General features: G+C 72.0%; 95 protein-coding genes and 3 tRNA genes (2 of these 98 cut by a window edge). 49 read left to right on the top strand and 49 right to left on the bottom strand.

The genetic code is table 11. From position 1 onward, the window contains the following. From ACIBN2_RS30860 to ACIBN2_RS30840, 5 genes are all read left to right on the top strand, one after another. Positions 1–568, top strand: the 3' portion of a protein-coding gene (locus ACIBN2_RS30860; protein ID WP_399139235.1) for a hypothetical protein. The gene continues 92 nt to the left of window position 1, outside the view; the window shows 568 of its 660 coding nt (coding positions 93–660); its start codon lies beyond the left edge, outside the window; the stop codon is at positions 566–568. Between the two features lie 255 nt (positions 569–823). Then, positions 824–1,327 (top strand): DUF5949 family protein, encoded by a 504-nt coding sequence (locus tag ACIBN2_RS30855; RefSeq protein ID WP_399139233.1) that lies wholly within the window; start codon positions 824–826, stop codon positions 1,325–1,327. Beyond that, the gene (locus ACIBN2_RS30850) at positions 1,327–1,908 is read left to right on the top strand and encodes a vitamin K epoxide reductase family protein (protein ID WP_399139231.1); all 582 of its coding nucleotides are present in this window, start codon (positions 1,327–1,329) and stop codon (positions 1,906–1,908) included. The genes ACIBN2_RS30855 and ACIBN2_RS30850 overlap by 1 nt, the downstream gene beginning before the upstream one ends. Before the next feature lie 109 nt (positions 1,909–2,017). After that, the gene (locus ACIBN2_RS30845) at positions 2,018–2,533 is read left to right on the top strand and encodes a tyrosinase family oxidase copper chaperone (RefSeq protein WP_399139229.1); all 516 of its coding nucleotides are present in this window, start codon (positions 2,018–2,020) and stop codon (positions 2,531–2,533) included. Next, entirely contained in the window at positions 2,517–3,386 is an 870-nt protein-coding gene (locus ACIBN2_RS30840) for a tyrosinase family protein (RefSeq protein ID WP_399139228.1), read from the top strand. The genes ACIBN2_RS30845 and ACIBN2_RS30840 overlap by 17 nt, the downstream gene beginning before the upstream one ends. 40 nt (positions 3,387–3,426) lie before the next feature. Here the strand turns inward: ACIBN2_RS30840 and ACIBN2_RS30835 are convergent, their stop codons facing one another. Continuing rightward, positions 3,427–4,386: a D-2-hydroxyacid dehydrogenase family protein gene (locus ACIBN2_RS30835; RefSeq protein WP_399139226.1), complete on the bottom strand. Its 960-nt coding sequence runs from the start codon at positions 4,384–4,386 to the stop codon at positions 3,427–3,429. Between the two features lie 161 nt (positions 4,387–4,547). Between ACIBN2_RS30835 and ACIBN2_RS30830 the strand changes: the two genes are divergently transcribed. From ACIBN2_RS30830 to ACIBN2_RS30815, 4 genes are all read left to right on the top strand, one after another. Next, positions 4,548–4,910, top strand: a complete 363-nt coding sequence (locus ACIBN2_RS30830; protein WP_384249513.1) for an ArsR/SmtB family transcription factor — start codon at positions 4,548–4,550, stop codon at positions 4,908–4,910. Then, the gene (gene mgtA, locus ACIBN2_RS30825) at positions 4,903–7,581 is read left to right on the top strand and encodes a magnesium-translocating P-type ATPase (RefSeq protein ID WP_399139224.1); all 2,679 of its coding nucleotides are present in this window, start codon (positions 4,903–4,905) and stop codon (positions 7,579–7,581) included. Before ACIBN2_RS30830 ends, mgtA begins: the two co-directional genes overlap by 8 nt. 79 nt (positions 7,582–7,660) lie before the next feature. Next, positions 7,661–7,858, top strand: coding sequence for a Sec-independent protein translocase subunit TatA (gene tatA, locus ACIBN2_RS30820; RefSeq protein ID WP_399139223.1), 198 nt, complete (start codon positions 7,661–7,663; stop codon positions 7,856–7,858). Positions 7,859–8,057: 199 nt separating this feature from the next. Next, the gene (locus tag ACIBN2_RS30815; protein ID WP_399139221.1) at positions 8,058–9,809 is read left to right on the top strand and encodes an LCP family protein; all 1,752 of its coding nucleotides are present in this window, start codon (positions 8,058–8,060) and stop codon (positions 9,807–9,809) included. A 65-nt stretch (positions 9,810–9,874) separates the two neighbouring features. Here the strand turns inward: ACIBN2_RS30815 and ACIBN2_RS30810 are convergent. Beyond that, a tRNA-Arg gene (locus tag ACIBN2_RS30810) sits at positions 9,875–9,950 on the bottom strand. A gap of 320 nt (positions 9,951–10,270) precedes the next feature. Between ACIBN2_RS30810 and ACIBN2_RS30805 the strand changes: the two genes are divergently transcribed. The 8 genes from ACIBN2_RS30805 to ACIBN2_RS30770 all read left to right on the top strand — a co-directional run bounded on the left by ACIBN2_RS30805 (position 10,271) and on the right by ACIBN2_RS30770 (position 19,810). Beyond that, positions 10,271–11,878, top strand: a complete 1,608-nt coding sequence (locus tag ACIBN2_RS30805; protein ID WP_399139219.1) for a dynamin family protein — start codon at positions 10,271–10,273, stop codon at positions 11,876–11,878. A gap of 3 nt (positions 11,879–11,881) precedes the next feature. After that, positions 11,882–14,086: a GTPase gene (locus tag ACIBN2_RS30800; protein WP_399139218.1), complete on the top strand. Its 2,205-nt coding sequence runs from the start codon at positions 11,882–11,884 to the stop codon at positions 14,084–14,086. Between the two features lie 215 nt (positions 14,087–14,301). Beyond that, on the top strand, positions 14,302–14,778 hold the full coding sequence (locus tag ACIBN2_RS30795) for a single-stranded DNA-binding protein (protein ID WP_399139217.1): 477 nt from the start codon (positions 14,302–14,304) through the stop codon (positions 14,776–14,778). Positions 14,779–15,037: 259 nt separating this feature from the next. Further along, complete coding sequence (locus ACIBN2_RS30790; RefSeq protein ID WP_399139215.1) at positions 15,038–16,453, top strand: Cys-Gln thioester bond-forming surface protein; 1,416 nt, start codon at positions 15,038–15,040, stop codon at positions 16,451–16,453. A gap of 93 nt (positions 16,454–16,546) precedes the next feature. Next, a complete protein-coding gene (locus ACIBN2_RS30785; protein ID WP_399139213.1) occupies positions 16,547–16,915 on the top strand; it encodes a hypothetical protein in 369 nt (122 codons plus the stop codon). A gap of 145 nt (positions 16,916–17,060) precedes the next feature. Then, the gene (gene ettA / locus ACIBN2_RS30780; protein WP_399139211.1) at positions 17,061–18,725 is read left to right on the top strand and encodes an energy-dependent translational throttle protein EttA; all 1,665 of its coding nucleotides are present in this window, start codon (positions 17,061–17,063) and stop codon (positions 18,723–18,725) included. A gap of 6 nt (positions 18,726–18,731) precedes the next feature. Then, complete coding sequence (locus tag ACIBN2_RS30775) at positions 18,732–19,145, top strand: acyl-CoA thioesterase (RefSeq protein WP_393864552.1); 414 nt, start codon at positions 18,732–18,734, stop codon at positions 19,143–19,145. Beyond that, the gene (locus ACIBN2_RS30770; RefSeq protein ID WP_399139209.1) at positions 19,142–19,810 is read left to right on the top strand and encodes a hypothetical protein; all 669 of its coding nucleotides are present in this window, start codon (positions 19,142–19,144) and stop codon (positions 19,808–19,810) included. The genes ACIBN2_RS30775 and ACIBN2_RS30770 overlap by 4 nt, the downstream gene beginning before the upstream one ends. 21 nt (positions 19,811–19,831) lie before the next feature. On the opposite strand, the gene ACIBN2_RS30765 is transcribed toward ACIBN2_RS30770, so the two are convergent. From ACIBN2_RS30765 to ACIBN2_RS30750, 4 genes are all read right to left on the bottom strand, one after another. After that, entirely contained in the window at positions 19,832–20,809 is a 978-nt protein-coding gene (locus tag ACIBN2_RS30765) for an ABC transporter ATP-binding protein (RefSeq protein WP_399139208.1), read from the bottom strand. 82 nt (positions 20,810–20,891) lie between these two features. Beyond that, positions 20,892–23,600 carry an FtsX-like permease family protein gene (locus tag ACIBN2_RS30760; protein ID WP_399139588.1) on the bottom strand — a complete coding sequence of 903 codons (2,709 nt, stop codon included), beginning with the start codon at positions 23,598–23,600 and terminating at the stop codon, positions 20,892–20,894. Positions 23,601–23,632: 32 nt separating this feature from the next. Continuing rightward, positions 23,633–26,875, bottom strand: coding sequence for an FtsX-like permease family protein (locus tag ACIBN2_RS30755; RefSeq protein ID WP_399139206.1), 3,243 nt, complete (start codon positions 26,873–26,875; stop codon positions 23,633–23,635). Between the two features lie 146 nt (positions 26,876–27,021). Next, a complete protein-coding gene (locus ACIBN2_RS30750; protein ID WP_399139204.1) occupies positions 27,022–27,426 on the bottom strand; it encodes a globin in 405 nt (134 codons plus the stop codon). Between the two features lie 124 nt (positions 27,427–27,550). Here ACIBN2_RS30750 and ACIBN2_RS30745 point away from each other — a divergent pair, with 124 nt between their 5' ends. Continuing rightward, positions 27,551–28,546, top strand: a complete 996-nt coding sequence (locus tag ACIBN2_RS30745) for a methyltransferase domain-containing protein (protein ID WP_399139203.1) — start codon at positions 27,551–27,553, stop codon at positions 28,544–28,546. Positions 28,547–28,556: 10 nt separating this feature from the next. Here ACIBN2_RS30745 and ACIBN2_RS30740 read toward each other — a convergent pair whose 3' ends face one another. The 14 genes from ACIBN2_RS30740 to ACIBN2_RS30675 form a co-directional block, all read right to left on the bottom strand. Next, complete coding sequence (locus tag ACIBN2_RS30740) at positions 28,557–30,014, bottom strand: FHA domain-containing protein (RefSeq protein WP_399139202.1); 1,458 nt, start codon at positions 30,012–30,014, stop codon at positions 28,557–28,559. A gap of 81 nt (positions 30,015–30,095) precedes the next feature. Further along, positions 30,096–31,442, bottom strand: a complete 1,347-nt coding sequence (locus ACIBN2_RS30735) for a VWA domain-containing protein (protein WP_399139200.1) — start codon at positions 31,440–31,442, stop codon at positions 30,096–30,098. 99 nt (positions 31,443–31,541) lie between these two features. After that, a complete protein-coding gene (locus ACIBN2_RS30730) occupies positions 31,542–32,879 on the bottom strand; it encodes a protein phosphatase 2C domain-containing protein (RefSeq protein ID WP_399139199.1) in 1,338 nt (445 codons plus the stop codon). Positions 32,880–32,882: 3 nt separating this feature from the next. Next, a complete protein-coding gene (locus tag ACIBN2_RS30725) occupies positions 32,883–35,375 on the bottom strand; it encodes a tetratricopeptide repeat protein (RefSeq protein ID WP_399139197.1) in 2,493 nt (830 codons plus the stop codon). Positions 35,376–35,400: 25 nt separating this feature from the next. Continuing rightward, the gene (locus ACIBN2_RS30720; RefSeq protein WP_399139196.1) at positions 35,401–36,732 is read right to left on the bottom strand and encodes a hypothetical protein; all 1,332 of its coding nucleotides are present in this window, start codon (positions 36,730–36,732) and stop codon (positions 35,401–35,403) included. A 76-nt stretch (positions 36,733–36,808) separates the two neighbouring features. Next, a complete protein-coding gene (locus tag ACIBN2_RS30715; RefSeq protein ID WP_399139194.1) occupies positions 36,809–37,852 on the bottom strand; it encodes a glutamate ABC transporter substrate-binding protein in 1,044 nt (347 codons plus the stop codon). 14 nt (positions 37,853–37,866) lie between these two features. Next, entirely contained in the window at positions 37,867–39,327 is a 1,461-nt protein-coding gene (locus ACIBN2_RS30710; protein ID WP_399139192.1) for a hypothetical protein, read from the bottom strand. 178 nt (positions 39,328–39,505) lie between these two features. Then, the gene (locus ACIBN2_RS30705) at positions 39,506–40,477 is read right to left on the bottom strand and encodes an N-acetylglucosamine kinase (RefSeq protein WP_399139191.1); all 972 of its coding nucleotides are present in this window, start codon (positions 40,475–40,477) and stop codon (positions 39,506–39,508) included. Further along, positions 40,468–41,733: a 6-phospho-beta-glucosidase gene (locus ACIBN2_RS30700; RefSeq protein WP_399139189.1), complete on the bottom strand. Its 1,266-nt coding sequence runs from the start codon at positions 41,731–41,733 to the stop codon at positions 40,468–40,470. The genes ACIBN2_RS30705 and ACIBN2_RS30700 overlap by 10 nt, the downstream gene beginning before the upstream one ends. Positions 41,734–41,739: 6 nt before the next feature. Next, positions 41,740–42,633, bottom strand: a complete 894-nt coding sequence (locus tag ACIBN2_RS30695) for a carbohydrate ABC transporter permease (protein ID WP_399139188.1) — start codon at positions 42,631–42,633, stop codon at positions 41,740–41,742. Positions 42,634–42,635: 2 nt separating this feature from the next. Continuing rightward, complete coding sequence (locus tag ACIBN2_RS30690) at positions 42,636–43,577, bottom strand: carbohydrate ABC transporter permease (protein WP_399139186.1); 942 nt, start codon at positions 43,575–43,577, stop codon at positions 42,636–42,638. After that, positions 43,577–44,938 carry an ABC transporter substrate-binding protein gene (locus ACIBN2_RS30685; protein WP_399139184.1) on the bottom strand — a complete coding sequence of 454 codons (1,362 nt, stop codon included), beginning with the start codon at positions 44,936–44,938 and terminating at the stop codon, positions 43,577–43,579. The genes ACIBN2_RS30690 and ACIBN2_RS30685 overlap by 1 nt, the downstream gene beginning before the upstream one ends. A 68-nt stretch (positions 44,939–45,006) precedes the next feature. Then, positions 45,007–46,218 carry an ROK family protein gene (locus ACIBN2_RS30680; RefSeq protein ID WP_399139182.1) on the bottom strand — a complete coding sequence of 404 codons (1,212 nt, stop codon included), beginning with the start codon at positions 46,216–46,218 and terminating at the stop codon, positions 45,007–45,009. 178 nt (positions 46,219–46,396) lie between these two features. Further along, positions 46,397–47,491 carry a mechanosensitive ion channel family protein gene (locus tag ACIBN2_RS30675; RefSeq protein WP_399139586.1) on the bottom strand — a complete coding sequence of 365 codons (1,095 nt, stop codon included), beginning with the start codon at positions 47,489–47,491 and terminating at the stop codon, positions 46,397–46,399. Positions 47,492–47,810: 319 nt separating this feature from the next. On the opposite strand from ACIBN2_RS30675, the gene ACIBN2_RS30670 reads away from it, so the two are divergent. The 4 genes from ACIBN2_RS30670 (at position 47,811) to ACIBN2_RS30655 (ending at position 51,330) form a co-directional block, all read left to right on the top strand. After that, positions 47,811–48,347, top strand: a complete 537-nt coding sequence (locus ACIBN2_RS30670; RefSeq protein ID WP_399139181.1) for an HNH endonuclease — start codon at positions 47,811–47,813, stop codon at positions 48,345–48,347. Positions 48,348–48,659: 312 nt separating this feature from the next. Continuing rightward, entirely contained in the window at positions 48,660–48,893 is a 234-nt protein-coding gene (locus ACIBN2_RS30665) for a hypothetical protein (protein WP_399139180.1), read from the top strand. Beyond that, positions 48,894–50,981, top strand: coding sequence for a 4-alpha-glucanotransferase (malQ, locus tag ACIBN2_RS30660; protein WP_399139178.1), 2,088 nt, complete (start codon positions 48,894–48,896; stop codon positions 50,979–50,981). It begins immediately after the preceding gene. A gap of 85 nt (positions 50,982–51,066) precedes the next feature. Continuing rightward, positions 51,067–51,330: a hypothetical protein gene (locus ACIBN2_RS30655; RefSeq protein ID WP_399139176.1), complete on the top strand. Its 264-nt coding sequence runs from the start codon at positions 51,067–51,069 to the stop codon at positions 51,328–51,330. A gap of 85 nt (positions 51,331–51,415) precedes the next feature. Here ACIBN2_RS30655 and ACIBN2_RS30650 read toward each other — a convergent pair whose 3' ends face one another. Then, positions 51,416–52,024 (bottom strand): TetR family transcriptional regulator, encoded by a 609-nt coding sequence (locus ACIBN2_RS30650; protein WP_399139174.1) that lies wholly within the window; start codon positions 52,022–52,024, stop codon positions 51,416–51,418. 116 nt (positions 52,025–52,140) lie between these two features. On the opposite strand from ACIBN2_RS30650, the gene ACIBN2_RS30645 reads away from it, so the two are divergent. The 5 genes from ACIBN2_RS30645 (at position 52,141) to ACIBN2_RS30625 (ending at position 57,796) form a co-directional block, all read left to right on the top strand. Beyond that, positions 52,141–53,577 (top strand): FAD-dependent monooxygenase, encoded by a 1,437-nt coding sequence (locus ACIBN2_RS30645; RefSeq protein WP_399139172.1) that lies wholly within the window; start codon positions 52,141–52,143, stop codon positions 53,575–53,577. A gap of 132 nt (positions 53,578–53,709) precedes the next feature. Beyond that, entirely contained in the window at positions 53,710–54,609 is a 900-nt protein-coding gene (locus ACIBN2_RS30640) for a DMT family transporter (protein ID WP_399139170.1), read from the top strand. Positions 54,610–54,638: 29 nt separating this feature from the next. Continuing rightward, a complete protein-coding gene (locus ACIBN2_RS30635; protein WP_399139169.1) occupies positions 54,639–55,565 on the top strand; it encodes a LysR family transcriptional regulator in 927 nt (308 codons plus the stop codon). Positions 55,566–55,616: 51 nt separating this feature from the next. After that, positions 55,617–56,954, top strand: coding sequence for a sigma-70 family RNA polymerase sigma factor (locus ACIBN2_RS30630; RefSeq protein WP_399139167.1), 1,338 nt, complete (start codon positions 55,617–55,619; stop codon positions 56,952–56,954). Between the two features lie 83 nt (positions 56,955–57,037). Beyond that, on the top strand, positions 57,038–57,796 hold the full coding sequence (locus ACIBN2_RS30625) for an SDR family NAD(P)-dependent oxidoreductase (protein ID WP_399139585.1): 759 nt from the start codon (positions 57,038–57,040) through the stop codon (positions 57,794–57,796). A gap of 104 nt (positions 57,797–57,900) precedes the next feature. Here ACIBN2_RS30625 and pepN (ACIBN2_RS30620) read toward each other — a convergent pair whose 3' ends face one another. Further along, positions 57,901–60,471 (bottom strand): aminopeptidase N, encoded by a 2,571-nt coding sequence (gene pepN, locus ACIBN2_RS30620; RefSeq protein ID WP_399139165.1) that lies wholly within the window; start codon positions 60,469–60,471, stop codon positions 57,901–57,903. Positions 60,472–60,618: 147 nt separating this feature from the next. On the opposite strand from pepN (ACIBN2_RS30620), the gene ACIBN2_RS30615 reads away from it, so the two are divergent. Continuing rightward, a complete protein-coding gene (locus ACIBN2_RS30615) occupies positions 60,619–61,092 on the top strand; it encodes a DUF1203 domain-containing protein (protein ID WP_399139164.1) in 474 nt (157 codons plus the stop codon). A 10-nt stretch (positions 61,093–61,102) separates the two neighbouring features. On the opposite strand, the gene ACIBN2_RS30610 is transcribed toward ACIBN2_RS30615, so the two are convergent. After that, positions 61,103–62,119: an aspartate-semialdehyde dehydrogenase gene (locus ACIBN2_RS30610; protein WP_399139162.1), complete on the bottom strand. Its 1,017-nt coding sequence runs from the start codon at positions 62,117–62,119 to the stop codon at positions 61,103–61,105. A 231-nt stretch (positions 62,120–62,350) separates the two neighbouring features. Between ACIBN2_RS30610 and ACIBN2_RS30605 the strand changes: the two genes are divergently transcribed. Further along, positions 62,351–62,872: a sigma-70 family RNA polymerase sigma factor gene (locus ACIBN2_RS30605; protein WP_399139159.1), complete on the top strand. Its 522-nt coding sequence runs from the start codon at positions 62,351–62,353 to the stop codon at positions 62,870–62,872. A 1-nt stretch (position 62,873) separates the two neighbouring features. Next, positions 62,874–63,596 carry a hypothetical protein gene (locus tag ACIBN2_RS30600; protein ID WP_399139157.1) on the top strand — a complete coding sequence of 241 codons (723 nt, stop codon included), beginning with the start codon at positions 62,874–62,876 and terminating at the stop codon, positions 63,594–63,596. 50 nt (positions 63,597–63,646) lie between these two features. On the opposite strand, the gene ACIBN2_RS30595 is transcribed toward ACIBN2_RS30600, so the two are convergent. Next, complete coding sequence (locus ACIBN2_RS30595) at positions 63,647–66,946, bottom strand: S8 family serine peptidase (protein WP_399139156.1); 3,300 nt, start codon at positions 66,944–66,946, stop codon at positions 63,647–63,649. Between the two features lie 163 nt (positions 66,947–67,109). After that, complete coding sequence (locus ACIBN2_RS30590; protein WP_399139154.1) at positions 67,110–67,652, bottom strand: CGNR zinc finger domain-containing protein; 543 nt, start codon at positions 67,650–67,652, stop codon at positions 67,110–67,112. A gap of 123 nt (positions 67,653–67,775) precedes the next feature. Here ACIBN2_RS30590 and ACIBN2_RS30585 point away from each other — a divergent pair, with 123 nt between their 5' ends. The 5 genes from ACIBN2_RS30585 (at position 67,776) to ACIBN2_RS30565 (ending at position 72,883) form a co-directional block, all read left to right on the top strand. Continuing rightward, positions 67,776–68,219, top strand: a complete 444-nt coding sequence (locus tag ACIBN2_RS30585; protein WP_399139152.1) for a VOC family protein — start codon at positions 67,776–67,778, stop codon at positions 68,217–68,219. Further along, positions 68,219–69,109 carry a pyridoxamine 5'-phosphate oxidase family protein gene (locus tag ACIBN2_RS30580; protein WP_399139151.1) on the top strand — a complete coding sequence of 297 codons (891 nt, stop codon included), beginning with the start codon at positions 68,219–68,221 and terminating at the stop codon, positions 69,107–69,109. The genes ACIBN2_RS30585 and ACIBN2_RS30580 overlap by 1 nt, the downstream gene beginning before the upstream one ends. Before the next feature lie 9 nt (positions 69,110–69,118). Beyond that, on the top strand, positions 69,119–69,580 hold the full coding sequence (locus ACIBN2_RS30575; RefSeq protein ID WP_399139149.1) for an NUDIX hydrolase: 462 nt from the start codon (positions 69,119–69,121) through the stop codon (positions 69,578–69,580). Between the two features lie 263 nt (positions 69,581–69,843). Next, a complete protein-coding gene (locus tag ACIBN2_RS30570; protein WP_399139148.1) occupies positions 69,844–71,610 on the top strand; it encodes a TIGR03767 family metallophosphoesterase in 1,767 nt (588 codons plus the stop codon). A 112-nt stretch (positions 71,611–71,722) separates the two neighbouring features. After that, positions 71,723–72,883, top strand: a complete 1,161-nt coding sequence (locus tag ACIBN2_RS30565) for a serine hydrolase domain-containing protein (RefSeq protein WP_399139146.1) — start codon at positions 71,723–71,725, stop codon at positions 72,881–72,883. A 71-nt stretch (positions 72,884–72,954) separates the two neighbouring features. Here ACIBN2_RS30565 and ACIBN2_RS30560 read toward each other — a convergent pair whose 3' ends face one another. Next, on the bottom strand, positions 72,955–74,013 hold the full coding sequence (locus ACIBN2_RS30560; RefSeq protein WP_399139144.1) for a hypothetical protein: 1,059 nt from the start codon (positions 74,011–74,013) through the stop codon (positions 72,955–72,957). A 188-nt stretch (positions 74,014–74,201) separates the two neighbouring features. Then, positions 74,202–76,769 carry an aminopeptidase N gene (gene pepN / locus ACIBN2_RS30555; RefSeq protein WP_399139142.1) on the bottom strand — a complete coding sequence of 856 codons (2,568 nt, stop codon included), beginning with the start codon at positions 76,767–76,769 and terminating at the stop codon, positions 74,202–74,204. A 157-nt stretch (positions 76,770–76,926) separates the two neighbouring features. On the opposite strand from pepN (ACIBN2_RS30555), the gene ACIBN2_RS30550 reads away from it, so the two are divergent. Then, on the top strand, positions 76,927–77,589 hold the full coding sequence (locus ACIBN2_RS30550) for a DsbA family protein (RefSeq protein WP_399139140.1): 663 nt from the start codon (positions 76,927–76,929) through the stop codon (positions 77,587–77,589). Between the two features lie 3 nt (positions 77,590–77,592). On the opposite strand, the gene ACIBN2_RS30545 is transcribed toward ACIBN2_RS30550, so the two are convergent. From ACIBN2_RS30545 to ACIBN2_RS30505, 9 genes are read right to left on the bottom strand one after another with little or no spacing between them, the layout of a single operon-like run. Continuing rightward, positions 77,593–77,820: a hypothetical protein gene (locus tag ACIBN2_RS30545; protein WP_399139139.1), complete on the bottom strand. Its 228-nt coding sequence runs from the start codon at positions 77,818–77,820 to the stop codon at positions 77,593–77,595. 10 nt (positions 77,821–77,830) lie between these two features. After that, entirely contained in the window at positions 77,831–79,252 is a 1,422-nt protein-coding gene (locus ACIBN2_RS30540; protein WP_399139137.1) for an FGGY family carbohydrate kinase, read from the bottom strand. Positions 79,253–79,268: 16 nt separating this feature from the next. After that, positions 79,269–80,291, bottom strand: a complete 1,023-nt coding sequence (locus tag ACIBN2_RS30535) for a 2-hydroxyacid dehydrogenase (protein ID WP_399139135.1) — start codon at positions 80,289–80,291, stop codon at positions 79,269–79,271. Continuing rightward, positions 80,288–81,367 carry an ABC transporter ATP-binding protein gene (locus ACIBN2_RS30530; RefSeq protein ID WP_399139133.1) on the bottom strand — a complete coding sequence of 360 codons (1,080 nt, stop codon included), beginning with the start codon at positions 81,365–81,367 and terminating at the stop codon, positions 80,288–80,290. Before ACIBN2_RS30530 ends, ACIBN2_RS30535 begins: the two co-directional genes overlap by 4 nt. Then, on the bottom strand, positions 81,345–82,184 hold the full coding sequence (locus ACIBN2_RS30525) for a DeoR/GlpR family DNA-binding transcription regulator (protein ID WP_399139131.1): 840 nt from the start codon (positions 82,182–82,184) through the stop codon (positions 81,345–81,347). Before ACIBN2_RS30525 ends, ACIBN2_RS30530 begins: the two co-directional genes overlap by 23 nt. Next, positions 82,181–83,269: an ABC transporter ATP-binding protein gene (locus ACIBN2_RS30520; protein WP_399139129.1), complete on the bottom strand. Its 1,089-nt coding sequence runs from the start codon at positions 83,267–83,269 to the stop codon at positions 82,181–82,183. Before ACIBN2_RS30520 ends, ACIBN2_RS30525 begins: the two co-directional genes overlap by 4 nt. After that, the gene (locus tag ACIBN2_RS30515) at positions 83,266–84,096 is read right to left on the bottom strand and encodes a carbohydrate ABC transporter permease (RefSeq protein ID WP_399139127.1); all 831 of its coding nucleotides are present in this window, start codon (positions 84,094–84,096) and stop codon (positions 83,266–83,268) included. The genes ACIBN2_RS30520 and ACIBN2_RS30515 overlap by 4 nt, the downstream gene beginning before the upstream one ends. Then, positions 84,093–84,974 carry a carbohydrate ABC transporter permease gene (locus tag ACIBN2_RS30510; protein WP_399139125.1) on the bottom strand — a complete coding sequence of 294 codons (882 nt, stop codon included), beginning with the start codon at positions 84,972–84,974 and terminating at the stop codon, positions 84,093–84,095. Before ACIBN2_RS30510 ends, ACIBN2_RS30515 begins: the two co-directional genes overlap by 4 nt. 5 nt (positions 84,975–84,979) lie before the next feature. Further along, on the bottom strand, positions 84,980–86,404 hold the full coding sequence (locus tag ACIBN2_RS30505; RefSeq protein WP_399139123.1) for an ABC transporter substrate-binding protein: 1,425 nt from the start codon (positions 86,402–86,404) through the stop codon (positions 84,980–84,982). A gap of 190 nt (positions 86,405–86,594) precedes the next feature. On the opposite strand from ACIBN2_RS30505, the gene ACIBN2_RS30500 reads away from it, so the two are divergent. Together ACIBN2_RS30500 and ACIBN2_RS30495 are read left to right on the top strand one after the other, a co-directional pair. After that, positions 86,595–88,067 (top strand): FGGY-family carbohydrate kinase, encoded by a 1,473-nt coding sequence (locus ACIBN2_RS30500; protein WP_399139121.1) that lies wholly within the window; start codon positions 86,595–86,597, stop codon positions 88,065–88,067. Continuing rightward, on the top strand, positions 88,064–88,693 hold the full coding sequence (locus ACIBN2_RS30495) for a histidine phosphatase family protein (protein WP_399139119.1): 630 nt from the start codon (positions 88,064–88,066) through the stop codon (positions 88,691–88,693). Before ACIBN2_RS30500 ends, ACIBN2_RS30495 begins: the two co-directional genes overlap by 4 nt. Before the next feature lie 52 nt (positions 88,694–88,745). Here ACIBN2_RS30495 and ACIBN2_RS30490 read toward each other — a convergent pair whose 3' ends face one another. From ACIBN2_RS30490 to ACIBN2_RS30460, 7 genes are all read right to left on the bottom strand, one after another. Further along, positions 88,746–90,140 (bottom strand): amino acid permease, encoded by a 1,395-nt coding sequence (locus ACIBN2_RS30490; protein ID WP_399139117.1) that lies wholly within the window; start codon positions 90,138–90,140, stop codon positions 88,746–88,748. Between the two features lie 121 nt (positions 90,141–90,261). Next, a complete protein-coding gene (locus tag ACIBN2_RS30485; RefSeq protein WP_399139115.1) occupies positions 90,262–91,158 on the bottom strand; it encodes a TauD/TfdA dioxygenase family protein in 897 nt (298 codons plus the stop codon). A 12-nt stretch (positions 91,159–91,170) separates the two neighbouring features. Beyond that, complete coding sequence (locus ACIBN2_RS30480) at positions 91,171–92,514, bottom strand: LLM class flavin-dependent oxidoreductase (RefSeq protein ID WP_399139113.1); 1,344 nt, start codon at positions 92,512–92,514, stop codon at positions 91,171–91,173. A 67-nt stretch (positions 92,515–92,581) separates the two neighbouring features. Continuing rightward, the gene (locus ACIBN2_RS30475) at positions 92,582–93,295 is read right to left on the bottom strand and encodes an ABC transporter ATP-binding protein (protein ID WP_399139111.1); all 714 of its coding nucleotides are present in this window, start codon (positions 93,293–93,295) and stop codon (positions 92,582–92,584) included. After that, a complete protein-coding gene (locus tag ACIBN2_RS30470) occupies positions 93,271–94,146 on the bottom strand; it encodes an ABC transporter permease (protein ID WP_399139110.1) in 876 nt (291 codons plus the stop codon). The genes ACIBN2_RS30475 and ACIBN2_RS30470 overlap by 25 nt, the downstream gene beginning before the upstream one ends. 5 nt (positions 94,147–94,151) lie before the next feature. Continuing rightward, the gene (locus ACIBN2_RS30465; protein WP_399139108.1) at positions 94,152–95,216 is read right to left on the bottom strand and encodes an ABC transporter substrate-binding protein; all 1,065 of its coding nucleotides are present in this window, start codon (positions 95,214–95,216) and stop codon (positions 94,152–94,154) included. Positions 95,217–95,486: 270 nt separating this feature from the next. Continuing rightward, a complete protein-coding gene (locus tag ACIBN2_RS30460; protein ID WP_399139107.1) occupies positions 95,487–96,686 on the bottom strand; it encodes an ROK family protein in 1,200 nt (399 codons plus the stop codon). 456 nt (positions 96,687–97,142) lie between these two features. On the opposite strand from ACIBN2_RS30460, the gene ACIBN2_RS30455 reads away from it, so the two are divergent. Then, positions 97,143–97,721, top strand: a complete 579-nt coding sequence (locus tag ACIBN2_RS30455) for a biotin transporter BioY (protein ID WP_399139106.1) — start codon at positions 97,143–97,145, stop codon at positions 97,719–97,721. Here the strand turns inward: ACIBN2_RS30455 and ACIBN2_RS30450 are convergent. Together ACIBN2_RS30450 and ACIBN2_RS30445 are read right to left on the bottom strand one after the other, a co-directional pair. Then, positions 97,705–99,048: an FAD-binding oxidoreductase gene (locus tag ACIBN2_RS30450; protein WP_399139104.1), complete on the bottom strand. Its 1,344-nt coding sequence runs from the start codon at positions 99,046–99,048 to the stop codon at positions 97,705–97,707. The genes ACIBN2_RS30455 and ACIBN2_RS30450 overlap by 17 nt on opposite strands. A 116-nt stretch (positions 99,049–99,164) precedes the next feature. Next, entirely contained in the window at positions 99,165–99,881 is a 717-nt protein-coding gene (locus ACIBN2_RS30445) for an LPXTG cell wall anchor domain-containing protein (protein ID WP_399139102.1), read from the bottom strand. 247 nt (positions 99,882–100,128) lie between these two features. Here ACIBN2_RS30445 and ACIBN2_RS30440 point away from each other — a divergent pair, with 247 nt between their 5' ends. Beyond that, positions 100,129–102,096: a protein kinase gene (locus ACIBN2_RS30440; protein WP_399139100.1), complete on the top strand. Its 1,968-nt coding sequence runs from the start codon at positions 100,129–100,131 to the stop codon at positions 102,094–102,096. A gap of 101 nt (positions 102,097–102,197) precedes the next feature. Here the strand turns inward: ACIBN2_RS30440 and ACIBN2_RS30435 are convergent, their stop codons facing one another. Next, positions 102,198–103,610, bottom strand: a complete 1,413-nt coding sequence (locus tag ACIBN2_RS30435; RefSeq protein WP_399139099.1) for an amino acid permease — start codon at positions 103,608–103,610, stop codon at positions 102,198–102,200. 205 nt (positions 103,611–103,815) lie between these two features. Here ACIBN2_RS30435 and ACIBN2_RS30430 point away from each other — a divergent pair, with 205 nt between their 5' ends. After that, positions 103,816–104,304 (top strand): ribose-5-phosphate isomerase, encoded by a 489-nt coding sequence (locus ACIBN2_RS30430; protein ID WP_399139097.1) that lies wholly within the window; start codon positions 103,816–103,818, stop codon positions 104,302–104,304. A 33-nt stretch (positions 104,305–104,337) separates the two neighbouring features. Further along, complete coding sequence (locus ACIBN2_RS30425) at positions 104,338–105,147, top strand: Fpg/Nei family DNA glycosylase (protein ID WP_399139095.1); 810 nt, start codon at positions 104,338–104,340, stop codon at positions 105,145–105,147. A gap of 15 nt (positions 105,148–105,162) precedes the next feature. Here the strand turns inward: ACIBN2_RS30425 and ACIBN2_RS30420 are convergent, their stop codons facing one another. Beyond that, complete coding sequence (locus ACIBN2_RS30420) at positions 105,163–106,392, bottom strand: GNAT family N-acetyltransferase (protein ID WP_399139093.1); 1,230 nt, start codon at positions 106,390–106,392, stop codon at positions 105,163–105,165. 162 nt (positions 106,393–106,554) lie between these two features. Here ACIBN2_RS30420 and ACIBN2_RS30415 point away from each other — a divergent pair, with 162 nt between their 5' ends. The 4 genes from ACIBN2_RS30415 (at position 106,555) to ACIBN2_RS30400 (ending at position 111,526) form a co-directional block, all read left to right on the top strand. Next, positions 106,555–107,745, top strand: a complete 1,191-nt coding sequence (locus ACIBN2_RS30415; protein ID WP_399139091.1) for a PP2C family protein-serine/threonine phosphatase — start codon at positions 106,555–106,557, stop codon at positions 107,743–107,745. Positions 107,746–107,865: 120 nt separating this feature from the next. Then, complete coding sequence (locus tag ACIBN2_RS30410; RefSeq protein ID WP_399139089.1) at positions 107,866–108,624, top strand: ABC transporter ATP-binding protein; 759 nt, start codon at positions 107,866–107,868, stop codon at positions 108,622–108,624. Next, positions 108,624–111,056, top strand: coding sequence for an FtsX-like permease family protein (locus ACIBN2_RS30405; protein ID WP_399139088.1), 2,433 nt, complete (start codon positions 108,624–108,626; stop codon positions 111,054–111,056). Before ACIBN2_RS30410 ends, ACIBN2_RS30405 begins: the two co-directional genes overlap by 1 nt. Before the next feature lie 20 nt (positions 111,057–111,076). Further along, positions 111,077–111,526, top strand: a complete 450-nt coding sequence (locus ACIBN2_RS30400) for an HD domain-containing protein (protein ID WP_399139583.1) — start codon at positions 111,077–111,079, stop codon at positions 111,524–111,526. Here ACIBN2_RS30400 and ACIBN2_RS30395 read toward each other — a convergent pair. After that, a complete protein-coding gene (locus tag ACIBN2_RS30395; protein WP_399139086.1) occupies positions 111,523–112,707 on the bottom strand; it encodes an acyltransferase family protein in 1,185 nt (394 codons plus the stop codon). The two genes, ACIBN2_RS30400 and ACIBN2_RS30395, sit on opposite strands and share 4 nt — an antisense overlap. Positions 112,708–113,320: 613 nt before the next feature. On the opposite strand from ACIBN2_RS30395, the gene ACIBN2_RS30390 reads away from it, so the two are divergent. Next, the gene (locus tag ACIBN2_RS30390) at positions 113,321–113,515 is read left to right on the top strand and encodes a hypothetical protein (protein WP_026178055.1); all 195 of its coding nucleotides are present in this window, start codon (positions 113,321–113,323) and stop codon (positions 113,513–113,515) included. Positions 113,516–113,661: 146 nt separating this feature from the next. Here the strand turns inward: ACIBN2_RS30390 and ACIBN2_RS30385 are convergent. Beyond that, positions 113,662–113,735, bottom strand: a tRNA-Gly gene (locus tag ACIBN2_RS30385). A gap of 163 nt (positions 113,736–113,898) precedes the next feature. On the opposite strand from ACIBN2_RS30385, the gene ACIBN2_RS30380 reads away from it, so the two are divergent. Together ACIBN2_RS30380 and tig are read left to right on the top strand one after the other, a co-directional pair. Beyond that, positions 113,899–113,975 (top strand) — tRNA-Pro (locus tag ACIBN2_RS30380). 203 nt (positions 113,976–114,178) lie between these two features. Further along, positions 114,179–114,309 carry the 5' end (the start) of a trigger factor gene (tig, locus tag ACIBN2_RS30375; RefSeq protein WP_399139085.1) on the top strand. The gene runs 1,264 nt beyond the window's last position, so only the first 131 of its 1,395 coding nucleotides appear in the window; it begins with the start codon at positions 114,179–114,181; its stop codon lies beyond the right edge, outside the window.

Here is a 114,309-nt window from a genome sequence, read left to right as displayed (position 1 = left end):
CACGGTCCGGGAAAGCACCCATGCCGCGTCCCGAGGGGCCCCCGTCCCGGGCGCGGACGCGCTGCTCGCCCAGGTCAAGAGCCTCGGCGATCTGGGCAGTGTGCTCACCCCGGTCTCCGCTCTGCTCAACGCGGTACTGAAGGCCGACAACGGCCAGCTCTCCGCCGACGAGGCGCAGAAGCTCATCGCGGCCGTGAAGGACGCCATCACCAAGATCACCACGCCGGCCTCGACCCTGCCCGGTGCCGCGACCGCGCCGGTCGCGCCCCCGAACTCCACGGTGGCTTCGCCGGTGAAGCTGCCGTCCCTGTCGCAGCAGGGTGCTCACGGGAGGACGCCTGCGCCCAAGGACCTCAAGGCCGATGCGCTCGCCGGTCTGCAGAAGGCGCTCGACACCCTGCTCGCGGCCGTGACCTCCGGCGATGTGAGCAAGGTCGTCCCGGCGGTGACCGGCGTGCTGACCTCGGTGGTCAACTTCCTGGCCGCGACGCTGCTCAACAGCGGGCTGCCCGCCCCGAACCTGCCGGGCCTGCCCGCCCTGCCCTCGCTGCCGTTGCCGGTGGGGTGATGCTCCGGATGCGCCTTCGGTGATCCGGTGATCAAATGAAGTGAAGTGAGTTCGTGCACTCCGCCGCCGGGCCGTCTCCCAAGACGGTCCGGCGGCGGCGTTTTCACGGTCGTCGCCCTGCGGGGATCTCATATGTCTTCCGGGCGCGGGGTTTCCGGCCCGGACGGAAGTCGTTGAGCGTGGCACCAGCTTTTCCCGGGGCGGCGTCAGGCGCCGCGAAAGGAACATGATGACGCTTCTGAAGGAAGTGACGCGGTGACCTCCACCCCGAGCGAGACGCGTCCCTTCGACCTCGCGCACCTCGGCACGCTCGTCCTGCTGCCCTGGAGCAGCGGGGCCGCCGACGGTGCCGACATGCCGTATCTGCTGGCCTACTCCCTCGGGGACGCCGAGGGCGGTCCTGAGACGACGGCCGCCGCGGTCGAAGGGCTGCTGGCGAGCAACGGGCTGACGGCCGGCGGAGTACTCGTCGACGGCACCGCCGCCGGGACCGGTCTCTCCGTCACGCTGCGCGTCGAGGGCGGGGAGGCCGTCGTCGACATGCCGCAGCTGGGCGCCCGGTGCGCCGCCCCGCCCGCCTGGCTGACGGCCATCGCCGAACGCGGTTACGCCTATCTCGTGTTCACCACCCGCCCGTGGCCCGAGGGCAGACCCGGTCTGCCGATCGAGACGGAGGCGCTGACCACCTTCGTCGGCGCCGAGCAGACCCTGCGGGCCGCCGCACACGTCGTCCTTCCGGCGCAGGGCCCGCGCGCCTGATGCGGCGGGCCGGGAACGGCCCCGCGTTCGCCGTGCTGCTGGTGCTCACGGGCGCGGCGGGGCTGCTGGCCTCCTGGGTCATCACCATCGACGAGTTCAAGCTGCTGAAGAACCCCGCCTTCGTCCCGGGGTGCAGCCTGAACCCGGTGGTGTCCTGCGGCAGCGTCATGAAGAGCGCCCAGGCCTCGGTCTTCGGGTTCCCCAACCCGATGCTGGGCCTGGTGGCCTACGCCGCCGTGATCTGCGTGGGCATGAGTCTGCTGGCCGGCGCGGAGTTCCCCGGCTGGTACTGGCTCACCTTCGAAGCGGGCTGTCTGTTCGGGATCGGGTTCGTGTCCTGGCTCCAGTTCGAGTCGCTGTACCGGATCAACGCACTGTGCCTGTGGTGCTGTCTGGCCTGGGCCGCGACGATCCTGGTGTTCTGGTACGTGACGTCCTTCGTCGTGCGGGCCGGCTTCCTGCCCGCGCCGGGTCCGGTGAAGAGCTTCCTGGCGGAGTTCACCTGGGTACTGCCCGTGCTGCACATCGGCGTCGTCGGCATGCTGATCCTGACGCGCTGGTGGGACTTCTGGACGAGCTGACTCCTCCAGGGTGCCAGGACAGGGCCGTTTGGCCGTATCGGTGGTGACGGTGCGGCCCGACCTGTGGTTAACCGCTGCGGACATCAAGATCTGTCCGAAGGAGTGAGCCATGACGGTCAGTGCTGACGACGGGGTGCCGAAGGGCGCGGAGCCGGAGACCGGTGTCCGGGCGGACCACGGGCCGCAGCGGCGGCCACGGCGGGTGATAAGGCGCGGGCTGCTCGCCTCCGCCGTGGCCCTCGCACTCGCCCCGCTCGTCGCCGCCTCGCGCGCCCCGCGGCCGGGGGCCGGTCACGAAGGTCCTGGGGACGTGAAGGAGGAGGCCTTCGACGAGGTGTACCGCGGCCGTCGTATCAAGGGCACGCCGCTGCCCGGCCAGGCGTGCGGGTCCGAGGGCTGTGGGTGGCAGGTCACCGTGGACGGGCATCCGTTGCATCTGATGCGCCGTGCCGACGGCACCTGGCTGACCATGGTCGACCACTACAGCTCGTACCGGACCTCGCTGGAGGCGACCCGGGCGGCCGTCGACGAACTCGGGCCCGGGCGGCGGCTGCGCGATCTGGCGCCGGGCCCGTTCGGCGAGCGGGACGCGCACATGGGGGGACATCATGGCGTACGTGCGTAAGAACGTCGGCAAGCTGACGCCCGACGAGCGGCGGCGGTTCGTCAACGCGCTGCACGAGATCAAATGGCGGGGCGTGTACGACGAGTTCGTACGGCTGCACATCGAGTACTACACCGCCGACGGCGACAAGGGCCTGCGCGCGGCGCACATGGGACCCTCCTTCCTGCCCTGGCACCGGCGCTTCCTGCTCGATCTGGAGAGGGCGCTGCAGCGGGTCGACCCGTCGGTGACGGTGCCGTACTGGGACTGGACGCGGGACCGTTCGACGACGGCCACGCCCTGGACCGACGACCTCCTCGGCGGGAACGGGCGCAGCCCCGACCGCCAGGTCGTCAGCGGGCCGTTCGCCTATGCGCAGGGGTACTGGCCGATCAAGGAGGGCGTCACCGACGGCGCGTTCCTCACCCGGGACCTCGGACGCCCCCGGTACCCCATCGACCTGCCGACGAAGAGCGACCTGGACGCGGCGCTCGCCGACAAGGTCTACGACACCTCGCCCTGGGACTCCACCTGCACCAAAGGGTTCCGCAACAAGCTGGAGGGGTGGGGGACCGGCCAGGACCACGTCACCTGGCGCAACCACAACCGCGTCCACCGCTGGGTCGGCGGCCTCATGCTCGGCGGGGCCTCCGTCAACGACCCCGTGTTCTGGCTGCACCACGCCTTCGTCGACATGCAGTGGACCCGGTGGCAGCAGCGGCACCGGAAGAGCGCGCGCTATCTGCCGGCCGCTCCGCCCGGGCCCGGCGACGACCAGCGCGGGCGGATCGTCGCCCGGGACGAGCGCATGCCGCCGTGGGACGTGACACCGCGCGAGATGGAGGACGTGAGCCGGATCTACCGGTACGCCTGACCGGGCCGGGTCCGTGGTCGGGCCTGACCCGGCCGGGGGTTCAGCCCAGGCGCCGTACCGGTGTTCCGTCCAGGAACGCGCGGATGTCGTCCACCGCCTCGCGGTAGTACGTCTCGTAGTTCGACCGCGACACGTAGCCGAGGTGCGGGGTGGCGAGCAGGCGGGGGGCCGTGCGCATCGGGTGGCCGGCGGGGAGCGGCTCGGTGTCGAAGACGTCGACGCCCGCGCCGGCGATACGGCCCTCGTGCAGGGCGGCGAGCAGGGCGTCCTGGTCGACGATCGCGGCGCGGGAGGTGTTGACCAGGTAGGCCGTGGGCTTGAGGAGGGCGAGTTCGGCGGGGCCGAGCAGGCCGCGGGTGCGGTCGCTCAGGGCGAGGTGGACGGAGACGTAGTCGCTGCCGGACAGCAGCTCCTCCTTGGAGGCGGCGAGGTGGACGCCCACCTCGCCGGCGTACTCCTTGGTGAGGTTCCGGCTCCAGGCGCTGACGTGCATGCCGAAGGCGAGGCCCACGTGGGCGACCCGGCTGCCGATCTTGCCGAGGCCGAGCAGGCCGAGCCGGCGGCCGTGCAGGTCGGCACCGACCGTCTGCTGCCAAGGCCCGCCGGAGCGCAGGGAGTTGGTCTCCTCGACGATCCCGCGGGCCAGCCCCAGCAACAGGGCCCAGGTCAGTTCGACGGGCGGGGTCGAGGTGCTCGCCGTGCCGCACACGGTGACGCCGTGGGCGTCGGCGGCGGCGTAGTCGATGACGCTGTTGCGCATCCCGGAGGCGACGAGGAGCTTCAGCCGGGGGAGGCGGGCGAACAGGGAGGCCGGGAAGGGGACCCGTTCGCGCAGGGTGACGGCGATGTCGAAGTCGGCGAGGGCGGCGGCCAGTTCGTCCTCGCCGGCGAAGTGCTCGGGGAAGCTGACGGTCTCCACCCGGTCCGCCACGGGCGACCAGTCGGCGACCTCGGTCGCGACCTGCTGGTAGTCGTCGAGCACAGCGCAGCGCAGCCGCACGGCGGGTCCCTTCGTCGGTGTCTCGGTGCAGGCCAGTAATGGTCCCGCAAGAAGAGATCACGTGCGCCTCTGTCCACAGGGGCCCGGACGTGCTCGTACGGACACCTAGACTGAAGCGGCGCGGTGCGGCGCGCGGAACAGGGCGGGACGGGAGTAGGACTGTGGCGGCAGACACCGGTGGCTTCGAGGATCCCTCCGCCGAGGTGCTCACGGAGGCGGCCGCCGCCTTCGGGCTGCTGGCGTCCTCGGCCCGGCTGCACATCGTGTGGGCGCTGGCGCAGGGCGAGAGCGACGTCACGCATCTCGCGGACCGAGTCGGCGGCGCGCTGCCCGCGGTCAGCCAGCATCTGGCGAAGCTGAAGCTCGCCGGACTGGTGCGCTCCCGCCGCGAGGGCCGGCGCCAGATCTACTTCGTGGACGACCCTGACGTCGTGACCGTGGTCCGGGTGATGGTGGGCCAGCTGTCGGCGCGGGCCGAGGGGGCGTCCGCGTCCGTGCACAGGCTGCGCGGCACCGGTGGCTGACAGCGCCGCGGCCCCGGAACCCGCCGACGGCGCATCCGTCGGGCGGGTCCCCGGCGCGGTGGGGGAGCCCGGTGCGGCGACCCTGCTCCAGACGCTGCGGCACCTGGACAGCGGCCCGCGCGGCCTGACCGAGGCACAGGCGGCGGAGCGGCAGGCCCGCGTCGGCCCCAACACGCTGCCGGGGCGCCGGGAGTCCTCCTGGCCGACGGCGCTGCTGCGGAGTCTGCGCGATCCCTTCACCGCCGTACTGCTCTGCCTCGGCCTGGTCTCGGCGGCCGTCGCCTCCTGGGGCACCGCGTGCGTGATCCTCCTGCTGGTCGCGGTCAGCTGCGCGCTGCGGGCGTCCGGAGAGCACCGGGCCGACCGGTCCATGGCCGGGCTGCGCGGCCTGGTCGCCACCACGGCCACGGTCCTGCGCCGGGACGGGGAGGACCTCCCGCCGAACGTGCGGGAGCTCCCCGTGGACGAGCTGGTGCCCGGGGACGTGATCCGGCTCGGCCCGGGCGACCTGGTCCCGGCCGACGTACGGCTGCTGCGCGCGCGGGGGCTGACCGTGCATCAGGCGCCGCTCACCGGCGAGTCGGCGCCCGTGGCCAAGGACGCAGGGGACGCGGCGGTCACCGCGGGCGGCGGTGGATTCGACCGGCCGCAGCTCTGCTTCCAGGGCAGCAGCGTGGCCTCCGGGAGCGCCACCGCGGTGGTCGTGGCGACCGGCGCGCGCACCCGGTTCGCCGCCGCGCACAGCGGTGATGAGGACCGGCGGGAGGCCAGCGCCTTCGACCGGTCCGTGCACGGGATCTCCTGGATCCTCATCCGGTTCATGCTGCTGACCCCGCCGCTGGTCCTCATGGCGGGCGCCGCCCTGCGCGACCGCGGCCCGGAGACGCTGCCGTTCGCCGTCGCGGTGGCCGTCGGACTGACGCCGGAGATGCTGCCCGTCATCGTCACCCTGTGCCTGGCGCGCGGGGCCTCGCTGCTCGCCCGGCAGCACGGGGTGATCGTCAAGCGGCTGCCCGCGCTGCACGACCTGGGCGCCGTCGACGTGCTGTGCCTCGACAAGACCGGCACGCTCACCCAGGACCGGCCGGTCCTCCACCGAGCCCTCGGCCCCGACGGACGGGACGACCCCGAGGTGCTGCGCTGGGCCGCGGTGAACGCCTGGTGGACCCTCCAGCTCGCCGACCTGCCCGCACCGGACGCCCTCGACGACGCGGTGCTCGACGCCGCCGGCGAGGACGACGTCATGCCCTTCGACGGCGTGGCGGCCCTGCCCTTCGATCCGCTACGGCGCCTCGCCACGGCCGTCGTCCGTACGCCGGGCCGGCCGGCCGTGCACACCCTGGTCGTCAAGGGAGCCGCCGAGGCCGTACTGGAGCGCTGCGTCCTGGCGGACGAGGAGCGCGCGGAACTGCTCACGCTCGCCGCACGGCACGCGGACGAGGGGCTGCGGGTGCTGGCGGTCGCCGCCGCCGGGCGCACGGCACGCACGCGTGACTACACGCCGGTCGACGAACGGGGCCTGGAATTCCGGGGGTTCGTCACCTTCAAGGACGCGCTCGCGCCGAGCGCCGCCGCGGCGCTGCGGGTCCTCGCGGGGCGGGGCGTCTCCGTCCGGGTCCTCACCGGCGACCATCCGGGCACCGCGGTGCGCGCCTGCCGGGACCTGGGCGTGGACGTGCCACAGGGCGGCGTCCTGACCGGTGAGCGCGTCGACGGACTCACCGATGCCGAACTGGCCGAGGTTGCCGCCCGTACCGTCGTCTTCGCCCGCTGCGCCCCCGAGCACAAGGCCCGTGTCGTCACCGCGCTGCGCGCGAGCGGGCACACCGTCGGCCACCTCGGCGACGGGGTCAACGACCTGCCCGCCCTGCGCGCCGCGGACGTGGGCATCGCACCGCGTGACGCCGTGGACGTCGCCCGGGAGAGCGCGGACCTGGTCCTCGCCGAGAAGGACCTCACGGCGATCGACCACGCCATCGCAGCCGGCCGGTACGCGGGCGGCAACATCGCCACGTATCTGCGCATCACCCTGTCCTCCAACCTCGGCAACGTCATCGCGATGCTCGCGGCCGGCCTCCTGCTGCCCTACCTGCCGATGCTCCCGGCGCAGGTGCTGGCGCAGAACCTCTGCTTCGACACGGCCCAGCTCGCCTTCGCCCACGACCGGCCGCATCCTTCGGTGCTGCGCCGTCCGACCGTGCTGCGCCCGCGCCAACTGCTGCGCTTCATCACCGGCTTCGGCGTCCTGAACGCGATCGCCGACCTCGCCACCTTCGGGGTGCTGGCGTTCGCCCTGAGCGGCTTCGAGGGGCTGGCCGACGCCTCGGCGTTCCACTCCGGCTGGTTCACCGAGAACCTGCTCACGCAGGCGCTGGTGATGGTGCTGCTGCGCGCCGGGCGGCGGCGTTGGGGCCAGGGCGGCCCGGGTCCGATCGGCTGGGCGGCGGGCACGCTGGCCGCCGTAGGGCTGCTGCTGCCGGTGTCGCCGGTGGGGTCGCTGCTCGGGCTGTCGCCGTTGCCGCTGCTGTACTACCTGCTGCTGGCGGCCGTACTCGCGCTGTATGCGGTGGGGTTGGTGGCGGTCCGGGCGCGGGAGGAGCGGAGGCCGCAAGAACAGAGGCCGCAAGAACGGAGGCTGGAGGAACGGGAGCCGGGCGAGTTGAGCTTGTAGCGCCGATCCGGAACCCGGTTCTCTTGGTTGTACAGTTGCGCAATGTAGCAACCATTGACCGTGGAGAGGGGTGGGCGGGATGCTCCGCAACGGACTGGAACCGTGGCACCTGCTGATCGTGGCGATCGTCATCATCTTGCTGTTCGGATCGAAGAAGCTGCCCGAGGCCGCCCGCGGGCTGGGCAAGTCGATGCGCATCCTCAAGAGCGAGGCGAAGGCGATGAAGGACGACGAGGGCGCCGTCCACTCCGTGCCCGGGGACGGCACGGCCAACTGAGCGCGGGAGACGGGGGACCCGCTCTGTAACCGCGTTGTCGCAGCGTGTGGCTGTGGTGTAAACCACATGCGCACTCAGACACAGTTGCTATATTGCGCAATCATCCAATCCGTGGGGTGCGCCCTGACGTGCGGGGCGGTGTCCTGCTCCCGGCCGTCGCGCCGGCGGTTGGCGTCGGCCAGAGCAGAGGGAGTGGGACTTGAGCGACCCCTGGGGCGAAGGCCACGGCCGTGCGGCCACCCGTGCCCGCTCGGCCGCGCGTGACAGGTCCTCCGTACGCGATCGCTCGGCGCCCGTGCCGCGCCAGCGCCACGCGGACGACGGCGGACCTCATCGCGGGTCGCACGGAGGCAGGGCGGCCGCCCGGCAGGCGGCGCACTCCCGGGGGCGCCGCGCGAGCCGGCGGGCCAGGCCCGCCGCCCGGCGCAGGAGGTTCGCCCGCATAGCCCTGCTCACGGTGTCGGCGCTGATACTGGTCACCGCGGGTGCGGGAGCGTGGCTGTACGAGCACCTGAACGGCAACATCAACAGCGTCTCGCTCGACGGCAAGGGCGGCCAGGAGAAGGCGGACGCCTTCGGCCGGACCCCGATCAACCTCCTGGTGATCGGCTCGGACGGCCGGAACAACGCCACCGACTGCAAGCTGGGCGGCGGCTGCGGCTCGGCGAGTTCGACCGCCGGGCACAACGCGGACGTCGAGATGGTGGTGCACGTCTCCGCGGACCGCTCCAACGCTACGGTGATGAGCATCCCGCGCGACACCATGACCGACGTACCCGCCTGCAAGGACTCGGACACCGGTCAGTCGACGTCCGGCTTCCACGGGCAGATCAACAGCGCGCTCCAGTACGGCGCGGCCTGCCAGGTCGACACCGTCCACCAGCTCACCGGCATCACCATCGACCACTTCGTGATGCTCGACTTCTCCGGCGTGGTGAAGATGTCCGACGCCGTGGGCGGGGTGTCGGTGTGCGTCAGCGACAACGTCTACGACACCTACTCGCACCTGAAGCTGTCCAAGGGCTCGCACACCCTCAAGGGTCAGGCGGCCCTCGAGTTCGTGCGCTCCCGGCACGGCTTCGGCGACGGCAGCGACCTGGGCCGTACGGTCTCCCAGCACCTCTTCCTGGGCGCCATGATCCGCAAGTTCAAGAGCGCGGGCACCCTGGCCAACCCGGCCAAGGTCTACTCGCTGGCCGACGCCGCCACCAAGGCGCTGACCGTGGACACCGGCCTCGGCAGCGTCAGCAAGCTCGTCGACCTGGCGACCGACCTGAACAAGGTGCCGTCGAAACGGATGACGTTCACGACGATGCAGACGGCCGCCGACCCGACCAACTCCGACCGCGTCGTACCGGCGGCAGCCGCGAAGTCGCTGTTCGCGACCATCGCCAACGACCAGTCCCTGACGTCGAGCAACGGCAAGAAGAAGGCCGCGACGTCCGCGTCCCCGTCCGCCGTCGCCACCGTGCCGGCCTCCGGGGTCGCCGTGGAGGTCGAGAACGGCACGACCACCGCCGGACGCGCCTCGGTGATCGCCCAGGCTCTCACCGCCAAGGGCTTCAGCCAGAACACGACCACGGGCAACGCCCCCGAGCAGTCCTCGAAGACGACGATCACCTACGGCCCCGGCCAGAAGGCCGAGGCCCAGACGGCCGCCGCGGCGCTCGGCCTGCCCGCCTCGCACGTCACACAGGGCGGCACCGCCGGCGTGGTCCTCGTCATCGGCAGCGACTGGCCGACCGGCACCGCGTACGGCTCCTCGGGCGGCTCGTCCTCCGGCCCCGCGGACACCCACGCGGCGGTGGCCGACGCCCACGCCCAGACCGCCGACAAGGCCAAGAGCTGCGCCAAGGTGAGCCCTTACAAGACAGTTCAGATCAACGGCGTCCCGATGACACCGGCGCAGGCGTACGCGGCGGCCGCCACGAAGAAGGACTCGGCGCCGTAGCGGGCCCGGGTGCGGCTCCGCCGCCCCGGCCAGCAAAAAGCCCTCCCGAGGGGGAGGGCGGAGACTGGCGCCCCCGGCAGGACTCGAACCTGCGGCCAAGCGCTTAGAAGGCGCCTGCTCTATCCACTGAGCTACGGGGGCCGGGTGTATGGCCTCTGTCGTGGTGCCCGGGTGTGGGCTGATCCGTGACGTTGCCGGGGACAAGGATAGGGCTCCCGCGTCCATGCCCCTGTTGCTTCGCCTCCGTGGCTCAATGTGGAGGTTCGGTGAAGCGGTCCTGATAATCGCAGGCAGGTACGAATCGTGCACCGCTTTTGGCCTCTCGCGCACCGGGTGTTGTGCACTCGTTATGCCTGGACTGTGCCTGCGTCCCAGTCATCCCTTCCGTCCCTTGTGTCCTATCGGCGCGCAGACATGCTCATATGCTTCAGAATTCCCCTAAAATTGGGCATTCTTCGCATGTGGTGACCTTGGACGTACGGCCTCAGCTGCTCGACGCACTCTCCGCCCTGCGCGACCGTGTCGCCGCCGCTCGCTTCCCGCTGCCCCTTGCCGGGGCTCCACGCGCGCGTGCCAACCGCGACGAACTGCTCGCACAGCTCGACGACTACTTGGTGCCCCGGTTGAAGGAGCCCGAAGCGCCTTTGCTGGCCGTGGTGGGCGGTTCCACCGGTGCCGGCAAGTCGACCCTCGTCAACTCGCTCGTGGGGCGGCGCGTCAGCGAGGCGGGCGTGCTGCGGCCGACCACGCGGACACCGGTGCTGGTATGCCATCCGGAGGACCATCACTGGTTCAGCGGGATGAGGGTGCTGCCCGACCTCACCCGCGTGTGGGTGCCCCATCAGGACGCCGGGGACGAGCTGTTGCTCCCCGGGGAGGACCCCGCGCGCGTACTGCGCGTCGAGACCGCCGACACGATGCCGCGCGGCCTCGCCCTCCTCGACGCCCCCGACATCGACTCCCTCGTCGCCGACAACCGCGTACTGGCCGCCGAACTGGTCTGCGCGGCCGACATCTGGATCATGGTCACCACGGCGGCCCGGTACGCCGACGCCGTCCCCTGGCATCTCCTGCGCACGGCCAAGGAGTACGACGCCACCCTGGTGACCGTTCTCGACCGCGTACCGCACCAGGTCGTCTCCGAGGTGTCCCGGCAGTACGGCGCACTGCTCACCAAGGCCGGCCTCGGCGACGTGCCGCGCTTCACGGTGCCCGAACTGCCCGAGTCCGCCTGGGGGAGTGGGCTGCTGCCGGCCACCGCCGTGGCCTCGTTGCGGACCTGGCTGGTGCACCTGGCCCAGGACCCGGCCGCCCGGCAGCACGTCATGGCCCGTACCGCACAGGGGGTGCTCAACTCCCTCAAGGCGCGGATGCCCGAACTCGCCAGTGCCGCAGCCGCCCAGTACGCGGCCGCCCTCCGGCTCACCTCCGCCGTCGACACGGCGTACGACAGCGAGCACGCGCGCGTGCGGGGGCGGTTGCAGGCCGGCGCCGTGCTCGCGGGGGACGCGCTGAAGCGGTGGCGCGCGTTCCCGCTGGACTGCTCCGCCGGCGAGCTCCTCGACGCGCTCGTGGAGAGCCTGGCGGCCCTCCTGCTGTGCTCCGTCGCCGCCGCCGACGAGCGCGTCGAGGACGCCTGGCGGCGCGAACCCGCGGCGCGCGCACCGGAACTGAGCGAGCGCGACCCTTCCCTGGAGAGCGCCGAGCACCGCATCGGGATCGCCGTACGGCGTTGGCGGCGCGAACTCGAGGAGTTCGCCGAGGAGGAGGTGCGCGAACTCGACCGCAACGTCGCGCCGGACCCCGAACTCATCGCCGTGCTCGTCGCCACCGTGCTGCTGGGCGGCCGCCGGGCGCGATCGGCCGGTGAGGGGCTCGCCGAGCGGATCGGCGCGCACGGGGCGCTGCGGCTGCGCGACCGCGGCGGGCGGCTGCTCACCGAGCACCTCGACCGGGTCATGCACACCGAACGCGAGCGCCGCCTCGCGCCACTCGACGCCCTCGACGTCCACCCCGAGTCCCAGGCCGAACTCATCGCCGCGCTGTCCGTACTGCAGAAGGAGAGGTGACCGGTGACTGCCGTCACTGACCAGGACCACACGGATCACGCCGATCAAGCAGGCGACAAGGGCGCCACCGGGGACGAGCGTCCCGATGAGCGCGCCTCCGGGAAGGACGCGTCCGGGACGAAGCCATCCGGAGAGGACACCGCCGAGGCGGCCGATTCGGGGCAGAACTCCTCCGGGCAGCGTTCCTCCGCGGACGGAGCCTCCGCCGATGCCGGCAAGGGCGCCTCCAGGAAGGGCACTTCCGAAGGGGGCCCTTCCGGAAAGGGCAACACAGGGAGGCGCATTTTCGGGAAAGGCGGAAAGGGGCGCTCCGGGGAGGCGGACGTCTCGGGGCGCGACTCCGACGGCGGCAGACGTGACCGAAAGCGCCCGGAGAAGGACGGCGCCCGGGAGAACGACGGCCACGCGCGCGTGGAGCGCGGCGACACCTCCCGTCGCGGGGGCTCGGCTCGTACGGACTCCGCTCGTAACGACGCCTCCCGTACGGACGCCACGGACTCCGGCGGTTCCTGGGACGACGGGCTGATCGCGCGGCGCGTCAGCGAGGAGAGCGCCGGGGCCGCGCACGTTCTCCCGGTGGAGACCCGGGGGTACGGCGCCCAGGTGGCAGGACCGCTCGTGTACGACGCCCCCCTGCGGTCGCGGCTGGAGGCGATGCGGGAACTCGTGGGGCTCTCGCGCACCCGGCTCGACAGCCGGACGCTCGCCGAGGCCGGCCGGGTGCTGGACGAGGCGGCGGCGCGGCGCCGGCTGTCCGGGCAGCACACCGTCGTCGCCATCGCGGGCGCGACGGGCAGCGGCAAGTCGCAGCTCTTCAACGCGCTCGCCGGGGTGCCCATTTCGGAGACCGGCGTACGGCGCCCCACCACGGCGATGCCGATCGCGTGCAGTTGGAGCGACGGCGGGGCGAGCCTCATCGAGCGGCTCGGCATCCCGCCCCGGCTGCGCCGGCGCCCGCTGCAGAACCCCGAGACCGAGGCGCAGTTGCGTGGGCTCGTCCTGGTCGACCTGCCTGACCACGACTCGGCCGCCGTGCAGCACCGTGAGCAGGTGGACCGGGTCCTGGCTCTCGTGGACGCCGTCATCTGGGTCGTCGACCCCGAGAAGTACGCGGACGCGATGCTGCACGAGCGCTACCTGCGGCCCATGGCGGGACACGCGGAGGTCATGTTCGTCGTCCTCAACCAGACCGACCGACTGCCCGGCGAGGCCACCGAACAGGTCCTCGACGACCTGCGGCGGCTGCTCGACGAGGACGGGATCGCGCTGGGCGAGTACGGCGAACCCGGGGCGACCGTGCTCGGGCTGTCCGCGCTCACCGGGGAGGGCGTCGGGGATCTGCGGGAGGCGCTCGGGCAGTTCGTGGCGGAGCGCGGGGCGCCCGCACGCCGGATCTCGGCCGACCTGGACACCGCCGCGGCGGGGCTCCGGCCCCTCTACGCCACACGGCGGCGGACCGGCCTCAGCGAGGAGGCACGGGACGAGTTCGCCGCCCGGCTCGCGGACGCGGTGGGTGCCTCCGCCGCGGGCGAGGCGGCCGAACGCGCGTGGCTGCGCAACGCCAACCGCGCTTGCGGAACGCCATGGCTGCGCCTGTGGCGGTGGTACCACGACCGGTCCGAACCGGCCACGGGGCGGGTGCCGTTGCGTGCCCAGACGGACGAGGAGGCCACGGCGCGCCAGCGGGTCGAGCAGGCGGTACGGACGCTGGCCGACCGGGCCTCGACCGGGCTGCCCGCACCCTGGGCCCAGGCGGTGCGCGAGGCGGCCGTACGCGGCTCCCAGGGGCTGCCCGAGGCGCTGGACTCCCTGGCGACACGGACGGGCCTGCCCCCGGGCCGGCCGCCGCGGCCCGGCTGGTGGCCGGCGGCCGTACTGGTCCAGGCGTCGATGACGCTTCTCCAAGTCGTCGGCGGGCTCTGGCTGTTGGGGCAGATCATCGGGTTCATGGCACCGAACCTCGGGGTGCCGGTGCTGCTGATGCTGGCCGGGATCGTCGGGGGGCCGATCGTCGAGTGGAGCTGCCGCATGGCGGCACGCGGACCCGCTCGCCGCTACGGCACCGAGGCGGAACGGCGTCTGCGGGAGGCGGCCGCCGGATGCGGGAGAGCCCGGGTGCTCGATCCGGTGGCGGCCGAGCTGCTGCGGTACCGGGAGGTGCGCGAGCAGTACGGGCGGGTGACGGGGGTCGGAACGGCCGGAGTGTGACGGCCGGTCTCTCGCCACATGATCACTCGTCAAGGTGACGAAGTTATCCACAGGCGGTGGACGGTCCACAGGGCTCAGCGGGCTCGGCCCGGCGGAGGCAGTCTGGCTCTGCGGCGATCACGGCACACACGGTCGCCGCGGCAGACGCAGCCGTACGGGACGGGCCCGTAGGCAGGTCCGTCCGGCCCGGCGGCCGGGCGAGGGAGGGGTTCGTGATGAACGAGACGATCATCTGCGCCGTGGGGAACGTGGCGACGCAGCCGGTGTTCCGGGAGCTGGGGACGGGATCTTCCGCGCGGTTCCGGCTGGCGGTGACCTCGCGCTATCTGGACCGGGAGAAGAACGAGTGGACCGACGGCCACACCAACTTCTTCACGGTGTGGGCGAAGCGGCAGCTGGCCATGAACGTGTCGGGGTCGCTCAACGTCGGCGACCCCGTCATCGTGCAGGGCAGGCTCAAGGTGCGTTCGGAGGTGCGCGAGGGGCAGAGCTGGACCTCGGCGGACCTGGAGGCGGTGGCGATCGGCCACGATCTCACGCGGGGGACCTCCGCGTTCCGGCGCACGAGCAGGCCGGAGGCGGGTGCGTCCGCCGCGGCTCAAGGGCAGCCGGAGCCCAACTGGGAAACTCCGACAGGGAATTCGGACGCGGACTCGGCCCAACAGGTCCCGGAACCGGCGGCAGTGACGTGATGTCAGCTCCTGTCCCGAGCTGACCGTACTGCGGCTTATCGGTGAATGCGTTCCGAACGATTCGGTGGATTTGTCGATAAGCCCTGCTCACGGGCCGTGTTGGCGATAACGATTCCGATTCGGATCGCTTGTCCGACGGTATGACCGGCAAGCGCGGTGCGCCACGTCCTTAGGATGCCGGGCATAGCTCTCGGGGCTTCTGATTCTGCTGGTGGGACCACACCCCCCACGTCAACGGTCCTGCTCGAAGGGGAATTTGGTGTTTTCTTCTTTCTCCGCGCGGTCCGCGCGCAGGCGGGGGGCCGCGCGTCTCGCCGCCGCGGCCCTGGCATCCGGTCTCGTGGCCGTCGGTGTGATCGCCGGTGCCGGTGCGGCCGCGGCGGACGCGCAGCAGACGACACAGAGCCAGGGCGGGGCGACTGCCACCATAGGCGCGCTCAAGACGTACGGCGCCGCCGTGATCCACGACGCCGGCGGCGATCAGCAGGTCTCGGCGGGTCTGTTCGAGATGTCCGTCGACGGCGGCGGCACCCTGCAGACGTACTGCGTCGACATCCACAACCCCACCCAGCGGGACGCCAAGTACCACGAGACCGCCTGGAGCGGCACCTCGCTGGGGACCAACAACGAAGCAGGCAAGATCCGTTGGATCCTGCAGAACTCCTACCCGCAGGTGAACGACCTCGCGGCGCTGGCGGCGAAGGCCGGAGTCAAGGGCGGCCTGACCGAGCAGGACGCGGCGGCCGGCACCCAGGTGGCGATCTGGCGCTACTCGGACGGGGCCGACGTCGACGCCGTCGACCCGCAGGCGGAGCGGCTCGCGGACTACCTGCAGAAGAGCGCCGTCGCCCTGCCGGAGCCCAAGGCGTCGCTGACGCTCAGCCCGCCCGCGGTCTCCGGTCACCCCGGCGAGCTGCTCGGCCCGGTGACCGTCCACACCAACGCGGACGGCGCGGCGGTGACTCCTCCGGCGGACGCGGCGACCAGCGGAGTGCGGATTGTCGGCAAGGACGGCAAGCCGGTCACCTCCGCGGTGAACGGCAGCCAGATCTTCTTCGACGTGCCCGGGGATGCCCCCGCAGGATCTGCCGACATCACCGTGCAGGCCTCGACCACCGTGCCGGTGGGCCGCGCCTTCACTTCGGAGACCCGTAGCCAGACGCAGATCCTGGCCGGCTCCAGCGAGTCGACGGTCTCGGCACCCGCGAGCGCGACCTGGGCGGCGAAGGGGGCGATACCGGCACTGTCCGCGGTGAAGAACTGCACCAAGGGCGGCCTGGACGTCACCGCCGCCAACACGGGCGACGCGGCGTTCACCTTCGAGCTGATGGGGGCCGGGTACAGCATCCCGGCCGGGCAGTCCCGCACGGTGACGATCCCGCTGCGGGAGGACCAGGCGTACGACTTCACGATCAAGGGGCCTGGCGGCCTCGGGAAGCGGTTCGCCGGCGTGCTCGACTGCCAGACCCAGGGCACCGGGAGCGGCGACACGACCCAGATCCTCAGCGCGCCGAGCCCCGCGACCGTGGGCGGCACCGCGGACGACACCAACCTCGCCGAGACCGGCGGCTCCGGCACCACCCCGCTGATCGCGGGCATCGCCATCGCCTTCGTGCTGATCGGCGGTGCGGCCCTGGTGCTCCTGGGCAGGAAGAACGCGCCGACCCAGGACTGAACCGGCCGCAGGTACCGCCTCCGGCGGCGCGGGTCCCCGATGGATCCGGCCGTCGGAGCCGCGGCCGGCCCGTCCGGCGGGCAGGATGGTCCCATGGCCCCTCCACCCGCACCGCCGACGCCTCGTGACGCCTCGGGCTCCATGCTGTCCCTGTGGTCTAAGGACTCGGTCCTGTCGATCGGTTCGGTGGGATCGGTGCTCTCGATCGGTTCCGTCGGCTCCGCCCTGTCCGTCGGCTCGATCGGCAGCGTCCTCTCCGCCGGCTCGATCGGATCGGCACTCTCACTGATCTCGGCCGGCTCGTGGCTGAGCAAGGGATCGGTGCTGTCCGCGCAGTCACAGTGGTCGGCGCTTTCCTGGCGCTCCTCGCGCGGCGTCTGGTCGGCCGGGGCGGTGGGGGCGGCGGCCGCGGCAGCTCTGCTCCTGGCCCAGCAGGCGCCGAAGAGGGGCACCGGCCACTGACCGTGATGGCCCGCGCCGCCACAGCCGACGGTGGAAGCGCAGGTCAGCGCCCTACCGCCAAACGGGTTTCCTTCACAGGGTGGACGTCAGGCAAGATGGGGTGTATCTGCCCACTGCCAGATTTCAAGCTGCCGGACGGTTTCTCTTGGCTGAGTACATCTACACCATGCGCAAGACGCGCAAGGCGCACGGCGACAAGGTCATCCTTGACGACGTGACGCTGAGCTTTTTGCCCGGCGCGAAGATCGGTGTGGTCGGGCCGAACGGTGCCGGTAAGTCCACCGTTCTGAAGATCATGGCGGGGCTCGAGCAGCCCTCCAACGGTGACGCGTTCCTGTCGCCCGGATACAGCGTCGGCATGCTGCTGCAGGAGCCGCCGCTCGACGAGTCCAAGACCGTGCTGCAGAACGTGCAGGACGGCGCCGCCGAGATCATGGGCAAGCTGCACCGGTTCAACGAGGTCGCCGAGCTGATGGCGACCGACTATTCGGACGCGCTCATGGAGGAGATGGGCAAGCTCCAGGACGACCTGGACCACGCCAACGCGTGGGACCTGGACACGCAGCTGGAGCAGGCCATGGACGCCCTGGGCTGCCCGCCCGGCGACTGGCCCGTCACCAACCTCTCCGGTGGTGAGCGCCGTCGCGTCGCGCTCTGCAAGCTGCTCCTCGAAGCTCCCGACCTGCTGCTGCTCGACGAGCCCACCAACCACCTGGACGCCGAGTCCGTGCAGTGGCTGGAGCAGCACCTCGCGAAGTACGCGGGCACCGTCGTCGCCGTCACCCACGACCGGTACTTCCTCGACAACGTCGCCGAGTGGATCCTCGAGCTGGACCGCGGCCGCGCTCACCCGTACGAGGGCAACTACTCCACGTACCTCGACAAGAAGGCCTCCCGCCTCAAGGTCGAGGGCCAGAAGGACGCCAAGCGGGCGAAGAGGCTCAAGGAAGAGCTCGAGTGGGTGCGCTCCAACGCCAAGGGGCGTCAGGCCAAGTCCAAGGCGCGTCTGTCCCGTTACGAGGAGATGGCCGCCGAGGCGGACAAGATGCGGAAGCTGGACTTCGAGGAGATCCAGATCCCGCCGGGCCCCCGGCTGGGCAGCGTGGTCGTCGAGGTCAACAACCTCAGCAAGGCCTTCGGGGACAAGGTCCTCATCGATGATCTGAGCTTCACGCTGCCGCGCAACGGCATCGTCGGGATCATCGGCCCGAACGGCGCCGGCAAGACCACGCTCTTCAAGATGATCCAGGGTCTGGAGACCGCCGACTCCGGTTCGATCAAGGTCGGCGAAACGGTCAAGATCTCGTACGTCGACCAGAGCCGCGAGAACATCGACCCGAAGAAGTCGCTGTGGGCCGTCGTCAGCGACGAGCTGGACTACATCAACGTGGGCCAGGTCGAGATGCCGTCCCGCGCGTATGTCTCCGCGTTCGGCTTCAAGGGGCCCGACCAGCAGAAGCCCGCCGGCGTGCTCTCCGGCGGTGAGCGCAACCGCCTCAACCTCGCGCTCACCCTCAAGCAGGGCGGCAACCTGCTCCTCCTCGACGAGCCGACCAACGACCTCGACGTCGAGACGCTGTCCTCGCTGGAGAACGCGCTGCTGGAGTTCCCGGGTGCGGCCGTGGTCGTCTCCCACGACCGGTGGTTCCTGGACCGCGTCGCCACGCACATCCTCGCCTACGAGGGTGACTCCAAGTGGTTCTGGTTCGAGGGCAACTTCGAGTCGTACGAGAAGAACAAGGTCGAGCGGCTCGGCCCGGACGCGGCGCGTCCGCACCGTGCCACCTACAAGAAGCTGACCCGGGGCTGATCGATCTTGCGGCACATCTACCGCTGCCCGCTGCGCTGGGCGGACATGGACGCGTACGGCCACGTCAACAACGTGGTATTCCTCCGCTACCTGGAGGAAGCCCGTATCGACTTCCTGTTCCGCCCGGACAAGGATTTCCAGCAGGGGTCCGTGGTGGCACGCCATGAGATCGACTACAAGCGGCAGCTCGTCCACCGGCACGCGCCCGTGGACATCGAGCTGTGGGTCACCCAGATCAGGGCGGCGTCCTTCACCATCACCTACGAGGTGAAGGACGGCGACCAGGTCTATGTCCGGGCGTCGACGGTGATAGTGCCGTTCGACTTCGAGGCCCAGCGTCCGCGGCGGATCACCGCGGAGGAACGGGACTTCCTCGAGGAATACCGGGACGACGACAAGGAGGAGGCCGTCGCAGCATGACGGTGCTCCATCTCGCCGACGAAGGGGAGGCGGCGGACCTCGCGGCCTTCCTCTCCCGGCTGATCCACTACGACCGTTCGGCGGCAGTACGGCTGCAGGCCGCCGGGACCGCGCTCGCCGTCTTCGGGCGGCCGCCGTCCTTCGAGGTGCTGGCGGTCCGCGCGGTGCGGCTCGCGAAGCCGTACGAGAACGGTCTCGACGTGACGCTGGACGTGACCGTCTCCGCCGGTGAACTCCTCGAGTCCGTCGACGAGTCGGCGGCCACGGCGCAGGTGCCGGGTGCGGTGACCGGGCCGCCGTGGGCCGGGGTGCTGCCGCCGCGGAGCGGCTGGCGTGCCGAGTCCGGGCTGCCGGCACCGGATGCGCTGCGCGCGACGGTCGGGGCGGCGGTCGCCGAATTCCGGTCCCGCACGCAGGAGTTGGCGGACGAGCGGCGTACACGGGCCGAACTCGACCGGATCGGGCGGGAGATCTGGTCCCGGACGGTCGGGGACACGCGCCTTCCGGTACGGGCCGCGCACGCGGCACAGTCGCTGGGGTTTCTCCGGGCCGGTGCGCCCGTGGACCTGTTCTCGTCCGGGGCGTGGCTGCGGTTGCGCACGCCCTTCGGGTCTGTCGCCGTGCGGCGGGCGGGACTTGGGGCGCTGGACGTCAGCGTCCGCTGAACCTTCGCACGGCCCGGATCGTCACTCGTGGCCGCTGTCTTCCGGCCATACGGCGATGTGGTCCGGCTCCAGTTCCAGGGCCACCCGGTCGCGCATGCCCAGGGTCTGCGTGTACTCGGCGGGGAGCTGGAGGCGGCCCGCGCGGTCGAGCATCGCGTATTCGCGCGCCACCACCGTCTCGCGGCCCGTCGCCTCGTCGACCTCGCTGCGGCGCAGGACCTCCGTGGAGGTGCGGCCGTCGCGGATGGCGACCGTGCGGCGGACCTCGCCGGCCACCGCCTGGTCGTGGGTGACGATCACGACGGTCGTGCCCAGCTGTTCGTTCGCGGTGCGGAACGCGGCGAAGACCTGTTCCGCGGTGTGGGAGTCGAGTTCGCCGGTGGGTTCGTCCGCGAGCAGGACGGCGGGGTCGTTGGCGAGGGCCACGGCGATGGCCGCGCGTTGCTGCTGGCCGCCGGACATCTGGTGGGGGCGGCGGTCCCGGCAGTCGGAAATCTCCAGCAACTCCATGAGATGCAGGGCGCGTTCGGTCTGTTCGCGGCGGGACTTGCGGGGGTGGGTGGCTGTCGCCCTGCCGGTGAGCTGCATCGGGAGGGCGATGTTCTGGGCCGCGGTGAGGTAGGGCAGGAGGTTGCGGGAGGTCTGCTGCCAGACGAAGCCGACGGTGGTGCGGCGGTAGCTGAGACGGTCCTTCGCGGCCATCGTGAGCAGGTCGCGGCCGGCTACGCGGGCCGCGCCCGCGGTCGGGGTGTCCAGGCCGGCGAGGATGTTCATGAGGGTGGACTTGCCGCTGCCGGACGCGCCTACGAGGGCCATGAGTTCGCCCTCCCGGACCAGGAGGTCGAGGCCCTGGAGGGCTTGGACCTCCACGCCGTCCGTGGTGAAGATGCGGACCAGGCGGTCGCAGGTGATGAGGGCGTCGTGGCCGTAGGCGGGGCGGCTGCGGTGCTCGGTGGCGCGGTGGGCCAGATCGGCGAGGGTCGGGTTCGGTGCCGTCATCGGACGCCTCCTGGGGCTCGGGGCACGGACAGTGGCCCGGATGGAGCAGCTGTGCGGCTGCCGTGAGAGGCCGTGCGTGGGCTCATCGGGTGTCTCCCGCCCGCAACTCCGCCACCGCCCCCCGTCGCCCCGTCCACCACGCCTGCGCCGCCGAGACCCCGACCGTCAGCAGGACGATCGCGGCCGCCGGGACCGCCAGCGACAGGGCGTCGGTGTGCAAGGCGGCTTCCTGCGCGGGGGACGGGGCCGTGGCCAGGGCGACGGCCGTCAGGTCGACGCCCGGGGACAGCAGGCGGATCGTGGCCCAGCCGGTCAGCGCGCCGCCCGCCGCTGCCAGCGCCGCCTGGGGGAGGGACTCCAGGATCAGGAGGCGGCGGCCCTGCGGACGGGTCAGGCCCATGGTGCGCAGGCGGGCCAGGAGGGCCGTGCGTTCGGGTGCGGTGCGGAGCAGGGAGAGGAGGAGGGCCAGCACGGCGTAGCCGGCGCCGGCTGCCACCGCTGCCGTGTAGACGCGTTCGGCGCCCGACTGGAGGGGGGAGTCGACGTAGCCCGCCCGTTCCTCGGAGCGGAGTTGCACGTCCGCCGAGGCCGGGGCCGCGCCGCGCAGGGCGGGTCCGTCGAGGTGGGTGCCGGTGAGCAGCAGGGCTGTGGGGCGGGATGCCGGGCCGTTCAGGCCGGCGCGGTCCACCACCAGGAAGTTGTCGCCGGTCACGGCGGGCGTGCGGGCCCGTACGGCGGTGATGCGGACGGTGATCGTCGTGCCGTCGTCCAGGCGTACCGGGAAGGGCCGGGTGCCGTATGTCCTGGCGGTCGTGGGGGAGGCCAGCGCCGGGAGGGCGGCGCGGGTGCCGCCTCGCCGCAACTCACCCGCGGAGAAGGGGCCGATGTGGGTCTCGCGCGCCAACTCGGCGTAACGCGAGGGGTTCACGCCCGCCAGCGGCACCGACTGTGTCAGGTCGGTCGGCCTCGCATCGTACGTGATGCTCACCGGCGTCACGGCCCGCACGCCCGGTGTGCGAAGGACGCGGTCCGGCAGATCCCGCGGCAGGGCGCCCGTCGCCTCGATGCGGGCGTCGGCGCCGACCGTGAGCAGGGCCGCCTGGTCGCGGGCCTCGCGCACCCCCGTCAGGACAGAACCGCCGAAGGCCGCCGTGGTGAGGGCGCTGAGCAGGGCGAGGAGCGGCAGGACCGCGGAGGCGGAGGTGCGGCCCGCGCGGGCCAGCGACAGGTGGCCGATCGCGCCGCGCAGGCGGGCGGCCGGGCGGGCCAGGCCGCGCAGCGGCAAGGGATAGAGGCGGACCAGCAGCAGGGCCGCGACCACGCCCACCAACACCGGTGCCAGGGAGGTGAGTTGATCGCCCGAGGTGCCCTGCCGGCGCAGGGTCTCCACCGCGCCCAGGGCCACGACGACCAAGGTGAGCTCCGCGACCGTACGGCGCCGGGAGGGCCGTACCGATGTCACGTCGCCGCGTCCTGCGTGCAGCCGCACCACGCGGTGGCCGGCCGCCGCCCGCAGGGGCAGGACCGCGCAGGCGACCGCCGTGACCGTCGCCGCCGCCGCGATCGCGTAGGTGGCGCGCTCGCTCGGGACCGCGAGCAGCGCCGCGCCCAGGCCCAGCGCTCCCGCGGGCAGCGCGACCACCGCCGTCTCGGCGAACAGGCGGCCCGCGAGGCCCCGCAGGGAGGCACCGCGGGCGCGCAGCAGGGCGAGTTCGGTCCGGCGGCGGTCGGCGGCGAGGCCGCCCGCCAGCAGCAGCACGACGGCGGCCACGGTTCCGGTGCCGAAGGCGGCGACGGCGACCAGCGGGCGGACGCCGCCGCGGAGTTGCGTGAACCCGGTCAGCACGTCGTCGAGGGCGGTGCTCACGGTCGTGGACGGGTCGGTCGCCGTACGGATCCGGCCCAGGGCCGGGCCTGCCTCCAGGGAGGCGATCGCCGACCTCACGCGGTCCGCCTGATGGGCGCGGAGCACGGCCGGCGAGGGCGCCAACTGCCAGTAGCGCCACAGGTTTCCGGGCGTGCCCAGCAGCGCCGGGGCGGCCTCGGGGGCGAGCAGCAGGGTGGCACGCCAGTACGTGTCGTGGTCGGGTCCCGGGGCCAGGACCAGGCTCGGGCTGCGCAGGAGGGGCTCGGTGGCCCAGAAGGCGCCGCCGGGGTCGCGCGGGGCGACGACGCCGGTCACCCGGACGGCGAGCGGCGGGCGTTCCACGCCGGGCACGTGGACGACCGAACCGGCCCTGATGTGCAGGCTCCTGGCGGTCTCCACGGTGACGGCGGCCTCGACCTCGGCGGTCGCGGCGGTGACGTGGCCGCCGGCGCGCGGCAGGCGTCCGGTGCGGATCGTCGCGTGCTCCGCCAGGCCGTGCTGTGCGGCGAGCGTGAGCTGCGGCGGCAGCCCGCTCGGCCGCGGCAGCCAGGGGTCCGGTGCCGGCAGCGAGCCGGCCGTGCGCACCCCGTACGTCGACTGGCCGGGATCGACGGCGAGCGGGCGCGGGACACCGGCGAGGACCTGTGCGTACTGCCGGCCGAGTGTGCCGGGGCGCAGCGCCTCCTCGCGCTGCTCCTGGGACATGAGCAGGCCGGGCTGCTGGGCCGACACGTCCACGCTGGTGCTCGCGGGCCGCGCCCGCTCCACGGCCCGGCGCAGACCGGCGTCCTCGTACCGGTCGCCGGCCCGCGGGAACGCGGCCGCGAGACAGGCGGTCAGCGCCACGAGCACCGCCAGCGCGCAGGCGGCACCGGGCGCGGCGCGCAGCCGCGTCCGGATCCACGGAGCCCGCACCGGGTTCATTCCGCTCACCCCCCTCACCCCCTCACCCCCCGTCACTCCCCCTGCTCCCGCAGCGACACCGCCGGGTCCCCCCGCCGGAGCGCCGGCACCGCCGTCACGAGCAGCGGCGTCAGCGCCACCGCCGCCAGCAGCAAGGCCACGTCCGGCACGGGGAGTTCGACCTGCACGTCCGGCACCGGGCGCGTGGCCTGTGCGGTCAGCACGATCAGCGGGATCACCGCCCGGGTCAGCACCGTGCCCAGCGCCGCGCCCACCACCAGCGCGAGCGCCACCAGCACGCCCTGCTCGACGGCGATCATGCGGGCCAGCCGGCGGCGCGGGGCGCCCAGGGCCCGCATGATCGCCAGTTCGGCGCCCCGCTCCCGCAGGGAACCCGCGGCGCTCACCGCGAAGCCGACCGCGGCCAGCGCCGCCGCGACCCCGGCGGCGGCCGCGAACGCCGCCTCGGGGCCCGCGCCGAACGGGTCGTCCCGCAACTGCGCGGCCGTCTCGTCCCGCACCAGGACCTGCGACGGATCGAGGTCGGGGAACGCGCGCAGGGCCGCGGCGACGCGGGCGCTCTCGCCGGGACCGGTCCGCAGCCACCATTCCGTGGGCGTGACGCCCGTCCCGTGCCGGGCCTCCAGCACGCGGTTCACCGATCGCAGATCCACCAGCAGGGCGCCCCCGTTCGAGGCGCCGGTCGTCGGCAACTCCCGTACCGCGCGCACGATCCGCACCGACACGCTCTCCCCGCCGACCGTCACGTCCAGCCGCTGCCCGGTGTGCGCTCCCGCCGACGCGAGGAACCGGTCGGTCGCCACCGCCGTGATCCCGGGCGGGCTCGGCTGGCGGACCTGCATCCCCACGGTCAGCGACGGGCCGGCCCAGGTCTCGTCGACCGGCACGTACCCGGTGCCGTAGGAGAAGACCGGCGGTCCCGACGAACTCGTGCCGAGCTTCTCGGGGTTGGTCTTCTCGTCCGGCGACGCGATCTGCCCGTCACTGCTCACGGACGTCTTCCAGGAGACCGGCAGCGCGACCGTCCGCGCGGTGCCGTCCGTCCCCGTCGCCGTCAACTGGGATATACGGAGCCGGTGTTGCTCGGGATCCCTGATCGGCTGCGGCATCACCAGCTGCACTCCGGTGAGGGTCAGCGGCCCGTCGGACACGGGCACGTCCAGGGCGTGCGCCCGTCCGTCGGAGGGGAGTTGACCGGCCGGTACGTCGTACGGCGTCCCGTAGGCGTCCTCCAGCGTGACCGTCACGTCCGCCGCCGTCCCGGGGCCCGAGGAGCTGTGCAGGGACGCCGTCAGCCGCAGCCGGGCGGTGTGCGCGGGCACTTTCGCCCCGGCGGTCCGTCCCTTCGGTCCGAGCGCCGTGAGCAGCGGCCGTACGGGTTCCGGCGTGAGGTCCCGGCGTATCAGCACCGTGTCCGCCGCGTGCGCGGTGTCCAGGGCCAGCAGCGTGGCCGTTCTGCTGCCGGTCAGCGGGAGTTCGGTGCGCAGGACCGGGGCCGCCTGCCGTACGTGGGGGACGGCCGCGTACCTCTCCGTGCGCCCGAGCCCGCCCACCCCCTCGGCGAGGACGCGCACCGGCGCCCCCGCCGCGAAGTCCGCCTGGTCGTCCTGCGAGCGGTCCCAGGAGGCGCCCTGCGCGATCGCGAGCATGCCGAGCGCGACGGCGAGGACCAGCAGCAGCACCGGGCCCGCCGCGCGCATCGGGCGGCGGCTCAGCTGCCAGCCCGCCAGCGGCGCGGTCAGCCCGCGCCCGCCGGCCGCCCGGCGCTCGGCCAGCCGTGCCACCAGGGGCAGCAGCCTGAGGGTCACCACCGTGCCGGCGAGCAGCGCGAGGGCGGGGGCGGCGACCAGGAGCGGGTCGATGCCGAGGGTGCCGGACCTGCCTCCGGTCACGGCGCCCGACGTGTGCCGGCCGAGCTGCCAGTACGCCACCGCGGCCACCGCCAGCAGGCCCAGGTCCGCGCCCGCGCGCACCGGGCCGGGCAGGGCGCGGGCCCGCACCGGGCCGAACCCCTCCACGGTGAGCGCGGGCAGCGTCACCGCCAGCGCGCACCCCAGCGCCACGCACGCGGCCACCAGCCACACCCCGGGCCGCCCTGCGGCGGGCACGTCCAGCCGCAGCCCGATCCGGGCCAGCGCCCCGTGCCCGGCCAGCAGCCGGGTGAGCGGACCCGACAGCAGGGGCGCGCAGACCACGGCGGGCACCGCCAGGAACAGCGCCTCCAGGGCGGCGAGCGCCGCGACCCGGGCGCGGGAGGCGCCGCGCGCCCGCAACAGCCGTACCTCGCCCGCGCGTTCGGCGCTCAGCAGCCGTGCCACCAGCAGCAGCGCACAGCCCGCGAGCAGCGCCAGCTGCAGGGCGACGATCAGCAGGGTGGAGCGGGACACGAGCATCGAGCGCTCGATCCGTCCGAGGACATCGGGCAGGGAGGTGCTCGCGACCGTCGTGCCCCGCAGCGCGGGCTGCCCGCGCAGGGACGCGCCGCCCGCGCCGGCCGCCTCGCGCAGCGCGCCGATCCGCGCGGTCGTCAGCGCCGAGAAGTCGGCCGTCGCCAGCCACGCCGACTGGCCGGCGCTCACCCGGCCGCCGCCGAGCACGCCGGGGGCGGCGAGCAGTGGGCCGTACGTCGTGAAACCGACCGTCCTGACGCCCCGGCCGCCCAGGTCGTCCAGCCGCCAGTAGGGCGCGTCCGGCCGGGCGGGCCGGTACAGGCCGGTGAGCGTGACGCGCACCTTCGGGCCGCCGAGCCGGTCGGTGAGGAGGAGCCGGGCGCCGGGCTTCAGGCCGAGCCGCCGGGCGGCCGTCTGTGGGAGGGCCGCCTCGATGCCGGCGCCGTCCCGGGGCGCCCGTCCCGAGACGATCCGCACCTGTGACGGGTCCAGCGCCGCGAGATACGTCAGATCCGGCTCCCCGGACCGCTCGGCGGGCGGCTGGAGCGAGCGCGGCAGTCCGTACGGGCCCGAGCGCACCAGGGTCCGCACGGTCACCGGCAGTCCGTCGAACGTCCGCCGCGCCCCCTGCCGTACGGTGCCGTCGGCGGCGGCGCGCCCGCCGGCCGGCACGTCCGCCTTGACGATCAGGGCGGCGTCGGCGGCGGTCTCGGGAGAGCGCAGCGAGTGGCGCAGGGCCGCGTCGCCGATCGCGCCCGAGTATGCGGTGAGCGTGGCCAGGACGGCCGTGGTCAGGAGCACGGTGAGCAGCGCGGCGGCGAGCAGGAGACGGTGGGCGCGAGCCCGCAGCACGACGAACCGTGCCACCGCACCGAACGCCGTCACGCCCAACCCCCCGTGGTTGTCCAGACCTTCGGGCGATGCTGTCAGAGGGGGCAGCTCACGGGTAAGCGCTTGTACGTCGGGCTTGACCGGATCGTGACCGGATTCCGGCGTACAACGACCGGAATCCGCATGTCATACGGGGACGGTCAGTCGGGAGTGTTGATCATCGACGCGGCGGCGTACGTCAGGTACTTCCACAGCTGCTGCTCGTGCTCCTCGGACAGGCCCAGCTCGTCGACCGCGTCGCGCATGTGCCGCAGCCAGGCGTCGTGCGCCTCGCGGTTCACGGTGAAGGGGACGTGGCGCATGCGCAGGCGGGGGTGACCGCGGTTGTCGCTGTACGTCGTCGGGCCGCCCCAGTACTGGATCAGGAACAGGGTCAGGCGCTCCTCGGCCGGGCCGAGGTCCTCCTCGGGGTACATGGGTCGCAGGACCGGGTCCTGAGCCACGCCCTCGTAGAAGCGGTGGACCAGGCGGCGGAAGGTCTCCTCCCCGCCGACCTGCTCGTAGAAGGTCTGCTCCTGAACCGTGCCGCGCCGAATCTCATTCACCCGTCCATGCTCTCAGACGGCGGGAACCAGTACGTGAGGCCTAGGACCCTCGCGGAAAGGCCCGATTCCGGATCAGGCCGTTCCGGTGCTCGCCTCGCGCCCCGGGCCGCAGGACAGTGGACGTATGGGCGCGCATGCTCTCGACGAGAGCGACAAGGACCTCGCCGGCCTCGCGGCCTCGGCGCGGGCGGAGCTCGTGCGGGAGATCGAGGCGGAGGGGGCCTGGGCGGACGACCCGGTGTGGCGGGAGGCGTTCGCGGCGGTCCCGCGCCACCTCTTCGTGCCGTACTACTACGTCGGTGCCGTCGGCGGCTACGAGCGGCGGTGGGGCGAGAGCCCCGATCCGCTCACCCGCGAGAAGTGGGTGCGCGGGGCCTACGCGGACGTCCCGCTGGCCACCCGGCTGCGCGACGGCGAGCTGCTGTCCTCCAGCAGCCAGCCGTCGCTGATGGCGATGATGCTGACCGAGCTGCGGGTCGAGGACGGCAACCGGGTCCTGGAGGTCGGCGCCGGCACCGGCTACAACGCGGCCCTGCTGGCCCACCGGCTCGGCGACGACGACCTGGTCACCACCGTCGACCTGGAGCCGGAGATCACGGAGTCCGCCAGGCGGCACCTGGAGGCCGTGGGGCACCACCCGGCCGTCGTCACCGGCGACGGCGCGCGCGGGGTCCCCGAACGGGCCCCCTTCGACCGGATCATCGTGACCTGCGCGCTGAGCTCGGTGCCGCGCGCCTGGCTCGCCCAGTGCAGCCCCGGCGCCCGCATCCTGGCGCCGTTCGCCACCGGGCTGATCGCCCTGACGGTCCGGGACGCCGGCCGGGCGGAGGGGCGCTTCCTGCACACGCCCGCCTACTTCGTGCCCCTGCGCGGCGCGGGCCGCCCCGAGAGGGAGCCGGCCGATCTCGCCGGGATCCCGCGCCGGGCCAAGGAGCACGAACTGTTCCGGTTCCTGCTCTCCCTGACCCACGGCACCCTCGGCCCGCAGGAGGCCCTCGTGTTGTGGGAGCGCGAGGAACAGCCGCCCCGCGAGCGCTACGGCATCACGGTCTGCGGCGAGCGGGAGTGGGCCTGGCTGGACGATCCGCAGGGGCCGTACGTCTGGCCCCTGCCCGCGTAGTCGCGACGACTCAGCCGCGGCGGATCGTGATCGTCGTCCAGGCGCCCACGTGCACCCGGTCGCCGTCCTGGAGCGGCACCGGCACGAAGGGCTGGATCGGCTCCTCGGAGTTGTTGACCGTGGTGCCGTTCGTCGAGTTCTGGTCGACGACCGCCCAGCTGCCGTCCGGCTGCTGGACCAGCACCGCGTGCTGGTGCGAGACGCCCGGGTCCTCCGGCGGCACCGCCAGGTCGATGTCCGGGGTGTCGCCGGTGGAGTGGCGGCGGCGGCCGATGGTGATCTGGTTGCCGCTGAGCGTGCGCTGCTGCTCGGGCGAGTACGCGGGCAGGTTCAGGCCCGCGGCCTCGGGGCCGGAGCGCTGCATCATCGCCATGAAGTACTCGCGGTCCGGACCGATCGTCGCCATCCAGGTGGCCGGACCGGCGGACGGCTGCCCGTAGCCCTGGCCGGGCGGCGGGGGCGGGGTTTGGGCCGGGCCCGGCTGCTGCGGATAGCCGTAGCCACCGCCCTGGCCGGGACCACCAGGTGCGCCGGGACCACCGGGACCTCCCGGACCGCCGGTCGGCGGGGAGATCACCCAGTCGTCCTCACCGCCGCCGAAGGACGGGCCGCCGGGCTGCGGCGGCCGCCCCGTCTCCTGCGGGTACGCGGGCGGGGCCGGCGGACCGGGCTGGTGGAACGCCTGCGGGGCGCCACCGGGTGCACCAGGGCCACCGGGACCGCCGAAGCCCCCCGGGCTGTCGGGGCCACCGGGACCGCCGAAGCCCCCCGGGCTGTCGGGGCCACCGGGACCGCCGAAGCCACCCGGGCTGTCGGGGCCACCGGGACCGCCGAAGCCACCCGGGCCGTCAGGGCCACCGGGGCCACCCGGGCCGTTGGGGCCGGCGGGCGGCGTCGGGCCGGGCGGCGGGACCGGACGCGAGGGGTCCGGGCCGAAGTTGGACGGGCCGCCGAAGGGACCGCTCGGGCCCGAGGGGTCCGAGCCGTAGGGCGGGCTCGGCGGGATCGGCTCGGCGGGACGGTTCATCTGCGACGGGCGTGAGCCCTGGTACTCGTACGAGTCACCGGCGCCGCCGTACGACGGGCCGGGGCCACCGGGACCGGGTCCGGCGGGGCCGGGCGGCTGCTGGAAGCGCACCGCGGGGCCGGGCGCCGGCGGGCGCGGGGCGGCCGGCGTGTAGGACGTCGCCGTGTTCGTCAGGAAGTTCCACCGGCACTCCTCGCAGAACGGCGCGCCGCCCTCTCGGGGCGTGCGGCACTGCGGGCAGAGCTCCGGCTCGGGGTCCGGTACGGAGGACAGATGCCCGCGGCCACCGGGCTGCGGGCCCTGGCCGGGCGGCGGGAAGCCGTAGCCGCCGCCGGGCGGGGGCGGCGGAGGGGGCGGAGGTACGGCACCGGCCATGCGGTGACCGCAGACCTCGCACCAGTCGTCGGAACCCGACTGGTGTCCGTTCGGGCAGGTCGGCATGTCGGCGCTTCCCCCTCTCCTTCACCGGCCGTCCGGCCGGGTTTCTCCAACCCCAGGGGGCCGGGCTCGCTCTTTGCTATGTCACTTCTTTACACGAACAGTCTTTGTCGACCGAGTTTCGAGCGTCATCTCGTCGGCGTCCTCGACCTTTGCCTTCAGTCGCACAGTACCGGTCGCGGCGTCGACAACGTCCACCACCTTCGCAAGCAGTTTCGCAGTATCCGCGTTTCCGGAGGCACTGGCGAGCTGAACGGCCCGGCCCAGTTTGGCCGTTGCTCCGTCGAAATCTCCTGCTTTGCGTAGATCGAGCCCCTGCTGGATGGCCTGTGCCAGTTCGGCCTGCCCGGTGTAGTGGGCGACCTGGGGGTTGATCGCCGTGGAGGCCGCCATGTCGTCGGTCCACACGGCCCGGACCAGGCCCTGGGCGCCGAGGTTCTGCGCGCTCCCGTCGGGCTGCGGGATGACCAGCGAGACCCGGGCGGCGAGCATCTCCTGGCCGATGCCCGCGGACGGCACCTCGACGCATACGTGGTAGTCACGGGACTCGTCGCCCCAGGAGCCGGTGGGGTAGTCCCCGGCGCGCGGGCCGGCCTCCGTGCGGCGGTCGGTCAGATCCTCGACGGTGGGCGCCACCTGCTTGACGAACTTGATGGCGGTGCCGACCGGCGTCCACAGCCGCAGGGTCACGTCGGCGACCTCCTTGCCCATGGCCGTCTCCATCATGTGCGTGAAGTCGGCGGCGAGGCCGGCCGGGTCGGCGACGATGTCCGCCGTGCCGAGGAGCGCGGAGGCGATCCCTGTGACTTCTTTCACTTCCCAGTCGGTGCCCACGCCCCGTGCGTCACAGGTGAACCGTCCGGCGCAGGAGTCCAGGGCGGCCTTGAGGTCCTCGGGGGACTCGTGCTCGTTGCGGCCGTCGGTGAGCAGGATGCCGTGGCGGATCGCGACGTCGGCGGAGGAGAGCAGGCGGTCCGCCAGGCGCAGCCAGGTGCCGATGGCCGTGCCGCCGCCCGCGCTGAGCTTGCGCAGGGCCTGCCTGGCCTGCTCCCGGGTGGTGGCGTCGGCGACGGCGAGGCGCCCGCCGCCCGGGTAGACCTCCTTGGCGACGTGGGTGCCGCCGATCACGGCGAAGTGCACTCCGTCGCGCAGGGTGTCGACCGCGGCGGCCGTCGCGTCCCGGGCGTTGCGCATCTTCGTCGGCGGGTAGTCCATGGAGCCGGAGCAGTCGACCATGATCGCCACTGCCGCGGACGGGCCGTGTCCCGGCGCGTAGAGGTGGGGTGCGGCCACGGCGCTGCCGACCGTGCCGCCGCCGGTGGCGGTCACCGTGACGATGGCGTTGACCTCACGACCGCCGTCCGGCAGGTACTCGTTCTGGTACACGTCCATCGAGAACTGCGGCACGTTGGACTTCGAGAAATTGGCCATGCCTACTCAAATCCCCCTTGAAAACCTCACAGTTGTGAGGTGATTCCTGGAAGTGGACCGGTCCCCTCCGGTCCGCCGAGGCCATCCCCGTACGCGGCCTCAGGCCGATCCTGCCCCCTGAGGCACGGCCGGGAACGGGACGACGGCCACTGTTACGTTGTCGTGGCCCCCGCCGTCCAGGGCATGGCCCACCAGCACGCGGGCGCTGTGCAGCGGACGGGTCGCGGCGTCCGGCGGGACGACCTCGGCCATCTCCTCCGCCGCCTCGGCGTAGTTCCACAGCCCGTCCGTGCAGACCACCACCACGCCCGGCCGGTCCGGCTTGAAGGAAGCGGTGTGCGGCTCCAGTTCGTAGGCGTCCGCGCCGAGCCAGCCGGTGATCGCGTGGGCACGCTCGTCGGCGTACGCCTCGGCCTCGCTCATCAGGCCCGCGGAGACCATCTGCGCGGCCCACGAGTCGTCCTCGGTGAGCCGGGCCGGGGGTGAGGTGCGGTCCACCGGGACCCAGTAGACGCGGCTGTCGCCGACCCAGCCGACGACCAGCAGCCCGGGCGTCACGATCGCGCCGACGATCGTGCACGCGGGAGCGTTCTGGTGCGGGCTGTGCTCGCGGGCGGTCGCGGGCTCGTCGGCAAGGGCGTTGACGGCGTGCGAGGCGGCCACGATCGCGTCGTGCATGGCCTGCTGCGGGTGGGTGCCGCGCGGCAGGGCGGCCAGCAGCGACTCGCTCGCTGCCCGGCCTGCGGCGAGCGAGGCGTCGTCGGGGCGGGTCGCCGAGGAGACGCCGTCGCAGACCACGGCCACGGACGCGGGGGAGCCGTCCGGGAGCGTGCTCCGGCCGATGCCGAACGCGTCCTCGTTGCGGTGGTGGCGCAGTCCGCGGTCGCTGACCGCGGCGATCGGGCCGGCCTCCTGCTCCATGTGGTCGCGCTCGCGGGGCTGGGCGTGCCCGCAGTTCTCGCAGTAGCCGTCGTTGTCGACGCGGCCCGCGCGGCAGGCCACGCAGAGCTTGGCCGGCCCGGCGGACGCGGGGAGGTCGGCGATGCGCGGGTCCGGTGCCTGGAGCGGGTACTCGTCGGGCTCCGGCGGCCGGTCGAAGCGCACCCCGGAGGCCGGGGAGACCGGTGAACCCGTGGGCGGCGCCGGCGGCAGCGGGGAGTCGCCCGAGTCCGTCCCGGGCACGTCCGCCGACCGGTGCGTCGCCGCCGGTGTGTCGGTGCTGTCCGGTTCGGCGGCGAGCGGCCAGGGCGCACCGCCGTCGCCGTCGGGCGAGGGCGGCGCCGAGCCGTTCAGGGTGATCGTCGGGTGGTCGTCCGGCGGCGCGGGCACCGCGGACAGGTCGTATCCGCACGCGCCGCAGAAACGGTCATCCGACTCGAGCGGCCACTCGCAGCTCGGGCAGTTCGACAGGGCGGCCTGCTGGGGCATCTGCGACATCAACTACACCCACGTCCGGGGGCGGTAACGGTTGGCACGTTCCACCAGGTCGATCCTCTCCTCGCCGCCGGGCGCCAGCCGGGCCAGCGTGCGGTACGAACGCTCCAGGCCGAAGCGGAGGCCCCGCTCGTCCAGATCGCTGCCGAGCAGCACCCGACCGGCGGCGGGCGCGGAACTCCGGCCTCCGGAGAGTATCCAGTCCAGCGCGCAGCCGAGGACCTCAGCCGACAACTGCTCCCGGCGCGCCGGGTCCAGACCGTAGGCGTCCAGCGCCTCGACCTGCCGCGCGGCGGCGGTCAGATCGTCCAGGAACGCCACGTCGCCGGCGGTCGCCGTACGCCCGCGCAGCCGTGCGCGCACGGCTGCCACCCGTGCGGCCGTGTAGTGGATCGACGACTCCGGAACCGACTCCAGCGTCCGTACGGCGCTCGGCCGGTCCCCGGTGGCGAGCTGGACGCGGGCCAGGCCGAAGGCGGAACTGACATAGCTCGGGTCGGTCGCCCAGACCAGCCGGTAGTACTCGGCCGCGTTGTCCAGCTGGCCCAGCACCTCGGCGCACAGGCCGAGCGCCAGCTTGGGCGCGGGCTCGCCGGGGAAGGCGTCGTAGATCGCGTCGAAGGCGAGCGCGGCGCCCTCGTGGTCGCCCGTCACCAGCGCGGCGACGCCCCGGTACCAGACGACCCGCCAGTCGTCGGGCCGCTCCTCCTCCAGGTTGAGCAGGGCCTCCAGCGCGGTGTACGAGTCGCCGTTCTCCAGCCAGGCGCGGATCTGCCGCAGCCGTGTCTCGATCGACGGCGACGGCGCGGCGGCCAGCGCCCCGAGCAGTTCGGCCGGCGCGGTCGTCATCAGGCCCGCGAGGAATCCGGCGTTCGGGTCGGAGGGGTCCACGCGGGGGACCGGCAGGGCGAGGGCCGCGGCGGGGGAGTTGACGGGCTTGACGATCGACCGGGAGCCGTTGGGCGAGGCCGGCAGCCGGGGCTGCTGCCTGGCCTTCTGCAGCGCCCGCGTCCCCAGCAGCGACACGTCCCCCTCCAGCTTGGGGAACAACTCCGTGTCGGTGACTCTCAGTTCGGGCCCGAACAGCGTCGACAGCGCGGGCCGCGACCGCCCCGACTGCAGGGAGACGACCTCGCGCAGCACACCCGTCAGCTGCTCCGCCATCTCCTGCGCGGAGGCGAACCGGCGGGCCGCGTCGGGGTCGGTGGCGCGGACCAGCAGCCGGTAGAAGGACTCGTACTGGCGGAAGACCTCGATGTTGTCCGGGTCGGGCAGGGAGTCCACGAAGACGTTCGTGTAGCCCTGGAAGTCGAAGGTCAGGACGGCGAGCGTACGGGCCACCGTGTAGAGGTCGGACGCCACCGACGGGCCGACCTCGGCGACCTCCGGGGCCTGGTAGCCCACGGTGCCGTAGATCGCCGACTCGTCGTCGTCCATCCGGCGCACCGCGCCCATGTCGATGAGCTTGAGCTGGTCCTCGGTCTGGATGGCGTTGTCGACCTTGAAGTCGCAGTACAGCAGGTTGCGGCTGTGCAGATGGCCGAGCGCCTCCAGCGCCTCGATGCCGTACGCGCACGCCTGCTCCACCGGCAGCGGATCCCGTTTGCCCGTGGGCGTACGGCGTGAATTGGCGATCTCCTTCAGCGACTTGCCGCCGACGTACTCCATGACGATGTAGCCGTCCAGGGAGCCGGTGCGCTGGTCGAGGTGCTCGACGAAGTTGTAGATCCGCACGATGTTGGAGTGCTCGATCTCGGCGAGGAAGCGCCGCTCGGAGATCGCCGCCGCCATCGCGTCCTGGTCGCCGGTGTCGAGCAGGCCCTTGAGCACCACCCACCGGTCGGAGACCGCCTTGTCGACGGCGAGGTAGACCCAGCCGAGCCCGCCGTGCGCCAGACAGCCCACGACCTCGTACTGGCCGTGCACCACGTCGCCGGTCTTCAGCTTCGGCACGAAGGAGTAGGGGTTGCCGCACTTGGTGCAGAAGCCCTCGGTGCGGCCCGCGCGCTCACCGCGCGCCCGGCCGACCGGCGCCCCGCAGTCGGAGCGCGAGCAGAACCGCTTGCGCTCGGGCACCTCCGGGTTGTCCAGCACCATCGCGCGCGGGTCGGGCCGCGGCACGTCCGGCACCAGCACCAGGCCCACGCCCAGCCGGCCGCGGCCGCTGGTGTTGGTGCTGGAACCGGAGCTGCGCACCGACACGGAGCGGCTGGAGGTACGGCCCGACAGGGAACGGGAGAGCCGCCCGGAGACCGAGCGCCGCGACTTCGACGACTGCGAGGACGTACGCGAACTGCTGCGGCTGCTGGAGCGCGAACTGCCGCTGCCCCGCGAGCCCCTGCCGCCGCCCGTGATGCCGGTGGCCGGCGAGCTCACCATGCCGTTCTGGGACACGACCGGGGCGAGGCCGCAGGTGTCGCAGTACAGCTCACCGCCGCCCATGTCCTCGTAACTGCCCTCGCAGCCCGGCCGCTGGCACTGCTGCTGTGCCTGACTCATGACGTCACAGCACCCCCTTCGTCACTCACGCTCCCGGCCCCCTGCGGTCCACGGGTCCGCTCTGACCCGGCACCCGCGGGGTGCTCAGCGCTTCGGCGGCCGCGTGCTGGTAGCGCAGCACGGCCTGTTCGGCGACGCGCAGGTCGCAGGGCGCGCTCCACAGCATGCGGCGCGCCGCGTCGTACCGCTCGATCAGGAACGGGTCCTCGGCGAGCCCGTGCCGGGCCACCTTCGCCTTGTACGCGTCGAGGCGGCCGCGCAGCTCCGCGCGGACCGCGAGCGGCGCGGTCACCGCGGTCAGCGACTCGCGGGCGCGCAGCAGCTCGTCCTCGGCCTTCTCCTCAAGGGACTCCAGGAGCGGGGAGAGCCGGTGCCACTGCGCGTGCCTGCGGTACTCGGCGGCCGTCGACAGCTGCTCCTGGAGCTGGGTCGGCGGACCGCTGACGACCGGCACCTCCGTGGCGGCGATCTTCGCGAGGACCTCCCCGCGCGCGGTGCGCGCCTCGGCGAGCGTGCGGTCCGCGCGGCTGAGCACGTCCCGCAGCCTCACCAGCCGCTGCTCGGCGTCCTGCCGGACGGTGAGCACGGCGTCGATCTCCCGGCGCACCTCTTCCAGGGCGCGCGCCTCACGGTCGTAGACGGTGGTGTCCGGACGGCCGCCGCCGGGTGCCGAACTCCCCTGTGCGGGCAGCCAGTACGCGAGCGGGTCGGAGATGACCTGTTCGCGCAGGGAGGTCAGGGTGCGCGTGATGCGCTCGAGGTCGTCGCCGGACGGGTGCTCACCGGGGCGCACGCCGACGGAGTGGGCGAGCTTGCGAGTGCGCTGGAGCTCCGCGGCCAGTAAATCGATCCGTGCGGGCAGCGCCGACCAGACCGCGTCGGCGGCGACGACCATGTCCAGGCTCGTCGCGTACAGCTCGTTCATCACGTCGACCAGGGCGGCCAGCGAGAACCGCCGGCTGAGCTTGCCGGAACCGCCCTGCAGCGTGGGCGCGTTCGCCGTGGCCGTGACGGCGTCCGCGATGGTGACGGCCTCGCCGCGCAGCAGCTCGGTCAGCTCCACCAGGTCCTCGTGGCTGGACCAGCGGCGGCGGGAGCGGATGTCCCGGGCCGAGCGCAACGCGTCCGTGTAGGCGTCGAAGTAGGTCCACAGCAGCGTGATCGACGCGTCCGCGGCGGACCAGCGCTCCTTGGTGACGCCGGTGAGCTCCGCGCCCTCGAGGAGTCTGCGGCCCGCGTGGTCCTGCAGGGCGAGGAGCGAGGTCTCGATGGCCTCGTGCTCCGCGCCGAGCCGCGCCAGCGCACGGTCCACCTCGTCCCGGTCCATCACCGGCCCGGCGGGGTCCGTGACGCCCATCGATCACCTCTCGCTGCTGTCGTGTGCCGTCGTGTGGTCGCTGCCGTCTTGTCCCTGAAGTCCTTCTGATGATCGGTCACTTGTAGTGCGCGGCGGGAGGGGTCGCCGACGTCGACTTCTTGCCGGCCTGGTCCATGGTGGGGTGCAGCCACCTCGCGTACGAGTCGGCCCACCCACCGTTCTTGATGTAGTTCTGCAGCGTCCGGTTGACCTGGCGTACCAGATCGTCCGAACCCCGTTTCATCGCCACGCCGTAGTACTCGTCGGTGAACAGGCCGCCCTTCAGTTCGACGGTCGGGTCCTGCGCGGCCTGGCTGGCGGCGAGCGCGCCGTCGGTGACCACCGCGTCGACCTCGCCGAGCTGCAACTTCACCAGGCAGTCGAGCTGGTTGGGGACGACGGTGCTGATGTCGGTGGAGGCAGGGATCTTGCCGCCCTTGTCCGCCCGCAAGCTGTCGAGCGCGGTGGAGCCCTCGGCCGAGCAGACCTTCTTCCCGGCGAGACTGCCGTCGTAGCCGGTGATCTTCGAGGTCTTGGGCGCCAGGACCTGCTGGCCGGTCCTGAAGTAGGGGGCGGAGAAGGCGACGTCCTTCAGGCGGGCGCAGTTGATCGTCATGGTGCGCACCACCATGTCGACCTCGCCGCTCTGGATCGCCGGAACACGCTGGTTGGTCGGAATGGCCTTGAACGAGACCGCGTTCGGATCGCCGAGCAGGTCCTTGGCGATCTGGTGGACGAGGTCGATGTCGAAGCCCTCCAGCGCGCCGGAGGTGTTGTTCGGGTTGAGGTAGCCCCAGCGGTAGCTGTTGGTGTCGACGCCGACGATCAGCCGCCTGTCCTCGCGGGCCTTGATCTTGTCGACGACATCCGTGCCGCCGCCACCGGACGGCGACAGGCTCTGGTCCTGCGGTGCCACGCCGTTGTCGCACTTGGTGTCCGCCCTGGCCTGGGTGCCGTGGGCGAGGCGCTGGACGGCGCTGTCGGGGGCACCGCTCGACTGGGTCCGGGGCAGCAGCAGCACGAAGGCCAGGGCCAGCACGCAGACGGCCGCCATCGCACCGACCCCGCCCCAGCCCCGCAGCCCGGCTCGCAGACGTCGGGCCAGACGGTGTGCATCCATCTTCACGCCCCCTCTCACCGGTACTCCGAAAGCCTGCGCCCGATGCCCAGCACCGCGCCCGCCGCGCCCAGCACGGCCAGGACCGCGGCGCCGTACGGCAGTCCGGTCAACGCGTCCTTGCCGTTGCCCGCGGCCTGCTTGAACTCCGCCTGCTCGTGCAGGAGCGCCGTCTGCAGGGCCTTGTCCACATTGTCGAAGCACACGCTCGTCGGATCCTTGCCGACGCCGATGACCTTGTCACGGGCCTGCTGGTACTCGCCCTTGTCGTTCAGGCCCTGAGCGACGCCGTGCCGGTCCTTCCACGCCTGCATGAAGCTGTTCGCGTCCTTCACGGGCTTCTTGCCCGCCGAGTCGTCCGCGAGACCGCCGGCCTTGGTCAGCGACGTGGCCAGCCGGCCGATCTGGTCGTCGTAGCCGAACGCGTAGGCGTCCACGGGCTTGCCGTTCACGTCCTTGGTGTCCGCGCCGCGGCGGATCAGGCTGAGGTTCTCGTCGCTGCGGGCGGTCAGGGACGCGATGCGGGCGTCGTGCAGGACGTTGAGCGAGCGGACGCCGTGGTCGTAGGAGTCGTTCAGCCCGGAGCGGGCGAGGGTGTGGCCGACGACGAGCCAGAGCAGCACCACCGCGGAGGCGGCCGAGGCGGTGACCATGCCGTGGTTCAGCACCCGGTTCGTGCGCAGGTAGTTGCGGCGCTGGGCCCAGGCCAGACCGCCGAGCGCGACGAGGCCGAGGCCGATCGCGGCCCACGGGAACGACTTCGCGTCGGCGTAGTCGGACTGGAGCCGCTGGTTCTCCTTCTGGTACAGGTTCTCGGCCTTGGGCAGCATCTGCTGCTGCATCTGCTCGTTCGCCGCCCGCAGGTAGGCGCTGCCCACCGGGTAGCCCTGGCGGTTGTTGGCGCGGGCCGTCTCGATCAGGCCCTTGTACTGCGGGAGCAGCGTGTTGAGGTCCTCGATGGTCTTCGCCGACTCGGACCCCGCCTTGGAGTTGGAGGCGGCGGTGACGAGCTTCTGCGCGGCCGTGCGGATGTCGTCCTCGTACCGCTTGCGCATCGCCGGCTTCTCCTGCGGACCCGCGAGATAACCGCTGGCCGCCGCCGTGTTGGCGTCGGCGAGGGAGCGGTAGATGTCGGCGGCGTCGGAGCTGAGCGGCTGGCTGCTGGTGAGCACGTCGTCGGCGGCCGTCGCACGGTCGGTCATCTGCCAGGCGGTGACCGCGCCGAACGCGACGACGAGGAGGGCGACGAGCGCGCCGATGATGCGCAGCCGGCCCGGCTCCGTCGTCGCCGCCTCACGCAGCCGGTCGGCGCCTTCGGCGAAGGCCGTGCGGCGCTTGGCGGCGGGTGCCGGCGTGGGCGTGGCGGTGGGGCCCGGGGACGGCGGGGGAGTGGGGGCCCCCTGCTGCGGCGGTACGGCCGGCATCGTGGGCACGCCGGATCCCGGTGGCGCCGCACTGCTCTTCGGCGGGTGTGTCACTTCGACCTCCCCCATGGTCATCCGTCGCCGCAAGTATCCCTGGCGGGTGCTGCCGGCGGCAGGGCAGGGTTCCGCATCACCCTGCCCATGAATACGCCTGGGGAATCAGTTCGGTTCCGGTCCGGGGCGGCCGCCCCGGACCCTTGTTGCGGCCCGGCTGATTATGGCTGGCCGGAGCTCAGGATTCGAAGTGGGCGCGCACCTTTTCGTGCACCTCCGTCCCCGCGTCCACCTGGTCCAGGCCCAGCAGCGCGGCGCCCAGCACCGGACTCGCCGTCACCACCCGCGGCACCGCCTTCGGTGCGCGTACCGCCAGCAACTCGCTGATCCCATCGCTGAGTTGGGGATGCCGTGCGGCCAGGACGCCGCCGCCGAGCAGGACCGGGGTCTCCTCCTCCAGCAGGTCGAGGCGGGTCAGGGCCACCGTCGCCATCGTGACCACCTCGTCGGCGAGCCGGTCGACGATCGCGCGGGCGATCGGGTCGCCGTCCGCCGCCGTCGCGAAGAGCACCGGCGTCAGCTCGTGGCGGCGGTCGTGCGGCACCCGCTCCAGGTGCAGCGCCTCGATCAGCGCGAGCATGGTGGGGAGGCCGAAGTGGGCCGGGAGCGTGCGGGCCAGGTCGGTGGGTTTGCCGCGGCCGTCCTCCGCGCGCGCGGCGAACCACAGGGCCTCCTCCGCCAGGCCCCACCCGCCGCCCCAGTCACCGGAGATGCGCCCGATCGCGGGGAAGCGGGCGGTGCGCCCGTCGGGGCGCATGCCGACGCAGTTGATGCCGGCGCCGCACACGACGGCCACGCCGCGCGGCTCGGTGATGCCCGCGCGCAGGATGGCGAAGGTGTCGTTGCGGACCTGGACGGCCGTGCCCCACGCGCGCGCCTGCAGCGCGGCCGCCAACTGCTCCTCCTCGACGGGGAAGTCGGCGTTGGCCAGGCACGCCGAGACCTGGTCCACGGAGGTCACCCCCGCCGCGGCGAACGCGGTGCCCACCGCCTCGGCGAGGGTGTCCACGGCCGCCTCCACGCCCACCACCGGCGGCCGGAACCCGCCGCCGCGGGCGGTGGCGAGGACGGTTCCGTCGGCCGCCACGACCGCGACGTCGGTCTTGCTGTTGCCCGCGTCGACGGCGAGGACACGTGCGGTCATGCCCACGCGAGATGCTCCCGGTTGTGTGCGATCAGCTGGTCGGTCAGGGCGTCCGCGTACGCGTACTGCCCGATGAGGGGATGCGCGAGCAGGGCGCGGAAGACCCGGTCGCGGCCGCCGCGCAGCGCCGCCTCCAGGGCCAGGTCCTCGTACGCCGTCACGTTCGCCATCAGGCCCGCGTACAGCGGGTCGACGGCCGGCACCGCCAGCGGGTGCGCTCCCTTCGACCCCACGGCCGCCTGGACCTCGATCACCGCGTCGTCGGGCAGGAAGGGCAGCGTGCCCCGGTTGTAGGTGTTGACCACCTGGTACGGGCTGCCGCCTCCGCCCAGCAGTGCGGCCGCCAGGTCCACCGCCGCCTCCGAGTAGTAGGCGCCGCCCCGCTTGGCGAGCAGCTCCGGCTTCTCGTCGAGGGCCGGGTCGCCGTACATCTTGAGCAACTGCCGCTCCATCTCCGCGACTTCGGCGGCCCGGGAGGGCTTGGTGCGCAGCTCGCGCACGACCTCGTCGTGGGCGTAGAAGTAGCGCAGGTAGTACGACGGGACGACGCCGAGGCGGTCGAGCAGGGCCCTGGGCAGCCGCAGGTCGCCGGCGATCGTGTCGCCGTGCTCGGCCAGCAGCTTGGGCAGCACGTTGTCGCCCTCGGGGCCCTCCAGGCGTACGCCGGTCTCCCAGGTGAGGTGGTTGAGGCCGACGTGGTCGAGGTGCACGTCGGAGGGGGCGACGCCCAGCATGCCCGCGAACTTGCGCTGGAAGCCGATCGCCACGTTGCACAGGCCGACCGCCTTGTGGCCGGCCTGCAGCAGGGCCCGGGTGACGATGCCGACCGGGTTGGTGAAGTCGATGATCCAGGCGTCCGGGTTGGCGCGGTGGACGCGCTCGGCGATGTCCAGCACCACCGGGACCGTGCGCAGCGCCTTGGCGAGGCCGCCCGCGCCGGTCGTCTCCTGGCCGACGCAGCCGCACTCCAGCGGCCAGGTCTCGTCCTGCTCCCGGGCCGCCTGCCCGCCGACGCGGAGCTGGAGCAGCACGGCGTCGGCGCCGTCGGCACCCGCCTCCAGGTCGGAGGTGGTGACGATGCGGCCGCTGTGGCCCTGTTTGGCGAAGATGCGGCGGGCGAGACCGCCGACCAGCTCCAGGCGCTCGGCGGCCGGGTCGACCAGCACCAGCTCCTCGATGGGCAGGGTGTCGCTGAGCCGTGCGAAACCGTCGATGAGTTCGGGGGTGTAGGTCGAGCCTCCGCCGACCACGGTGAGTTTCATAGGTGGTTAACCCTTCACTCCGGTGAGCGTGACACCTTCGACGAACGCCTTCTGGGCGAAGAAGAACACGAGGATCACGGGGGCCATGACCAGCACGGTGGCGGCCATGGTGAGGTTCCAGTCGGTGTGGTGCGCGCCCTTGAACGACTCCAGACCGTAGGACAGGGTCCAGGCGCCGGGGTTCTCCGACGCGTAGATCTGCGGGCCGAAGTAGTCGTTCCAGGCGTAGAAGAACTGGAACAGGCCCACGGCCGCGATGCCCGGCTTCGCCATCGGCAGGACGACCTTCAGCAGGGTGCGCAGCTCGCTGCAGCCGTCCACCTTCGCCGCGTCGAGGTACTCGTTCGGGATGGTCATCAGGAACTGGCGCAGCAGGAAGATGGAGAACGCGTCGCCGAACGCCATCGGGATGATCAGCGGCCACAGCGTGCCGGACAGGTCCAGCTGCTTCGCCCAGAACAGGTACATCGGGATGATGACGACCTGCGGCGGCAGCATCATCATCGAGATCACCAGCATGAGCGCCAGATTGCGGCCGCGGAAGCGGAACTTGGCGAGTGCGTACGCCACCGGTATCGAGGAGACGACGGTCAGGACCGTGCCCAGCCCGGCGTAGATCAGCGTGTTCCTCCACCAGGTCAGGAAGCCCGGGGTGTCGAAGACCTTCTTGTAGTTGGACCACTCCCAGGTGTGCGGGATCAGGTCGCGGCTCAGGGCCTGGCTGTCGCTCATCAGCGAGGTCAGGAACACGAACACGAAGGGGAGGACGAAGAAGAGCGCGGCCGCGACGCCGAACGAGTGGATCGCGACCCACTCCAGGAGGGTGCGGCGGCGGGCCGTGCGCTCCGCGGGCGAGACCGGTGCCTTCAACTGCACCGGCTTGTCCAGGACTTGGGCCATGGTCAGTCACCTGCCAGGTTGAGACCGCCCCGGCGCCGCATCAGGAACGCGGTGAACACCATGGACAGGGCGAACAGGACCAGGGCGACGACGCACGCGGAGCCGTAGTCGAAGCGCTGGAAGCCGAGGTTGTAGACGAGCTGGGGGAGGGTCAGGGTCGACTTCTCCGGGTAGCCGGGCTCGAACTGGGTGCCGGCGCCCTGGATCACGCCGGAGGCGACCTTCCCGGCGATCAGCGGCTGTGTGTAGTACTGCATCGTCTGGATCACGCCGGTGACGACGGCGAACATGACGATCGGCGAGATGTTCGGCAGCGTCACGTACCGGAACCGCTGCCAGGCGGAGGCGCCGTCCAGCTCGGCCGCCTCGTACTGCTCCTGGGGCACGTCGAGCAGGGCGGCCATGAAGATGACCATCAGGTCGCCGATGCCCCACAGGGCGAGCAGGGTGAGGGCCGGCTTGGACCAGCTGGGGTCGTTGAACCAGCCGGGGGCCGGGACGCCGACCTTCTCCAGGATCGAGTTGACCGGGCCCGTGCCGGGGTTGAGCAGGAAGGCGAACGCCATCGTCGCGGCCACCGGCGGGGCCAGGTAGGGCAGGTAGAACAGGGTGCGGAAGACGCCCGTACCCGTCTTGATCTTGGTGATCAGCAGGCCGACGCCGAGGCCGAACACGACCCGCAGCGTCACCATCACCAGCACCAGCCACAGGGTGTTGCGCAGGGCCGGCCAGAAGAACGGGTAGTGCTCGAAGACGTACGTCCAGTTCTTCGTCCCGCTCCACGTCGGCGGCTTGAAGCCGTCGTAGTGCATGAAGGAGAAGTAGACCGTGGAGATCAGCGGGTACGCGAAGAAGACCGCGAAGCCGATCAGCCAGGGCGACATGAAGGCGAGGGTGCGCAGCGCCGACCTGCGGCGCTTCGACGCCAGGGTGATCGTGGTCATTACTTCGCCTGCGCGATGTCCGTGTCGATCTGCGCGGCAGTCCTCTTCAGGCCGGCCTTGAGGTCGGTGACCTTCCCGCTCTCGTAGTCGTAACCGAAGTTCTGGATCGTCGTCAGGTACACGCCGCCGTTGATGGAGGCGGGAGACGTCGTCGAGTTCGGGTTCGCGGCGATGTCCAGGAACGTCTTGAAGCGCGGGTCGTACTTCAGCTTCGGCGACTTCAGGGCGGCCAGCGTCGAGGGGACGTTGTGGATGGCGTTGGAGAAGTTCACCACCGCGTCCGTGTCCGTGGTCATGTACTTCACCAGCTCCCAGGCCGCGTTCTGCTTGTGGCTGGTGGCGGCGATGCCGGTGATGGTGCCGGTGATGTAGCCCTTGCCGTACTGGCTCGCCTGGTCGTCGGGGACGGGCAGCGGGGCCACGCCGATGTCGAACTTGGGCTTGGCGTCCAGGGCCATGCCCAGGCGCCACTCACCGTCGAGCTGCATGGCCACCTGGCCGGTGTGGAAGGGGTGCTTGACGCCCCATTCGTCGCCGAGCTTGGAGCGGTAGGTCTCCAGCCTCCTGAAGCCGCCGAGGTCGTCGACGAGCTTCTTCTGGAGCGTGAACCCGGCCTGGAAGGCGGGGTCCGTGGCGAGTTCGGACTTGCCGGCCTTGCCGAAGTACGTCGGCGAGAACTGCCCGAAGTAGTGCTCGGTGGTGGTCTCCCAGCCGTGGTAGTCCGGCATGAAGCCGAGCTGCTTGTAGCTGTCGCCCTGCGCGATGGTCAGCTTCTTGGCGTCGGCCTCGAACTCGGTCCAGGTCTTCGGCGGGCTCTTGATGCCGGCCTTCGCGAACGCCGTCTTGTTGTAGTAGAGCCCGTAGGCGTCGCCCAGCAGCGGCGCGGTGCAGCGGTTGCCGTCGAACTGGGTGTACTCGTTCATCGCCTTCGGGAACGTCGTCTCCGGGTCGATGCCCGCCTTCTTGAAGAAGGGACCCAGGTCGACCAGCGCACCCGACGAGCAGAACTTGCCGACGTTGTTGGTGGTGAAGGAGGAGATGACGTCGGGGGCCTTGCCGCCGCCCGTGCGCAGGGCCTGGTTGATCTTGTCGTCGGTCATGTTGGCGACGACGTTCACATGGATGTTGGGGTGCGCCTTCTCGAAGCCGGCGATCAGGGAGTCGACGGCCTTCACCTCGTTCGGCGCGCTCCAGGCGTGCCAGAAGTTGATGGTCGTCTCCTTCGAGGCGTCGTCGTCGGCACCGGAGGAGGACTGACCGGTACAGGCGGTGGCGAGGAGGGCGAGGGAGGCGGACGCGGCGAGGGCGACGGCCGCCTTCCGGGACACTCCGGGTACGACTTTCCAGGACTTTCCGGGCATGGCAAGGTCTCCCAGGGGCGGGACGGGGTGGATGAAGGGGAGGCGCGGGGTGAGGAAGGGGCAGAGGTTCAGCGGGAGGTGTCGAAGACCTCGTCGCGGGTGGCCGCGAGCGCGCTCTCCAACGCGCCCCGCAGCACGGGATGTTCGGGCACGCCGCCGACCACGAGCCGGGGCCGGGAGGCCGCCAGCTCCTCCAGCTCGGCCTGGACGAGGGCGCGCAGCACCTCGCCGCCCGTGGTGAGCGCGCTGCCGCTGAGGACGACGAGTTCGGGATCGAGGACGGAGACGAGCGAGGCGAGACCGGTGGCGAGGCGCGTGGCGTACGTCTGGAGCAGCTGCCGGTGCGGGCCGTCGTCGGACTCGGCCGCGCGGGCGACCAGAGCGGCGGCGGACTCGGCGTACGGTCCGGGCGGGATGTCCTCGATGCCGAGGCTGCGGGCCAGCTTCGGGATGGCCTGCGAGCCCGCCAGTTCCTGGTAGCCGCCGCTGTTGGCCTTGGTCACCTGGCGGACCAGGGGCACGCCCGGCACCGGCAGGAAGCCGACCTCGCCGGCGCCGCCGGTCCAGCCGCGGTGCAGCCGCCCGCCGAGGACGAGGGCGGCACCGAGGCCCCCCTCGTTCCACAGCAGCACGAAGTCCTCGTGCCCGCGGGCCGCGCCCAGCCGCTGCTCGGCGACGGCGGCGAGGTTGACGTCGTTCTCGTACTCGACCGGCATCGGCAGCGCGGCGGCGACCTCGTCGAGCAGGCTCGGGGTGTGCCAGCCGGGCAGGTGCGAGGCGTAGCGCAGGCGGCCGGTGTTCGGGTCGAAGGCACCGGGGGTGCCGATGACGATCCGGTGGACGTCGTCGCGGGCGAGGCCCGCGGCCTTCCCGGCGCCGTCGAGGGCGTCGGTGACCTGCCGGACGACGGGCTGGGCGGGGCGCCGGCCCGGGGTGTGGAGTTCGTAGGAGCCCACCGTGCGGCCGGTGACGTCGGCGACGGCGGCGAGGATGCGCTCCGGGGTGACGTCGAGCCCGGCGGCGTACGCGGCGGCCGGATTGACCTCGTACAGCTGGGCGTTGGGGCCGGGCCGCCCCTCGGTGGTGCCGGTGGCGAGGACGAGGCCGGCCGCCTCGAGGCGGGCGAGCAGCTGGGATGCGGTCGGCTTGGACAGGCCGGTGAGCTTGCCGATCCGGGTGCGGGACAGCGGCCCGTGCTCCAGGAGGAGGTCGAGCGCGGCGCGGTCGTTCATGGCGCGCAGGACGCGCGGGGTGCCCGGCGTACCGGCCGTTCCTGCCATGGGGCGCCACCTGCCTTTCCACTGCCCGAAGCTTCTCATTGATCACTGTTAGGAAAGTTTCCTATTGGCTGGAAAGGAACGTAAGCCCAGGGCGAAGGGGGCGTCAAGAGAAACCGCCCCCGAGGCAACAGACTCGTTACCTCGGGGGCGGTGGTGGTGCCGGCGGGCCGGGCGGCCGCTACTTCGTCGGCGGCCGCTGCTGCACGATCGGGGATGCCGCCGCGGCCTGCGGGGACTCGGAGTTGGCGAACACCGACGGGGCCGCGACCGCGGCCGCCGGGTCGGTTATCTCCTCCTCCGGCGGGGCCGTCGCGCCGCCCACGATGCGGATCTGCGCCGCGTCGAAGGCGCGCTTGATGCGCCAGCGCAGCTCGCGCTCGACGGTGAGGGACTTGCCGGGCATCGTCTTCGCGGAGACGTGGACCACCATCGAGTCCAGCAGCACGCTGTCCAGACCGAGGACCTCGATCGGGCTCCACAGGAGCTCGTTCCAGGGCTCCTCCGCGCTCATCTTCTCGGTGACCTCGTCCAGCACGGACTTCGCCCGGTCCAGGTCCTCGGACGCCTTCACGGTCACGTCGACGCCGGCCGTGGCCCAGCCCTGGGAGAGGTTGCCGATGCGCTTGACCTCGCCGTTGCGGACGTACCAGATCTCGCCGCCGGCGCCGCGCAGCTTGGTCACGCGCAGGCCGACCTCGATCACCTCGCCGGAGGCGACGCCCGCGTCGATCTGGTCGCCGACGCCGTACTGGTCCTCCAGGATCATGAAGACGCCGGAGAGGAAGTCCGTGACGAGGTTGCGGGCGCCGAAACCGATCGCCACGCCCGCGACACCGGCCGAGGCCAGCAGCGGCGCGAGGTTGATCTGGAACGTGCCGAGGATCATCAGCGCCGCGGTGCCGAGGATCAGGAAGGACGCCACCGAGCGCAGCACGGAGCCGATGGCCTGCGAGCGCTGGCGGCGGCGCTCGTTGTTGACCAGCAGCCCGCCGAGCGCGGTGCCCTCCGCGGCCTGGGCGGTGCGGGTCATCCGGTCGATCAGCTTGGTGATCGACCGCTGCACGATCACCCGCAGCACGACCGCGATCACCGCGATCAGCAGGACTCTCAGCCCGATGGCCAGCCACGTCGACCAGTTCTGCTCGACCCAGCTGGCGGCGTTGGTCGCGCCCTCCTGGGCGTCCTGGAGCGTGGGGACCGCCGGTGTCGTCGACTCCGAGGGGGTCGGTGACGGCGACGAACCGGCGGCCAGTAGGACGGCGGGCAAGGACACGGCGGGAACCTCCAGGTGCAGCGATCCGCTCCACCGGCAGATGGTCAAGGTCACGAATAGGTCACTGGCGGGGCGGGGCCACCACACTATCGGTGCACGGTGTGTGGATCCTTGCCATCTTCTGGGGAGAGACGGTGCTCACGTGGGGATGAACAGGTGGGATGAAGAGTTCGCCGTCCTGGGGATGAATGAGATGTGGTCGAAAACACTCCCAGCCCGTTACCGGGACATGGTGGCGCTTCCCCCAGGCCGGAGGGGACACTGACTGCAGATCGTCCCGGCGCGAGCCACGCGCCGCCGACGCCCAAGGAGGCATTCCGTGCCGCACGTCCTGGTCCTCAACGCGTCGTACGAGCCACTCGGCGTCGTACCGCTTCGCCGCGCGCTCGTCCTCGTCCTCGAGAACAAGGCAGTCTGCCTCGAGGAGACCGGCGCCTTCATGCACAGCGCAACCGTCACAGTCCCCGCACCCAGCGTGGTCCGGCTCAAGCGATTCGTCCGGGTTCCCTATCGGGGGCCCGTTCCTCTCACCCGGCGGGCGCTCTTCGCGCGCGACGGGGGCCGGTGCATGTACTGCGGTGGCGCCGCAACCAGCGTCGACCATGTCATTCCGCGCAGCCGCGGGGGCAAGCACGTATGGGACAACGTGGTGGCGTCCTGCCGCCGCTGCAACCACGTGAAGGCCGACCGACACCTGTTCGAGATCGGCTGGCGGCTGCGCCACAAACCCGCTCCGCCCTCCGGTCTGGCCTGGCGCATCATCGGCACCGGCCATAGGGACCCGCGCTGGCTGCCGTACTTGCAGCCGTACGGCGCGGAAGACGCCATGGCCCGGATCGACGGCATATCCGCCTGAGGTCCGGGCTTTCGCACACCCGCGGCCCCAGGACACGCGGCACCTGGCGCCGGCCCCGGGGCACCGCTGTGCCCTTCGGGGCCGGCGCCCCGCGGCGCGGTTCGGCTCCGGGGTGCGGTTCGGCTCCGGGGTGCGCGGAGGACCGGCCGGGAGGGCCGTCCGCACAAAGATCCGAGCCTGAGGCGCGTGACCGGCACAGAATGTGCGGCGCAGAATGTGATGAGAGGCACGATGTTCCGTCCCGTACGTCTGCCCTCGCGCGGACGGGGTAGGGCTGCGGTAACCGTCGCCGTACTCGACAAGGAGGCCCCAGTGGCCGCATCCGCACATCTTCTGCTCTCGGCCCTTTCCAAACGCGAGGAGTTCGCCGGCTACGAACCGCACCTGTGCGCGTTCGACGCGGAGGGCACCTGCCTCGAGACCCCGCTGACCAGCGAACCGCCCTTGCCGGACGCCGAGCCCCTCACCAGCGAGCCGCCGCTCGCCGACGCCACGCCCCTGACCAGTGAGGCGGTAGGCCTCGAGCCGGAGACCACGAGGCCCTAGATGACAGCGCAGGGGCCGGCCGAACCGCCCTCCGAGGACCTGACCCGGCTCGCCGCACTGCACGGCGTCGCCACCTCCTACAGCCCCTCCCCGGACCGCACGGTCGCGGCCTCCGCCACCGCTGTCACCCTCGCCCTCGCCGCCCTCGGCGTCGACGCCTCCGTCCCCGAGGCCGTCCGCGCCGCGCTCGCCTCGCGCGAGCGGGAGCTGAGCGAGCGGCTGCTTCCCCCGACGGTCGTGATCTGGAGCGGCGGCACGTCCCCCGCACTCGCGGCCCTCCCGGCCGGCACCCGGCTGCGCGTCGAGACCGAACAGGGCGAGAACCGCACCTCGGCCGACGAACTCCCGCCCGGTGTACACCGGTTGACGGCAACCGCGCCCGACGGCCGGAGCGCCGAGGTCCACCTGGTCGTCGCACCGCCCCGGCTGCCCACGCCCACCGGACGCTCGTACGGCCTGCTGGTCCAGCTCTACTCCCTGCTCTCGCAGCGGTCCTGGGGCATGGGCGACCTCGGTGACCTCGCCGAACTCGGCGCCTGGGCCGGGCGCTCGCTCGGCGCGGGGTTCGTCCAGGTCAACCCGCTGCACGCGGCCGTGCCAGGCGCCCCCACCGACCCCTCGCCCTACCGCCCCTCCTCCCGCCGCTTCCCGGACCCCGTGCACCTGCGCGTCGAGGACGTCCCCGAGTACGCCTACGTGGAGGACCCCGCGCGGCTGCGGGCGCTGTCGGCCCGCGCGGCCGAACTGCGCGCCTCGGTGCTGGAGAAAAGCGCTCTGATCGACCGCGACGCGGTGTGGGAGCTCAAGCGCCAGGCGCTGGAGCTGATCCGCGAGGTGGAGCTGGGGCCCGGGCGGCGCGCCGCCTACGTCGACTTCCTCGCCGAGCAGGGCGAGGCCCTGGAGGACCACGCCACCTGGTACGCCCTGGCCGAGGTGCACGGCTCCGACTGGAACCGCTGGCCCGAGGCGCTGCGCGACCCCCGCTCGGCCGAAACGGCCCGGGCGCGCGGCGAGCTGATGGACCGGGTCGACTTCCACTGCCGCCTCGCCTGGCTCACCGACGCCCAGCTCACCGAGGCCCAGCGGGCCGCGCGCGAGGCCGGGATGCCGATCGGGATCGTGCACGACCTCGCCGTCGGCGTGCACCCGCAGGGCGCCGACGCCTGGGCGCAGCAGGAGTACTTCGCGGCCGGGATGTCGGTGGGCGCCCCGCCGGACGCCTTCAACGCGCGCGGCCAGGACTGGGGCCTGCCGCCCTGGCGGCCGGACCGCCTCGCCGAGTCGGGCTACGCGCCCTACCGCCGCCTGCTGCGGGCGCTGTTCCGCTACGCAGGCGCCCTGCGCATCGACCACGTCATGGGCCTGTTCCGCCTCTGGTGGGTGCCGCAGGGCCATCCGCCCACCGAGGGCACCTACGTCCGCTACGACGCCGAGGCCATGCTCGCGATCCTCGTGCTGGAGGCCTCCCGCGCCGGATCGATCGTCATCGGCGAGGACCTGGGCACGGTCGAGCCGGGCGTGCGCGAGAAGCTGCGCGAGCGCGGGGTGCTCGGCACCTCGGTGCTGTGGTTCGAGCGGCACTGGGAGGGCGACGGCCGCCCGCTGCCGCCGGAGAGCTGGCGCGCCGACTGCCTCGCCACCGCCACCACCCACGACCTGCCGTCCACCGCGGCACGCCTGACCGGCGAGCACGTCGAACTGCGCCACCGCCTGGACCTGCTGACCCGGCCGCTGGAGGAGGAACGCGCGGAGGCGGCGGCCGACGCGGCGGAATGGCTGGCCCTGCTAGGCCGCCTCGGTCTGCTGCACGGCACGGGCGGCGGCCACGCCCTGTCGGAGGAGGAGGCGCAGATCCAGGCCGTGCACCGGTTCCTGCTGCGCACCCCGTCCCGCATGGTCGGCGTCTGGCTGCCCGACACGGTGGGCGACCGCCGCCCCCAGAACCTCCCGGGGACCTGGGACCAGTACCCGAACTGGCGGCTGCCGGTCGCGGACGCGGAGGGCCACCCGGTGACGCTGGAGGAACTGGCGCGCTCACCCCGACTGCACGCTCTGATGGACGTGCTGCGGACGGCGCCGCAGGAGTAGCGGCGAGCAGGGAGCAAGCGGGCGCGAGCGCTCGTACGGCACCCCGGACGAGCGCCCCCGATCGGCGTTCGCTACTTTTGGGACCGTGGACAAGAAGAACGCCCTGCGCGCCGGCGCCCTGGCTGCCGGTACGACGCTGATGATGCTGCTCATGACGTCCCCCGCGCTCGCGCTGACCCGCGACGACGGTGACGACCCCGGCACGGGCCTGAGCGTGATCCAGACGCTGGGCCTCTACGTGCTGATCCCGCTCGCCCTGTTCGCGATCATCGCGGGCCTGGTCGTCGCCCTGGACGGGTCCACGGACCGCGAGCCGAAGACCAAGGCGAAGGAGAAGGCGAAGGCCTGACCCCCTCTGCTTTCGAGGGCGTCGCCCCCCGTGCCGTGACGGCGGGGGACGGCGCCCTCGGTGTGTTCAGGGCGCCTTGGCGCCCTCAGGGGCTCGGCGCCGTGAGATAGCGCTGGAGCGTCGGCGCCAGCCACGCCACGATCTCCTCGCGGCTGAGCGCCACGGTCGGCGGCAGCCGCAGCACGTAGCGCGTGAGCGCCAGCCCCAGCAGCTGCGCGGCACCGAGCCCGGCCCGCGCGGGGGCCTGTTCGGGATCGGGGCACACCGCGAACGCGACCGGGACCAGCTGGTCCCGGAAGACGCCCTGCATCCGTTCGGCCCCGGCCGGGTTGGTCGCTCCGACCCGCAACAGGGCCGTCAGCACCTCGTTCTCCTCCCACATGCCGAGGAAGTGCTCCACGAGCGCCCGGCCGACGTCCTGCCGGGGCAGCGCGGCCACGTCCGGCATCGACAGGTCGATGGAGACGGCCGCGGCGAACAGGCCCTCCTTGTTGCCGTAGTAGCGCATCACCATCGACGGGTCGATGCCCGCGTCCTTGGCGATCGCACGGATGGTGGCCCGCTCGTACCCGTCGGCGGCGAAGCGCTCGCGGGCCGCGGCGAGGATCGCGTCACGGGTGACGTCGGAGCGCCGGCGGGCCCCGGAACCGGAATCTGTGCTGCTGCTGTCGCTGACTTTCACATCAACAAGCATAGGCCAACCTGCGTTGGCCAACAAGTGTTGACTTCGTCGTGAGGGCGGCTCTACGGTGGCCAACGCACGTTGGCAAACAGTCGTAGGCAAACAAGCGTTGGCAACCGGAGGTCATCATGCAGACCCAGCACTCCGTGATCGTCGTAGGCGCGGGCCCCGCCGGTCTTCTGCTGGCCGGCGACCTCGCCACCGCCGGCGTCCCCGTCACCCTCCTGGAGAAGCGCCCGCACAAGATCAGCAACCTTTCCCGCGCCTTCGTCCTGCACGCCCGCACCCTCGAGCAGCTCGACGCCCGCGGCCTCGCCGACGGCCTGGAGAAGGCCGGCCGCCCCCTCGACAGCCTCCGCCTCTTCGGCCGCCTGAGCATCGAGCTGGGCACGCTCCCCTCCCGCTACAACCATCTCCTCGTCATCCCGCAGTACGAGGTGGAGAAGGCCCTCGAACAGCGGGCCGTCGAGGCCGGGGTGGAGTTCCGCCACGAGACCGAGCTGACCGGGCTGACCCAGGACGCCGGCGGCGTGACGGTCGAGGTCCGCACGGGCGGCGGGGAGACGGAGAGCCTGCGCGCGGAGTACGTCGTCGGGACCGACGGCATGCGCAGCGCCGTGCGGGAGGCGATCGGGCTGCCCTTCCCCGGCCACTCCGTCATCCGCTCCGTCGTCCTCACGGACGTACGGCTGGCCGAGCAGCCCGAGAACCTGCTGACGGTCAACGCCGTCGGTGACGCCTTCGCCTTCGTCGCGCCCTTCGGTGACGGCTACCACCGCGTCATCGCCTGGAACCGCGCCCACGACGTGCCCGACAGCGAGCCCCTCGACCTCGACGAGGTCAAGGAGGTCACCCGGCTCGCCCTCGGCCGCGACTTCGGGATGCACGACGCCCGCTGGATGTCCCGCTTCCACAGCGACGAACGCCAGGCTCCCGCCTACCGCGTCGGCCGGGTCTTCCTGGCCGGGGACGCCGCGCACGTCCACACCCCGGCCGGCGGCCAGGGCATGAACACCGGGCTGCAGGACTCGGCCAACCTGAGCTGGAAGCTGGCCGCCGTCGTCCAGGGCCACGCGGACCCGGCCCTGCTCGACAGCTACCAGGCCGAACGGCACCCCGTCGGCAAGGCCGTGCTGCGCAGCAGCGGCGGCATCGTGCGCCTCGCGATGGCCAAGCGCCCCTGGACGCTGGCGCTGCGGGCCGCGCTCACCACCTTCCTGAACAACGCCGGCCCGGCCCGGCGCAAGGCGGTCGGCGGGATCACCGGCATCGGCTACCGCTACCCCGCCCCGCGCGGCGCGCACCGCCTCACCGGCACCCGCGTGCCGGACGTCGCCCTGGAGAGCGGCCGCCTGTACGAGGCCCTGCGCGGCGGCCGGTTCGTGCTGATCACCCCGGAGCCGTACGGGACGGCCGGCGGCCGCAAGGACCGCCTGGCGGTGGAGCGCTGGGCGAGCGGCCGGCGTACGACCGTCCTGGTCCGCCCCGACGGATACGTGGCCTGGGCGGCGGACTCGGCGGACGGCGCCGCAATCGAGGCGGCGGTCGCCGCCCACGTCGGATGACGGACCTGCCGTGATCGCCCGGTGACTGTTCAGTAGAACTGAAAATATCGGTCGAAAACATTCGATGGACGTGACAGGTGCGGCGCTGCGACGGTGGCATCACATGGACCGCCGACCAGCGAAAGGAACTGCGTGACCGCCGTCCTCGAAAGGACCACCCGCACCACCCCGATCCCGGGGGCTGCCGCCCTCGGGATCGTCCTTGCCGCGCTCGCCACCGTCGTGTGGTCGGGCAGCTTCGTCACCTCCCGCGCCCTGCACGACAGCGTGCCCCCGGTGCAACAGGCCTTCTGGCGCTGGCTGGTGGCGCTCGCCGCGGTCGCCCCCTTCGGCGCCCGGCAGGCGTGGCGGCAGCGGAAGGCGATCCGGCGGCACGGCGGCTTCGTGCTCCTCGTCTCGCTGCTCGGCGTGGCGGTCTACAACACCCTCGTCAACCAGGCCGGGTTGACGACTTCCGCCGCCAACATGGGCATGATCATGGCCGCCTCGCCGGTGCTGATGGCGGTGTCCGAACGGGTGGGGGGCGTACGGCTGGGTGCCCGCCGGGTCGTCGGGCTGCTGACGGCGTGCGGCGGAGTGGTGTTCCTGGTCGGCGGCGGCGCGGGCCTCTCCTCCGGCGACCTGTGGATGATCGCCGCCGCCTGCTGCTTCGGCTCCTACAGCGCGCTGCTGCGCCGCAGGCCGGCCGAACTGGGCGGCGGCGCCTTCCTGTTCACCACGTTCCTGCTCGGCACCGCACTGCTGCTGCCCGCCCAGGCCGTGAGCCTCACCGTCCAGGGCGGCTTCACCCCCACGCCGGGCACCGTCCTGCCCCTCCTCTACGTCGGCGTGGCCTCCTCCGCCGTCGCCTTCTTCGCCTGGAACAAGGCGATCGCCCTGGTCGGCGCGGCCCGCGCGGGAGCGGTCTACCATCTCCAGCCCGTCTGCGTGGCCCTGCTGTCCTGGGCGGTGCTCGGTGAACGGGTCGGCCCCGCGCAGGTCCTGTGCATGGCGCTGATCCTCGGCGGGGTGGTGCTGGGCGCCGCCGCATAGGTCGCCGCCACGGCCGATAGGTTGCCGCCATGGCCGAGTGGGACATCCGGAAACTGCAGATCCTGCGCACGCTCAGGGAGCGCGGGACGGTGACCGCGACGGCCGAGGCGCTGCGGATGACGCCGTCGGCCGTCTCGCAGCAGCTGACCAATCTGGCGAAGCAGCTCGGGGTGCCGTTGCTGGAGGCGGACGGGCGGCGGGTGCGGCTGACGGACGCGGCGCGGCTGGTGCTGCGGCACGCGGAGGCGGTGTTCGAGCAACTGGAGCGCGCCGACGCCGAGTTGGCGGCCTACGTGCACGGCGAGGTGGGTGAGGTGCGGGTCGGCGCCTTCTCCACCGCCGTGCCCGCCCTCGTCGTACCGGCCGTGCGGGCGCTGCGGGCCGCGCACCCCGGGGTGAGCGTGCGGGTGCGGGAGACGGAGGCCGGGGAGGCGTACGGGCTGCTGGCCGCAGGGGACGTCGACGTCGCGCTGTCCCTCGCCGCGCAGGCCCCGACGGCCGCCGACCCGCGCTTCACCCGCGTCCCGCTGCTCGCCGACCCCCTCGACGTCGCCCTGCCCCGCGACCACGCCCTCGCCGCCGCGGCCGGGCTGCGCCTCGCCGACCTCGCCGAGGAGCCGTGGATCTTCGGCGGCAGCGGCCCCTGGTCCGACATCACCCGGGGAGCCTGTGAGGCGGCCGGGTTCAGCCCGGTACAGGCGCACTCGGCGGCCGGATGGACGGCGATCCTGGCGATGGTCGAGGCGGGGATGGGGGTCGCGCTGGTGCCGCGCACGGCGGCGGTGCGCCGGGACGGCGTGGCGATGCGGGAGCTCACCGCGGACCGGCCGCGCCGGCACGTGGTGGTGGCGGTGCGCAAGGGCGCCGGGGAGGGCGCGGCGGTGGGGCGGGTGCTGGAGGCGTTGCGGACGGTCGCCGCGGGGTTTTCGGGTGCCGTCGGGACCGGCGCGCGATAGCGTCACTCCGTCCTCGCGTGACGCAATTCCCGGACTCGACGCAGTTCCCTGATGCCGGAGGTGCCCGTGGTCGCCGATGCCTGTGCCAGCTGCGGCAAGCCGCTGCCCGCGCGAGCCGGCCGCACCGGCCGCAGCTCCCTGTACTGCTCACCGGCGTGCCGGCAGAAGGCGTACCGCAGGCGGCAGGGATCCGAGGAGCCCGGAGCGGCCGGGGTGGACGGTCTGATCGAGGACATCGCCCGGCAGGTGAAGGAGCTGGCGCCGCAGCCACCCTCCGTCCTGTATTCGGGCGTGACCGACCTGTCGTCGTCCGTCGCGCGGCTCAGGCGGGTGGCGCGGCTGGCCCGGGACACGGCCAAGGAATCCGTCACGCCGGTCCCCGTGACGAAACGGCCCGAGGCCGCCGCGCCCCTGCTCACCGAGTCCGACTTCGCCGCCCTCACCGAGTCCCACCGCCGTGAGATCCAGGTGCACTGCTACCGCATGACCGGCTCCTACGACGACGCCGAGGACCTCGTGCAGGAGACGTTCCTGCGGGCCTGGCGGGCCCGGGACGCCTTCGAGGGGCGGGCCGGCGCCCGTACCTGGCTGTACCGCATCGCCACCAACGCCTGCCTGGACTTCCAGCGCCGCACCGCCCGCCGCCCGCAGCGCTACGAGCCGGTCCCCGGCATGAACCACGGCACCGGCGAGACCCCCGCCCGGCTCACCTGGCTCCAGCCCTACCCCGACGACGAGCTGCCCTCGGCGGAGGAGCAGCCGGAGACCGCCGCCGTCTCCCGCGAGACGCTGGAGCTGGTCTTCCTCGCCGCGATCCAGCATCTGCCGCCCCGCCAGCGGGCCGTGCTGATCCTGCGGGACGTGCTCGGCCTCACCGCCGCCGAGACCGCCGAGTCCCTCGGCCTGACCGTGGCCTCCGCCAACAGCGCCCTGCAGCGGGCCCGCCCCACCCTTCGCGACCACCTGCCCCGGCAGCGCGCCGACTGGAGTGCCACCGGGCCCACCGAGGGCCAACGCGGGGTCCTGCAGCGGTACATGAAGGCCGCCGAGGGACTCGACTTCGCCGCGATGGCCGAGCTGCTCAGCGAGGACGTCCGGCTCACCATGCCGCCGAACCCGTTCTGGTTCACGGACCGGGACGCTCTCCTGGAGTTCCTGCGCCCCACGCTCGACCCGGCGTCGCCCATGTTCTTCGGCCACTGGCGCCACCTGCCCGCCCGCGCCAACGGCCAGCTGGCGGCCGGGGGTTACGTCCGCAGGCCCGGCACGAACGTGTACCGCGCCCAGGTCCTGGACGTCCTCCGCTTCGACGGAGACGACCGCGTCGTGGAGATCACCTCCTTCGAGCCGCACCTCTTCCCGGCCTTCGGACTGCCCCTGCGCCTGTGACCTCCCGACCGATGAGCGGCCGGGGTGCCGTGCGTCTGTATGACCGACTCGAACGACACCACCCCAACAGGGAGTTGATCACCATGCTGCTCACCGGCAAGAACGCGATCGTGTACGGCGCCGGCGGTTCCATCGGCGGTGCGGTGGCCCGCGCCTTCGCCGCCGAGGGCGCCCGGGTGCACCTCGTCGGACGTACCCGTAAGACGCTGGAGGCGGTGGCCGCCGACCTCGGGAACGCCGAGGTGGCCGTCGTGGACGCCCTCGACGAGACGGCCGTGGAGAGGCATCTGGACCAGGTCGGCGACGTCGACGTCACCTTCAACCTCGTCACACGCGGCGACGTGCAGGGCGCCCCGCTCACCGACATGCCCGTGGACGACTTCATGCGGCCCGTGATCAACGGTGTCCGTGCCAACTTCATCACCGCCCGCGGCGCCGCCCGCCGGATGGCCGAGCGCGGTTCCGGTGTGATCCTCACCCTCAACAGCGGCTCGGCGCACGGCAGTCCGATGATGGGCGGCACCGGCCCGGCCGACGGGGCGATCGACACGCTGGTGCGCAACCTCGCGATGGAGTGCGGGCCGCGCGGCGTGCGGGCCGTGGGCCTGTGGGCGGCGGGGGTGCCGGAGACGTTCACCGTCGAGAAGCTCTCCGCGGTCAACCCGGCGATCGACGAGGACGCCGTCCAGGGCATCATCGCGGGCCTCGCCGGGATGCGCATGACCCGCCGCAACCCCACGCTCGCCGACGTCGCCGCCACGGCCGTCTTCCTCGCCTCCGACCACGCGGCCGGCATCACCGGCACCTTCGTCAACGTGACCGGCGGCATGGTCCCGCGCTGACCGCGGGACCGCCGACCGCGAAAACGCCAACCTCGGGACCGCCGACCGCGGGAACGAGAAAGGGCGCCCGGTGCGACACCGGGCGCCCTTCGCCGTACGAAGGACTACGCCTGCGCGTCCGCCGCCTGCGCCCTCAGCGCGCGCTCCACGCCCGCGCGGGACTCGGAGACCAGGCGGCGCAGGGCCGCGCCGGGCTCGGCGGAGGCCAGCCAGGCGTCCGTCCGGTCCAGCGTCTCCTGGGAGACCTGGACCGCCGGGTAGAGACCGATCGCGATCTGCTGGGCGATCTCGTGCGAGCGGGAGTCCCAGACGCCCTTGACGACCTCGAAGTACTTCTCGGCGTACGGCGCGAGCAGGTCGCGCTGGTCGGTCTGGACGAAGCCGCCGATGACGGCCTCCTGGACGGCGTTCGGCAGCTTGTCGGACTCGACGACCGAGGCCCACACCTCCGCCTTCGCCTCCGCCGTCGGCCGGGCGGCGCGGGCGCTGGCCGCGTGCCGCTCACCGGCGGCGGTCCTGTCGCGCTCGTACTCGCCGGCGATCTCCGTCTCGTCGTAGCGGCCGACCGCGGCGAGCCGCTGCACGAGAGCCCAGCGCAGCTCGGTGTCGACGGCCAGGCCCTCGATGGTCTGCGAGTCGTCCAGCAGCGACTCCAGCAGGTCCAGCTGCTCCGGCGTGCGGGCCGTCGCCGCGAACGCCCGCGCCCAGGCGAGCTGGTGGTCGCTGCCCGCCGCGGCCGCGCGCAGATGGGCCAGCGTGGCGTCGGTCCAGCGGGTGAGCAGGGCCTCGCGGGCGGACGGGTCGGCGTACAGGTCGATCGCGAGCTTGACCTGGCGGTGCAGCGACTGCACGACACCGATGTCGGACTCCTTGCCGACGCCCGACAGGACCAGCGAGAGGTAGTCGCGGGTGGCGAGCTCCGCGTCCCGGGTCATGTCCCAGGCCGAGGCCCAGCACAGGGCGCGCGGCAGCGAGGACTCGAAGTCGCCGAGGTGCTCGGTGACGAAGGCCAGCGACTGCTCGTCCAGGCGGACCTTGGCGTACGACAGGTCGTCGTCGTTGAGCAGCACGACGGCCGGGCGGCGCCGGCCGGCCAGCTGCGGCACGGCGGTCAGCTCGCCGTCGACGTCCAGCTCGATGCGGTCGGTGCGGACCAGCTTGCCGCTGTCCGCGTCCAGCTCGTACAGGCCGACGGCGATGCGGTGCGGGCGCAGAGTGGGCTCGCCCTGCGCGCCCGCCGGGAGTGCCGGGGCCTCCTGGCGGATGGCGAAGGAGGTGATGACCCCGTCGGCGTCCGTCTCGATCTCCGGGCGCAGGACGTTGATGCCCGCCGTCTGGAGCCACTTCTTCGACCAGGTCTTCAGATCGCGGCCGGAGGTCTCCTCCAGCGCGCCGAGCAGGTCGGACAGGCGCGTGTTGCCGAAGGCGTGGCGCTTGAAGTAGGCCTGCACGCCCGCGAAGAACTCGTCCATGCCGACGTAGGCGACGAGCTGCTTGAGGACCGAGGCGCCCTTGGCGTAGGTGATGCCGTCGAAGTTGACGAGCACGTCGTCGAGATCGTTGATCTCGGCCATGATCGGGTGGGTGGAGGGCAGCTGGTCCTGCCGGTAGGCCCACGTCTTCATGGAGTTGGCGAAGGTCGTCCACGAGTGCGGCCAGCGGGACTCCGGGTGGTGCGCCTGGCATGCGATGGAGGTGTAGGTGGCGAACGACTCGTTCAGCCACAGGTCGTTCCACCACTCCATGGTGACCAGGTCGCCGAACCACATGTGGGCCAGCTCGTGCAGGATGGTCTCGGCGCGCAGCTCGTACGACGCGTCCGTCACCTTGGAGCGGAAGACGTACTGGTCGCGGATGGTGACCGCGCCCGCGTTCTCCATCGCGCCGGCGTTGAACTCCGGCACGAAGAGCTGGTCGTACTTCTCGAACGGGTACGCGTAGTCGAACTTCTCCTGGAACCACTCGAAGCCCTGACGGGTCACCTCGAAGATCGCGTCCGAGTCCAGGTACTCCGCGAGGGAGGGGCGGCAGTAGATGCCCAGCGGGACGCTCTGCCCGTCCTTCTCGTACACGCTGTGGACCGAGTGGTACGGGCCGACGATCAGCGCGGTGATGTAGCTGGAGATCCGCGGGGTCGGCGCGAACTCCCAGACGTCGTCCTTGGGCTCGGGCGTCGGGGAGTTGGAGATGACGGTCCAGCCGGTCGGCGCCTTCACGGTGAACCGGAAGGTCGCCTTCAGGTCGGGCTGCTCGAAGGAGGCGAAGACGCGGCGGGCGTCCGGGACCTCGAACTGGGTGTAGAGGTAGGCCTGTTCGTCGACCGGGTCGACGAAGCGGTGCAGGCCCTCACCGGTGTTCGTGTAGGCGCAGTCGGCGACGACCCGCAGGACGTTGGTGCCCTCGAGCAGCCCTCGAAGGGCGATGCGGGAGTCGGCGAAGACCTCCGCGGGGTCGAGCGCGTCGCCGTTGAGCGTCACCTCGTGGACGGCCGGGGCCACCAGGTCGATGAAGGACTCGGCGCCGGATTCGGCCACGGCGAAGCGCACCGTGGTCACGGACCGGTAGGTGCCGCCCTCCTGCGCGCCGGAGAGGTCGAGATCGATCTCGTACGAGTCAACGGTGAGCAGCTTCGCCCGCTGCTGCGCCTCTTCACGGGTCAGGTTTGTGCCAGGCACCGGGTCATCTCCTCGTCAATGTGTCGGTTGCGCCATCCTTCCATGTGGCGGGGCGGTTGAACCGAGGGCTATCCCTCGTATCCCCCGAGAAGGGTCACGTCCGTTTCCCGCCGGTCATCCGGCGGCGCCCGCGCCAGCCTGGGACGCATGACGACCTACACCGCACGACCCATCGGCCCGTCCGTCCTCAAGGAACTGCGCACCACCGACGACGCGGGCCGCCCGGCGGCCCCCTTCACCGACGACGAGGGAGGCGCCCCGCTGCGCTGCTGCCTGCGCCGCAGCGCACCGGGGGAGCGGATCGCCCTCGTGTCGTACGCGCCCCTGCGCCGCTGGGCCGCCGAGACGGGCGCCCGGCCGGGTGCCTACGACGAGCAGGGCCCCGTCTTCATCCATGCAAACCACTGCCCGGGCCCGGACGGCGGCTCCGGCTACCCCTTCGCGAACGCCCACCGCACGCTCCGCCGCTACTCCGCCGACGGCCGCATCCTGGGCGGCGCCCTGGTCCCCGCCCCGGACGACGACGCCTTCCACAACGCGTTCGACGACCCGGCCGTGGCACTGGTCCACGTCCGGGCCGTCGAGTACGGCTGCTTCCTCTACGAGGTCAGGCGGGCCTGACCCCGCTGCGTCAGCCCTTGAGCTCCTCCGCCACCAGCTCCGCGATCTGCACCGCGTTCAGGGCCGCGCCCTTGCGGAGGTTGTCGTTGCTGATGAACAGGGCGAGGCCGTTGTCGACGGTCTCGTCGCGGCGGATGCGGCCGACGTAGGAGGGGTCCTTGCCGGCGGCCTGGAGGGGGGTCGGGATGTCGGAGAGCTCGACCCCCGGGGCGTCCTTCAGCAGCTCCGTCGCGCGCTCCGGGGAGATCGCGCGGGCGAAGCGGGCGTTGACCTGGAGGGAGTGGCCGGAGAAGACCGGGACGCGCACGCAGGTGCCGGAGACCTTCAGCCCGGGGATCTCCAGGATCTTGCGGGACTCGTTGCGGAGCTTCTGCTCCTCGTCGGTCTCGTTCAGGCCGTCGTCGACGAGGTTGCCGGCGAAGGGCAGCACGTTGAAGGCGATGGGGCGCTTGTAGACGGCGGGCTCCGGGAAGTCGACCGCCTCGCCGTCGTGCGTCAGCTTGTCCGCGTCGGCGACGACCTTCTGGGTCTGGCCGTGCAGCTCCGCCACGCCCGCGAGCCCCGAGCCGGACACCGCCTGGTACGTGGCGACGGTCAGCGCCTCCAGGCCCGCCTCGGCGTGCAGCGCCTTCAGGACGGGCATCGCGGCCATCGTCGTGCAGTTCGGGTTGGCGATGATGCCCTTGGGGCGGTTCGCGATCGCGTGCGGGTTCACCTCGGAGACGACCAGCGGAACCTCGGGGTCCTTGCGCCAGGCGGAGGAGTTGTCGATCACGACCGGGCCCTGCGAGGCGACCTTTTCGGCCAGCGCCTTCGAGGTCGCGCCGCCCGCGGAGAACAGGACGATGTCCAGGCCGGTGTAGTCGGCGGTCGCCGCGTCCTCCACCGTCACGCCGTCCAGCTCCGTCCCCGCCGAGCGCGCCGAGGCGAACAGGCGCAGCTCGGTGACCGGGAAGTTCCGCTCCTTGAGGATCCTGCGCATGACCGTGCCGACCTGTCCGGTGGCTCCGACGATTCCGACCCTCACGGTGACTCCCTCTGCGTGTTCATGTCCGGCTGCGGCTGCGGCTGCTGCGTGTCTGCGGTGTTTCCATCATGCGGCCGACCCGGGTCCGCCTGTCCAATTCTTTGCACTCCATGCCCGAGGAGTGGAACGCCCGGGGGTGTGACGTCCGCCTCTGGACAAGTTCACGGCGATCCGCCGAACGTTTCCGTGCGCTGCGACGTCGTAGGGGAAACGCGGTGAAGGGGGTGGCTTGTGCTGCGCAGAAGGGCCCGCCGTGCGCCGGAGGACGACGATCCTCTGGACACGGCTCAGGAACGCCGGGTGCGGGCGGTGCTCGCGCTGGGCGGGGTGCCGCAGGCGGACCTGCCGGACGGGGTGCAGCAGGTGCGGCTGCGGCTGCTGGAGCGGGCGGCGAAGGGGTACGAGGCGCCGCGCGACGTCTCCGCGTGGGCGGCCGTCGTCGCCTCCAACCTGGCCATGGACTGGCACCGCGCCAAGCGCCGCCAGGAGCGGATCGGCGAGCGGCTGGCCTCGCTGAGGCAGCTGGAGCACCCCTCGGGCGAGGACACCAGCGTGCTCTCGCTCGCCGTCGCCCAGGGCCTCGACGAGCTGCCCGACGCCCAGCGCCAGGTCCTCGTCCTGCGCTTCTACGCCGACCTGCCCGTCCGCTCGATAGCCGAGGAGCTCGGCGTCCCCGAGGGCACGGTCAAGAGCCGGCTGCACACGGCGGTACGGGCCCTGCGCGTCCGCCTGCACGAGGACGAGGTGGTGTGACATGACCGCGGAACACGACGGCAGCGACGCGCTCATGGCCGCGCTCACCGGCGAGGACCTGTCCGGCGAGGCCCGCGCGGACGCCGCCTTCATGACCGGGCACCGCGAGGCCGAGGCCGACCTGGCCCTGCTCCGGGAGCAGCTCGTGCTCATCGGGGACGCGCTGGCGGCCGAGGCGCCGCCCCGGCCGGAGCCCGCTCCCGTACGGGCGCCCCGGGACCGGCACCGGGTGCGCAGGTTCGCCTTCGCGACCGTGACGGTGGCCGCCGTCGGCGGCATGCTGGCGGGGATGGCGTGGCTGGTGGCACAGAGCGGCGGCGGCAGTTCCGCGGACTCCGCGGGCAGCGACGCGAAGGCGGCGCCGTCGGCGGCCGCGGACGGCGCCGCCTTCGCGGACCCCGGCTACCTCGCCTGCACGCGTCTGATCGCGGAGGGTGACGTCACGGACGTGCGGCCGGTGCCCGCGGTCACCGGGCAGGAACGGATCACCCTGCACGTGACCCGCTCGTACAAGCCGGCGAAGAGCCCCAAGGAGGTGGTCTTCGTGCTCGGCGAGGGCCTCGTCGAGAAGGGGCTGCACAAGGGCGACCGCATCCTGGTGGCCCTGCCGGAGCACTCGGCGGTCGCCGACCGTGTGGTCGTCGGCGCGCGGGAGATCGGCCGCGAGCGCGCCGGGCTCGTCCGCGCGCTCCCCGCGGCGGCGGGCCTGAGCTGCGGCCGATGAGAAAGGGCGGGCGCCCCTACGGACGCCCGCCCTCGCTGTCGTGGTCAGGACTACGGCGTGACCTTCTCGATCTGCACGCTGCCGAGGCCCGCGACCGTGCCGCGCGCGTTCACCAGCTGGACCCGGCCGAAGAACTCACGGCCCTCCGGGGCGGCCGCCGCGGCGGTGACGCTGCCGGAGACGGTCGCCGAGTCGCCCGTGCCGAGCTTGACCGGCGCCGACTCGTCGACGCTGACGGTGCCCAGCGACGAGGAGAAGAAGACGTCCCGGTAGTCGTACGCCGTGGAGCCCGACGGCACCGAGTAGCCGGCGACCTCGATCGTGTACGTGCCGGCTGCGGGCGAGGCGATGGAGACGGCCTCCTCCGAGTCGCCGTCGGCGGACTGGCCGACGACCTTGCCGGCCGCGTTCTTGACCGTCAGGTCGAGGTCGGCGGCCGTGTCCGAGACGTTGCCGATGGCGACGTCCAGCGACTTGGCGCCCGCGGGCACCTCGACCGTGGTGGTCTGGGTGTCACCCTCCTTGATGGACGGGCGGGCCGACTCGGCGGAGCCGAGCGGGCCGCCGACCAGGTGGCCGTCGAGGGCGGCGAAGGCGTTGGTCGCCTTCCAGGAGACGGCGGCCGGCGTGCCGACCTTGGCCTCGGGGACCGTCACGGTCTCCGGGTCGAAGGCCGCGCCGTAGACGGCGGCGTCCAGCTTGTAGGGGTTGTCGAGCAGCGGCGAGGTGCGGCGCGACTCGACCTCGATCTCCCAGACGCCGGGCTGCGGGTCCGCGTACGAGCGCACGTCGGGCTTGCAGCCGTTGGTGTTCGGGTAGTTGCTGTAGCAGTACGGGGTGCCCGTGTCCTCGACCGGGACGCCGTAGGGGTGGATCGAGATGAAGCGGGTCTGGCTCTTGTCCTTGAGCCCGCCGATCGCGACCTCCAGCGCCTTGGCGCCCTCGGGCACGGTCAGGAAGTAGGACTGCGTGCTGTTGCGCTGCACCGTGTTCGACGCGGAGTAGGTGTACTTCACCGGCGTCGAGACCACGACGGTGGTGAGGATCTGCTTGTCGACCCCCTCCGTCCTCGGGTCGTCGACCTCGAGGATCGCGCTCTTGAGGCCCGCGGACCGCGGGTTCGCCTGCACCTTGACGGTGACGGGCTGGTTCAGCGGCAGCTTCACCTCGTCCGGGCCGACGATGTGGAAGGTGTCACCGGCGTTGTTCGCGAAGTGCAGCTCGTGCGGGATCGCCTTGTCCGCGCCGGAGGTGCGGGTGACGGTGACCTCGTACGTCTTCTTCTGCCCGGCCTTGAGGCCGCCCTCGCGGTCGTAGAGGCCCGTGCCGAAGCCCGGCGTCTTCAGCGCGAAGTCGATCGCGGTGTCGACCGGCGCCTTGACGCCGTACTCGTGCGCGGTGGCGCCGTGGCGGATCGCGTCCCAGGCGTCGACGATGTCGATCAGGCCCGCGCCCTCCTCGTACGCCTGAACACCCTTGATGTGGTCGGCGGTCGAGGTGAGGGCAGTGCGCAGGGTGGCCGGCTTCAGGTCGATGTGCTTCTGCTTGGCGGCGCTCAGCAGCAGCGCGGAGGCGCCAGTGGCCTGCGGGGAGGCCATCGAGGTGCCCTGCAGCATGGAGTAGCCGGCCGGCAGCGGGTAGCCCGCCTCGGCGACCGGGGAGCCCGGCAGCCAGGTCTGCGTGGTGTTGATCGAGGCACCCGGCGCGGACAGGGTCGGTGTGAAGCCGCCGTCCTCACGCGGGCCGCGCGAGGAGAAGGGCATCATCGCGTACTTCTTCTCCACGCCCGAGCCGTAGTTGGAGGCCCAGGTCTGCTTGGAGATGGTCGCGCCGACGGAGATCACCTTGTCGGCGAGGCCGGGGTCGCCGATGGTGTTCGCGCCCGGACCGGAGTTGCCGGCCGAGATGACCAGCTGCACGCCGTAGGTGTCGATGAGGCGCGTGTAGAGCTCGGAGCGCGCGTTGTTGCCGTCGTTGAGGGCCGGCAGGCCGCCGATCGACATGTTGACGATGTCGACGCCGCGGTTGACGACGAGGTCGATCATGCCCTCGGTGAGCGCGACGTTGGTGCAGCCGCCGCTCCAGGTGCAGGCACGGGAGGACACGAGCTTCGCGCCCGGGGCCGCGCCGTTCATCCGCCCGCCGAACAGTCCGTGGGCGGAGGTGATGCCGGCGACGTGCGTGCCGTGCTCGGACTCGATGACGCCGATGTTGACGAAGTCGGCCTTCTTGCCGACCCAGTCGCCGCCGTAGGGGTCCATCGGCACGTCCTTGCGGATCTGCACGACGAACGGCTGGCGCTCCACGACGTCGGTCTTCGGGTCGTCGGTGCCGAAGTAGCCGACCTGGTAACCGTCCTTGTACGGCTTCATCGGCGTGTCGTCGCCGAAGTCGTAGTCGTTGTTCAGGTCGACGCGGACGGTACCGGCGGCGGGGTCGTAGAGGACGCCCCACTTGTCCGTGGTGTCACCGTCGCGGTTCGCGTCGCCCTTGGCGTCGCCGCCAGCGGTGACGGACTCGCTGAACGTGCTGATCTGGTACGACCCGGCGGGCGCCGTCCAGGTCCGGTCGCCGTAGGTGAAGCTGGGGCCGGAGACCGAGGTCACCATCGGCCGCCAGGTGGCGTCGCCGTCGACGATCGGGTCGGTCGCCGTCACCCAGTCGACGATCTTCCGCTCGCCGGTGGTGGTCTTCTGCAGGGCCGGGTGGCCGAGGTCGACGCCGGAGTCGAGGATGCCGATGGTGACACCGCGGCCGTCCGACTTCGGGTGCTCCTTCACGAAGTCGACGGCACCCGTCTCGAAGGACGGGTTGTAGGGGTTCTCGGCGGGGGTGTTCCTGCCCGGCGCCGGATAAGTCTTCGTGGCGGACGCGGCCTTGGCGGCGCTCTGCGCGCTCGGGTCGTCCAGCGGTATCTCCTTGCGCAGGTCGATGCCGTGCACGGAGGAGAGCTTCACGGCGGCGGCGATGGCCGACTCCGCCTTCGAGGTCGGGACGGTGGCGCGGACGTAGCCGAGCTTGTCGTAGGTCCGGCCGACCGAGCCGCCCTTGACCGCGTCCAGCCTGCCGGCGACCTGCTCGGTCTGCCCCGGCGCGGTGGCGATCATCATCGTGACGTTCTTGGCGCCTTCGGCCTGGGCCTCGGCGAGCAGGTCCGCGTCGTCGGAACCGAGCTTGTCCTGCGCGGACTTGACGGTGGCGTCCGCGGGAGCGGTGGTGGACGGGCTGTCGGCGGAGAAGGCCATGGGTATCGGGCCGGCCGCGGAGAGCGCGGCGACCAGACCGGTGGCCACGGCTATGCGGGCCACGCGTCTCGCGCCGGATATCGGATCGCGCTGGGGGTGGGTCATCGGCATCCCTCGTACGTGAAGTTCCTGTGCCGGACGAGCGCACAGCTTTACCCAAGGGGCCGTTGTTTGGGAAGAGTTGACCGAAACGAGGGGCAGGTATGGGGAAAACCCCCGATGGCCTTTAGCTGGATGAGTCCCCAATAGCGCCAAAAGGTGCGGTGATTCAAGATTCCTTCGAGCGGGCGTAATGCCGTGACGCCTTGGCGCGGTTGCCGCAGGCTGCCATGGAGCACCAGCGGCGGGTGCCGTTCCGCGAGGTGTCGTAGAAGTGCAGGACGCAGGCGTGGCCGGCGCAGGCGCGGATGCGGTCGGGGGCGGCGGAGAGCAGCTCCAGATAGCCGCGGGCGGCGAGCCAGGCCGGGCCCCAGGACGGGTCGCTGAACTCGGGCACCTCGCCGGGGCCGCCGGCGGTGAGGGTGGCCCGGATCCGCCCGTGGGCGAGAACGGCGTCGACGGCGTCCGCCCCTTCCGCGAGCGATCCGTCCACGGCCTTCTTCAGGGCGTCGCGGGCCTCCAGCGTGTGCCGCAGGGTCGCCGCGTCGGCGGTGAACCGTCCGTCGAGCCCGTTCGCCGCGAGCCACACGGTGAGCCCGTCGACGTCGTCGAGCAGGTCCTGCGTGACCCCCTCCCTGTTCCAGCGCGTGTTGAGCAGGTCGAGCGCGAGGGGCTCGCCGATGAGGGGGCGCGGGTCGGGGGCGGCGGACATGGGGGCTCCTTCCGGGCTAACCAGTGAAGGGTACGTGACCGGTTGACCTTCTTCGATCCTAACCGCTAAGTTTGAGTACGACGGTTATATGTGACTGCCGTTACCAACGACCGGGAGAGACCCATGACCCTGAACACCGGCCACATCGGCCTGAACGTCGGCGACCTCGACCGCTCGCTCGCCTTCTACCGCGACGTCCTGGGCTTCGTCCTCGTCGGGGAGGGCAAGGAGGACGACCGGCGGTACGCGTTCCTCGGCGACGGCGAGCGGCTCGTCCTCACCCTCTGGCAGCAGGCGGCCCAGCCGTACGACGGCGGCCGCGCGGGCCTGCACCACCTGGCCCTGGAGGCGGAGTCGATCGAACGGGTCAGGGAGTACGAGGAGGCGCTGCGGGCGTACGGCGTCGACTTCGCGTACGAGGGCGTGGTGGCCCACCGCGAGGGCGCGGCGTCGGGCGGCATCTTCTTCCACGACCCGGACGGCACCCGTCTGGAGATCTCCGTGCCGAGCGGTGCGGACGGTGCGCCGGCGCCCCATGCGGCGTCTCCGACCTGCGGGTTCTTCTAATGACGGGCGTCTACCACGCGGGCTCGCGGGCGCTGCAGGACCGGGCCGGGGTGCGGGAGGCCGCCGATCACGTGGGCCTGGCGATCGGCGCGGGGATCAAGCCCGTGGCGGCCGCCTTCCTGGAACTCCAGCCGCTGCTGGTGCTGGGCGCGGCCGACCCGTCGACGGGCGCGGTCTGGGCGTCGCCGCTGGCCGGGACTCCCGGTTTCGTCCGGGCGACGGGCCCGCGCCAGATGTCGGTGACGGGCGGCGTCCGCCCCGCGGACCCCCTCGCACCGGCGCTCGCGACCGAGGGCACCCAGGTGGCCACCATCGCCCTCGACCCCCGCACCCGCCGCCGCATGCGCCTCAACGGCCGCCTCCGCCCGACGGCGCGGGGCTTCGCGGTGGCGGCGGAACGGGTGTTCGCGAACTGCCCCAAGTACATCCAGCGGAGGGAGTCGTACGAGGTGGTGGCGGACGGCGGCCCGGGCCGGACCACACGAAGCGGCGAACTCTCCGCTCTACAGCGGGAGTTCATCGAGTCGGCCGACACCTTCTTCGTCGCGACCGTGCACGCCGGGCGGGTCGAGGTGAGCCACAAGGGCGGCAACCCCGGCTTCGTACGGGCCGGTTCGGCGCACGGGCTGAGCTGGCGGGACTACCCGGGCAACTCCATGTTCCTGACCCTGGGCAACCTCCGCTCCGACCCCCGCGCGGGCCTGCTGTTCCTCGACTGGGAGACGGGCGCGGTGCTGCAGCTGACGGGCGAGGCGCGGACGGAGGACGGGGAGGACGGGGAGCTGACGGTGCGGTTCGTGGTGACGGAGGTCGTGGAGACGCCGTCCGCGGTCCCGCTGCGCTGGTCGGCGCCGGAATACTCGCCTGCCAATCCCGCCCGGGCGCACTAACTTCCTTGTGTGCGCCGAACATTGAGGGTGGCGGCCTACGCCATGTGCATCCGTGACGAGAAGATTCTGCTGGCCCGCTGGATCGACGGCGAGGGCCGCCCCGAGTGGACGCTGCCCGGCGGCGGCATGGAGCACGGTGAGGATCCCTACGACACCGTGCTCCGCGAGGTGGAGGAGGAGACCGGCTACCTCGTCGAGATCACCGGCCTGCTCGGCGTGAACTCGATCAGCCGCAGCGCCTCCCACCGCTTCGGCCGCAGGACCGACCACCACGGCGTCCGCCTCGTGTACGAGGCCCGCGTGACCGCCGGCGAACTCCGCCCCGAGATCGGCGGCTCCACGGACATGGCGGCCTGGCACCCCCTCACGGAGGTGACCGCCCTGAACCGCGTCGGCCTGGTCGACGTGGGGCTGAGGCTGTGGCGGGAGCGGCCGGTGACGGGGCGGGTGGCGGTGACGGCCGAAGAGTGACAGGCGCCACATCCACAGGGCCGTGAACTGCCTTGAGTACCCCGAAAGATGAACACGGAGTGACCGCCCCCGGGCCGCGCGACGAGCGGTCGGGGGCGTGCCGGGTGGGCCAAGATCCACGTACGGTGATCGGTGTTGCGCGTTGCGGTCTCGTTCACGCGCAGGTCATTCCCGGTGCCAAGCATCCAGAGCGAGCGGGAATGTTCGCGACAGCGATCGCCCGCGACCACTGCCGACGCGTTCGCACTCGGGGAGATCGCGCCATGTCGCGCATACGCTCTGTCGCCACCAGCATCCCGGCGGTCAACCGCCGTACCGTCCTCGCCGCCACCGGCGCGGCGGCCGTCTCCGCGGGCGTCGGTTACGCCCTGCGGCCGACGGACAGCCACGCCGCCACCGAAGCCGGCACGGAGGCGACCCGGGTGGTGGCGCAGTCGCGCCGGGCCCCGGTCGCGCCTCTCGCTCCGTACACCAAGGGCACGACCCTCGCGAGCGTCGCCGCCCCGCGCTCCGCCTCCGGCTACCGCCGCCTCGGCGACGGCCCGGGCTGGTCCCGTGTGGTGCGCGGCGACCTGGCCGCCGCCAAGTCGGGACGGGCCGGCCGCCGTACCGCGCTCGCCGCGTTCGTGCAGCTCACCGACCTGCACCTGATCGACGCCCAGCACCCGATGCGCCTGGAGTACCTGCGCTCCACCGACAAGCACGCCTGGCGCCCGCACGAGGCGCTGACCGTGCAGGGCGCGATCTCGCTGGTCGAGCGGATCAACGCGCTGCGCGGCGCACCCGTCACCGGCTCCGCGCTGCACTTCGCCATGACCACCGGCGACAACACGGACAACAACGCCAAGTCCGAGCTGGAGTGGTTCCTCAAGATCATGAGCGGTGGGCGGATCACGCCCAACACCGGGGACCCGCGCCACTACGAGGGCGTCCAGAACAGCGGCCTGAAGACCTACTGGCAGCCCGACTCCACCGTGCGCGACGGCGACAAGCAGCTCGGATTCCCGCACCTTCAGGGCTACCTGGCCGCCGCGATCCGCGAGGTGCGCAGCCCCGGCCTGAACCTGCCCTGGTACTCCACGGTCGGCAACCACGACGCCATGCCGCTCGGCTGCTACGGCCACGGCGACTCCTGGCTCGCCGAGTACGCGGTCGGTGGCAGGAAGCTGATGTCGCTGTCCGCGTCCGAGGCGAAGAAGCTTCAGGATCACATCAAGAGCGGCAACGACCCGAAGGGCCTCGCCTTCCGGGACCTGCTGAAGGCCCACGCGCGCGACATGCGCTCGGTCACGCCCGACCCCGCGCGCGCGCCGTACACCCCGGCCGACTACCTCAAGGCCCACCTCGACCCGGCGTACCGCGGCCTCGGCCCGGTCGGCCACGGCTACTCCACCGCCAACCTCGAGGCCGGCACGCAGTACTACACCTTCCGTATCGCCGACGACGTCGTGGGCATCAGCATCGACACCACCGACCCGGGCGGCCACTACGAGGGCTCCATCGGCACGGCCCAGCTGAACTGGCTGGAGAAGCAGCTGAAGGACAACGACAACAACGGCTCGTACGTCGTCGTCTTCAGCCACCACACCAGCAAGACCATGACGAACACCGGCCACGTGGACCCGGCCCGCCCGAACGAACGCCGCCACAACGGCCAGGAGGTCCTCGCCACCCTCGGCCGCCACCGCAACGTCCTCGCCTGGGTGAACGGCCACATCCACCGCAACGACATCACCGCGCACTCGTCCTCGGCCGGCGGCTCCTTCTGGGAGATCTCCACGGCCTCCCACGTGGACTACCCGCAGCTCGCCCGGGTCATCGAGCTGGCGGACAACAAGGACGGCACGATCTCCCTGTTCACCACGCTCGTCGAGTCCGCGGCCCCGCACCGCACCGACTTCTCCGACCTCACGCAGACGGGCCTTGCGGCCCTCTACCGTGAGGTGTCGTACAACGCGCCGGGTGCCGGCACGAGCCTGGGCGGCGACGCGAACGACCGCAACACGGAGCTGGTGCTGAAGAAGGGCTGAAAGCGGCCCAACCGGCCCGCGACGCGTCAACCCGCTTACCGCGGACCGGGTCTGATCTCCCGTCCGAGCTCGCCGCAGAGCGAGAGCAGAGTCAGATGGGGGAAGAGAAGACATGAACACAGGCGTCCGTACGACCCTGGTCGCGGCGACCGCCGCGGCGCTGTCCGCGGCGCTGGCCGGCCCCGCGATCGCGGCCGCGCCCGCCGGAGCCGCCGGCGGCCACGACGCGACCCGGCGGGCCGTCGAGGCCGTGGTGCGGGAGGGCGTGCCCGGGGTGACGCTCACTGCGAGAGAGGGCCGCGCCACCTGGTCGACGAACGCGGGCGTGGGCAACCTCCGCACGAAGGCGCCCCGTTCGGCCGAGGACCGCTACCGCGTCGGCAGCATCACCAAGACCTTCGTCTCCACCGTGCTGCTCCAGCTGGAGGCGGAGGGGCGGCTGTCGCTGGACGACACGGTGGACAAGTGGCTGCCGGGAGAGGTCCGCGGCCACGGCCACGACGGCCGCGCCATCACCCTCCGCCAGCTCCTCAACCACACCAGCGGTGTCTTCAACTACACCGCCGACAAGGACTTCGGCCGCAAGTACTTCCTCAAGGACGGCTTCTTCGAGCACCGTTACGACCGCACATCCCCCGCGGACCTGTTGGCGATCGCGATGTCCCACAAGCCGGACTTCGCGCCCGCCACCTCGTGGAACTACTCCAACACCAACTACCTGCTGGCCGCGCTGGTGATCGAGAAGGCCACGGGCCGCCCCTACGGCGCCGAGATCCGCGACCGCGTCATCGCGCCGCTGCACCTGACCGCCACCTCGGTCCCCGGCACCCGCGTCACGGTCCCGCAGCCCAGCAGCCGCGCCTACTCCAAGCTCGCGGAGACGGCGACCGGCCCGACGTACGACGTCACCACCCTGAACCCGGCCATCGCCTACGGCTCCGGCGAGATGATCTCGGACTCCGCCGATCTCGACCGCTTCTACTCGGCCCTGCTCGGCGGCCGCCTCCTGCCGCCCCACCAGCTGAAGGAGATGAAGACCACGGTGAAGATCGAGGGCGCGCCCAACGTCCGTTACGGACTGGGCCTGATGGACCGCACCCTGTCCTGCGGCGGCCGCGAGGTCCACTTGTGGGGCCACGACGGCGGCATCCACGGCTCCTCGTCGGACGTGGTGACCACTGCGGACGGCCGGCACTCCCTGGCGCTGAACCTCAACGGGGACTGGACGGGCGACACCAACACCGTGATCCAGGCGGAGTTCTGCGGAGGCTGAGCACGAGGAGGGGCCGCCCGGTCGACGCGGCGGCCCCTCCTCTCCCCTCCTGATACCGGCCCGGTCCGTCACTAGCGGGGCAGCACCACGACATAGGCGGCCGGTTCCCGGTCGCCCGACGCCATCAGCGCCGTGCGGACGACCGCCGCCTGCTGCTCCATCGACTCACGGAGCTTCCTGGGCGTGATGTGAACGACGGTGATGCCCAGGCGCTCCAAGTGCTCGCGCTTGCGGGCGTATTCGGACCACAGCGCGTCATCGTCCTGCCGAAGGCCTTGCCGCGGGGCCCGGGTGTCCAGCTCCACGGCCACCGCCTGCTCGGGCCAGTAGGCGTCCAGGCCGCCGAGGTGCGGGCCGCCGGGCAGACGGAGGTCGACGTTCCAGACCGGGTCGGGCAGGCCGTACTCCTGGACCATCCGGTACAGGCGGTCCTCCGCGATCGCGCGGCCCTCGGCCAGCAGGGAGTCCACCGCGTCCACCACGTGCGGGCGGCCGAGCAGCTTCGCCTGGTTCAACGCCCGTACCACCGAGGCCGGTTCGCAGTGGCCGCCGCGCACCGCCTCCGTCAGCAGGCGCCGCACCGTGGAGGCGTCCGCCAGCTCCGACACCGCGTCGGCCAGGGCGCGCGGCACCGGCGCGAGCGGAACTCCGCTCACCGCCACGGGAGTCGGCAGGGCGGCCGTGCGGACGATGCGCGCGCAGCCCGTCGAGCGCAGCCGGCGCAGCCGGGGGACCAGGACGTCGATCTTCTCCAGCGACAGCAGCGGCGGCGCGGAGGTGAAGCCGTAGAGCGTCAGGGCCGCCAGGCCGGTGACCATGGCCTCCGCGTAGACGGGCCGGTGCGGCTCGTCCGGGCCGGGCTGGGCCGGCACACCCGGCGCCGACTCGCGCGACGCGTACATCAGCACCGCGTGCAGCCGCTCCTCGCTGGTCGGCGGGCCCGGGTGGAGGAGGAAGACACCCGGGAGGATCTGCTGCCAGGGGCCGCCGACGCGGCACTGCTCGCTCATCTCCGCCGACGAGACCCCGTGGGCGCGCAGCTGAGCCGTCGTCAGTACGCGCCGGTGCACCTCGGAGAGGTGACGCAGGGGGCGGGGGGAAGCCGGGGGGAGCGGGGTGTTGTGGTTCATGACTCGGGGTTTCCCGCGTCCGGTCGGTTCTTTAACCGCTGTTACACGCCTGTCGACAAATGCGGACAAGGCATTACTAAAGGACGGGTGTTCGGGTGCCGATAGGGCACGGAAAACCCCTGGTCCATTCGGGTTGGGCCAGGGGTTACGGGTGTTATTGACCGGATTCCGTAACGGTCACGGGCCGATCAGTCGTTGGCCAAAGCTTGGGCGCGCAGGGCCCGTGCCAGATCGTCCCGCGCCTCCAGCACCAGCCGGCGCAGCGCGGGCGCGGCGCCCTCGTGACCGGCGAGCCATGCGTCCGTCGCCTCGAGCGTCGCGGGCGAGTCCTGCAGCGCCGGGAACAGGCCGCGCACCACGTCCATGCCGATCTGGATGGACCGCTCCGTCCAGAGCCGCTCGATCACCGCGAAGTACTTCTCCGTGTACGGCGCGAGCAGTTCGCGCTGCGAGGGCTGCGTGAAGCCCGCGATCGTCGCCTCCACCAGGGCGTTGGACAGCGTGTCCGACTCCACCACCTGCGCCCACGCCTGCGCCTTCACCGCCTGCGACGGACGGGCGGCCAGGCAGCGGACCTGGTGGCGCCTGCCGGACGCGGTGTCGTCGCGGGCCAGTTCGGCCGCCAGCATCGGCTCGTCCGCCGCCCCGTGCGCGGCGAGCGGCTCCAGGAACGTCCAGCGCAGCTCCTGGTCGACCTCCAGGCCGTCGATCTTCTCCGTGCCCTCCAGCAGGCCGCGCAGCAGGTTCAGGTCGTCCGGCGCCGAGGCCACCGTCGCGTAGAACCGCGCCCACGCCAGCTGGTGCTCGCTGCCCGGCTCGGCCGCCCGCAGGTCCCGCAGCGCGGTGCGGGCCAGCATCTCTTCGCCCCTGGGCCGCCACGACGCGGGCGAGTAGTGGACCAGCGCCGAGCCCGCCCACGCGTGCAGCATCTGGAGCACGCCGATGTCGGACTCGCGCCGCCCGAACCGCATCACCAGGTCGATGAAGTCGGAGGCGGGCAGCAGCGCGTCCCGCGTCATGTTCCACAGCGCCGACCAGCACAGGGCGCGGGCCAGCGGGTCGGTCATCGCGCCCAGGTGCTCGCGCAGCGTGGCCAGGGAGGTCTCGTCGAAGCGGATCTTGCAGTACGTCAGGTCGTCGTCGTTGACCAGGATCAGGTCGGGTGCCTGCTCGCCGGCCAGCTCCGTCACGACCGTGCGCGGACCGTCGACGTCCACCTCGGCGCGCGCGTACCGCACCAGGCGGCCGTCCTCGTGGCGGTACAGGCCCACCGCCACACGGTGCGGCCGCAGTTCGGGGTGCGACTCGACGGCCTCCTGCACCACCGCGAGCTCGTCGATACGGCCCTCGGTGGTCAACAGCGCCTGCGGGGTGAGGGAGTTGACGCCGGCGGTCTGCAGCCAGCCGCGCGCCCACGTGCCCATGTCCCGGCCGCTGGTCTCCTCCAGCGCCGACAGCAGGTCGCCCAGGCGGGTGTTGCCGTAGGCGTGCCGCTTGAAGTAGCGGCGGGCGCCTTCCAGGAAGGCGTCCTGGCCGACGTACGCCACCAGCTGCTTCAGGACGGAGGCGCCCTTGGCGTAGGTGATGCCGTCGAAGTTGAGCTTGGCGTCCTGCAGGTCGCGGATGTCGGCGGTGATGGGGTGGGTCGAGGGGAGCTGGTCCGCGCGGTAGGCCCAGGCCTTGCGGCGGTTGGCGAAGGTGATCCAGCCGTCGGTGAAGCGGGTGGCGCCGACCAGGGAGAACGCGCCCATGAAGTCCGCGAAGGACTCCTTCAGCCACAGGTCGTCCCACCACTCCATGGTGACCAGGTCGCCGAACCACATGTGCGCCATCTCGTGCAGGATGACGTTCGCCCGGCCCTCGTAGGACGCGCGGGTCACCTTGCCGCGGAAGATGAACTCCTCGCGGAACGTGACCAGTCCGGGGTTCTCCATCGCGCCGAGGTTGTACTCGGGCACGAACGCCTGGTCGTACTTCCCGAAGGGGTACGGGTAGTCGAAGTGGTCGTGGAAGAAGTCCAGGCCCTGCTTGGTGACGAGGAAGACGTCGTCGGCGTCGAAGTAGGGCGCGAGGCCCTTGCGGCACAGGGCGCCGAGCGGGATCTCCAGCTTCGTGCCGTCCTCGAAGGTCCGCTCGTAGGAGTCCGTCACGTAGTGGTACGGGCCCGCCACCACACAGGTGATGTACGTCGAGATCGGCTTCGTCTCCGCGAACCGCCACACGCCGTCGGAGCGCTCGCCCGCGCCGTTGCTCCAGACGGTCCAGCCCTCCGGCGCCCGCACCTCGAAGCGGTACGGGGCCTTGAGGTCGGGCTGCTCGAAGTTGGCGAAGACGCGGCGGGAGTCGGCCGGCTCGTACTGGGTGTACAGGTACACCTCGCCGTCCTCGGGGTCGACGAAGCGGTGCAGGCCCTCGCCGGTGCGGGAGTAGGCGCACTGGGCGTCCACCACCAGCTCGTTCTCCGCGGCGAGGTCCTCCAGGAGGATGCGCGAGCCGTCGAAGACCTGGCCGGGGTCGAGGTCGCGGCCGTTGAGTGAGACGGAGGTCACACTCGGCGCGATCAGGTCGGCGAAGGTGGCGGCGCCGGGCTCGTTGCTGCGGAAGCGGATCGTGGTGACGGAGCGGAAGGTGCGGGGGCCGTCCCCGGCGTCCTCGCCCACCGCCGAACGCAGGTCCAGGGCGACCTCGTACCCGTCGACGGACAGCAGGGCGGCCCGCTCCCGGGCCTCGTCGCGGGTCAGATTCTCACCGGGCACGGGCGGTACTCCCTCGGCTGCTGTTCGGCATGTGGACAGGGCCGATCCTGCCATGTGCTCCTGACAGTGGGCACCCGGGAATCGGGCGGCCGACCGGGAATGGAGCGGGTGATGCCCGGCGTTGCTTGTTGAAATCGACACCATTTCGAGGAGAGCCATGTCCGAGAGCGCGACCACGTCCGCCAAGACCCCCGTCGACTTCTGGTTCGACCCGCTGTGCCCGTGGGCCTGGATGACCTCCCGATGGGTGCTGGAAGTGGAGAAGGTCCGGGACATAGAGGTGCGCTGGCACATCATGAGCCTGGCGGTACTCAACGAGGACAAGCTGGACACGCTGCCCGACGAGTACCGGGAGATGCTCGCGACCAAGGCGTGGAAGCCGGTGCGCGTGGTGACCGCGGCCTGGCAGAAGCACGGCGCGGACGTCCTCGGCCCGCTCTACACCGCGCTCGGCACCCGCATCCACAACAACGGCGAGGGCCCGACCGTCGAGGCGGTCGCCGGCGCCCTCGCCGACGTCGGCCTGCCCGCCGACCTCATCGACTACGCCGACCAGGAGGACTTCGAGTTCGACGCCGAGCTGCGCGCCTCCCACAAGGAGGGCATCGAGAAGGTCGGCCAGGAGGTCGGCACCCCGGTCATCGCCGTCCCCGGCGCGGACGGCGAGCAGATCGCCTTCTTCGGCCCGGTCGTCACCCCGGCCCCCAAGGGCGAGGCCGCCGCCAGGCTCTGGGACGGTACCCTCGCGGTCGCCTCGGTCCCCGGCTTCTACGAGATCAAGCGCACCCGCACGGTGGGCCCGGACTTCAGCAACCTCTAGCACTCACTTCGAGGCGGCCTCCTTGCGGAAACTCTCGGGCAGGAGGCCGCCTTTTCCCCTGTTCAGATACGGCTGGTACCACAGGCACCGCTCGGCGGTGCAGCGCCAGAGGTTGCCCACGTAGAAGCGAGGACCCTTCTTCTCGCGGACCGCCGCCTTCTCCGCGTTGTCGAGCGGGCGGAACTTCTGTCTGCTTCGGCAGGTCGGGCACTCCCGTTCGATCTCCGTCATGGAAGCCTCCTCACGCACGGGCCCGGCTGCGGGCCTCCGCCAGGCGGGCCAGGTGGTCCTCGTAGGCCATCGTGTAGTACGCCGCCCGGGTCGGGTCAGGTTCCACCACCGTGGTCGGGTGCGTCCAGGTCTGTGCGTCGAGTGAGACCCCGTACCGCTCCGCCGCCGCCAGCACCGCCCCCCGCGCACCCACCTCGCCCTCGACGACCCGGAGCGGACGGCCGAGGGCGTCGGCGAGCAGGCGCATCCAGGCGGGGCTGCGGGTACCGCCGCCGCAGACGGCGAGGGAGCCGGTCAGACCTGCGGCCTCCAGGCAGTGACGGGCCGCGTAGCCGATGCCCTCGCAGGTGGCGCGGATCAGGTCGGCCTTCGTCGACTCCAGGGAGACGCCGGTGAGTTCGGCGCGCAGCCGGGGTTCGACGAAGGGGGCGCGCTCGCCGGAGGGGGCGAAGTAGGGCAGCACGCGCACGCCGTTCGCGCCGGGCGGGGTGTCCGCGAGCAGCGCGTCGACCTCCTCGTGGTGGACGCCGGTCGTCGTCAGCACCCAGTCCAGGGCCGCCGTTCCGACCATCGCGGGCATGGCGCGCAGCCAGTGGCCGGGACGGTCGGTGGAGATGTACAGGCCGGCCGGCTCCCCGGTGAGGTCCAGTTCGGTCGTGGCGACGAGGCTGGCCAGGCAGGTGCCGACGATCAGCAGACCGTCGCCGGGACCGGTCACCCCCGCGCCGAGCGCGCAGGACGGCAGGTCGTACGGCCCGTTCGCGAGCCGGGTGCCCGGCGGCAGCCCCTCCACCGCCTCGGCCGTCGTGATCGGGTCGCCGACGGGGGCGAGCAGGCCGCGGCGGTGCGTGAGCCCCAGCAGTTCCACGACCCGGTTGTCGTACGCCCGGGTGCGCGGGTCGAGGAACGGCATCGACGCGTCGGAGACGTCCGTGGTCGCCGGCGCGCCGGTCAGCCGGCGGAAGACCATGTCCTTGCAGTACAGGGCGGTGCTCGCGGCGTCCAGCGACGCGGGCTCGTAGCGGTCGAACCAGGCCAGCAGCGGGCCGGGGCACCCGGGGAACATGGCACTGCCCGTGCGCCGGAACACCGTCTCGAAGGTGCCGTCCGCCAGCCACTGGTCGAGCAGTTCGTGCGCGCGCCCGTCCATCCAGGAGGCCGCGGGCCGCACCGGGCGGCCCTTCTTGTCGACGAGCCAGACCCCGTCGCCCTGTCCGGTCAGCCCGGCCAGCTCCACCCCTTCCCCGACCCGCGACGTCAGCTCCCCGAGGACCTCTACGACGGCCGCGTACACCTCCTCCATGTCCTGCTCGACCACGCCTGCGTGCAGCGTGAGTCCCACCGGGCGTGCCTCGACGGCCAGTTCACGCCCGTCGCCGTCGAAGGCGGCGGCCTTCACCATGGACGTGCCCACATCGATACCGACGTACATGTCGCCTCCCGGCTCGTCAGGTCAGGCAGTGCGCCAGCGGCTCCCCGCGACCCCAGCGCCCCACCTCTTCGGCGGCGATCCGGGCCGCCTTCTCCGCCACCGCGCGCGAGGCCCCGCCCAGATGCGGCGTCATCACCACGCGGTCGGCCAGGCCGAACAGCCGTGAGCCCGCGGGCACCGGCTCCTCCGCGTACGTGTCCAGGGCCGCCGCCGACACCTGACCGCTCTCCAGGGCGTCGCACAGCGCCCCCTCGTCGATCAGCGGACCGCGCGCCACGTTCACCACCACGGCCCCCGCCGGCAGCAGCGCGAGCTCACGGGCGCCGATCAGGCCGCGGGTCTCGGCGGTCAGCCGGGCGTGCAGGGTGATCAGCCGGGAGCGGCTCAGGAGTTCGTCGAGCGAGTGCATGCGCAGACCGAAGATCTGGCCGCGCATATAGGGGTCGTACACCATCACCTGCGCGCCGAAGGCGCACAGCGCGCGGGCGACGCGGCTGCCGACGGCGCCGTAACCGACGAGCCCGACGGGCAGGTCCTCCAGCTCCAGTCCGCTGTGCTCGTACGTGTAGTACGTCGCCCCTTCCCAGCTTCCCTGCCCCGCCAGCAGGTTGTGCGCCTGCGGGATGCGGCGCAGGGCCGCCAGCATCAGGCCGACGGTGAACTCGGCGGTCGCGGCGGCGTTGCGGCCGGGGGCGTAGCAGACCCGGACGTCGTGCCGCTTGGCCGCGTCCAGGTTGACGTTGACCGGGCCGCCCCGGCACACCACCACCAGCCGCAGGTCCGGGCAGGCCGCCAGGACGCGCTCCGTCACCGGGCCCATCTGGGTGACCAGCACCTGGGCACCGGCCAGCGCCTCGATCAGCTCGTCCTCGGCGTCGCTGGCCTCCGTCACCTCGGCCACCGGCCCGAACGGCTCCAGCGGCCAGCCGAGGGTCAACTCGCGCACATCACAGTCGAGTTCGTGGGCGACCGCCGCCGTGATGAGCGACGGCAGGATGAAGTGGTCGCCGGCGGCGACGACACGCACGGTTTCGCTCATCGCAGGGAGTCTCCTGTATCGGCGTCGAAGACATGGGTCAGGCGCGCCTCGGCGGTGACCCGTACGGGCTCGTCGTGGGCGAGGCGCACCTCGGGGCCGGTGAGGACGACGAGGGGGCGTTCGACGCCGTCCAGGGCGAGGGTGGCGATGCCCGCCTCCAGCAGCGGCTCATGGGCGACGACCCTGGCGGGCAGGCCCTCGTCGCCGCCGAGGCGCAGATCCTCGGGCCGGATGCCGACGACCACCTCGCGGCCCGCGGCGACCGGCACGGGCAGGGCGATCCGTACGGCGTCCGACAGGCGGGCGCTGCCGTCGTCCGCGACGGTCCCCGGCAGCAGGTTGATCGCGGGCTCGCCGACGAAGTCCGCCACGAACAGGTTGGCGGGGCTGTCGTAGATCTCGTAGGGAGTGCCGAGCTGCTGGATGACGCCGTCCTTCATCACGGCGATCCGGTCGGCGAGGGACAGCGCCTCCTCCTGGTCGTGGGTGACCAGGATCGTCGTATGGCCCAGGTCCCGCTGGATGCGCTTGAGTTCGCGGCGCGTGGTGTCGCGCTGGGCCGCGTCGAGGTGGGAGAGGGGCTCGTCCAGGAGCAGGACGTCCGGTTCGCGGACGAGCGCGCGGGCGAGGCAGACGCGTTGCTTCTGGCCGCTGGACAGGCCGGCCGGGTGGGCGTCGAGGATGCCGGTGAGGTCGACCCGGCCGGCGATCTCGGCGACCTTGCCGCGCACGTCCCCCCGGACGCCCCTCCTGCGCGCCTTCAGCCCGAAGGCGAGGTTCTCGGCGACCGTCAGCGGCGGGTACAGCGCGTAGTTCTCGAAGGCGACCCCGATGTTGCGGGCCTGGGCGGGGCGGTGGATCACCGACGTCCCGCCCACCAGGATGTCCCCGCCGGTCACGCTCTCCAGACCGGCGATCATCCGCAGGGTGGTGGACTTGCCGCAGCCCGAGGGCCCCAGCAGCCCGAGCAGCTCCCCGGAGTGCAGCGCGAGGTCGATGCCGCGTACGGCGTCCACCGGCGGCCGGCCCCGGGAGCGGTACGTCTTGCGCAGATCACGTAGTTCCAGCTCGGTCATCGCTGCCCTTCGTGCCTCTCGTGGCGCAGATCTCGTACGGGACCTTGTGCTCGTCCAGATCCCGCAGCGCCTCGGCCGACGCCCCGTCGTCGACGAGGAGCAGGTCGTAGCGGGACAGCGGGACGACCCGGTGCAGCGCGACCCGGGCGAGCTTGGTGTGGTCGATCAGCAGGACGTTGCGGGCGGCCGCGTCGAGCATGGCCCGCTTCACCGACACGATGTGCTGTTCCTGGTGGTACGCGTAACCCCCGTGCACGGCGGACGTCGAGGTGAAGCACACGTCCACGCGCAGCTGCTCGACCGCCTCCACGCAGGACACCCCGAGGAAGGAGGAGTGCAGCGGGTCGTAGTCGCCGCCGAGGGCCATCAGATGGATGCCCCGCTGGTCGGCGAGGAGGTTGATCGCCTCCAGGAAGTTGGTGACGACCGTCAGCGGGGTCGTCCCGCCGTGCCGCAGATGGCGGGCTATCTCCAGGGTGGACGTGGAGTCGTCCAGCATGATCGCCATGCCGGGCTCTATCGACCTCAGCGCGTGCTCGGCGACGGCGGCCTTCTCGGCGCGCATGGTCTTGAGCCGGTACTGGACGTTGGACTCGAAGACCCCGGACGGCTGCGCGGTCACGCCACCCCTGAACTTCCGCACGATTCCCTGCCGTTCGAGTTCGTCGAGGTCCCGGTGGATGGTCATCAGGCTCACCCCGAAGCGCTCGGCGAGCTCGGCCGCGGTCGCCGAGCCGTCGGCCAGGACCTGCTCGGCCATGGCGGCCTGCCGGGCCGCGGGTCCCTGCTGATGCGCACCGCTGTTGTTGCCGCTCATCGTGTCCCGATCAGTCGTCCTGGGCGCCCGGGCCGGTCGGCCTCGAACAGCAGCAGGTTCTCAGGCCGGACCGTGAGACGTACCGGATCGTCGGGACCGAGGCCCGCCGTGTCGCCGCGCGGGGCCACCAGCGACAGGTGCTGCCCGCCCAGCCGGACGGTCACCTCGACGCTGCGGCCGAGCACCTCGGTGACGTAGACGGTGCCGGTCAGCTCATGACCGCCGGCGCCCTTCAGCGCGACGTCCCGGGGGCGTACGCCGACCAGGACGTCCGTGCCGGGCCGTGCCCGCGCCGAGAGCGGCAGCTCCACCTTCCCGTCCGCCGACCGGAAGCTCCCGTCCTCGGCGACCGTGCCCGGCAGCAGGTTGATCCGCGGCCGGCCGAACGCCCGCGCCACCTCGGTGTCGTGCGGCCGGTACCAGATCTCCTCCCGTGTCCCGGTCTGCACGATCCGCCCGTCCCGGATCACCCCGATCCGGTCGCCGAGCGCCAGGGCCTCGACGGAGTCGTGGGTGACGTAGAGCGTGGTGGTGCGCCGCACGGCGCCGATCGCCTTCAGCTCGGCGCGCATCTGCTGGCGGAGCTTGGCGTCGAGGTGGCTCAGCGGCTCGTCCAGCAGAAAGGCGCGGGCGGGCCGGACCAGCACCCGGCCGAGGGCGACGCGCTGCCGCTGCCCGTTGGATAGCTGACCGACCTGGCGCTCCAGCAGGCCGCCGATGCCGAGGAGTTCGGCGATCGCGCCGACCCGGTCGCGGGCCTCGGCGGCGGGCAGGCGGTGGCGGGGTGAGCGGAGCGGGGAGACGAGGTTGTCGTAGGCCGAGCGGTGCGGGTAGAGGGCGTAGCTCTCGAAGCACATCGCCACGCCCCGGTCGTACGGCTCGACACCCGCCATGTCCTCGCCGTCGAGCAGCACGGTCCCGGAGTCGGGCCGTTCCAGCCCGGCGACGGTCTTGAGCGTGGTCGTCTTCCCGGCCCCGGACGGGCCGAGGAGGCAGAAGAACTCCCCTTCCCGGACGTCCAGTTCGATCCCGTCGAGCGCGGTGGTCTTGCCGTATGACTTGGTGATCCCGCGCAGCCCGATCAAGACTTCACCGCCCCGAACGACAGTCCCCGCACCAGATACCGCTGGATGGTGAGGGCCAGCAGCAGCGGCGGCACGACCGAGACCAGGGCCGCCGCGGCCGTGAGGTTGTACCTGGGGCGGTCGCCGCCGAGGAAGGACAGGGCGCCGACGGTCACCGTCTGGGCCTCGTTGGAGGTGAGGATCAGCGGGAAGACGAAGTTGTTCCAGGCGAAGATGAACGCCAGCAGCGACACGGCCGCGACGCCCGGCTTGACCAGCGGCAGGGCGACCTTGAAGAACGCCTGCTTGCGCGTGTAGCCGTCCAGCAGGGCCGCCTGCTCCAGCTCCGGGGTGAGATCGGCGAAGTAGGACCGCATGATCCACACGATGAGCGGCAGCGTGACGAGCTGCAGGACCCAGATCATGCCGACGTACGTGTCGAACAGCCCGAGCTTCTGGTACAGCACGAACAGCGGGATGATCACGGTGAGTTCGGGCGCGAACCGGAACGACAGCAGCGTGAACATCAGGTTCTCCGAGCCCTTGAACCGCCAGCGCGCCGACGCGTACGCGGCCGGCAGCCCGACCGCGAGCGACAGCAGCACCGCCCCCACCGACACCACCAGGCTGTTCACGAAGAACCGCACGAACGGGATGCCCTCGCTGTCGCCGAGGACGGTCCGGTAGGCGCCGAGGGTCGGGGTGAAGGAGAAGTAGGTGCTGAAGAGCTGGTTCGCGGGCTTCAGCGAGAGGATCACCATCCAGGCGATCGGGAACAGGGCGAAGACGAAGTAGAGGATGAGGGCCGCGTCCGCGAGCCATCCCGACAGGCGCTTCCTGGGAGTCATTTCGCCTCGGCCGCCTTCCGCTGGATGCGGCCCAGATGGCGTACGAGCACCATCGCCGCGAGGTACACCACGGCCCACAGCACGATCGTGTAGCTGATGCCGAAGCTGTAGCGCTGGAAGCGGATCGCCTCCAGGTACGCCCGGATCTGCAGGACCACGGTCGAGTCGCCCGGCCCGCCCTCGGTGAGGGCGTAGATGATGTCGAAGACCTTCAGCGAGTCCATGAACCGGAAGATCACCGCGACCAGGACGTACGGCCACAGCATGGGCAGGGTCAGCCGGCGGAAGGTGTACCACCAGCCCGCGCCGTCCACGGCCGCCGCCTCGAACGGGGAGGTGGGCAGCGACCGCAGACCGGCCAGGGCGAGGATCGCCACGAACGGGGTGTAGACCCAGACGTCCACGGCGATCGACGAGAGCAGCGCGCCGGTCGGGGTGTCCGTCCACTGAACTCCCCCCAGCCCGAAGGGTTTCAGCAGATGGTTCACCACCCCCACCGACGGCTGGAGCATCAGCTTCCACATGATCGCGGCGATCACCGGGGCGATCATCAGCGGCAGGATGAGGATCTTCTCCAGCACCCGGCCGACGAGCGAGGATCGGTGCAGCAGGAGGGCGACGGCGACCCCGAGCACGGTCTCGACGGCGGCGGCCCCGACCGCGTACAGGACGGTCACCCACGCCGAGTTCCAGAAGGCGTCCTGGGTGAAGACGGTCTCGTAGTTCTGCAGCCGCACCATGTCCGGCTGCGGCTTGCTCGCCGAGAAGTCGAACAGCGTGTAGTAGAGCCCGAGTCCGAAGGGGTAGAGGATTCCGCAGGTCAGCAGCAGCGCCGGGACGATCAGGACGTACGGGCGCAGGGTGAGCCGCCAGCCCATGGCGCTCAGTCCACCTTGGAGGCGAGGTCGCTCGCCAGGCCGTTCAGCACCGACTTCGCGTTCTTGCCGCCGTAGATCTCCTGCAGGGCCGCGGCCCAGCTGGTGGTGGCGTCGAAGAACTGGGCCTGCGGGGTGAACTGGATCTTCGTCTGGTCGACGACCGTCTCGAAGGTCTCGATGAAGCCCGGCAGATGCCGCATCTTGTCCTTGTACGCGGCGTCCTGGCTGATCGACTTCCGCACGGGGTCGATGTGGTTGTGGGTGATCGCCCCCTTGCGCAGGTGCTCCTTTCCGGTCGCCCACTGCAGGAACAGCCAACTGGCGCTCTTCTTGCGGCTCTTGGCGTTCATGCCGAGCGACCAGATCCACATGTTGGTGGCGAGCGAGCCGTCCGGCCCCTTCGGGCCGGGGTGGAAGGCGATCTTCCCGGAGGCGGGGCTGGCCCCCTTCACGGCCTGGAAGTAGGCGGCCGTGTCCGCGTCGAAGAGCATGCCCGCCTTCTTCGCGCCGAGGTCGCTGGAGCACTGGTACCAGGAGTACGACGTCCAGGACGGCGGCCCGCCCTGTTTGACCATGCCGGCCCAGTCCTGGGTGAAGGCGACGGCCTCCGGCGTGTTCATCGCGGGTTTCAACTTCCCGCCGTCCACGGTGAAGTCGTGCAGGCCGTTGCGGGCGTACATGGTCATGAAGCCGGGGTGGATGGTGGCCCAGCTGCGCGAGCCTCGCACGGCGATCCCGTACATGCCGTCGTAACCGGCCCCGGGCGCCCTCCGCTTGATGACGCCGGAGAGCTCGCGCAGCTCGTCGAAGGTCTCCGCCGGCCTCAGGCCGAGCTTCCTGAAGACCTCGGTGTTGTAGGCGACGACGTTCGTCTCCCAGCCCCAGGGCAGCGCGTACTGCCCGCCCTGTCCGAGCGGGGCACCGGCCTTCAGCGACCACTGGTCGGACCGGAGGAGGTTGGGGAAGAAGTCGGCCTGGTCCCATTCGGCGCCGGTGGCCGAGGAGTTGCGCATCCAGGGCCCGAGGTCCTCCAGCCAGCCGGGCGGCCCGTACTGCCACACCATGTAGGCGCCGAGCATGAAGACGTCGTAGGAGGCCCGCCCGCTGGAGAGGTCCACGGTGAGCTTGTCGAAGTAGTTGTCCTCGGGGAAGACGTCGTACTCGACCTTGATGCCGGTCTTCGCGGTGAAGGACTTCAGGTCGGCGATCAGGGCGTCGGTGTACGGGTGCTTGTTGAGCAGTGCCTTGACCGTCGTGCCCTTCTCCCTCTTCCAGTCGAACGAGCCGGTGACGTCGTCCGCGGCCGAGCCGCCGCCCTTCTTGCCGTCGTCTCCGCCGAAGCCGGCACCGCAGGCGGCCAGCAGGGGAGTGGCGGCGGCTCCGGCGGTGAGGGCGAGGAACCGTCTGCGGTCGTGCGCGTGCGTGTCCATCCGTGACCTCCGTGTGGGGGCGGGTCCGGTGCGCTGTGGCGGTGGGGGGCAACACGTCGAGTCGACTCGTTAACAGAGGGTGTAACGGCGGAAGTTGCGCGTCAATCCCTCGCGCAAGCGAAAATCACACGTCAATATCGGAGGGAGGCGTGAAGTTCACAGAACGGTCCGAGATGTCCGGGAGGCAGGGATGCGGGACGAGCAGGAGGCGTGGCTGGGGGTCGACCTCGGTACGCAGAGCGTCCGTGTGCTGGCCGTCACCGGGGACGGCACGGTCCTCGGCGGCGGCTCGGCCCCGATCGGCGGGCGCCGCGAGCGGGAGCGGCACGAGCAGGATCCGGGGGACTGGTGGGAGGGGGTGTGTGCCGCCTCCCGGGCCGCGCTCGGCCCGGTCGCGGGCGTACGGATCGGCGGGCTCGCGGTGTGCGGGACGTCCGGAACCGTGCTGCTGACGGACGGATCGGGGCGGCCGCTGAGCCCCGGGCTCATGTACGACGACGGGCGGGCCGCGGAGCAGGGGGCGCGGGCGCGGGAGGCCGGACTCGCGGTGCAGGACACCTGGGCGCTGCCGAAGGCACGCTGGCTCGTCGAGGAGTACGGGCGGGGACGGATCACCCACCAGCCCGACGTCGTCACCGCCCGGCTGGTCGGCAAGCCGGTGCCGACCGACTCCAGCCACGCCCTCAAGACGGCCTACGACGTCGGGCGGGAGGCCTGGCCGGACGTCATGGGCCTGCCCAGGGAGGCCCTGCCCGACGTCGTCCGGCCCGGCACCCTGCTCGGCGAGGTCTGCCCGGCCGCGGCCGAGGCCACCGGCATCCCCGCCGGCACGCCCGTCGTCGCCGGGATGACCGACGGCTGCGCGGCGCAGATCGCGTCCGGCGCCCTGCGCCCCGGCTCCTGGAACTCCGTGCTGGGCACCACCCTCGTCCTCAAGGGAGCCGCCGCCGAACCCGTCCGCGACCCGTCCGGCGTGGTCTACAACCACCGTGCGCCGGACGGCAGTTGGCTGCCGGGCGGGGCGTCCAGCGTCGGCGCGGGGGTGCTGACCGCGGCCTTCGCGGGCGCCGACCCGGCGGCGATGGACGCGCGGGCGGCCGCGTTCGAGCCCGCGGGCGCGGTGGCGTACCCCCTGGTGTCGCCCGGCGAACGGTTCCCGTTCCTGGCGCCCGGTGCCTTCGCCCTGGTGCTGGGCGAGCCGGCGGGGGACGCCGACCTGTGGGCCGCGCTGCTCCAGGGCGTCGCCTTCACCGAGCGGCTCTGCCTGGACTACCTGCATCACCTGGGCGCCCCGCTGGACGGCCCGCTCACCTTCACCGGCGGCGGCGCCCGCAGCCCGTACTGGAACCAGCTGCGCGCCGACATCCTCGGCCGTCCGGCCCGCGTACCGGAGCAGACCGAACCGGCCCTGGGCATGGCCGCGCTGGCCGCCCACGGGACGGGCTCGGGCCCTCTGGTGGACATCGCCGAACGCATGGTCCGCATCGGCACCCGCCTCGAACCCGACCCCGGGCGCACCGCCCGCTTCGCCGAGCCGTACGCCCGCCTGATCGACGAGCTGACGGCCCGCGGCTGGCTCCCGTCCCCGGTGGCGGGACACGCGCACACCCGGCTCCGGCAGACCCTGGAGGGCGCCGCGCACCGCGATACTCCGGACTCATGAGTACGACGCTGCTGCTGGCCCGGCACGGGCAGACCGTCTGGCACGCCGAGAACCGCTACGCCGGGGTGAGCGACGTGGCGCTCACCGACACGGGGCGCGCGCAGGCCGAGGCGCTCGGGCGCTGGGCGGCCGCCCATCCCGTCGACGCGGTCTGGACCTCCACCGTCTCCCGCGCGATCGCCACCGCCGAGCCCGCCTGCCGCGCCCTCGGACTCACCCCGCACCGCGAACAGGCGCTGCGGGAGTGCGACTTCGGCGTGGTGGAGGGCCGTACGCTCGCCGAGTTCGCGCAGGGGGACCCCGACGCTGCGGCGGCCTTCCGCGCCGACCCGGTGGCGCACCCCTTCCCTGGCGCCGAGGACCCGAAGGCGGCCGCCGAACGGGGTGCCGCCGCCCTGCGGCGCATCGCCGCCGCGCACGACGGCGGGCGCGTCCTGGTCGTCGCCCACAACACCCTGCTCCGCCTGGTCCTGTGCCGGCTGCTGTCGATCCCGCTCGCCGACTATCGCCGCGTCCTGCCGCGGCTGCGGAACGCCGCCGTCACCGAACTCCGTGTGGAGGCCGGGTCGGTCGGGCTGATCTCCCTGAACGTGCCGTGCGAACAGGAGCCCGCCCAGGTGTCGTGATGCCCGTTCACCGCAGGGGTCTTTCGGAGCGGTACGCCGGAGCAGGTGGGGGTCAGTCCCTGGCGCGTGCCCTCTGCCACGCGTACCCGGTCGCCGCGAGCGCCGCCGTCATGCCGCCCGTGCCGTAGAGCTGGACGCGGGTGCCGGGCTCCCGGGCCATCAGGACGAAGATCGCTGCCATGGCGGCCAGGGCGAGCCAGGTGAGCCAGGGGAAGGCCCACATGCGGACGGTGAGCTTCTCGGGGGCCTCGCGTTCCAGGCGGGCGCGGAGGCGGAGCTGGGAGACGGCGATGAAGATCCAGACGACGAGGATCACCGCGCCGATCATGTTCAGCAGCCACGGGAAGACGTCGTCCGGGCGCCAGTAGCTGAGCACGACGCACACGAAGCCGAAGACCGAGGAGGTGAGGACCGCGACGCGCGGGACGCCGCCGGACACCCGGCCCAGCGCCTTCGGTCCCTGGCCGCGCCCGACCAGCGACCAGGCGATGCGCGAGGAGCCGTAGATGTTGGCGTTCATCGCGGACAGCAGCGCGACGAGGATCACCACGTTCATCACCTGGCCGGCGCCGGGGATGCCGAGGTGGCGCAGGGCGGCGACGTAGGGGCCGGCCTCGACGACCGCCTCGGAGTCCCACGGGACGAGGGTGACGATGACCGCCATGGAGCCGATGTAGAACAGCGCGATGCGCCACATCGCGGTACGGACCGCGCTCGCCACGCCCTTGACCGGGTTCTCCGACTCGGCGGCGGCGATGGTGACGGTCTCCAGGCCGCCGTAGGCGAAGACCGAGGCGAGCAGGCCGACGACCAGGCCCTCGCTGCCGTTCGGCAGGAAGCCTCCCTCGCCGGTGAGGTTGGCGGTCCCCGGGGCGTCGGTGCCGGGCAGCACGCCTGTGATGGCCAGGACGCCCAGGACCAGGAACAGGCCGATCGCGCCGACCTTCAGGGCCGCGAACCAGAACTCGAACTCGCCGAAGTTCTTCACCGCGGCGAGGTTCGTGGCGCAGAAGACCACCATGAACAGGGCGACCCACGCCCACTCGGGCGTCCCCGGCAGCCAGCCCGTCACGATCTTCGCGGCGCCGATGCCCTCCAGGCCGACGGCGGTGCACAGCAGCACCCAGAACGACCAGCCCGCGGTGAAGCCCGCCCAGGGGCCGATGGCGTGCTCGGCGTGCGCCGAGAAGGAGCCCGAGGACGGATACGCGGCCGACATCTCGCCGAGCATCCGCATGACCAGCATCACGAGCAGGCCGGAGAGGGTGTAGGCGATGACGATGGAGGGGCCGGCGGCGGCGATACCCGCGCCGGAGCCCACGAACAGGCCCGCGCCGATGACGCCGCCGAGGGCGATCATCGACAGATGGCGCTGCTTGAGGCTGTGGGACAGAGGGGCGGCGTCCGCCGGGACCGGCGTGTCGACCGTGGTGGTGCTGTTCTGCATGGGCGCGGCTCGTCCAATGCGTGAGGTGGGCAAAAACGCCCACAGTGTGGGCGGCCGCCCCGCTCAGGGGGATCGGCCGCCCACTATCCGGACATGCCGGTGACGCAGCGTGCCCGGCGCGCTACGCGGCCACGGAGGTGTAGTGCGACGCGTTGCCCTCGATCGAGTAGCTCTCCTTGCCCTCGATGCCGACCGGCACGTCACCGGCGACGGTCACCCGGTGCAGCCGGCGCGGCAGCCCGTCGTAGTTGTCGACGGCGTAGTGCTGGGTGATGCGGTTGTCGAACAGGACGAGCTGGTTCGGCGACCAGCGATGGCGCAGGATGTTCTCCGGCCGGGTGACGTACGCCTGGAGCAGGTCCAGGATCTTGCGGGACTCGCCGGGGGAGAGGCCCACGATCCGCTGGGCGAACCCGCCTATGAACAGGCCGCGTTCACCGGTCAGCGGGTGGACGCGGACCACGGGGTGGACCGTGCGGTACTTGATCGACGTGAACTGGTCGCGCTGGGCGGCCTGTTCCTCGTCCACGTCCTCCTCCGGCACGGCGTAGTCGTAGTCGTTGGTGTGCTCGGCCCACAGGGTGTCCGCCAACTGGCGGAGTGAGTTCGGCAGTTGGCGGTAGGCGGCCGCCGAGTTGGTGATCAGGGTCTCGCCGCCGTACGGCGGGAGGGTGATGCTGCGCAGGGTGCTGGCCTGCGGCGGGTTGAGGACGAAGGTGACGTCGGTGTGCCAGTGGTTGGCGGCGCGGCCGCGCTCGCTGTCGACGGGCAGCACGTTCGGGACCCCGTCGACGGAGGAGACCGTCGGGTGCGCGGTGGTGATGTCGCCGAAGTGGCGGACGAACGCCTGCTGGCCCTCGTCGTCCAGGTTCACGTCGTCGAAGACGAGCGCCTTGTGGACGTTCAGGGCCTCGCGGATCGCGGCGGCCGTCTCCTCGCCGAGGGGGCTGGAGATGTCGACGCCGGAGACTCGGGCGCCGATGTGGGCGGTGACCTGCTGGATCTCGATGCCGGACATGTGCGGGTCCTTTCAGACGAGGGCGGGCTGGGCGGGCGGGACGTACTGGTTGGCGGGGCGGGGCAGGCCGTAGCGCTCCCGCAGGGTGCGGCGCGGCCCGTACTCGGTGCGGAGCAGGCCGCGGGCGCGCAGGATCGGGACGACCTGCTCGACGAAGGTCTCCAGGCCCGAGGGCAGCACGGCGGGCATGATGTTGAAGCCGTCCGCCGCACCCTGGGTGAACCAGGTGCCGATCGCGTCGGCGACCTGCTCGGGCGTCCCGGCGAAGGTCAGGTGGCCGCGGCCGCCGCCGAGCCGGCCGATCAGCTGCCGGACGGTGAGGCCTTCGCGCCGGGCCAGCCGTACGACGAGCGTGTACCGGCTCTTGGCGCCCTCCACGGCGTCCTCGGACGGCAGGCCGGCGGGCAGCTCCGCGTCCAGGTCCAGGGTGCCGGGCTCGAGCTGGAGCAGCCGCTCCAGGCGGTCGACGCCGTGCCGGTGCACGATGTGGTCCTCCAGGAGCTGCTCGTTCGCCCGCGCCTCGGCCTCCGTCGAGCCGATGACGGGCACGATCCCGGGCAGCACCTTGATGTGCCCGGGATCGCGGCCGGCCGCCGCCGTACGGGACTTGAGGTCGGCGTAGAAGGCCTGCGCGTCGGCGAGCGTCTGCTGGGCGGTGAACACCGCCTCCGCGTGACGGGCCGCGAACGCCTTGCCGTCCTCGCTCGACCCCGCCTGCACCAGCAGCGGGTAACCCTGCGGTGAGCGGGGGACGTTGAGGGCGCCCTCGACGCTGAAGTACGTCCCCCTGTGCCGGGGCGGATGGATCTTCGCGTCGTCGCCCCAGACGCCGGCCGCCTTGTCGCCGACGATCGCGTCGTCCTCCCAGCTGTCCCACAGCTTGCGGGCGACGTCCAGGAACTCGGCGGCCCGCGCGTACCGCTCGGCGTGCGCGGGCTCCGCGTCCAGGCCGAAGTTGCGCGCGGCCTCGGCACCCGCCGTGGTGACGATGTTCCAGCCCGCCCGGCCGCCGCTGACGATGTCCAGCGAGGCGAACCTGCGGGCCAGGTTGTAGGGGGAGTTGTAGGAGGTGGAGGCGGTGGCGATCAGCCCGATGTGCTCGGTCGCGGTCGCCAGCGCGGTCAGCAGGGTGAGCGGTTCCAGGGCGCCGGCGGGCCGCTGCGCGAGGTTGTTCCACAGCTGCGGCCCGTCGGCGAGGAAGAGCGAGTCGAAGGTGCCGCGCTCGGCGGTCCGGGCGAGCCCGACGTAGTGGTCCAGTTCGACATGCGCGTACGGATCGCTCTCCGGGAGCCGCCACGAGGCCTCGTGGTGACCGGTGTTCATGAGGAAGGCGTTGAGGTGGAGCCGGCGGGTCATGCGGTGTCCGTTTCTTTCCGGTCTCGCCGGTCTTTCCGGCGGGGGTCGGGCAGGTCTGTTCCGGCGCTCACCGGGCGTCCTCCGTGACACCCAGCGCGCTGAGCAACCGCGCCCGGTACCCGTCACGCGGGCGCTCGTGGTCGACGGCCAGATCGAGACCGATACGGCCCTGCTCCAGGACCAGCACCCGGTCCGCGAGCACGATCGCTTCGTCCACGTCATGCGTGACCAGCAGCACCGACGGCCGATGCCGCTGCCACAGCTCGCGCAGCAGCCCGTGCATCTTGATCCGCGTCAGCGCGTCCAGTGCCCCGAACGGCTCGTCCGCCAGCAGGAGTTCGGGTGCGCGGACGAGTGACCGGGCCAGCGCGGCGCGCTGCGCCTCGCCGCCGGACAGCTCGTTCGGCCAGGCCCGCTCGCGGCCCTTCAGGCCCACCTCGGCGAGGGCCTCGCGGCCCAGCTGTGCCGCCTCCTTGCCGTCGAGACCGAGGAGTACGTTGTCCAGCACCCGCCGCCACGGCAGCAGCCGTGAGTCCTGGAAGACCACGGAAACCCGCGCCGGAGCGGTCAGCTGCCCGCTCCCCGCCACCTTGTGGTCGAGGCCCGCGATCGCCCGCAGCAGCGTGCTCTTGCCGGAGCCGCTGTGCCCGAGGAGGGCCACGAACTGCCCGGCGGGGATGTCGAGATCGATGCCGTCGAGCACCGTACGGTCCTCGAACGACCGGGTCAGGCCCCGCAGTTGGACGGCGGGCCGGGTCAGCTGCTCAGTGTGCGGCGCCACGACAGCACCCTCCGTTCGACGAGACGGACCGCGCTGTCGGAGATCAGGCCGAAGACGCCGTAGACGAGGAGGCCGACGAGGATGACGTCCGACTGGCCGTAGTTCTGGGCCTGGAACATCATGTAGCCGAGCCCGCTGGTGGCGTTGATCTGCTCCAGCACCACCAGGCCGAGCCATGAGCCGGTCACGGCGAGCCGGAGTCCCACGAAGAATCCGGGCAGTGCGCCGGGGATGACGATCTGGCGGACGAACCGGAGCCGGGACAGCCCCTGCACCTCGGCGAGTTCGACGAAACGGCTGTCGATGCCGGACAGGGCCGCGTGCGTGTTCAGATAGACCGGGACGTAGACGACGATGGCGATGATCGCGATCTTGAACGTCTCGCCGATGCCCAGCCACAGGATGAACAGCGGGATCAGGCCGAGGGTCGGGATCGCCCGGTTGAGCTGCACCGTCCCGTCGATCAGCGCCTCGCCGACCCGGCTGAGCCCGGACGCCAGCGCGAGGACGACTCCGGCGGTCAGGCCGATCGCGAAGCCGTACGCGGCACGCTCCAGCGAGGTCAGGATGTCGGTCGGCAGGGTCCCGGCGCTCCACAGCCGGCCGGCCGTCCCCAGTACCGTCCAGGGAGCCGGGATCGCGCCGGGATCGAGCTGCCCCGCGGCGGACGCGGCGGCCCAGAGCGCGACGAGGAGGACGGGGCCGATCAGACGCGAGGCGGGCAGCGGCCGGCCGGGGGAGAGGCCGCGCCGTCGCCGTCGTCGTGGCCGACGGCTCTCCTTCCGGTCCGTGACCGGCGCGGCGGCGGAAGTGGTGGACGCGGTGGACGAGTTGGACGTGGTGGTGGTCATGGCGGTCACCTCCGGTACTCCGCCGGCACGGCCTTGGCGGCGATGTCCTCGAAGCGGTGGTCGAAGAGCGAGGAGACGTCGAACTTCTTCACGAAGCCGCCCTCCGCGAGCAGATCGGCGGTCTCCTGCTCCCACTTGATCGCTTCGGCCCAACTGGGCGGGAACAGCGGCTTGTTGGCGAGCTCGGTGATGCCCTGCGCCTGCTCGAGAGTGAGGTTCTGCGTCTTGACGTAGAACTGCTCGTTCCAGGCGTCGGGGTGCTCGTACGTCCAGACCTGGCCCTTGGCCCAGGCCGGGATGTACGCGGCGACCGCGGCGGCCTTCGCGGGGTCGTTCAGCACGGTGACCGGCGCCCACAGCAGGTTGAGCAGGTCGACGACGTCCGTGGTGATGACGCGGGCGCCCTTGGACTCGTACTGCTGGAGATAGGCGGGCGCCTGGCTGTTGGCGAGCGGCGCGATGTCCACCTGGCCGGACTGCAGGGCGGTCAGGAACTGGTTACTGGTCAGCGGGACGAGCCGGGCGTCGTCGTAGGCGAGCCCCGCCTTCTTCAACGCCCGCAGCAGCACCACCCCTTGGGCCTGTCCCTGCGAGAAGGCGAGCTTCTTCCCCTTGAAGTCCGCGACCGTCCGGATGTCGCTGCCCGGCTTGGTGGCGAAGAGGTAGTTGGGCTTCCGGGTGAGGTTGATCGCGACGATCTTCGCGTCGAAGCCCTGGTAGTGCGCCTGGATCGGCGGAATGCCCGCGTTGTTGGCGAGGTCCAGCGACCGGGCGCGGAAGGCGTTGATGACATCGGGTCCGGCGCCGATGTTCAGCCAGTTCGACACCTTGAACGGCAGGTCCAGTTTCGCCAGCCGGAACTGGATCTGCTGGACGTTCTGATACGAGGCGATCTTCAGGCTCGTACCGGCCGGGACCTTGCGGGCCAGTGGCGCGGACGAGGCCCCCTTGGTCTCGGCGGCCGCACTTCCGTTCGCGCAGCCGCTCAATCCGGCGACACCGGCCGCGGCGCCGAGAAGCGAGGCGAGAAAGAGCCGTCTGTCGACACCCGGCACGGGTGATGAAGGCATGGCAGAACTCCATGGATCGAGAACGTGGAACGCGTGCGGAATTCCGGCCCGCGAAGGCCGGGAAAAGAGAATGCACGCGGGATCGGTACAGGGTTCGCGCGGGATCGCGCGGGATCGCGCAGGATTCGCGCGGGAATTTACGCAGAATGAAATGAGCGCTTCACACGCGGCAACGTGTCAGCAACAAAGGGTGCGACAGCTCACGAACAGGCTCATGAGCAGGATGTTCCCCGTCATTCACAACCCCTGTCAATATTGTGAGTCGCTGAATTAAATAAGGCGAGATGACGCGGCCAGCGGATCGCGGTAGAGCACGTCCAGCGCCACCGCGCCGCCGGCCATAGCGAGCACCGCGTCCGGAAAACTCGTCGGCACGACGGATGCGGCCCGTGTGTCGCCGACCTCTTCGCGCAGCGCGCTCAGGCAGTCCTCCCGGTGGATGATCCCGACCTCGGTCACGACCACCGTCTCCGGGTTGAGCACGTCGAGCAGCAGCCGGACCGCCCGGCCGACGGCGCGCGCCCGCTCCACGAGCAGTCGTACGGCCTCCGGGTCGCCGGTCGCCGCCGCGCCGACCACGTGCAGGGGGTTCGTGCCGTCGACGAGGCCCGCCTCCCGCGCTCTGCGGCACAGCGTCCGCTCGCCCAACTCGGCCTGGAGGCAGCCGACGCGCCCGCAGTGGCAGGGCTCCGTGCCGCCGGGCACCGGCAGATGGGCGATCGCGCCCGCCTGGGAGCGGGGGCCGTGGTGCACCTCGTCGTGGGTGGCGAAGGCCGCGTCGACGACATTGCCGACGAACAGGTGCAGCACGCTCCGGCTCTCGCGCGCCAGGCCGAACAGCCGCTCCGCGTTGACCAGCGCACGCGCGTGTCCGTCGACGTGGACGGGCAGCCCGGTGCGTCGGCCGAACATCTCGCGCACCGCCACGTCCCGCCAGCCCAGCAGCGGGTGCTCCACGACGGTGCCGGACGCGCGGTCCACCCAGCCGCCGACGGCCACGCCGACCCCGAGAGGCCGGCAGCCGGGGGCGCCCGCCAGGAGCGCGGCCAGTGCGTCGGCGGCCCGCGCCAGCACCCGGCCGGGCTCGGTGTGCTCGTGCTTCAGCTCACGCCGGGCCACCACCCGGCCGCGCAGATCGAGCAGCGCGACCGTCGTGTACGGCACGGCCACATGCACGCCGCCGACCACGAACCGCGTGTCGTCCAGGTCGACGGGGACGTGCGGGCGCCCGACGCCGTTCGAGCGCCGGGGCGCGGACGCCTCGCGGATCAGGCCGAGTTCGGTGAAGCGGGCGCAGTAGTCGGTCACCGATGCCGGGGACAGGCCGGTCAGCCGGGCGATCGTGCTGCGGGCCACCGGGCCGTGGTCCAGCACGGACCGCAGGACGACGCTCGCGCTCGTCCTGCGCCGGGAGGTGGGGGACGGGGAGATGGAAGGGGAAGCGACCGGGGTCGCCGCGGTGCGGGGCATGGAAGACCGTCCAGGGGAACGGGGCCGACACGTCTCGGAGGTCGAGGCGCGCCGGAGCCCGCCTCACGCGCTGGTGATCACTCGACTGCTGGTGATCACTCGCGTGCGGCGACAGGTGGCCGTGCCCTGGCGTCGCAGGTCGACATAGCGACGCGACGTGAAGTTCCGGGCCTGGGCAACCATGGCTCGAAGGGTAGACCGGGAAAGGTGAATCCGACCAGACCACTAGGATTCGTTTGGCGGGACCCTACAGGCCCGCCCCCGCCCCGCAGGGTGAGTCCGGCCTCGCTGCCTCCGTGACCGGCGTCACGCCGAAGCCGGTGTAAGCCGCATCCTTTGTCCGGAGCCCACCAAGCCCGCCGTCCCGCCTTTGTCGATCGCTGATGGTGATCGGCTCCGGACCGCTGGGATAGCGTCACCGTGTCCCAGCATGTCCTCGTCACTCGCGGAGTCCTCATGAGCACCGCTGCCGCCACCGCCCGCCCCCGCGAGGTCCTCGCCGACCTCCTGCCCGCGACCCGTCTTCGGGACGTGGCCCTCGTGCTCGGCGGCGCCGCGCTCACCGGCCTCGCGGCCCAGATCTCCGTGCCCGTCCCGGGCTCCCCGGTGCCGGTGACCGGCCAGACCTTCGCCGCCCTGCTGGTCGGCACGACGCTCGGCGCGAGCCGCGGCCTGGCCTCGCTCGTCCTGTACGCGCTGGCCGGGCTCGCCGGTGTGCCGTGGTTCGCGGGCGGCACCTCCGGTGTCTCCGTCTCCTTCGGCTACATCATCGGCATGATGCTCGCCTCCGCCGCCGTCGGCGCCCTGGCCCGCCGCGGCGCCGACCGCTCCGTGGTGCGCATGGCCGGCACGATGCTGCTGGGTGAGGCGATCATCTACGCCGTCGGCGTCCCGTACCTCGCCTACGCCGCCCACATGTCCCTGACCGCTGCGATCGCGGCCGGTCTGACGCCGTTCCTGATCGGCGACGCTCTCAAGGCGGCCCTGGCCATGGGCGTCACGCCCACCGCGTGGAAGCTCATCGGCAAGCGCTGACGCCGAAGTCGTCACGGAAGAGGCTCGCCGGGTCGTACCGCGACTTCAGCCCGGCGAGCCTCTTTCGCGTCCCGGCGTCGTAGAACCCCTCGGTCCGGTCCCCGGCGCCGAAGGCGAAGCCGCGGGCGCGGCCCAGGGTCACGTCCGCCAGCAGCGCGAACGCCGGGTCCAGCACCGCGCGCGCCTGCTCGCGGTCCCCGGCCGTCAGCAGCCGCACCAGGAACCGCCCGTCCCGATAGGGCACGGAGTTCGGCGCGGGCCGCGCGAGCGCCCCGCCCAGGTGGTTGATCTGCACGACGCACATGGGGCCGCCGGCGTCCGGACCGGTCCGCGCGAGCACCTCGCCGGCCCCGGCGACGTCCAGCTCGCCCAGCACGGCACTGTCCCCGTAGTAGGCGTGCGGGAAGTCCGGGTCGCTGTGGACGGTGCGGCTCTCGGCGTACGGCATCTCCCGCAGCGTGTCGGCGAGCACGGGGCCGAACCCCCTGATCGGAGCGGTGAGTTCCGGGCCGTCGGCGCCGGTGTACGCGACGCGCACGGAGACGACGTACCGGCCGCGCAGATGCGGCGGCAGCGCCGGGATGTCGGGATACGGTACGGCCGCGAAGGACGAGGTCAGCCCGTCGGGCACGGTCCGGGTCCACTTCTCGTACGCCCGCAGCAGGGCCGCCGGGCCGGTCTGCCGGCCGTCGAAGGAGACGGAGCCGCCGTACAGGGTCCGCACCGGGACCAGTCCGATCTCCAGCTCGGTGACGATGCCGAAGCCGTGCCCGCCGCCGAGGAGGGCCCAGTACAGGTCGGGCTCGGACTCCCGGGTCACGTGCCGGAGCCGGCCGTCCGCGGTGACCAGGTCCAGGGAGCGCACGTGGTCGGCCGCATACCCGAACTCCCTGGCCAGGATGGGCAGTCCGCCGCTCAGCGTGTAGGAGACGGCGCCGACGCTCGGGGCCGAGCCGTTGAGGGGCGCCAGGCCGTACGGCTCGGCGGCCGCCACGACCTGCCCCCAGCGGACGCCCGCCTCGACGCGGACGGTGCGGGCCCCGGCGTCGACGGTCACCCCGTCCATGCGCTTCGTCGTGACGACGACGCCCCCCTCGGACGCGCCGGGCAGGCCGTGGCCGGTGGCCTGGACGCCGATCGGCAGGTGCTCGGTGGCCGCGTACCGCACGGCGGCGAGCACGTCGTCGGCCGAGGAGGCGGCGAGGACCACGGCGGGACGCTGGGCGAACCCGGTCTGGAAACCGGCGATCTCCTCGTCGTAGCCGGGGTCGCCGGGGCGGAGGGTGAGCGGGCCGGCGGTGCCGCCGGTCGTGTCGGCGATGTTCATGACCGGCATCGTGCCCGCATAACCTGACATCTGCCGTCAGCTTTTCGGGTGAGAAGAGGGCCGGGGTGCGCGGGCACCCCGGCCTTGTCGCGGATGGCGCGCAGCCGTCGGGAGTGTCAGCCGCGCAGCTGGTGGGTGGGACGCCGCGACGTCCACCACAGCCCCGCCGCACCGGCCGCCATCAGTGCCGCGCCGGCCGCACCCAGCGGCAGGACGTCCCGTCCGACGCCCGTCTTCGGCAGCTCCTTCTGGTCGCCGCCCGGGGCCACCGGCTTGTTGTCGGTGCCGAGCAGCAGCGGAGTGGCCGGGGCGTTCGGCGACGGGTTCGTCGTGCCGAACGGAACCGGGCCCTGCTGCCAGTACGTCTTCTTCCCGTCACCGGACGTCACGGGCAGACAGATCTTGCCGGTCTTGTTCAGGTCGTAGGTGGCATCGACGGCGTACGACTTCGACTTACCGGCCGCGAGATTGTCGATCGGGCAGGAGAAACCGCTGTTCGAGCCCTTCGGAAGTTTACTTTCGGCAATCTGGGAGCAGCCTTGCACGCTCTTGACCGTGAGGCCGTCGAAACCGACGACCAAAAGCTGGATCTTTCCGCTGTCCTTGGTCCCCTCGTTCTTGACCGTGGCGGTGATCGCCGTCTTTTGCGAGCCGTTGTCGACCGAGATCTTCGAGGGCAGGAGCGTAGTCAGCTTCACCCCTGCCGGTGCCTCGTCGACGGCCTTTCCCCCCTTGCTGCTGCCAGGTCCCTGGTCGTCCGCGCTGGCGGTGAAGGAAAGGATCATCACCGTCGAAAAAGATGCCGCGACCAGCGATCCCGCGATTGTCGTCATGCGACGAGAACTCATGTTCACATCCCCCTTGGCTGCGCCTGAATTCGCAGTACTTGAAGAGCTACCACAAGATTTCTCCGCACTATGCTGGTACGGCCTGAAGTGTGACCATTGTGGGACAGTCGGGACGTTGCAGCGGTAATTGAGGGGGTGCAGCGGATTGCCGGGGAATACGAGAAGCGGCGGAGTTCCAGGGCTTCTGGTGACGGGGCGCTACCGGCTGGTCGAGAGTATCGGCCAGGGGGGAATGGGACGGGTGTGGCGAGCCGCCGACGAAATGCTCGACCGCCCGGTCGCCGTCAAGGAGATGCGCATCGACGGGCTCGACGCGGAGGACGCGCGCACCCGCCGCGAACGGACACTGCGCGAGGCCAGGGCGACCGCCCGGATCGACCATCCGAATGTGGTGCGGGTCTACGACGTCGTCGACGAGGGCGAACGGCTGTGGATCGTCATGGAGTTGGTCGGCGGCCGCTCCCTGGAACGGCTCGTGGCGCAGGACGGCCCGCTGTCGCCGGGCGCGACGGCACGGATCGGGCTGGGGCTGGTGAGGGCCCTGCGCCAAGTGCACGCGCGCGGTGTCCTGCACCGTGACATCAAGCCGGGCAACGTCCTGGTGGAGGACGGCGCGGAGCGCATCGTGCTCACCGACTTCGGCATCGCCGCGATCCAGGACGCCAAGGCGCTCACCATGGTCGGGATGCTCGTCGGCTCCCCCGACTACATGGCTCCCGAGCGCATCTCCGGCCGCCCGCAGGGCCCGCCCTCCGACGTGTGGTCGCTGGGCGCGACGCTCTGCGCCGCCCTGGGCGGCCGTTCCCCCTTCTCCCGCGACACGACCCTGGCCACGCTGCACGCGGTGCTGTACGAGGAGCCCACACTCCCGGCGGCGGCCGGTCCCTTGCGGGACGTCCTGGCCGCGCTGCTGGAGAAGGACCCCTCGGTCCGCCCGAACCTGGACGACCTGGAGGGGGCCCTGCTCCTGGTCGCCTTCCCGCCGACCATGCCGACGCTTCCCGTGGGCGCGCGAGAGGGGGAAGGGGGCGCGCAGGAGCACGAGAGGGAGGAGGCGGAGGCCGGTGAGCCCGCGACCGAGGAGATCACGGGCCCGGAGGCCGAGCCCGCCGTGGAGCCCGAGCGGCCCACCCCCGTCTACCTGGACACCCGTGTCGTACGAGCCGCACGCGACCCCAGGCGACGCGAACCCGCGCCCGAACCCGCGCCCGAACCCGCCCCCGTCCAGGACGCGATACCGCAGGGCACGCCGGAGCCTGCGGCGCCCTCGGCCCACCACCACGTCAACGCCTCCAGCGAGGTGCGCTCCGAAGCGCGACCGGACGTCCGCTCCGAGGCCCCGTCCGCCGGTTCCGCGCCCCCCTCCCGGCAACGCCCCGCCGTCTCGCTGGTCCGCACCCCCACGGTCCCCGAACCGCACTCCCCGCAGGGCAACGGTTCCGGGGCGGCGGCGCCCGGCGTCCGGCAGGCCCCTGCGCCCGCCGCGGAGCCGTCCACCCGCCCCGCCCTGGGACCCCACCCGCTCCGCACGCCGCGGCACGAACTCCCCGGCCCCGCCGTCCCGGCCGGTCCCGGTCCCGGCCGCGGCCGTCGCCGTGCCGGCTTCATCGCCGCCGGTGGTCTGGCCGCCACGGGCGCCGTCGTGGCCGTGGTCCTGCTGGCGAACTCCGGGTCGCCCGGCGGCGACCGCGCGGGTTCCTCCTCGTCGTCCTCGTCGTCCGCCACCACGCCGGACGGCAGTTCGTCCCCCACCGTGGAAGGCACGTCGAGGCCGCAGACCCTGCCGCCGGGCGTGCACCGCGAGGGCGGTTACGCGTGGGCGACTCCCAAGGGCTGGCGCCGTGACGTGAAGACAGGCTCGGAGGTGCACTACACGTCCCCCGACGGCACGCAGGAACTCGCGGCCGCGTCGTCCGTCGCCCGCGGCGACCTGATGGACACCTGGGCGAAGTCGGAGCAGAACGCCCACCAGGGGCAGAACTACCGGAAGATCCGCCTGGAGAAGACGACCTTCCGAGGCAACCCGGCGGTCGTGTGGGAGTACACGTTCACGCTGAACGGCACCCCCTGGCACGCCCGGCTGCTGGGCTTCACCCAGGAGGGGAAGACGTTCCAGATCAACACCTGGTACCAGCCGGGCATCGAGAGCCAGGCCCTGAAGACCTACGACAGGACCAAGGACGGCTTCATCGTGCTGTGAACCGTGCGGACGGCGCGCGGCGGACACGGAAAGGGGCCCGCGGCGATCACCGCGGGCCCCTCACCTTCATCGGCACTCGTACGGGCGCAACGCCCCCGGCGTCAGCCCGTCTTGACCTTGTCCGGCGCCGCGGCGGCCTCGGCCGCGGCGGTCCCGCCGCCGAGCATCTTCTGCTTGACCAGCGCGACGACCAGCACCACCGCTGCCACGAGCAGCGACAGCAGCACGGTCTCGCGTCCGTCGTGCTCCGTGTCCGTGAGCATGTAGCCCAGCACGAACACGATCACGCCGGCCGCCGCCCAGGTCAGGTACGGGTACAGCCACATCTTCACGACGAGCTTCTCCGGCGCCTCGGCCTGGATGATCTTCCGCATGCGCAGCTGCGAGAAGCAGATGACCAGCCAGACGAACAGGGCCACGGCACCACTGGAGTTGACCAGGAAGAGGAACACCGAGTCCGGGAACTTGTAGTTGAAGAAGACCGCGACGAAGCCGAAGAGGACGGACGCGATGATCGCGGCCCTCGGCACACCGCGGGACGTGGTCCGCGCGAACATCTTCGGCGCGTCGCCCCGCTCGCCGAGCGAGAACGCCATCCGGGAGGCCGTGTAGAGGCCGGAGTTGAGACAGGACAGCACCGACGTCAGCACGATGAAGTTCATGATCTGGCCGGCGTGCGCGATGCCGAGGGAGTCGAGGGCGGCGACGTAGGAGCCCTTCTCCTTGATCGTCGGGTCGTTCCACGGCACGAGCGAGACGACCACGAGGATCGAGCCCAGGTAGAAGACCGCGATGCGCCAGATGATGCTGTTCGTGGACTTGGTCACGGCCTGCTGCGGGTTCTCCGACTCGCCGGCGGCCAGGGTGGCGATCTCGCTGCCCATGAAGGAGAAGACGACGAGCAGCACACCGGTGAGGATGGCGCCGGGGCCGTGGGGCAGGAAGCCGCCGTGGTCGCTGAGGTTGCCGAAGCTCGCCTTGTCGCTGTGGACGCCGGGCAGCACACCGAAGATCGCGAGCGCGCCGACGACGATGAACGCGCCGATCGCGACGACCTTGATCCCGGCGAACCAGAACTCGAACTCGCCGTAGGAACCGACGGAGACGAGGTTGGTGGCGGTCAGCACGAGCATCACGATGAGGGCCCAGCCCCACTGCGGGACGGCCGGTACCCAGCTGTGGAGGATCGTGGCGCCGGCGGTGGCCTCCACCGCGAGCACCACGACCCAGAAGAACCAGTAGAGCCAGCCGATGGAGAACCCGGCCCAGCGGCCGAGGGCCCGGTCGGCGTGCGCCGAGAACGATCCGGAGGTCGGGTTGGCCGCGGACATCTCGCCGAGCATGCGCATCACGAGCACGACGAGGGTGCCGACGAGGGCGTACGACAGGAGGATGCCGGGGCCTGCGGTGGCGATGCCTGAGCTGGAACCGACGAACAGTCCGGCTCCGATGACACCGCCGATGGCGATCATCGTCAGATGACGGTTCTTGAGTCCGGCCTGGAGACCAGTCATGGGGGAATTCCTTCGCGCCTTGTGAGCGGTCCCCGTACGAGCGGTGTACGGGTCGGACCAGTGAAACGGAGGCTAAGGAATTCGTGAACCTTTGAAATGGGATCGTTACTTGAGGTTTCCTTGAGGTTCTGTGGGTGCAGTCACAATTCCCCTTGGCCGAGACCCGGGGCTGCTACCCGGAAACACCCGTGTCACACTCGGAGTCATGCGCGTGTACCTCGGCTCCGACCATGCCGGCTTCGAACTCAAGAACCACCTCGTCGAGTGGCTCAAGGCGGCAGGCCACGACCCCGTCGACTGCGGCCCGCACCTCTACGACGCCCAGGACGACTACCCGCCGTTCTGCCTCCGTGCCGCGGAGAAGGCGGCCGCGGACCCCGAGTCCCTCGGCATCGTGATCGGCGGCTCCGGCAACGGCGAGCAGATCGCGGCGAACAAGGTGAAGGGCGTGCGCGCGGCACTCGCGTGGAGCGAGGAGACCGCGTCGCTGGGCCGCCAGCACAACAACGCCAACGTCGTGGCGGTCGGCGCCCGCATGCACACCACGGAGGAGGCGACGAAGTTCGTCGAGACCTTCCTGGGCACCCCGTTCTCGGGTGACGAGCGCCACATCCGCCGCATCGACATGCTCGCGGACTACGAGACGACCGGCGAGCTGCCCCCGATCCCGGCGCACCACCCGCAGCAGGACTGACGCCCTCCAGGGGGCGGGAAGGACACAGGCACCGTGCCAGAGGGGCACACGATCCACCGGCTGGCGTCCGACTACGCCGACCGCTTCTCCGGCACGGCACCGCGTGTGACCAGCCCCCAGGGCAAGTTCTCCGACGCCGCCGCCCTGCTCGACGGCGCCGGGCTCACCCGCACGGAGGCCCACGGCAAGCACCTCTTCCTCGGCTTCCGCGACACCGACTGGGTCCACATCCACCTGGGCCTGTTCGGCAAGGTCGCCTTCGGTGACGCCCCCGCCCCGCCGCCCACCGACACGGTCCGCCTCCGGCTCGCGAACGACACCTCGTACGTCGATCTGCGCGGACCGACCACCTGCGCGCTCATCACGGACACCGAGAAGGACGCGATCCACGACCGGCTCGGCCCCGACCCGCTGCGGGCCGACGCCGACCCCCGGGCGGCGTACCGGCGCGTCTCCCGCAGCCGTACGACGATCGCCGCCCTGCTCATGGACCAGAAGGTGATCGCCGGCGTCGGCAACGTCTACCGCGCCGAGGTCCTCTTCCGGCACGGCATCGACCCCTACCGCGCGGGCAAGGACATCACCCCTGCCGAGTGGGACGCCGTCTGGGCCGACCTGGTCGAGCTGATGCACGAGGGCGTCCGCAACAACCGCATCGACACCGTCCGCCCCGAGCACATGCCGCAGGCGATGGGCCGACCGCCGCGCGTGGACGACCACGGCGGCGAGGTGTACGTCTACCGGCGGGCCACGCTGCCCTGCCACATCTGCGGGGGCGAGATCCGCACCGCCGGCCTCGCCGCCCGCAATCTGTTCTGGTGCCCCGTCTGCCAGCAGCGCTGACGCCCTGGAGGGTGTCTAGAACCCGTGCGGCAGCCACGGCGCCACGGTGGACGCGAAGGCCACCGACGCCTCCGTGAGCGCGCCCTGCCGCAGCTCCCGCACCCGCCCGGCCGCGGCGAGCGCGTCCAGCGTCACACCGCCGAGATAGGCCGAACCCAACTCCCGTACGGTCAGCGCGAGATCGGCCGCGTCCTCGGTGCGCGTGCAGGACGCGCCCTTCGCGTCGCCGGTCAGCCGCCAACGCCCGGTGTTCCAGGGGCAGAAGGCGTCCTCGACGTCCAGCACCAGGTCCACCGGCGCCTGGTACGTCCGCGCTTCCAGAGCCGCCCCGACGTCCACAAGGCGTACGTACAGCGAGTCCCGCATCAGCAGGGAGCAGCGCCGGACGTCGGAGGCCATGTGCTGCCAGCCCTCGTCGACCGGCCGCCCGCGCGTGGTCACCTTCGACGTCAGGTCGATGTCGAACAGGAACCGCCACAGCGCCGCCTGCGCCGCCGGATCCAGCGCGTCCAGGTCCTGCAGGACGACCGTGCCCTTGGGGCCCGCCGGTTCCCAGCCCGGCTTGATCCGGAAGCGGGCGTACCCGACGGTCTCCCCGCCCCGCTCCGCGACGACGCACTGGAGCGGTGACGCACCGTCCCGCCCGCTCTCCGGGTCGAGCACCCACAGCCGCTCCCAGCCCGGAATCCGCGCCACCATGCCGGGACGCCGCGGCACCAGCTCTGCGTACACCGCCTCGCACGCGCCGAGCGCCTCGGCGGGCGACGCGTACCGCAGCCGTACGTCATCGGTGCCGGGCGGTACGGACAGCCGTACGCGCGTCGTGTCGATCTCGGCGCTGAGGTGGTACGTGCCGACGCCGTACCCGAACCGGCCGTAGATCGCGGGCTCCGAGGCGGTCAGGACGGCCAGCGGCTCGCCCCAGGACCGTACGTCGTCCAACTGCCGCCGCATCATGGACGTCAGCACACCGCGCCGACGGTGCGTGGCGGCCACGGAGACCATGGTCACGCCCGCCGCGGGCACCGCCGCACCGCCGGGCACGGTCAGCCGGAAAGCGAATGCCCCGGCCGTGCCCACGCACGTATCGTCGTCCCAGACACCTATGGAACGGTCCGTCCGCGTGAGCTCGCGGAACAACGCGCGCTCCTCGGCCGACTCCGGGACCCCGCCGAAGGCGCGGATCAGGTTGTCGTACCACTCGTCCCAGTCGTCCTGCCGCAGCACGCGCAAGTCAGTCGCCATGAACCATGCCTACCAGGGCATTGCCGGACGAGCGAGGGAATTTCGCCTTGGCGGGCCCGCAACGGCTTTCTGTGAAGTTCACTGTGAAGTTGAGCCTCGGACGGGGGACAAGTGGGACCTCCCGTGCCAAGCAGCTGGTTCGATGGATAGGGTCCCGAACTGATGGCAGCAGGACGAGAGCGGCGCGCGGAAGCCGACACGTTCACGGCCCGGTGGAAGATGCAGTGGCACCGGGTCCGCGTCGGCCTGCGCAGAAGCGCCGTGGACTACTTCCGCGGGGACGGCTCGGACTGGGTCGCGCTGGCCGGCCTGCTCATCATGGTGCCGGTGATCGCGGCCGTCACACTCGCCAACTCCGTGTGGTGCTCCCCGGCCGTGCTGGTCCTGCCGATCGTGGCGGGGGGCCTGCTGCTGCGCCCGGCCAGCCTGCTCGGTCTGTACGCGGCCGCCGCCACGGCACTGATCGTGGAGTCGGTGAAACTGGGGCCCTACACGGAGGGCCCTTCCCGTGTCACCCCCGGCGTCGTGCTGGTCGTCGCCGCCTGCGGCTTCTTCGGCCTGCTCATCGCCCAGTTCCGCAGCAGGGTCGGCGTGCCCTGGCGGCGCGGCGGCACCATGCTCTTCGACCTCCGCGAACGCATCCGGGTGCAGAGCAAGCTGCCGACCCTGCCGATGGGCTGGCACCGCGAGATGGCGCTGCGACCGGCGGGCGGCCAGTCCTTCTCGGGCGACTTCGTGGTCGCCGCCCGCACGGGCGGCGGCCGCACGCTGGAGGTCGTCCTGACGGACGTCTCCGGCAAGGGCATGGACGCCGCGTCGCGTGCGCTGCTGCTGTCGGGGGCGTTCGGCGGCCTGCTGGGCTCGCTGCCCCCGCACGCCTTCCTCCCGGCGGCCAACGGCTATCTGCTGCGCCAGGACTGGCAGGAGGGGTTCGCCACCTCCATCCACCTCGTCCTGGACCTCGACTCCGGGGACTACGAGCTGTACTCCGCCGGACATCCCCCGGGCCTCCAGCTCAGCGCGGGCAGCGGGCGATGGGAGGAGAAGGCCGCCGAGGGCCCGCTCCTCGGCGTCTACGACGGCGCGCAGTTCGACCCCGTGAAGGGCTCGCTGCGCCCCGGCGACGTGCTGATGCTGTTCACGGACGGCCTGGTGGAGACCTCCGAGCGCGACATCGTGGAAGGCATCGACCGCCTCACCGGCGAGGCCGACCGCTATGTCGCCGGCGGCTTCCACGGCGCCGCCTGGCACCTGATCGAGGCAGTGGCCAAGGACGTCAACGACGACCGCGCGCTGCTGCTGATCTGCCGCGACGGCCCGACGGGCACGGCCCAGCCGCCGATCCTGCACTGAGAGCCCCGGAACACGGCGGGTGGGGTTTACCCCCGCCCGCATTCGCCAGCCGCCCTCATCGCCCGCCCCACCTCCGGTCCGTAGGTTCGAAGCATCACCCCGGACCGGAAGGAAACAGGCATGTCAGGCGACTGGGCCGTAGAACTGCACGGAGTCCGCAAGCGCTACGGCCGCGGCGGCGGCGCCGTGCACGCCCTGCGCGGCATCGACCTCACCCTGCCCCGGGGCAGCTTCACCGCCGTGATGGGCCCCTCCGGCTCCGGCAAGTCCACCTTCCTGCAGTGCGCGGCGGGCCTGGACCGGCCCAGTGCCGGCACCGTCCGCCTCGGCGGCACCGAGATCACCGGCATGAAGGAGAACAAGCTCACCGCGCTGCGCCGCACCCGCCTCGGCTTCGTCTTCCAGGCCTTCAACCTGCTGCCGTCCCTCACCGTCGAGCAGAACGTCGTCCTGCCGACGCGCCTCGCGGGCCGGCGCCCCGACCGCCGCCGCGCCGCCGAGGTCCTCGCCCAGGTCGGCCTCACCGACAAGGCCCGGCGCCGCCCCGGCCAGCTCTCCGGCGGCCAGCAGCAGCGCGTCGCGATCGCCCGCGCCCTGGTCACCCGCCCCGACGTCGTCTTCGCGGACGAGCCCACCGGCGCCCTGGACACCACGACCGCCGCCGAGGTCCTCTCCCTGCTGCGCCAGGCCGTCGACACCCACGGCGCCACGGTCGTCATGGTCACCCACGACCCCTCGGCCGCGGCCTGGGCGGATCGCGTCCTGTTCCTCGCGGACGGCGAGATCGTCGACCGCCTGGACCGCGCGCCCGCCGAGCGGATCGCCGCCCGCATGACGGCTCTCACCGCGCGCCCGGCCTTCGCACAGGCGGCGGCGTGATGTTCACACCCAACGGCCTCGCCCGCGCGGCGCTCCGCTTCCGCCCCTCCGGGTTCGCCGGCACCTTCGTCGCGCTGGTGATGGCCGCGATGGTCGTGTCGGCCTGCGGCATCCTGCTGGAGACCGGCCTGCGCGCGAGCGTCCCGTCCGCCCGCTACGCCGCCGCCCCCGTCGTCGCGGCCGCCGCCCAGACCGCTCCCTACGGCCACGGCGACGACGCCGACAGCCAGCCGGTGCCCGACCGCGCCCGCCTCGACGGCTCCCTGGTGGCGAAGGCGGCCTCGGCACCCGGTGCCCGTACGGCCGTCGCCGACGTCACCTTCCCCGGCCGCGGCCCGAACGGCCCCCTGAGCGTCCACAACTGGGCCTCCACCGCCTTCACCGGCGAGCAGCTCGCCTCCGGCCGCCCGCCGCAGCGGGGCGAGGTCGTCCTGGCCGGAAGCAGGGCGCAGGCCGGCTCGCACGTCACCCTCACCACCCCGGAGGGCACGCACTCCTACCGTGTCTCGGGTACCACCGGCACTCCTGGCACCGCCGCCTGGCTCGCCGACGACGAGGCCGTACGCCTCTCCGGCCACCCCGGCCGTATCGACGCCGTCGCGGTGTTCCCCGAGGCCGGCGTCTCCACCGCGGCCCTCAAGTCCCAGGTGGCGCACGCACTCGGGAAGCACGCCGAGGTGTACACCGGCGACGACCGCGGCGGCGTCGAGGACCCCTCCCTCGGCGAGGCCAAGGAGACGCTCACCGGCATCGGCGGCTCCTTCGGCGGCGTCGCCACCCTGGTCGCCATGTTCACCGCGGCCGGCACGGTGGCGCTCGCCGTGGGCCAACGGGCCCGCGAGTTCGCCCTGTTGCGGGCCATCGGCACCACTCCGCGCCAGATCCGCCGCACGATCGCCACCGAGACGCTCCTGGTGGCCCCCCTCGCCGGTGCCCTGGGCTGCCTGCCCGGAATCGCCCTGGCCCGCTGGTGGTTCGGGCAGCTGAAGGACAAGGGCGCGGTGCCGGAGGCGGTCGACCTGTCCGTCTCCTGGATTCCCCTCGTCTCCGCGGCCGGCGCGGTCCTCCTCACCGCCCTGCTCTCCGGCTACACCGCCGCCCACCGCAGCTCCCGCATCAAGCCCGGCCAGGCGCTGAGCGAGGCGTCCGTGGAGCGGCTGCGCATCGGCTGGATCCGTACGCCCCTCGGCATCGCCGCGGCGGCCGGCGGCTTCGTCTGCGCCGGGCTGTCCGCCTCCCTGACCGGCGAGGACGCCGCCAACGCGTCCCTGGGCATCGTCTTCCTGTTCATGCTGGCGGTGGCGCTTCTCGGCCCGCTGGTCGCCCGTGCCTGCGCCGGCCTCTTAGGCCTGCCGCTGCGCGGCGCCGGCGCCCCGGCCGCGCTCGCCGCCGCCAACTCCCGTACGAACGCCCGCCGTCTGGCCTCCGCGATCACCCCGATCGTGCTCGCCATGGCGTTCTCCTCGGTGCTGATCTTCATGCAGACCAGCACCGACCGCGTCACCGCCGACCAGCAGCACGCCGGCGTCCTCGCCGACCACATCGTCACCGCCGACCCGGGTCTGACCCCGGACGCCGTACGACGGGCCGGGCACAGCCCCGAAGTCACCGCGGCGGTCGGCCTGTTGCGGACCTCCGTGCTGGTCCCGGCCTCGGGTGGCCTGGAGTCGGCCTCCGCGCAGGGCGTCACGGGCTCCGCCCGCGACCTCGCCGCCGTACAGGACCTGGACGTCGAGCACGGACGGCTGTCCCTGCGGCGCGGGGAGATCGCGGTCGACGGCCGGCTCGCCGGCAACGCCCACGTCAAGGTCGGCGACCGCCTCCACCTCCGGCTGCCCGACGGCACCAGGGCCGCCCCGGTGGTCGTGGCGACGTACGGACGGGGCATGGGCCTGTCCCAGGTGACGATGGCCCGCGCCGACCTCGCCACCCACGTCACCTCCGCCTACGACACCGAGCTGTGGACGAAGGGCGGAACGGCGGCCGGGCTGGGGCGGATCGGCACCGTCCTGGACCGCGGCGGCTACACCACCGCCCAGTCCCTCGACCGCGAGCTCGGCTCCTGGGCCAACTCCGTGATGGCGGGCGTCCTCGGCGGCTTCGCGGCCGTCGCCGCCGTCAACACGCTGGTGATGACCGTCCTCGACCGCCGCCGCGAACTCGGCACGCTGCGCCTCATCGGCTCCACCCGCCGCCAGGTGCTGCGCATGATCCGCTGGGAGGCGCTGCTGGTCGCCCTCGCGGGCATCGCCCTCGGCACGGCCATCGCGCTGGCCACCCTGGTCCCGATGATGAAGGGGCTGACGGGACAAGGGCCGTACATTCCCCCCTTGGTCTACGGCTCCTTCGCCGGCGCGATCGTCGTCCTCGGGGTGACGGCCGCGACCCTCCCGGCCCGCGCGGCGCTCCGTAAGGAGACACTGGACGAGTGACCGGAACATCCCGAACGCCGATGACCCTGGCCGACGTCGAGGCCACCGCCCGTGCCGCCCATGAGGGGCAGACCGACAAGGCGGGACGGCCGTACGCCGAGCACCTGAGCGCCGTCGCCGAGGGCGTCCGCGCGCGCGGTGGCGACGAGGAGCAGATCGCGGCGGCCTGGCTGCACGACGCCGTCGAGGACGACGCGCTCTCCGCGCAGTGGCTGGAGGAGGCCGCGCTGAGCCGCCGTACGAAGGACATCGTGCGGGCGGTCACCAAGCGCGCGGGGGAGACGCCGGAGGACTACGCGGCGCGCATCGCCGGCACGCCGGGCGCCCTGCTGGTGAAGGAGGCGGACCTGGCGCACAACGCCGACCCGGCCCGCCTGGCCCGGCTCGCCGACGAGGCGACCCGCAAACGACTGACCGAGAAGTACGCCCGGATGCGCGCACTTCTCGGTCTTCGGCAGCCCTCGGTCTAGACGTTCGCCATCTCGCGCCGCTGCTGCTGCCTCTCGCGCTCGCGGGCCAGCTCCGCCGCGTCGCGCTTGAAGGCCCACTTCATCTCGGGCTCCATCGCGAACTTGAACATCCGCTGCACCGGGGGCGTGCACAGCACTGTCACTATGGCGACCGCCGCGAGCGTCACGGCGATCTCACCGAGCGGCTTGTGCATCCACCTGTGGTCGAACCAGCCGTGGAAGTCACCGGCCTTGACCACGAAGCCGTGCAGCAGATAGCCGTACAGCGTGCCCGCGCCGAGCGCGGTGAACCACATCTTGCGGCGCGGCACCCAGGCGAAGAAACACGCGGTCAGCAGCAGCGAGCAGCCGAACAGCGCGAGCACCATGATCGGCCCGGCCCACCACGGCGCGCCCAACTCCTGGGCGGAATCACGGTGGTAGAACCAGGCGGTGTTCATCCGCGGCACCGCCCACCAGCCGAAGACCAGCGCGGCCGCGAACACCGGCACCGCGACGATCCGCATCGTCCGCGTGCGCACCATCTGGAAGTGCTCGGGCTTCATGCACAGACCCAGCACGAAGTACGGCAGGAACTGGAGCACGCGCTGGAGGTCGAGGTCGTTGCCGATCTCCGGTGAGACCGACCCGAACATCGCGACGCCGAGCGCGACCGGCAGCGGCCAGCGCAGGTTCTTCCACAGCGGTGTCGTCAGGCGCCAGACGAACAGCGCGACCAGGAACCAGGTGAGATACCAGGGGTCGAGCAGACTGACGTCCATGCCCGGGTCGTGGTCGCCGTAGCGCTTGAAGAGGGAGTACGCCGTCTCGAAGACGACGTAGGGCACGAGGACACCGGTGACCAGGCGCCTGAGGCGGTCGGGGCGCATGTCGAAACTGCGCGAGAAATAGCCGGAGATGATGATGAAGGCCGGCATGTGGAAGGTGTACACGACGGTGTACACGCCCTCCAGGATGCGGCTGTCGCCCTTCAGCGGCTCCCACGAGTGGCCCATGGCCACCAGCACGATCGCCAGGTACTTCGCGTTGTCGAAGAACGCGTCGCGCTGTTTCCCGCGCCGGGCGGGCTGGGCGGCCTGCTGTTCCTGCGACGGGCGCGGACTCGGCACTCCTGGGGCCGGTGTGCGTGCCGGAGGGAGCGGCGTTCTGTTGTGGCCGTGCGGTGGCAACGAGTTCGTCACAGACCCTCCCCCCGGAAACGGGGGGAGGCGATCCCGGACCTCGCTGCACATGCGGGGGACGAGGCAGCGTGAAACATCTGAGGAACCCTAGCGTCGTCTGTGGGTTTTCGTAAAACTCCCCACGTCTTTCCTGGTTATTGGCTTCGGGTACCCATCATTAAGGCAAGTTGACTTCTCTGTGTAGGTGATGGTCAACACACCATTACATGTCCTGGTTGTCACGACTCGTCCTGACTAAACGGGGCATATGACCCGGGGGCGGCTCCGGCGGAATGTCCACTTCATTCGCCTTTGCTGGGGCCCTCGTTGAGAGCTGTCAGGCAACCGTGACAACAATTCGAAATACCTGCGAACGCGTTGTGTGGACATGGAAACGATCCCGCTGAATTTCCTGTGCGGGGGCATCCTCGAAATGCTGTGCGGGGAAGCCGAGTTGGGCTCGCCCACGGGCCTCGGCCGCCGGCGCAGGGCAAAGGTCCGACATGGTGTGGCCGACGATGCCTCAGGTGCCGCATACCCGGGCCCCGTTGGTGGCACGATGGTTCTGGCGGGGGTGCGCGGGCGTCGGCACCTCCGGGCCGGGAGAGCGGACCGACCTAGGGTGTGATCAGTTGTGGCCATTTCACTGTCAGTGGTGCTTCTGTTGGCGATCATCCTGGTGGTGTTGATCCGAGGAGGCTCGATCAAGGCCGGCCCCGCCATCGTGGCGATCCTCTTCGGCTTCTTCCTGGCGTCGACCGGCATGGCGCCGTCCATCAACCGGTTCCTGAACTCGATAGCCGAGACGATCAACTCGATCAGCTTCTGACCCGCAGCAGCTTCCGGGACGGCCGGTCTCCGCCGGGCGCCGCGCGACCGCGCCGCGCCCCGGTCAGGCGACGCCCCGCTCGTCGGCCGTGACGCCAGCCGGAAACACTTCAGGGCCCGGTTCCGTGGAACCGGGCCCTGAACATGTGGAGCGGGCGACGGGAATCGAACCCGCGTAGCCAGTTTGGAAGACTGGGGCTCTACCATTGAGCTACGCCCGCGCAACGTGCGCCACAGATCGGTGATCGCGGCACGGTAAGCATCGTAGCGGGTCGGACGCGCTCGGCGCACACCCCTTCACCGCCCGCACCGGCCCGGCGTCACCGCCCGGGAAATGCGGCGTCCGCACCGACGGCGTGCATGTACCCTACGTGTCGCACCTGACGGGGTGTGGCGCAGCTTGGTAGCGCGTCCGCTTTGGGAGCGGAAGGCCGTGGGTTCAAATCCCGCCACCCCGACCAGCACCGGTCAACACCGGCCACGGACCCGATCACCTTGGGTGATCGTGTCCCGTGATCGCCTTTGGGGCGTGTCGCCGCTGCCGTTACTATGCAAGCTGCACGCCCGTGTGTCTCTCCCCTACGAAGTCCTCCGGGCGGCGAAATCCGCCGGACCACTCTGGCTCCGGCAGAAACCCAGATGTCAGCCACAAGGAGACCGAACCGTGAAGAGCGCCGTGGAGACCCTGAACCCGACCCGGGTTCGGCTCACTGTCGAGGTGCCCTTCGAGGAGCTCAAGGACAGCCTCGACGCGGCGTACAAGAAGATCAACCAGCAGGTCACGGTGAAGGGCTT

Source organism: Streptomyces sp. NPDC050534, assembly GCF_044457745.1.
In the GTDB taxonomy this organism is placed as follows: Bacteria; Actinomycetota; Actinomycetes; order Streptomycetales; family Streptomycetaceae; genus Streptomyces.
The sequence above is the reverse complement of the archived record's forward strand: the minus strand, read 5'-3'. Positions and strand labels throughout refer to the sequence as shown.

Bases quoted from the DNA above. Each gene is read 5' to 3' on its own strand.
- ACIBN2_RS30850 (WP_399139231.1), top strand. From the start codon at position 1,327: ATGCGGCGGGCCGGGAACGGCCCCGCGTTCGCCGTGCTGCTGGTGCTC.
- ACIBN2_RS30845 (WP_399139229.1), top strand. From the start codon at position 2,018: ATGACGGTCAGTGCTGACGACGGGGTGCCGAAGGGCGCGGAGCCGGAG.
- ACIBN2_RS30840 (WP_399139228.1), top strand. From the start codon at position 2,517: ATGGCGTACGTGCGTAAGAACGTCGGCAAGCTGACGCCCGACGAGCGG.
- tatA (WP_399139223.1), top strand. From the start codon at position 7,661: ATGCTCCGCAACGGACTGGAACCGTGGCACCTGCTGATCGTGGCGATC.
- ACIBN2_RS30795 (WP_399139217.1), top strand. From the start codon at position 14,302: ATGAACGAGACGATCATCTGCGCCGTGGGGAACGTGGCGACGCAGCCG.
- ACIBN2_RS30785 (WP_399139213.1), top strand. From the start codon at position 16,547: ATGGCCCCTCCACCCGCACCGCCGACGCCTCGTGACGCCTCGGGCTCC.
- ACIBN2_RS30770 (WP_399139209.1), top strand. From the start codon at position 19,142: ATGACGGTGCTCCATCTCGCCGACGAAGGGGAGGCGGCGGACCTCGCG.
- ACIBN2_RS30765 (WP_399139208.1), bottom strand. From the start codon at position 20,809: ATGACGGCACCGAACCCGACCCTCGCCGATCTGGCCCACCGCGCCACC.
- ACIBN2_RS30760 (WP_399139588.1), bottom strand. From the start codon at position 23,600: ATGAACCCGGTGCGGGCTCCGTGGATCCGGACGCGGCTGCGCGCCGCG.
- ACIBN2_RS30745 (WP_399139203.1), top strand. From the start codon at position 27,551: ATGGGCGCGCATGCTCTCGACGAGAGCGACAAGGACCTCGCCGGCCTC.
- ACIBN2_RS30740 (WP_399139202.1), bottom strand. From the start codon at position 30,014: ATGCCGACCTGCCCGAACGGACACCAGTCGGGTTCCGACGACTGGTGC.
- ACIBN2_RS30735 (WP_399139200.1), bottom strand. From the start codon at position 31,442: ATGGCCAATTTCTCGAAGTCCAACGTGCCGCAGTTCTCGATGGACGTG.
- ACIBN2_RS30730 (WP_399139199.1), bottom strand. From the start codon at position 32,879: ATGTCGCAGATGCCCCAGCAGGCCGCCCTGTCGAACTGCCCGAGCTGC.
- ACIBN2_RS30725 (WP_399139197.1), bottom strand. From the start codon at position 35,375: ATGAGTCAGGCACAGCAGCAGTGCCAGCGGCCGGGCTGCGAGGGCAGT.
- ACIBN2_RS30720 (WP_399139196.1), bottom strand. From the start codon at position 36,732: ATGGGCGTCACGGACCCCGCCGGGCCGGTGATGGACCGGGACGAGGTG.
- ACIBN2_RS30715 (WP_399139194.1), bottom strand. From the start codon at position 37,852: ATGGATGCACACCGTCTGGCCCGACGTCTGCGAGCCGGGCTGCGGGGC.
- ACIBN2_RS30700 (WP_399139189.1), bottom strand. From the start codon at position 41,733: ATGAAACTCACCGTGGTCGGCGGAGGCTCGACCTACACCCCCGAACTC.
- ACIBN2_RS30695 (WP_399139188.1), bottom strand. From the start codon at position 42,633: ATGGCCCAAGTCCTGGACAAGCCGGTGCAGTTGAAGGCACCGGTCTCG.
- ACIBN2_RS30690 (WP_399139186.1), bottom strand. From the start codon at position 43,577: ATGACCACGATCACCCTGGCGTCGAAGCGCCGCAGGTCGGCGCTGCGC.
- ACIBN2_RS30685 (WP_399139184.1), bottom strand. From the start codon at position 44,938: ATGCCCGGAAAGTCCTGGAAAGTCGTACCCGGAGTGTCCCGGAAGGCG.
- ACIBN2_RS30680 (WP_399139182.1), bottom strand. From the start codon at position 46,218: ATGGCAGGAACGGCCGGTACGCCGGGCACCCCGCGCGTCCTGCGCGCC.
- malQ (WP_399139178.1), top strand. From the start codon at position 48,894: ATGACAGCGCAGGGGCCGGCCGAACCGCCCTCCGAGGACCTGACCCGG.
- ACIBN2_RS30650 (WP_399139174.1), bottom strand. From the start codon at position 52,024: ATGCTTGTTGATGTGAAAGTCAGCGACAGCAGCAGCACAGATTCCGGT.
- ACIBN2_RS30645 (WP_399139172.1), top strand. From the start codon at position 52,141: ATGCAGACCCAGCACTCCGTGATCGTCGTAGGCGCGGGCCCCGCCGGT.
- ACIBN2_RS30635 (WP_399139169.1), top strand. From the start codon at position 54,639: ATGGCCGAGTGGGACATCCGGAAACTGCAGATCCTGCGCACGCTCAGG.
- ACIBN2_RS30630 (WP_399139167.1), top strand. From the start codon at position 55,617: ATGCCGGAGGTGCCCGTGGTCGCCGATGCCTGTGCCAGCTGCGGCAAG.
- ACIBN2_RS30625 (WP_399139585.1), top strand. From the start codon at position 57,038: ATGCTGCTCACCGGCAAGAACGCGATCGTGTACGGCGCCGGCGGTTCC.
- ACIBN2_RS30615 (WP_399139164.1), top strand. From the start codon at position 60,619: ATGACGACCTACACCGCACGACCCATCGGCCCGTCCGTCCTCAAGGAA.
- ACIBN2_RS30600 (WP_399139157.1), top strand. From the start codon at position 62,874: ATGACCGCGGAACACGACGGCAGCGACGCGCTCATGGCCGCGCTCACC.
- ACIBN2_RS30595 (WP_399139156.1), bottom strand. From the start codon at position 66,946: ATGACCCACCCCCAGCGCGATCCGATATCCGGCGCGAGACGCGTGGCC.
- ACIBN2_RS30590 (WP_399139154.1), bottom strand. From the start codon at position 67,652: ATGTCCGCCGCCCCCGACCCGCGCCCCCTCATCGGCGAGCCCCTCGCG.
- ACIBN2_RS30585 (WP_399139152.1), top strand. From the start codon at position 67,776: ATGACCCTGAACACCGGCCACATCGGCCTGAACGTCGGCGACCTCGAC.
- ACIBN2_RS30580 (WP_399139151.1), top strand. From the start codon at position 68,219: ATGACGGGCGTCTACCACGCGGGCTCGCGGGCGCTGCAGGACCGGGCC.
- ACIBN2_RS30570 (WP_399139148.1), top strand. From the start codon at position 69,844: ATGTCGCGCATACGCTCTGTCGCCACCAGCATCCCGGCGGTCAACCGC.
- ACIBN2_RS30565 (WP_399139146.1), top strand. From the start codon at position 71,723: ATGAACACAGGCGTCCGTACGACCCTGGTCGCGGCGACCGCCGCGGCG.
- ACIBN2_RS30560 (WP_399139144.1), bottom strand. From the start codon at position 74,013: ATGAACCACAACACCCCGCTCCCCCCGGCTTCCCCCCGCCCCCTGCGT.
- ACIBN2_RS30550 (WP_399139140.1), top strand. From the start codon at position 76,927: ATGTCCGAGAGCGCGACCACGTCCGCCAAGACCCCCGTCGACTTCTGG.
- ACIBN2_RS30545 (WP_399139139.1), bottom strand. From the start codon at position 77,820: ATGACGGAGATCGAACGGGAGTGCCCGACCTGCCGAAGCAGACAGAAG.
- ACIBN2_RS30540 (WP_399139137.1), bottom strand. From the start codon at position 79,252: ATGTACGTCGGTATCGATGTGGGCACGTCCATGGTGAAGGCCGCCGCC.
- ACIBN2_RS30535 (WP_399139135.1), bottom strand. From the start codon at position 80,291: ATGAGCGAAACCGTGCGTGTCGTCGCCGCCGGCGACCACTTCATCCTG.
- ACIBN2_RS30530 (WP_399139133.1), bottom strand. From the start codon at position 81,367: ATGACCGAGCTGGAACTACGTGATCTGCGCAAGACGTACCGCTCCCGG.
- ACIBN2_RS30525 (WP_399139131.1), bottom strand. From the start codon at position 82,184: ATGAGCGGCAACAACAGCGGTGCGCATCAGCAGGGACCCGCGGCCCGG.
- ACIBN2_RS30515 (WP_399139127.1), bottom strand. From the start codon at position 84,096: ATGACTCCCAGGAAGCGCCTGTCGGGATGGCTCGCGGACGCGGCCCTC.
- ACIBN2_RS30510 (WP_399139125.1), bottom strand. From the start codon at position 84,974: ATGGGCTGGCGGCTCACCCTGCGCCCGTACGTCCTGATCGTCCCGGCG.
- ACIBN2_RS30505 (WP_399139123.1), bottom strand. From the start codon at position 86,404: ATGGACACGCACGCGCACGACCGCAGACGGTTCCTCGCCCTCACCGCC.
- ACIBN2_RS30500 (WP_399139121.1), top strand. From the start codon at position 86,595: ATGCGGGACGAGCAGGAGGCGTGGCTGGGGGTCGACCTCGGTACGCAG.
- ACIBN2_RS30495 (WP_399139119.1), top strand. From the start codon at position 88,064: ATGAGTACGACGCTGCTGCTGGCCCGGCACGGGCAGACCGTCTGGCAC.
- ACIBN2_RS30490 (WP_399139117.1), bottom strand. From the start codon at position 90,140: ATGCAGAACAGCACCACCACGGTCGACACGCCGGTCCCGGCGGACGCC.
- ACIBN2_RS30485 (WP_399139115.1), bottom strand. From the start codon at position 91,158: ATGTCCGGCATCGAGATCCAGCAGGTCACCGCCCACATCGGCGCCCGA.
- ACIBN2_RS30480 (WP_399139113.1), bottom strand. From the start codon at position 92,514: ATGACCCGCCGGCTCCACCTCAACGCCTTCCTCATGAACACCGGTCAC.
- ACIBN2_RS30470 (WP_399139110.1), bottom strand. From the start codon at position 94,146: ATGACCACCACCACGTCCAACTCGTCCACCGCGTCCACCACTTCCGCC.
- ACIBN2_RS30465 (WP_399139108.1), bottom strand. From the start codon at position 95,216: ATGCCTTCATCACCCGTGCCGGGTGTCGACAGACGGCTCTTTCTCGCC.
- ACIBN2_RS30460 (WP_399139107.1), bottom strand. From the start codon at position 96,686: ATGCCCCGCACCGCGGCGACCCCGGTCGCTTCCCCTTCCATCTCCCCG.
- ACIBN2_RS30455 (WP_399139106.1), top strand. From the start codon at position 97,143: ATGAGCACCGCTGCCGCCACCGCCCGCCCCCGCGAGGTCCTCGCCGAC.
- ACIBN2_RS30450 (WP_399139104.1), bottom strand. From the start codon at position 99,048: ATGAACATCGCCGACACGACCGGCGGCACCGCCGGCCCGCTCACCCTC.
- ACIBN2_RS30445 (WP_399139102.1), bottom strand. From the start codon at position 99,881: ATGACGACAATCGCGGGATCGCTGGTCGCGGCATCTTTTTCGACGGTG.
- ACIBN2_RS30440 (WP_399139100.1), top strand. From the start codon at position 100,129: ATGGGACGGGTGTGGCGAGCCGCCGACGAAATGCTCGACCGCCCGGTC.
- ACIBN2_RS30435 (WP_399139099.1), bottom strand. From the start codon at position 103,610: ATGACTGGTCTCCAGGCCGGACTCAAGAACCGTCATCTGACGATGATC.
- ACIBN2_RS30430 (WP_399139097.1), top strand. From the start codon at position 103,816: ATGCGCGTGTACCTCGGCTCCGACCATGCCGGCTTCGAACTCAAGAAC.
- ACIBN2_RS30420 (WP_399139093.1), bottom strand. From the start codon at position 106,392: ATGGCGACTGACTTGCGCGTGCTGCGGCAGGACGACTGGGACGAGTGG.
- ACIBN2_RS30415 (WP_399139091.1), top strand. From the start codon at position 106,555: ATGGCAGCAGGACGAGAGCGGCGCGCGGAAGCCGACACGTTCACGGCC.
- ACIBN2_RS30410 (WP_399139089.1), top strand. From the start codon at position 107,866: ATGTCAGGCGACTGGGCCGTAGAACTGCACGGAGTCCGCAAGCGCTAC.
- ACIBN2_RS30405 (WP_399139088.1), top strand. From the start codon at position 108,624: ATGTTCACACCCAACGGCCTCGCCCGCGCGGCGCTCCGCTTCCGCCCC.
- ACIBN2_RS30400 (WP_399139583.1), top strand. From the start codon at position 111,077: ATGACCCTGGCCGACGTCGAGGCCACCGCCCGTGCCGCCCATGAGGGG.